The sequence below is a fragment of the uncultured Mucilaginibacter sp. genome (assembly GCF_913773635.1).
Taxonomy (GTDB): Bacteria; Bacteroidota; Bacteroidia; order Sphingobacteriales; family Sphingobacteriaceae; genus Mucilaginibacter.
In genome coordinates, this window is record NZ_CAJYGQ010000006.1 from 461,371 (window position 1) to 576,713 (window position 115,343).

101 protein-coding genes, 3 tRNA genes and 2 riboswitches (2 of these 106 only partly in view) are annotated in these 115,343 nt (G+C 40.3%); of the genes, 45 read left to right on the forward strand and 59 right to left on the reverse strand.

Going from position 1 to position 115,343, the window contains the following annotated elements; all coding sequences use genetic code 11:
* From traM to QZ407_RS07405, 15 genes are all read right to left on the reverse strand, one after another.
* Positions 1-160 carry the 5' portion of a conjugative transposon protein TraM gene (traM, locus tag QZ407_RS07335; protein ID WP_295769250.1) on the reverse strand. The gene continues 863 nt to the left of window position 1, outside the view, so only the first 160 of its 1,023 coding nucleotides appear in the window; the start codon lies at positions 158-160; its stop codon lies beyond the left edge, outside the window.
* 226 nt (positions 161-386) lie between these two features.
* The gene (gene traK / locus QZ407_RS07340) at positions 387-1,004 is read right to left on the reverse strand and encodes a conjugative transposon protein TraK (protein ID WP_295769254.1); all 618 of its coding nucleotides are present in this window, start codon (positions 1,002-1,004) and stop codon (positions 387-389) included.
* Positions 1,005-1,009: 5 nt separating this feature from the next.
* Positions 1,010-2,188: a conjugative transposon protein TraJ gene (traJ, locus tag QZ407_RS07345; RefSeq protein ID WP_295769256.1), complete on the reverse strand. Its 1,179-nt coding sequence runs from the start codon at positions 2,186-2,188 to the stop codon at positions 1,010-1,012.
* A 12-nt stretch (positions 2,189-2,200) separates the two neighbouring features.
* Positions 2,201-2,845: a TerB family tellurite resistance protein gene (locus tag QZ407_RS07350; RefSeq protein WP_295769258.1), complete on the reverse strand. Its 645-nt coding sequence runs from the start codon at positions 2,843-2,845 to the stop codon at positions 2,201-2,203.
* Positions 2,829-3,515 (reverse strand): hypothetical protein, encoded by a 687-nt coding sequence (locus tag QZ407_RS07355; protein ID WP_295769261.1) that lies wholly within the window; start codon positions 3,513-3,515, stop codon positions 2,829-2,831. Before QZ407_RS07355 ends, QZ407_RS07350 begins: the two co-directional genes overlap by 17 nt.
* The gene (locus QZ407_RS07360; RefSeq protein ID WP_295769263.1) at positions 3,502-4,161 is read right to left on the reverse strand and encodes a conjugal transfer protein TraI; all 660 of its coding nucleotides are present in this window, start codon (positions 4,159-4,161) and stop codon (positions 3,502-3,504) included. The genes QZ407_RS07355 and QZ407_RS07360 overlap by 14 nt, the downstream gene beginning before the upstream one ends.
* Positions 4,158-4,463 carry a hypothetical protein gene (locus tag QZ407_RS07365; RefSeq protein ID WP_295769265.1) on the reverse strand — a complete coding sequence of 102 codons (306 nt, stop codon included), beginning with the start codon at positions 4,461-4,463 and terminating at the stop codon, positions 4,158-4,160. The genes QZ407_RS07360 and QZ407_RS07365 overlap by 4 nt, the downstream gene beginning before the upstream one ends.
* Positions 4,460-6,919 carry a TraG family conjugative transposon ATPase gene (locus QZ407_RS07370; RefSeq protein WP_295769267.1) on the reverse strand — a complete coding sequence of 820 codons (2,460 nt, stop codon included), beginning with the start codon at positions 6,917-6,919 and terminating at the stop codon, positions 4,460-4,462. The genes QZ407_RS07365 and QZ407_RS07370 overlap by 4 nt, the downstream gene beginning before the upstream one ends.
* A complete protein-coding gene (locus tag QZ407_RS07375) occupies positions 6,906-7,211 on the reverse strand; it encodes a DUF4133 domain-containing protein (protein ID WP_295769269.1) in 306 nt (101 codons plus the stop codon). The genes QZ407_RS07370 and QZ407_RS07375 overlap by 14 nt, the downstream gene beginning before the upstream one ends.
* Before the next feature lie 10 nt (positions 7,212-7,221).
* Positions 7,222-7,710, reverse strand: a complete 489-nt coding sequence (locus tag QZ407_RS07380; RefSeq protein ID WP_295769271.1) for a hypothetical protein — start codon at positions 7,708-7,710, stop codon at positions 7,222-7,224.
* Positions 7,707-7,976, reverse strand: coding sequence for a DUF4134 domain-containing protein (locus QZ407_RS07385; protein ID WP_295769523.1), 270 nt, complete (start codon positions 7,974-7,976; stop codon positions 7,707-7,709). The genes QZ407_RS07380 and QZ407_RS07385 overlap by 4 nt, the downstream gene beginning before the upstream one ends.
* 102 nt (positions 7,977-8,078) lie before the next feature.
* Complete coding sequence (locus QZ407_RS07390; RefSeq protein WP_295769274.1) at positions 8,079-8,612, reverse strand: hypothetical protein; 534 nt, start codon at positions 8,610-8,612, stop codon at positions 8,079-8,081.
* A 155-nt stretch (positions 8,613-8,767) separates the two neighbouring features.
* A complete protein-coding gene (locus tag QZ407_RS07395) occupies positions 8,768-9,634 on the reverse strand; it encodes an RteC domain-containing protein (protein WP_295769276.1) in 867 nt (288 codons plus the stop codon).
* Positions 9,635-9,639: 5 nt separating this feature from the next.
* Positions 9,640-10,806 carry a hypothetical protein gene (locus QZ407_RS07400; RefSeq protein ID WP_295769277.1) on the reverse strand — a complete coding sequence of 389 codons (1,167 nt, stop codon included), beginning with the start codon at positions 10,804-10,806 and terminating at the stop codon, positions 9,640-9,642.
* A 26-nt stretch (positions 10,807-10,832) separates the two neighbouring features.
* The gene (locus QZ407_RS07405) at positions 10,833-11,024 is read right to left on the reverse strand and encodes a hypothetical protein (protein ID WP_295769279.1); all 192 of its coding nucleotides are present in this window, start codon (positions 11,022-11,024) and stop codon (positions 10,833-10,835) included.
* Between the two features lie 97 nt (positions 11,025-11,121).
* On the opposite strand from QZ407_RS07405, the gene QZ407_RS07410 reads away from it, so the two are divergent.
* Together QZ407_RS07410 and QZ407_RS07415 are read left to right on the forward strand one after the other, a co-directional pair.
* Positions 11,122-12,210: a sensor histidine kinase gene (locus QZ407_RS07410; RefSeq protein ID WP_295769281.1), complete on the forward strand. Its 1,089-nt coding sequence runs from the start codon at positions 11,122-11,124 to the stop codon at positions 12,208-12,210.
* 2 nt (positions 12,211-12,212) lie between these two features.
* Positions 12,213-12,944, forward strand: a complete 732-nt coding sequence (locus tag QZ407_RS07415; RefSeq protein ID WP_295769283.1) for a LytTR family DNA-binding domain-containing protein — start codon at positions 12,213-12,215, stop codon at positions 12,942-12,944.
* On the opposite strand, the gene QZ407_RS07420 is transcribed toward QZ407_RS07415, so the two are convergent.
* Positions 12,941-15,991, reverse strand: a complete 3,051-nt coding sequence (locus QZ407_RS07420; RefSeq protein ID WP_295769285.1) for a lantibiotic dehydratase — start codon at positions 15,989-15,991, stop codon at positions 12,941-12,943. The two genes, QZ407_RS07415 and QZ407_RS07420, sit on opposite strands and share 4 nt — an antisense overlap.
* 101 nt (positions 15,992-16,092) lie before the next feature.
* On the reverse strand, positions 16,093-16,461 hold the full coding sequence (locus QZ407_RS07425) for a hypothetical protein (protein ID WP_295769287.1): 369 nt from the start codon (positions 16,459-16,461) through the stop codon (positions 16,093-16,095).
* A gap of 443 nt (positions 16,462-16,904) precedes the next feature.
* Here QZ407_RS07425 and QZ407_RS07430 point away from each other — a divergent pair, with 443 nt between their 5' ends.
* From QZ407_RS07430 to QZ407_RS07450, 5 genes are all read left to right on the forward strand, one after another.
* On the forward strand, positions 16,905-17,477 hold the full coding sequence (locus QZ407_RS07430; RefSeq protein WP_295769289.1) for an RNA polymerase sigma-70 factor: 573 nt from the start codon (positions 16,905-16,907) through the stop codon (positions 17,475-17,477).
* Between the two features lie 73 nt (positions 17,478-17,550).
* Positions 17,551-18,663, forward strand: a complete 1,113-nt coding sequence (locus tag QZ407_RS07435) for a FecR family protein (RefSeq protein ID WP_295769291.1) — start codon at positions 17,551-17,553, stop codon at positions 18,661-18,663.
* Positions 18,664-18,779: 116 nt separating this feature from the next.
* Positions 18,780-22,322, forward strand: coding sequence for a SusC/RagA family TonB-linked outer membrane protein (locus tag QZ407_RS07440; protein WP_295769293.1), 3,543 nt, complete (start codon positions 18,780-18,782; stop codon positions 22,320-22,322).
* Between the two features lie 13 nt (positions 22,323-22,335).
* Positions 22,336-23,718, forward strand: a complete 1,383-nt coding sequence (locus QZ407_RS07445) for a RagB/SusD family nutrient uptake outer membrane protein (protein ID WP_295769296.1) — start codon at positions 22,336-22,338, stop codon at positions 23,716-23,718.
* A 27-nt stretch (positions 23,719-23,745) separates the two neighbouring features.
* Entirely contained in the window at positions 23,746-25,143 is a 1,398-nt protein-coding gene (locus tag QZ407_RS07450) for a redoxin family protein (protein ID WP_295769297.1), read from the forward strand.
* Between the two features lie 32 nt (positions 25,144-25,175).
* Here the strand turns inward: QZ407_RS07450 and QZ407_RS07455 are convergent, their stop codons facing one another.
* The 7 genes from QZ407_RS07455 to QZ407_RS07485 form a co-directional block, all read right to left on the reverse strand.
* The gene (locus QZ407_RS07455) at positions 25,176-25,538 is read right to left on the reverse strand and encodes a hypothetical protein (RefSeq protein ID WP_295769300.1); all 363 of its coding nucleotides are present in this window, start codon (positions 25,536-25,538) and stop codon (positions 25,176-25,178) included.
* Positions 25,535-26,011: a MauE/DoxX family redox-associated membrane protein gene (locus QZ407_RS07460; RefSeq protein WP_295769303.1), complete on the reverse strand. Its 477-nt coding sequence runs from the start codon at positions 26,009-26,011 to the stop codon at positions 25,535-25,537. The genes QZ407_RS07455 and QZ407_RS07460 overlap by 4 nt, the downstream gene beginning before the upstream one ends.
* A gap of 352 nt (positions 26,012-26,363) precedes the next feature.
* A complete protein-coding gene (gene mobC / locus QZ407_RS07465) occupies positions 26,364-28,298 on the reverse strand; it encodes a conjugal transfer protein MobC (protein ID WP_295769307.1) in 1,935 nt (644 codons plus the stop codon).
* Positions 28,299-28,308: 10 nt separating this feature from the next.
* The gene (locus QZ407_RS07470; RefSeq protein WP_295769308.1) at positions 28,309-29,559 is read right to left on the reverse strand and encodes a relaxase/mobilization nuclease domain-containing protein; all 1,251 of its coding nucleotides are present in this window, start codon (positions 29,557-29,559) and stop codon (positions 28,309-28,311) included.
* Positions 29,514-29,936 carry a plasmid mobilization relaxosome protein MobC gene (mobC, locus tag QZ407_RS07475; RefSeq protein WP_295769309.1) on the reverse strand — a complete coding sequence of 141 codons (423 nt, stop codon included), beginning with the start codon at positions 29,934-29,936 and terminating at the stop codon, positions 29,514-29,516. The genes QZ407_RS07470 and mobC (QZ407_RS07475) overlap by 46 nt, the downstream gene beginning before the upstream one ends.
* Positions 29,937-30,109: 173 nt before the next feature.
* The gene (locus QZ407_RS07480; protein WP_295769310.1) at positions 30,110-30,430 is read right to left on the reverse strand and encodes a hypothetical protein; all 321 of its coding nucleotides are present in this window, start codon (positions 30,428-30,430) and stop codon (positions 30,110-30,112) included.
* On the reverse strand, positions 30,427-30,756 hold the full coding sequence (locus QZ407_RS07485; RefSeq protein ID WP_295769311.1) for a helix-turn-helix domain-containing protein: 330 nt from the start codon (positions 30,754-30,756) through the stop codon (positions 30,427-30,429). Before QZ407_RS07485 ends, QZ407_RS07480 begins: the two co-directional genes overlap by 4 nt.
* 137 nt (positions 30,757-30,893) lie before the next feature.
* On the opposite strand from QZ407_RS07485, the gene QZ407_RS07490 reads away from it, so the two are divergent.
* Genes QZ407_RS07490 through QZ407_RS07515 form a run of 6 tightly spaced genes read left to right on the forward strand, consistent with a single transcriptional unit; the run spans position 30,894 to position 37,083 of the window.
* A complete protein-coding gene (locus QZ407_RS07490) occupies positions 30,894-31,151 on the forward strand; it encodes a hypothetical protein (protein ID WP_295769312.1) in 258 nt (85 codons plus the stop codon).
* Between the two features lie 27 nt (positions 31,152-31,178).
* Complete coding sequence (locus QZ407_RS07495; RefSeq protein WP_295769313.1) at positions 31,179-31,991, forward strand: SEFIR domain-containing protein; 813 nt, start codon at positions 31,179-31,181, stop codon at positions 31,989-31,991.
* Between the two features lie 2 nt (positions 31,992-31,993).
* A complete protein-coding gene (locus tag QZ407_RS07500; RefSeq protein WP_295769314.1) occupies positions 31,994-33,130 on the forward strand; it encodes a GTPase-associated system all-helical protein GASH in 1,137 nt (378 codons plus the stop codon).
* Position 33,131: 1 nt separating this feature from the next.
* Positions 33,132-34,136 carry a hypothetical protein gene (locus tag QZ407_RS07505; protein WP_295769316.1) on the forward strand — a complete coding sequence of 335 codons (1,005 nt, stop codon included), beginning with the start codon at positions 33,132-33,134 and terminating at the stop codon, positions 34,134-34,136.
* A complete protein-coding gene (locus QZ407_RS07510; protein ID WP_295769318.1) occupies positions 34,133-35,008 on the forward strand; it encodes a hypothetical protein in 876 nt (291 codons plus the stop codon). The genes QZ407_RS07505 and QZ407_RS07510 overlap by 4 nt, the downstream gene beginning before the upstream one ends.
* Positions 34,990-37,083: a hypothetical protein gene (locus QZ407_RS07515; protein WP_295769321.1), complete on the forward strand. Its 2,094-nt coding sequence runs from the start codon at positions 34,990-34,992 to the stop codon at positions 37,081-37,083. The genes QZ407_RS07510 and QZ407_RS07515 overlap by 19 nt, the downstream gene beginning before the upstream one ends.
* 256 nt (positions 37,084-37,339) lie before the next feature.
* Here the strand turns inward: QZ407_RS07515 and QZ407_RS07520 are convergent, their stop codons facing one another.
* Positions 37,340-38,560, reverse strand: coding sequence for a site-specific integrase (locus tag QZ407_RS07520; RefSeq protein ID WP_295769323.1), 1,221 nt, complete (start codon positions 38,558-38,560; stop codon positions 37,340-37,342).
* A gap of 295 nt (positions 38,561-38,855) precedes the next feature.
* Positions 38,856-38,929 (reverse strand) — tRNA-Ile (locus QZ407_RS07525).
* Between the two features lie 73 nt (positions 38,930-39,002).
* Here QZ407_RS07525 and QZ407_RS07530 point away from each other — a divergent pair.
* Positions 39,003-39,635, forward strand: a complete 633-nt coding sequence (locus tag QZ407_RS07530; RefSeq protein ID WP_295769325.1) for an HAD family phosphatase — start codon at positions 39,003-39,005, stop codon at positions 39,633-39,635.
* A 45-nt stretch (positions 39,636-39,680) separates the two neighbouring features.
* Positions 39,681-40,511 (forward strand): SDR family oxidoreductase, encoded by an 831-nt coding sequence (locus QZ407_RS07535; protein WP_295769326.1) that lies wholly within the window; start codon positions 39,681-39,683, stop codon positions 40,509-40,511.
* Here QZ407_RS07535 and QZ407_RS07540 read toward each other — a convergent pair.
* The 4 genes from QZ407_RS07540 to QZ407_RS07555 all read right to left on the reverse strand — a co-directional run bounded on the left by QZ407_RS07540 (position 40,495) and on the right by QZ407_RS07555 (position 43,587).
* The gene (locus QZ407_RS07540) at positions 40,495-41,658 is read right to left on the reverse strand and encodes a GAF domain-containing protein (protein ID WP_295769328.1); all 1,164 of its coding nucleotides are present in this window, start codon (positions 41,656-41,658) and stop codon (positions 40,495-40,497) included. The genes QZ407_RS07535 and QZ407_RS07540 overlap by 17 nt on opposite strands.
* Before the next feature lie 122 nt (positions 41,659-41,780).
* Positions 41,781-42,398, reverse strand: a complete 618-nt coding sequence (gene msrA, locus QZ407_RS07545; protein WP_295769329.1) for a peptide-methionine (S)-S-oxide reductase MsrA — start codon at positions 42,396-42,398, stop codon at positions 41,781-41,783.
* A gap of 67 nt (positions 42,399-42,465) precedes the next feature.
* Positions 42,466-42,717 (reverse strand): hypothetical protein, encoded by a 252-nt coding sequence (locus tag QZ407_RS07550; protein ID WP_295769330.1) that lies wholly within the window; start codon positions 42,715-42,717, stop codon positions 42,466-42,468.
* Between the two features lie 48 nt (positions 42,718-42,765).
* Positions 42,766-43,587 carry an MOSC N-terminal beta barrel domain-containing protein gene (locus QZ407_RS07555; RefSeq protein ID WP_295769331.1) on the reverse strand — a complete coding sequence of 274 codons (822 nt, stop codon included), beginning with the start codon at positions 43,585-43,587 and terminating at the stop codon, positions 42,766-42,768.
* Positions 43,588-43,710: 123 nt separating this feature from the next.
* Between QZ407_RS07555 and QZ407_RS07560 the strand changes: the two genes are divergently transcribed.
* Positions 43,711-43,787: transfer RNA gene (locus QZ407_RS07560), tRNA-Arg, on the forward strand.
* Between the two features lie 416 nt (positions 43,788-44,203).
* On the opposite strand, the gene QZ407_RS07565 is transcribed toward QZ407_RS07560, so the two are convergent.
* The 6 genes from QZ407_RS07565 to QZ407_RS07590 all read right to left on the reverse strand — a co-directional run bounded on the left by QZ407_RS07565 (position 44,204) and on the right by QZ407_RS07590 (position 53,650).
* Positions 44,204-46,585, reverse strand: a complete 2,382-nt coding sequence (locus QZ407_RS07565) for an ABC transporter permease (RefSeq protein WP_295769332.1) — start codon at positions 46,583-46,585, stop codon at positions 44,204-44,206.
* A 359-nt stretch (positions 46,586-46,944) separates the two neighbouring features.
* On the reverse strand, positions 46,945-49,674 hold the full coding sequence (locus QZ407_RS07570; RefSeq protein ID WP_295769333.1) for a hypothetical protein: 2,730 nt from the start codon (positions 49,672-49,674) through the stop codon (positions 46,945-46,947).
* Positions 49,613-50,395 carry a GLPGLI family protein gene (locus QZ407_RS07575; protein WP_295769334.1) on the reverse strand — a complete coding sequence of 261 codons (783 nt, stop codon included), beginning with the start codon at positions 50,393-50,395 and terminating at the stop codon, positions 49,613-49,615. The genes QZ407_RS07570 and QZ407_RS07575 overlap by 62 nt, the downstream gene beginning before the upstream one ends.
* Positions 50,396-50,455: 60 nt before the next feature.
* Entirely contained in the window at positions 50,456-50,815 is a 360-nt protein-coding gene (locus QZ407_RS07580; RefSeq protein WP_295769335.1) for a hypothetical protein, read from the reverse strand.
* 175 nt (positions 50,816-50,990) lie between these two features.
* Positions 50,991-52,910 (reverse strand): histidine kinase, encoded by a 1,920-nt coding sequence (locus tag QZ407_RS07585; RefSeq protein ID WP_295769336.1) that lies wholly within the window; start codon positions 52,908-52,910, stop codon positions 50,991-50,993.
* On the reverse strand, positions 52,907-53,650 hold the full coding sequence (locus tag QZ407_RS07590; RefSeq protein WP_295769338.1) for a LytTR family DNA-binding domain-containing protein: 744 nt from the start codon (positions 53,648-53,650) through the stop codon (positions 52,907-52,909). The genes QZ407_RS07585 and QZ407_RS07590 overlap by 4 nt, the downstream gene beginning before the upstream one ends.
* Positions 53,651-53,793: 143 nt before the next feature.
* On the opposite strand from QZ407_RS07590, the gene QZ407_RS07595 reads away from it, so the two are divergent.
* Entirely contained in the window at positions 53,794-54,423 is a 630-nt protein-coding gene (locus tag QZ407_RS07595; RefSeq protein WP_295769339.1) for a TetR/AcrR family transcriptional regulator, read from the forward strand.
* Between the two features lie 189 nt (positions 54,424-54,612).
* On the opposite strand, the gene QZ407_RS07600 is transcribed toward QZ407_RS07595, so the two are convergent.
* Positions 54,613-54,843 carry a hypothetical protein gene (locus tag QZ407_RS07600; protein WP_295769340.1) on the reverse strand — a complete coding sequence of 77 codons (231 nt, stop codon included), beginning with the start codon at positions 54,841-54,843 and terminating at the stop codon, positions 54,613-54,615.
* A gap of 429 nt (positions 54,844-55,272) precedes the next feature.
* Here QZ407_RS07600 and QZ407_RS07605 point away from each other — a divergent pair, with 429 nt between their 5' ends.
* From QZ407_RS07605 to QZ407_RS07650, 10 genes are all read left to right on the forward strand, one after another.
* Positions 55,273-56,070, forward strand: a complete 798-nt coding sequence (locus tag QZ407_RS07605; protein WP_295769341.1) for a hypothetical protein — start codon at positions 55,273-55,275, stop codon at positions 56,068-56,070.
* Positions 56,071-56,174: 104 nt separating this feature from the next.
* Positions 56,175-56,978, forward strand: a complete 804-nt coding sequence (locus QZ407_RS07610) for a hypothetical protein (protein ID WP_295769343.1) — start codon at positions 56,175-56,177, stop codon at positions 56,976-56,978.
* A 59-nt stretch (positions 56,979-57,037) separates the two neighbouring features.
* Positions 57,038-57,724 carry a hypothetical protein gene (locus tag QZ407_RS07615; RefSeq protein WP_295769345.1) on the forward strand — a complete coding sequence of 229 codons (687 nt, stop codon included), beginning with the start codon at positions 57,038-57,040 and terminating at the stop codon, positions 57,722-57,724.
* A 772-nt stretch (positions 57,725-58,496) separates the two neighbouring features.
* Entirely contained in the window at positions 58,497-59,051 is a 555-nt protein-coding gene (locus tag QZ407_RS07620) for a sigma-70 family RNA polymerase sigma factor (RefSeq protein ID WP_295769347.1), read from the forward strand.
* 76 nt (positions 59,052-59,127) lie between these two features.
* On the forward strand, positions 59,128-60,294 hold the full coding sequence (locus QZ407_RS07625; protein ID WP_295769348.1) for a FecR family protein: 1,167 nt from the start codon (positions 59,128-59,130) through the stop codon (positions 60,292-60,294).
* Between the two features lie 71 nt (positions 60,295-60,365).
* Complete coding sequence (locus QZ407_RS07630) at positions 60,366-63,779, forward strand: SusC/RagA family TonB-linked outer membrane protein (RefSeq protein ID WP_295769349.1); 3,414 nt, start codon at positions 60,366-60,368, stop codon at positions 63,777-63,779.
* Positions 63,780-63,790: 11 nt separating this feature from the next.
* Entirely contained in the window at positions 63,791-65,182 is a 1,392-nt protein-coding gene (locus tag QZ407_RS07635) for a RagB/SusD family nutrient uptake outer membrane protein (protein ID WP_295769351.1), read from the forward strand.
* A 46-nt stretch (positions 65,183-65,228) separates the two neighbouring features.
* On the forward strand, positions 65,229-66,329 hold the full coding sequence (locus QZ407_RS07640; RefSeq protein ID WP_295769352.1) for a cyanophycinase: 1,101 nt from the start codon (positions 65,229-65,231) through the stop codon (positions 66,327-66,329).
* A 7-nt stretch (positions 66,330-66,336) separates the two neighbouring features.
* On the forward strand, positions 66,337-67,362 hold the full coding sequence (locus QZ407_RS07645; protein WP_295769353.1) for an isoaspartyl peptidase/L-asparaginase: 1,026 nt from the start codon (positions 66,337-66,339) through the stop codon (positions 67,360-67,362).
* On the forward strand, positions 67,362-68,219 hold the full coding sequence (locus QZ407_RS07650) for a cyanophycinase (RefSeq protein WP_295769355.1): 858 nt from the start codon (positions 67,362-67,364) through the stop codon (positions 68,217-68,219). The genes QZ407_RS07645 and QZ407_RS07650 overlap by 1 nt, the downstream gene beginning before the upstream one ends.
* Before the next feature lie 254 nt (positions 68,220-68,473).
* On the opposite strand, the gene QZ407_RS07655 is transcribed toward QZ407_RS07650, so the two are convergent.
* Positions 68,474-69,502 carry a methionine synthase gene (locus QZ407_RS07655; protein ID WP_295769357.1) on the reverse strand — a complete coding sequence of 343 codons (1,029 nt, stop codon included), beginning with the start codon at positions 69,500-69,502 and terminating at the stop codon, positions 68,474-68,476.
* A 25-nt stretch (positions 69,503-69,527) separates the two neighbouring features.
* A complete protein-coding gene (locus QZ407_RS07660; RefSeq protein ID WP_295769359.1) occupies positions 69,528-70,517 on the reverse strand; it encodes a DUF1852 domain-containing protein in 990 nt (329 codons plus the stop codon).
* Positions 70,518-70,687: 170 nt separating this feature from the next.
* A riboswitch (cobalamin riboswitch) is annotated at positions 70,688-70,872 on the reverse strand.
* A gap of 162 nt (positions 70,873-71,034) precedes the next feature.
* Here QZ407_RS07660 and QZ407_RS07665 point away from each other — a divergent pair.
* Positions 71,035-71,499: an Lrp/AsnC family transcriptional regulator gene (locus QZ407_RS07665; protein WP_295769361.1), complete on the forward strand. Its 465-nt coding sequence runs from the start codon at positions 71,035-71,037 to the stop codon at positions 71,497-71,499.
* Positions 71,500-72,094: 595 nt separating this feature from the next.
* Here QZ407_RS07665 and QZ407_RS07670 read toward each other — a convergent pair.
* The 3 genes from QZ407_RS07670 to QZ407_RS07680 are packed head-to-tail and all read right to left on the reverse strand — an operon-like array spanning position 72,095 to position 75,346.
* The gene (locus tag QZ407_RS07670; RefSeq protein ID WP_295769363.1) at positions 72,095-72,571 is read right to left on the reverse strand and encodes an ankyrin repeat domain-containing protein; all 477 of its coding nucleotides are present in this window, start codon (positions 72,569-72,571) and stop codon (positions 72,095-72,097) included.
* Between the two features lie 14 nt (positions 72,572-72,585).
* Positions 72,586-74,796, reverse strand: a complete 2,211-nt coding sequence (locus QZ407_RS07675) for a catalase (protein WP_295769365.1) — start codon at positions 74,794-74,796, stop codon at positions 72,586-72,588.
* A gap of 1 nt (position 74,797) precedes the next feature.
* Positions 74,798-75,346 (reverse strand): ferritin-like domain-containing protein, encoded by a 549-nt coding sequence (locus QZ407_RS07680; RefSeq protein WP_295769368.1) that lies wholly within the window; start codon positions 75,344-75,346, stop codon positions 74,798-74,800.
* A 476-nt stretch (positions 75,347-75,822) separates the two neighbouring features.
* On the opposite strand from QZ407_RS07680, the gene QZ407_RS07685 reads away from it, so the two are divergent.
* Positions 75,823-76,296 carry an NUDIX domain-containing protein gene (locus QZ407_RS07685; RefSeq protein WP_295769370.1) on the forward strand — a complete coding sequence of 158 codons (474 nt, stop codon included), beginning with the start codon at positions 75,823-75,825 and terminating at the stop codon, positions 76,294-76,296.
* A 102-nt stretch (positions 76,297-76,398) separates the two neighbouring features.
* Positions 76,399-78,909: a PAS domain S-box protein gene (locus QZ407_RS07690; RefSeq protein ID WP_295769372.1), complete on the forward strand. Its 2,511-nt coding sequence runs from the start codon at positions 76,399-76,401 to the stop codon at positions 78,907-78,909.
* A gap of 85 nt (positions 78,910-78,994) precedes the next feature.
* On the opposite strand, the gene QZ407_RS07695 is transcribed toward QZ407_RS07690, so the two are convergent.
* A complete protein-coding gene (locus QZ407_RS07695) occupies positions 78,995-80,053 on the reverse strand; it encodes a glycosyl hydrolase 53 family protein (protein ID WP_295769374.1) in 1,059 nt (352 codons plus the stop codon).
* Positions 80,054-80,184: 131 nt separating this feature from the next.
* Here QZ407_RS07695 and QZ407_RS07700 point away from each other — a divergent pair, with 131 nt between their 5' ends.
* Positions 80,185-80,622 carry a DoxX family protein gene (locus QZ407_RS07700; protein ID WP_295769375.1) on the forward strand — a complete coding sequence of 146 codons (438 nt, stop codon included), beginning with the start codon at positions 80,185-80,187 and terminating at the stop codon, positions 80,620-80,622.
* A gap of 57 nt (positions 80,623-80,679) precedes the next feature.
* On the opposite strand, the gene rlmB is transcribed toward QZ407_RS07700, so the two are convergent.
* Positions 80,680-81,450 (reverse strand): 23S rRNA (guanosine(2251)-2'-O)-methyltransferase RlmB, encoded by a 771-nt coding sequence (gene rlmB / locus QZ407_RS07705; RefSeq protein ID WP_295769377.1) that lies wholly within the window; start codon positions 81,448-81,450, stop codon positions 80,680-80,682.
* A gap of 233 nt (positions 81,451-81,683) precedes the next feature.
* Here rlmB and dnaB point away from each other — a divergent pair, with 233 nt between their 5' ends.
* Positions 81,684-83,243, forward strand: coding sequence for a replicative DNA helicase (gene dnaB, locus QZ407_RS07710; protein WP_295769379.1), 1,560 nt, complete (start codon positions 81,684-81,686; stop codon positions 83,241-83,243).
* A gap of 5 nt (positions 83,244-83,248) precedes the next feature.
* Here dnaB and chrA read toward each other — a convergent pair whose 3' ends face one another.
* Together chrA and QZ407_RS07720 are read right to left on the reverse strand one after the other, a co-directional pair.
* Positions 83,249-84,448, reverse strand: a complete 1,200-nt coding sequence (gene chrA / locus QZ407_RS07715) for a chromate efflux transporter (RefSeq protein WP_295769380.1) — start codon at positions 84,446-84,448, stop codon at positions 83,249-83,251.
* A 107-nt stretch (positions 84,449-84,555) separates the two neighbouring features.
* Positions 84,556-84,900, reverse strand: a complete 345-nt coding sequence (locus QZ407_RS07720; RefSeq protein WP_295769381.1) for a tetratricopeptide repeat protein — start codon at positions 84,898-84,900, stop codon at positions 84,556-84,558.
* Between the two features lie 252 nt (positions 84,901-85,152).
* Between QZ407_RS07720 and QZ407_RS07725 the strand changes: the two genes are divergently transcribed.
* Both QZ407_RS07725 and QZ407_RS07730 read left to right on the forward strand, forming a co-directional pair.
* On the forward strand, positions 85,153-85,755 hold the full coding sequence (locus tag QZ407_RS07725; RefSeq protein WP_295769382.1) for a bifunctional nuclease family protein: 603 nt from the start codon (positions 85,153-85,155) through the stop codon (positions 85,753-85,755).
* A 182-nt stretch (positions 85,756-85,937) separates the two neighbouring features.
* Positions 85,938-87,197 carry a nucleoside permease gene (locus QZ407_RS07730; protein WP_295769383.1) on the forward strand — a complete coding sequence of 420 codons (1,260 nt, stop codon included), beginning with the start codon at positions 85,938-85,940 and terminating at the stop codon, positions 87,195-87,197.
* A gap of 74 nt (positions 87,198-87,271) precedes the next feature.
* On the opposite strand, the gene QZ407_RS07735 is transcribed toward QZ407_RS07730, so the two are convergent.
* The 3 genes from QZ407_RS07735 to QZ407_RS07745 all read right to left on the reverse strand — a co-directional run bounded on the left by QZ407_RS07735 (position 87,272) and on the right by QZ407_RS07745 (position 90,073).
* Entirely contained in the window at positions 87,272-87,883 is a 612-nt protein-coding gene (locus QZ407_RS07735; protein WP_295769384.1) for a porin family protein, read from the reverse strand.
* An 82-nt stretch (positions 87,884-87,965) separates the two neighbouring features.
* Entirely contained in the window at positions 87,966-89,396 is a 1,431-nt protein-coding gene (locus tag QZ407_RS07740; protein WP_295769385.1) for a TolC family protein, read from the reverse strand.
* Entirely contained in the window at positions 89,396-90,073 is a 678-nt protein-coding gene (locus tag QZ407_RS07745) for an ABC transporter ATP-binding protein (protein ID WP_295769386.1), read from the reverse strand. Before QZ407_RS07745 ends, QZ407_RS07740 begins: the two co-directional genes overlap by 1 nt.
* Positions 90,074-90,309: 236 nt before the next feature.
* On the opposite strand from QZ407_RS07745, the gene QZ407_RS07750 reads away from it, so the two are divergent.
* The 3 genes from QZ407_RS07750 (at position 90,310) to QZ407_RS07760 (ending at position 95,074) form a co-directional block, all read left to right on the forward strand.
* Positions 90,310-91,497: an aminotransferase class III-fold pyridoxal phosphate-dependent enzyme gene (locus QZ407_RS07750; RefSeq protein WP_295769387.1), complete on the forward strand. Its 1,188-nt coding sequence runs from the start codon at positions 90,310-90,312 to the stop codon at positions 91,495-91,497.
* Positions 91,498-91,787: 290 nt separating this feature from the next.
* Positions 91,788-94,064, forward strand: coding sequence for a glycosyltransferase family 4 protein (locus tag QZ407_RS07755; protein ID WP_295769389.1), 2,277 nt, complete (start codon positions 91,788-91,790; stop codon positions 94,062-94,064).
* Entirely contained in the window at positions 94,064-95,074 is a 1,011-nt protein-coding gene (locus tag QZ407_RS07760) for a glycosyltransferase family 4 protein (RefSeq protein WP_295769392.1), read from the forward strand. The genes QZ407_RS07755 and QZ407_RS07760 overlap by 1 nt, the downstream gene beginning before the upstream one ends.
* Positions 95,075-95,161: 87 nt before the next feature.
* Here the strand turns inward: QZ407_RS07760 and QZ407_RS07765 are convergent, their stop codons facing one another.
* The 6 genes from QZ407_RS07765 to QZ407_RS07790 form a co-directional block, all read right to left on the reverse strand.
* On the reverse strand, positions 95,162-96,628 hold the full coding sequence (locus QZ407_RS07765; RefSeq protein ID WP_295769394.1) for a glycoside hydrolase family 130 protein: 1,467 nt from the start codon (positions 96,626-96,628) through the stop codon (positions 95,162-95,164).
* A 189-nt stretch (positions 96,629-96,817) separates the two neighbouring features.
* Complete coding sequence (locus QZ407_RS07770) at positions 96,818-97,738, reverse strand: DUF58 domain-containing protein (protein WP_295769396.1); 921 nt, start codon at positions 97,736-97,738, stop codon at positions 96,818-96,820.
* Positions 97,739-97,809: 71 nt separating this feature from the next.
* Entirely contained in the window at positions 97,810-98,130 is a 321-nt protein-coding gene (gene trxA, locus QZ407_RS07775; RefSeq protein ID WP_157541890.1) for a thioredoxin, read from the reverse strand.
* A 176-nt stretch (positions 98,131-98,306) separates the two neighbouring features.
* On the reverse strand, positions 98,307-98,879 hold the full coding sequence (locus tag QZ407_RS07780) for a sugar O-acetyltransferase (protein WP_295769402.1): 573 nt from the start codon (positions 98,877-98,879) through the stop codon (positions 98,307-98,309).
* 41 nt (positions 98,880-98,920) lie between these two features.
* On the reverse strand, positions 98,921-99,220 hold the full coding sequence (gatC, locus tag QZ407_RS07785; RefSeq protein ID WP_295769404.1) for an Asp-tRNA(Asn)/Glu-tRNA(Gln) amidotransferase subunit GatC: 300 nt from the start codon (positions 99,218-99,220) through the stop codon (positions 98,921-98,923).
* Positions 99,207-99,947 carry a lysophospholipid acyltransferase family protein gene (locus QZ407_RS07790; protein WP_295769406.1) on the reverse strand — a complete coding sequence of 247 codons (741 nt, stop codon included), beginning with the start codon at positions 99,945-99,947 and terminating at the stop codon, positions 99,207-99,209. Before QZ407_RS07790 ends, gatC begins: the two co-directional genes overlap by 14 nt.
* Positions 99,948-99,987: 40 nt before the next feature.
* Between QZ407_RS07790 and trpS the strand changes: the two genes are divergently transcribed.
* The 3 genes from trpS to kdsB all read left to right on the forward strand — a co-directional run bounded on the left by trpS (position 99,988) and on the right by kdsB (position 102,511).
* A complete protein-coding gene (trpS, locus tag QZ407_RS07795) occupies positions 99,988-100,983 on the forward strand; it encodes a tryptophan--tRNA ligase (RefSeq protein WP_295769408.1) in 996 nt (331 codons plus the stop codon).
* A 111-nt stretch (positions 100,984-101,094) separates the two neighbouring features.
* Positions 101,095-101,709: a deoxynucleoside kinase gene (locus QZ407_RS07800; RefSeq protein WP_295769410.1), complete on the forward strand. Its 615-nt coding sequence runs from the start codon at positions 101,095-101,097 to the stop codon at positions 101,707-101,709.
* A gap of 70 nt (positions 101,710-101,779) precedes the next feature.
* Positions 101,780-102,511: a 3-deoxy-manno-octulosonate cytidylyltransferase gene (gene kdsB, locus QZ407_RS07805; protein WP_295769412.1), complete on the forward strand. Its 732-nt coding sequence runs from the start codon at positions 101,780-101,782 to the stop codon at positions 102,509-102,511.
* 11 nt (positions 102,512-102,522) lie between these two features.
* Here kdsB and QZ407_RS07810 read toward each other — a convergent pair whose 3' ends face one another.
* Positions 102,523-103,248 carry an RluA family pseudouridine synthase gene (locus QZ407_RS07810; protein WP_157541900.1) on the reverse strand — a complete coding sequence of 242 codons (726 nt, stop codon included), beginning with the start codon at positions 103,246-103,248 and terminating at the stop codon, positions 102,523-102,525.
* Between the two features lie 113 nt (positions 103,249-103,361).
* Positions 103,362-103,561, forward strand: a riboswitch (cobalamin riboswitch).
* A 99-nt stretch (positions 103,562-103,660) separates the two neighbouring features.
* On the opposite strand from QZ407_RS07810, the gene QZ407_RS07815 reads away from it, so the two are divergent.
* The 4 genes from QZ407_RS07815 to QZ407_RS07830 are packed head-to-tail and all read left to right on the forward strand — an operon-like array spanning position 103,661 to position 108,890.
* The gene (locus QZ407_RS07815) at positions 103,661-105,694 is read left to right on the forward strand and encodes a TonB-dependent receptor (protein WP_295769415.1); all 2,034 of its coding nucleotides are present in this window, start codon (positions 103,661-103,663) and stop codon (positions 105,692-105,694) included.
* A 1-nt stretch (position 105,695) separates the two neighbouring features.
* Positions 105,696-106,820 (forward strand): DUF5074 domain-containing protein, encoded by a 1,125-nt coding sequence (locus QZ407_RS07820; protein WP_295769417.1) that lies wholly within the window; start codon positions 105,696-105,698, stop codon positions 106,818-106,820.
* 24 nt (positions 106,821-106,844) lie between these two features.
* Positions 106,845-107,972 (forward strand): DUF5074 domain-containing protein, encoded by a 1,128-nt coding sequence (locus QZ407_RS07825; RefSeq protein WP_295769419.1) that lies wholly within the window; start codon positions 106,845-106,847, stop codon positions 107,970-107,972.
* 12 nt (positions 107,973-107,984) lie between these two features.
* Positions 107,985-108,890, forward strand: coding sequence for a cell surface protein (locus QZ407_RS07830; protein ID WP_295769421.1), 906 nt, complete (start codon positions 107,985-107,987; stop codon positions 108,888-108,890).
* Positions 108,891-109,043: 153 nt separating this feature from the next.
* On the opposite strand, the gene QZ407_RS07835 is transcribed toward QZ407_RS07830, so the two are convergent.
* From QZ407_RS07835 to QZ407_RS07845, 3 genes are all read right to left on the reverse strand, one after another.
* Positions 109,044-113,726 (reverse strand): DUF3320 domain-containing protein, encoded by a 4,683-nt coding sequence (locus QZ407_RS07835; RefSeq protein WP_295769423.1) that lies wholly within the window; start codon positions 113,724-113,726, stop codon positions 109,044-109,046.
* Between the two features lie 466 nt (positions 113,727-114,192).
* A tRNA-Leu gene (locus QZ407_RS07840) sits at positions 114,193-114,276 on the reverse strand.
* Between the two features lie 17 nt (positions 114,277-114,293).
* Positions 114,294-114,821: an iron-sulfur cluster co-chaperone HscB C-terminal domain-containing protein gene (locus QZ407_RS07845; RefSeq protein WP_295769426.1), complete on the reverse strand. Its 528-nt coding sequence runs from the start codon at positions 114,819-114,821 to the stop codon at positions 114,294-114,296.
* Positions 114,822-114,993: 172 nt separating this feature from the next.
* Between QZ407_RS07845 and QZ407_RS07850 the strand changes: the two genes are divergently transcribed.
* Positions 114,994-115,343: the 5' portion of a DoxX family protein gene (locus tag QZ407_RS07850; protein ID WP_295769428.1), read on the forward strand. 88 nt of this gene lie beyond the right edge of the window; only the first 350 of its 438 coding nucleotides appear in the window; the start codon lies at positions 114,994-114,996; its stop codon lies off the right edge, out of view.

A 115,343-nucleotide genomic window follows, 5' to 3' on the forward strand; every position in this document is an offset into this window, starting at 1 on the left:
TGTTCTTGAATTGGGCGACCGGCAATTCCGTATCGATCCCTTTATTTTGGACAACTGTTTTATCATTACCTTTTCCACCGCCTAATGCCCAAAAAGCCATGGTTAGGAACGGTATCACCAACAAGGGTAATACCAGCAGGAATTTTTTTTGCTTTTCCATTGTATTTATTTTTTAAGGGTTGTAGAATCTTTCCGCAGTTCCCCCGAAGGCCTACCAATGTTGGTGATCGCCTTATCGACGTACCCCTGCGTATTTAAACCGTAGTACCTGATGCCCATCCAAAGCAGCAGCAGGAACGTTGCGCAGAACAGGACCAGTATGTTCAACTTTCTGTGCTTTCCCATCCGGTTAAACCAACCGTTGAGTTTATTGACCTGTAAGCGTATCATGGTAAATTTATCGTTGTGTCCCGGTTGGCCAGGGTTTGCCATTTTTCGATAAGGAAACCGTGCGGATTATTATCTGACCTACCCACATTGCGCAAAAAGCCCTGGGTAACGAGCAACTTGTGGATGGTCGAAGTTGCGCGGATCAGCTTTTCTTTTGCATAACATTTAAAGTATATGGGATATGTGCTCATATCCAACGATACGCTATCAATTTGTATCTGCTGGCTGATGTTACCCGAGATCAGGTTATTATAATAACTCTTTTCTTTCAGCCCGTTATACTGGTTGCTGGCACTTTCGTCGGCGAGGTAAAGCGCTTTGCGGATATTTTCGTCGATGACCTTCTCGTCCGGGTCAAGGGTGAAAAAGTAGTGGTGGAACATCCGCACATGGTCACGAGCCTCGACGGGTATATTATCCTTACGGTCGGCAGAAACCGCTTCCAATACTTTGCCGTTGGCCAGCACATAAACGCGGCTGTCTGCCTTTTGGTAAGCGTTAAAGCCCAGCCATAAGGCGGCGACCGATACCAAAGCACTGACGATAATGACCAATGCAACGATGCGCTTATTCTGCTGAAAGGCCGTTTCTATATTTCTGAGATGTGTGAACATGGCAATTATTTTTTAAGGTTTCCATTCAGTTTTTCAGCCTGGTGGTCATTATTGGCTTTGCCCACTGTGCCATAGCCTTCAGCGAAATGTGCAGGCGCGCTGATGATGTTACCAGCACCTTGGGTTGCCCTTTCGCTCAACATCTGGCTGAAGTTGGCCGTAGTAAGCCGGGTCACTTTGTTCAACAGGCCATTACCGCCGCCGGGGTGAATGATATAACCGGTTACGGCTGGTACGGTGAAATAGCCGATGATGCCGATCAGCAAAAAGATCAGGTATGCTGTATCGGTCGAGCTAAAAAAAGTATCACCTGCATTTTGTACCTGCTGAATGTCCAGTTTGAGCATATTCTCCTGCACTTTTCCGATGATGCTGCCGAATATATTGGCGACCGGCAACCATAGAAACACATTCAGGTAACGTGCCAGCCATGAGGTGAGGGTATGCTGAAAACCGTCAAAAACGGATAAGCCGAACACAAATGGCCCGAGAATGGCAAGCACTACCAGGTAAAAAGTACGTATGGTATTGATACAAAGTGCCGCCGCTTCGAAGACGACCTGTAGTATCTCACTCATCCACTGCTTCACACTATTGCGGAATTTAAAACTGGCCTTATCCATCGCGAACCTGACATCGTTCCCCAGACCCGACAGCATACCCTCGTTATCACCGGTAGGGTCATCGGGATGCGTGTACTTATACCATTTATCGCGGTCTCCTTCGCCGTCATCCCCCACATACATCTGCCACGTGTCCGTTTTTTCAATGGCGGCCTGCTTCTGTTCCAATAACCGGGCGATGGCTGTATCTGAATTTTTCACCATACTTGCAGTAGCGGTAACTGTGGGTTTCATCACCCCATTGATCAGGCCAATTACCGCCGGAAATAACAGAATGGCCAGGCCAAGTCCGAAAGGCCTTAGCAAGGGATAAACATCGATGGCTTCGGCGTTGGCAATGTGACGCCAGACACGGGCGGCGATATACCATAGGGCACCAAAGCCCGCGATACCGCGTGCAACCCCAATGAGCTGACTGCACAGCGGTAACATTTCATTATAAACATTTTCAAGCACACTCTGAAGGCCGTGCATGTCATCGGCAAGGCCACCGGCACGGCTGAGCAAGGGAATGCTCATGCACGTTATGGTGAGAAAAATGATGATGAATTTCTTTTTCATGATGGTTAGCTTTTAATTTATACCATAGAGTTGTTTGAGCTTTTGGGTATCGTTCAGGTCCCGGCTTCTGTTCAAACTCAGCATGACCGCCTTGCGATTGAACCAGCGTAGAAATTGTAGCTGTTCTGTGCTGCTATTAAAAATGCGGTCAATGGCCCGCAGGCGGTCGTCATCCGACATGCGAAACTTATTTGGGGTCGTGATGCTGCCGAGGTCATCTACATTATTATTGCTTTGTTTGACGACCTGTTCCATTACCACGTCGATATAATTCAATTCCTGTTGGCCGAAGCTGCCGCTTTGGCGGAACAGGTTGCGATACCTTCGGTATTCGCTAAGCAGGTCCTGCTGTTGCCGGATGATCTGATTGATCCTCGGGTTATTCCTTACAGCGGGACTAACGGCCATCAAACCTGTGAGGTAAATGTTATGCAGATCAAAATTGCCCTTAGATAAGTTCGAGATCGTGCCATAACCCTGCTGATATATCTGGTAGCCGGTTTTCATGTCTTTCAGTATCGCTTTGAACTGGGTAAGCTTTTCAATATTCAGCAGCAATTGCTGCATTTCCTGGCTTTGCGCATTCACTTTCCCGGTGAATAGGGCCAAACTCATCACTATTGTGACCAGCGCTTTCCATTTAATGTTCGCTTCCATAGATCGCTTTTAAGGTGTTCACTTCTTTGCTGCTTTGTTTTCGGTGCAGCACATACAGCCTGACCTGCCCGTTAAAATTTGCGGCAAAACGGTAATTGTCCTGCATGTTTGCATAAAGGCGGCCTATTTGCCGGAATCGTTGCTCATCACTCATCCCGACCTTGCCATCTTCCAATATGATTTCGAGGTCATTCAATTGCCCTTCGCAATCCACCAGCAATGCCGCACATACCTTTTTTACATGTGACCTTTCTTCCTGCGTTAGTCCCGGCATCTTTTGTAAGCCATCGGTATGCTTGAGAATATCCTGTTGCCACCGTAGTATCGCAGCTACCTGCGGGTCATTACTTACCAGGGTATTAACTTTTTGCAGCCGTTGATAATAATCACCATGCAGGTCAAATTCCTTACCGAGATACCCGCCGATAGAACCCAGTCCACCTTTGGCGATGTCATAGCCTTTCATCGCATACCCCTTATACATCCACAATGCTGTGATCTGCTGCAACAGGTATTTGCGCTGGGTGCTTTTCTGCCTGAACCACTCTGCAAAAGTTTGTGCCTGCACGGGTTGTTGCATCATCACTAAGCATACCACCGCTAAAACCAGCAGGGTCATATACCGGCGGCATGATTTTCCTACCGTTCTCATCATTTCAATGTATGCCATAATATTGTTTGATGGTATTGATCTCGTTGAGGTCCTTACTTCGATGCAGGCTCAGGATCGTATTCTGGTTGTTATATTGTTTCAGGTCACTGTAGTTCTCATCAAGCCGGTCGCCCGCTTTACAGATCATTTCAAGCCTTTGCTGATCGGTCATCTGTGTTTTACCGGGGTTGATCGCCAGCATTACCTCGTCAAGGTTTTTCGCACTGGCATCCAGTATGCCCAGATAGACCTTTTGCATTTCCGCCAGTTCTTCGGGGCGGAAGTGTTTATCACCATTAAAAAGTTTCCAGGCTCGTTGATATTCACTTACCAAAGCGATCTGTTTTAGGGACAAGTCCTTCACCCGCTGATAATAAGCAATGGCAGCCTTCACTTTTTTAAGTTCCTGGTAATACTCGTCATACAATTTCTTTTGCTTTTCTGACCAGTTAGAGATCTCGTCCAGCCGAAATTTCGACAGGGTGTTTTCCAAAGTTTTTTGAGCGTTCTGCAACCAAATCGTTTTGTTTTGCATGCGTTGCACTTGCAGATCGATAGCTTTGATCACTTTTTTAACGACCGTCGTGATGACCTGATATTGGGCATGGGCATGTGTGCCGAAAGCTAACAAGCCTGCGATCAACCATATTTTCAGTGTTTTCATAACTGTTTGCGGTAAATAGTTTGACCAATAATGAGTTTCCCGCCCTTAAATTTAATGACCGGGGTATTTTCGTTGCCCAGCGGCCAGGTCCGGGTTTTCCAGGCTTTGGAGAGCAATTTGCCGTTCCTTAGCTTTTGATAGCCCGTGCGTCTGGTAACGAAGTTGCCCTCCACAATAAGCGTATCATCTGCAACGGCGTACTCACCTTCGATATGCGATGTGTAGATACCATCGTTATCCCCCTGATGGTGGCAGGCGGCGATCACTATCGCAGCCAAAATGCCTACAACGATCTTTTTCATGCGGCTTTCTCCTTTCCTTCATTTTCTTCCTGTACGATGACGGCGATGGCCTTTTTGATGTCGCCGTATATTTTTGTATATTTTTTAACCTTAGCCTTTTCAGACGCTTGGGTAGTATATGTCCAATATTCTTCCCGGCTAACCTCGGTCCGGTAAACACGGGACAATTGCCCGTTCAGACTGATGAAAACTTCCTTATAGTGGTAGCGTTCATCATTAGCCCGGTTCATGCTCATGATCAGCGCGGTTTCTTTATCGGTAATACCCAATAGAGCCTGTATTTTTGGAAAATCGTTCTGGTACTTGCGCTGGTCGAGCAGTATCTTACAATCGCTATTGTTGATGATGGCCTGCTTGACCACGGGTGAGCTGATAATGTCCTCGATCTCTTGTGTGACCACGATAGCTTCCCCAAAGTATTTCCGTACGGTTTTGAACAGGTATTTGATATACTCAGCCATTCCCTCTCTGGCTATGGCTTTCCATGCTTCTTCGATGAGGATCATTTTCCGTACCTCCCTCGGCAACTTGCGCATTTTGGAAACGAAGGTTTCCATGATAATCAGCGTAACGACCGGAAAAAGTATGGGATGGTCTTTAATATTATCCAGTTCAAAGACGATAAAGCGGCGGTTTAGCAGGTCAAGGTTCTCCCTGGCATTGAGCAAGTAATCGAACTCTCCGCCTTTGTAGTAGGGCCGCAGTACGAATAGCAGGTTATCGATGTCGAAATGCCTGTCCTTAACCTTACTGGCCTTCATGGTTTCGTAGAACGGCCCTTTCAGGAACTCATAAAAACTGTCAAAACATGCAAAGCCGTCTAATTGCTCATAGTAATGAAATAAGGCATCAGATATGGCAATATATTCTGAGCGCTGAACGTCCTCATCTTCCCGTTTCCACAAGGCAAGCAACATGGCTTTGATACTCTCTCTTTTTTCAGTGTCCAGCGAGTCACCATCGCCGATGTAGAAGGGATTGAAACTGATCGGTTTGTCCTCGGAGTATGTGAAATAGTAGCCGTCGAGGAAATCACATAGCCCTTCGTAACTATGCCCGACATCAACCACTACAATATGTGCGCCCTGCTCTGCATAGCTTCGCAGCATGTGGTTGGTAAAGAATGACTTACCGCTACCGCTGGGGCCGATCAGAAACTTGTTGAGATTGGTGGTTATCCCTTTTTTCATCGGCTCATCGCTGATGTCCACATTTAAAGGTTTTCCGCTTAAGCGGTCGCCGAGGCGAATGCCGCAAGGTGACACGCTGCTGCGGTAATTCGTCTCCATATTTAAAAAACAGCAGGCTTGTTCGGCGAAAGTATCGAAGGTATCGTTCAAGGGCAGATCCCCTGCATTGCCCGGCAGGCCTGCCCACCATATCTGCGGTGCGCCGTCAGTTTCCTGTTTCGGCTGTGCATCGAGCTGGGCCAAAGCAGAGCTAACTTTATTTTTCACCTCGTTCAATGCTTCAGGTCTGTCTGCCCAGGCCAGAATATTAAAATGCGCTTTAACGGGGAGGCGTTGCTGGCCGATGGCCTCGTTCAGGAAATCCTGCGTTGCATCGTGCCCGATGGCATTTTCCCGTGAGTAAGCTGAAAGTGAACGCAGCCTTAGCTTCTTGGCTTCGAGCGCCTTGATGGTTTTGGCCGGGTCGCCTATGACCAGGTATTGATTGTAAATATGGTTACAGTCAAGTAATGCGCCAACGGGACTGGCAAAGCCAGTACTAAATTTGGTCTTGTCGGTACTGTAGGCATCGTAGGTTACCCGTGGCCCGCAAAGTGCAGGCAGGTCATTAGCATCTGCCAAGGTATACAACTGGCAATGGTCATCGCCGATCCTGATCCCATCTTTGAGATGCAGGTCGCGTAAGACCGGCTGCTCGCCTTTACCCAGCAGGAAACAATATTGTTCCAGAATGCCTGCCTCGCTTTTGGTACCCGCCAATTCATCGTCGTTCAGCCGCCGTAGTTTTAGCAAGCCACTATCTTCCAAAACTCTTTTGAATTGGCCCGCGTGATCGGTAAAGTCGCGCATCAGTTCCGAAGAGATCACCTCTTTGGGTGTAATATGCCTGCGCATCAAGGTGCTAAACGCACTGCTGGCCGGTTTAAAATTCTCAGGTCTTTTGGTCAGCATGAGCAGGCAGCGGTGAGCCAAAAACGGTCTTTCATTAAAAAAGCGTTCACTCGACCTGCTTAAAAAAGTATTATCCTTAAAAGTGGCCTTATAATTGGCACTGGTGAACCAGTCCTGTTTATGCAGAACACTGTTTTTGGGAAGTAGCCTGATGGCTTTAAGCCAGGCCTGATGAAGGGCAAGGTATTCTTCGTTGGACAGCGTAAACAATTCCGGCAGGGTCAATTCATAAGCGACCGTTAAATCACCATGCACCGAAACCATAGATTCGTTCTCGACCTTGCAGATCGGAAATATTTGCTCAGCGTTTTTCATAAAATAGTCTCCTCGTATTGAATTTGATATATACCGGCAGATTTCTTTTAGCAGCTTTCTTCATCAGGCCATGTTCCCCATAGCGATGGCTCATGGCAAAGACCTGATAAAAAAGGCCACCGCCAAGGCCGATGATGATCAGCAGGCACAACCAAACGGGTGTGCCTGCGATATAAAGGATCGCGAACAGGACGAGCAAAGCGACCAGCCCGCCACCTAAGTAACCAATGTATTGTGCCTTGAGCCCCTTGAACTCAATAGGCCTGTTGATACCTTTATTGATGGCGTACATAAATCGTGATCTAAAATTGAAACCTTTCCACGCTGGCAATCGTGTCATGGGACACACCACCGTGGCTGAATACACCGATCTTTTCCAGTTCAAAACCCCGGCTTTGCCCCATAACGATGGTATGATAACCGAAAGTGATGACCTTCCCCGCAGGTTTGAGATGCTTTACCAATGCATCTTTAAGCGACCGCAACGGGTCATGCACAACTTTTAAAGCCAATTCTATCTCATTACGGTAGGCTGAAAGCGGATCGAGCAGGATGGTATCGAATGGGCTACCAGACCAATTATCAAGAAAGGTTACAGGCTCTAAATGAAAATCAGCATCAGCTCGCAGATCAATATCGTTTCTGATCTCATCTACGTTCAGGCGGGTGACCCCGGCAAAAAGGTTCAATACGCTGCCTTCGCAATGGTCCTCGACCCATTTGCGTATCGGCTTCACCGAAAGCGTGTAACGGTGCAACGGGCAGCAGATATGATCAATGATCGTTTTCATATACCAAAGAATGATTTAAGAATAGTAGATACGACGACCAGGAAAATACAGGCACCGAACCAACTGGAGGCTACTTTTCCGGTGTCCTGTTCTCCGTCGCTCCATTTTTTATAAACTTTTACCGCGCCAACCAGGCCGACAATAGCGCCAATGGCATACATCAGATTCGTGCCGCCATCAAAATAACTTTTGACCTGGTTGGTCGCTTCCGAAATGCCGGCATTGCCATCTTGTGCGTAAAGTGGGAATGCCAATCCTATTGCCATAAAGAACAGGACGATCTTTTTGACCGCTACATAATTGAATGATCTGGCTTTTGATGCTAACGTTTTCATACAAATAACTTTAATGGTTAAAAATTCGGTGAATTAATTGGGGATCGACCGGAGGTCCTGAATACCCAGCTTGAACGGCAGCTTCCCTTTGCTCAATTCGATGATCTGCTTTTTAAGCGCTGTCCAGTTGGCCGACACATTGGCGGCGGCATAAGGTTCTAACTGAATTTTGAGAAGCGACAAGAAACCGGGCTTGTCGTCCATAGCATGGAAAGCGGTGATGAGATCGGTAACCTCTCCAAGTAAATGTTGCCGTTGTTCTACCGAACGCTCTTCTTCCTCCTGTGCAACATCTGTTTCAGGTGATGACGGTTCGCCATCCGGTTCGATCAGAAATTGGAGTTCGTCGCCCTCTGAAAAGGAAACGCCGGGTTCCGGTTGCGCCTTGCCCATAACCTCAAAGGATGATGTCTCAGGTTCGGGTAATGCGGGTTGGCCTGACTTTTTGTTCTTAAGAAAAACCGCTATATCGTTTTGGTAATACCGTAAAAGAACAAAAGCGTAATAACTGGCGGAAATCAGTAAAAGGACAGCAAAGTATTGCTGCCAGGAAATGGATGACAACATAAGTCTTTGATTTAAAGAGCACCGCACCATGCGGCGATCCGTAAAGCAAAGGTTGGGTTAGCTAAAAATCCTTTTTCACACCTTATACATGAGGTAGGTGTTTTTTTTTCGAATAAAGCATCGAAATACCTATAAAATTTGGAAATGACGGTTTACTAAAACCGTAACTTTTGCTGCGATGAGAAATCCTCGTCCAATTTTTCATCAATTCTCCTGAGCAAAGCCAATTTTAGCTTATCCAAAAATGAAGTAAGTTCTTTTTTGCGACGGGTAATGTCCGTGTATTTGTGGTAGTAGGCACCAAGGTCAACATGAAACGCAGTCTGGAAAAAACCGACCGCCGTTTTGATCTCTGCATTGCCATTATTAAATACCCCCAGCGCTACCAAAGCATATATCAATTCAACCAGATCGGTTTTGTTGAATGTCCAGGTAAGAGGAAATTCAATTCCTGTCTCCTGGGGTGGTTCGTCATGTAAGATGATCCGCTGTAGTTCAAGATTCAAATAGTCCTGGTATTTCTCGTTGGCGATGATCTTGGAAAGTTTGTAGTCGTGGCTGGTAGAGTACATTTCGTCTTCTTCAAAATCTTCGAGTTCTGCCTGTACATCGAAGCCCCCTCGTGTAAAATAGATCTCATCCATTTGTGATGACCCAGACCGGTAGTATTGGTAAAATGCCTGGTTGTGGTCGAAAAAGCGTTTGAGATCAGCCAGTTCATATGTGATATAATCCTTGACGATCTCATCTCCACCAAGCGGCTTTTGCATGATGAAGTTATAGACGTTAATGAAAAAAATATACTTGCTATAAAACTGTGGCTTAATTTCTTTAAAAAAGTTCATTTCCTCTTGTTTGTCCTCGAAAGCATAGCTGGATATATAGTTCTTCAGCTTTGCCATTGCTTTCTTACACAATAATATCGACGCACGATACTGTTCTTCGATCGTATGCACATTCAACGGTACTTCATTTAATTCCCTGTCCAAGGCACCAAACAAACGTTCAGCAAATATTTTCATAACTGTCAGGTTGGAAAAAACATTTTATTAATTCTTGTAACCATTTTAAGGAGGAGGTCTTTGACCACTGCGGCTGTGAACTGATCGCTACTGTAATACAGTTTGTTCATATTTCCTGCGGATATATTCTCTTGTTTTTTACTGGTATAATTCGCTGAAAAAAATCTGATGATCGCTGCAATGTTCTTGATCGCAAAAACCCCTTCATCATACAATAGCCTGATCAGTAATGCCATCTGTGCTACTGTTAACTTTAGTTCCAATTTTTCGATCTGAACGCTGTCCGATAGATCATAAGAGTAAGATTCCTGTTTTATGAATTCAGCTAACCAGTTCTCCAATTGAATATTAAGCGGTGCAAGCTTCGGATCATAGCTGATCTTATTATTCACCTGTAATGATTTTAAAGAAAGCAACTGCTTATTCAAGAAAAACGACTGGTCCTCAGAACGCACCAATTGTTTTTTTGTGATCATATCTTCCTGGTACCAATGACAAAATCCGCTTTGATTAAAGTTCAAATAAAACAAGACCTCGATAACGGCATGTGTCAGGTCCCGGCCACCCCCGAACGTTATAGCAGCTTCGACCATTTCTATGAACGATAAAGTAAATTCAGCAGCTCTATAGTTTAATGTAGGATTGCTGTCCGAACTGATGAAAGGGGATAAATAATCGCGGATACAAGCCTTTAAACCTAAGTCGATCTCCACATTTTGTAATTCAGCACTTAATTTCTCCGCGTCATCGGCCAGGCGCTTTCTCACATCTGCTATGACCGCATCCGGTATTTTACCATTCTCATCAATGTAGAGGTTAAAATATTGGATCTGAAAATCTTTCAAGTTGAGGAGACAATTCAAAAGCGTACCCGCATGCTGAATAGTTGCATCTGGTTCATTGCTAACGGCACTTCCATAATGTTGAACCGCATAGAAAAGCTTATCAGCCAACTCGACAATGATCTGCTGTTGAAATGCCACATAACGTTTGATCACGTTTTCTTTAGGTTGGTTCAGCAACAGGTCGGTCCAGACCTTTTTAATGCGTTGGCATTCGGTTGAGATCCGTTTTTCCAAATCATTTTTTTTTGCAGACGCGCTATCTCCTTCAAGTATTGCAAGCATGTTTGCCGTCCACTCTGCCAGCAGCTTCAATTCATCCTTTAACATTGTTTAATTTTTAATTAAATTGCCAATTACAGCTTGTGCTGTCCCTGTTCGCCCGGTTTCCCAAAATGGGACTGATGACTGACCGTTGTCAGGATCGTAATGGTCGTGTTGGTAGGATCTCCTACTGTTGTTTCAAAGCCGTTGGTATCAGATAAAGGGTTGAAACGGTACAGTCTGCTGGTTTTTTTCCTAAAGAGTTTTGCGTTTGGATTTTTCATTATGATAACTTTTCTCTCAAAATCCGAGTACAAAAGATCATATGAAACTTTGTTACACGCACGACACGTTGCAGTAGAAACATAACATTCGATGACAATGGGATTACATTTTGACCTTATCTTTTTTGCAAAAAAAGACCTTAAAATTTTCCTCCGGGACCTATCCGGGTGGGGTATTTTCATTGCTTATGAGTTAACCTTTATCTTATTTACCAGTGGTCACATCAGCAGGCCATTCGATGTTGTGTGTTATTATGCACTGAATATTATCCTGTTCTATTTTAATGCATTGGTGCTGTTCCCTTTTGGCATTCGATCCAAAGCCCCGTCTATTATTGTCATTCCGATCCTGGTCATCATCGAGATGGTAATTTACCTGATCATTAAATACTGTCTTGATTATTTAATGTCTATCCCTGCCGATGGGTTCCCTGAAGAACTTTCCTACATCAAACTGATGCTGGTACCTAATATTTACAGGGGCATCTATTTTATTGGTTTCAGTGCGCTGTACTGGTCGATTCTAAGAACAAGCGCATTCCGAAACAGGGCATTTGATAGTGAGACGAAACGACTCTCGATCGAGAAGGAAAATGCCGAACTGGAAAGGAATTTGGCAGAGGCCATGAATGCTTACCTGCAACAGCAGATCAACCCTCATTTGCTGTTCAACACACTGACTTTTATCCACAATACGTATTACAAACATTCAAAAGCTGCTTCACAGTGTGTCATGCTATTAGTTGACATCATGCGTTTCACGCTGGACGACGTTGACATCAATGGCCGGACGCAGCTGAGTAAAGAACTGGCACAAATCGAAAATTTCATTGAGATCAACCAGCTTCGGTTTGACCACGAACTTCAAATCGATTTCCAATTAAGAGGTGATACAGAAACACCAGTAATTATTCCGCTGGTGTTGCTCACACTCACAGAAAACATATTCAAGCATGGTTATTTAAGGAAAAAGGATGGTCATGCTAAACTCCATATATCAGTCAATGAAAGAAATGAGTTAACATTTTCAAGCTGGAACCTCAAGAAGCACCAGCCTGAAAATAAACGTATCAAATCTTTAGGTATTAAGAATGTAATTAAGCGGTTAGAACACAGCTATAAGCATCAATATGATTTGAGGATGGTAGATGGGAATGAAAGTTTTGCGGTAGAATTAAAGATGTAACTATGAGTTTAAGATGTTATGTAGTAGATGATGAACTCCACTCGGTTGAGATGCTGATCGAGTATATTGAGCAAACGGATGGTCTGGAACTATACGGTTTTTCCACCAACCCATTAATTGCGCTAAATGAAGTCGCAGGAGCCGATCCTCCAGACATTACCTTTTTAGATATTGAAATGCCGGAGTTGTCAGGGATGGAATTTGCTTCGTTAGTAAACCTGTACACAAGGATCGTTATCACCACCGCGTTCCAAGAGTTCGCTTTCGAAGCCTTTGAAAAGGAAGCTTTTGATTTTCTGTTGAAACCAATCAGTTATCTGCGGTTCAGGAAATGTATCCAAAGAATACAAAGAAATATCGCGACAACAACACCTGTGGTAGAAAAAAAGCGGGATTACTTTTTTGTGAAGACAGAAACGCGAGGTAAAATGATCAAAGTGCCTATCAATGACATTCTTTATGTAGAGGGCGCTCAAAATTATATCAAGATATACGTAGGCAAAGAGGTCATTATGCCGTATCTGACTATCAATGAAATCGAACAGTATCTGCCATTGGACCATTTTGCCAGAATACATCAATCATTCATTATTAATACAGAAAGAATAAAAGCTGTAGAACCGTCGAGGATCACTATGGAGGATGGGACACCTATTAATTTGGGACGTTATTACAAAGAACCGTTCCTGGAGAAGATGAACGCCTTATTACTCAAATCAAGACGTAGGTTTTAAAGGCCGATCTTTCTTTTTGCCCGCTTTGACTGTAAGTATTTGTAAAGCACATAGTAAACAACAAGCTCATGGTTACGCTGCCGGTCAACAAATATGCGGTTAATATGCATATGGATGAGATCCGCCAAAAACTGCGTTCTGCGTTTGGCTGTGAATTTGGCTGACCTTTGACTTATCTTTTTGAGGTTAGTTGAAAACAGGTCAATCGATGATCTTAAACCCAACTTATCGTAAAAAGTAACATCAGCTAAAAGACGGTCAATTTCTGCTCTTATTTCACGGAATTTTATGTCTAAATCTACCTTCAAGGTTTTGTCTGAAGAAAATTCGGCATAAAAAACATTGACCATGCGTTCTAAAAAGGTAATCTGCTCATCAATATTTATGATAAACGTTTCCAACACCTGCATGACGGAAATAAATGCGAGACTATGGTAGGCGTAAGTAAACGATCTCAAACGACTTTTTTGAATAAAATTCAAGACCAGCTTACTGCTTCCGTAGAAGAAATTCTCGACTAACTCCATTACATCTGCACCATAGCGCTCTACCTCCCGCCTGTATATATCGGCTTGATATTCTCGTATCAAGTGAAATTTAACGGTGTCATTGAGGCGCTTTTTTAAACCGGATAGGACTGGACCGATCTCCGTTTCTTTGACCTGTAATCTCAAACGAATGTGGTAAGCCGAATCCCTGTAGCGTATAAAGAACCAGGAATGAAGCAGGTCATTTTCAATTTGCGATAAAAAAGGAAGCAATTTTTTGATAAGCAGGTCATTGGCAATGGCTGGGTTACAGTAGATCTTCAAATAAATCCATTTGCTACCTATAATAAAGTCTGATGGAAACTGCTGTTCCGGTACAGGTTCATCCGCGCGTATCCCTGGGTAAACTTCCTGCGTTTTATATAAAGAAGCAACAAACTGGTTGACCATTACCTGGTTACCGGTGTGGTCCATTACGATCGGAGCAGGTTTGATGAATTCCTGTAAAACCGCGCCCGATCCACGTTTGAATGAATCGATCAAAAGTTTTATTTCTTCTTCAATACTCAGATCAAACACCAATTGCTGGTCAAAATTGCTTAAAGAAACGAACTGTGGCAAATTTAATCTTGCTTTTACGAAGTTGAAATTTTTGACAGCATCAACTTCTTTCATGTTTTTTAAATGGTTTACTTCAACGGCCGAGAGATGCCAAGTTGCCAAACAAAGAATAACCTTGTTATAACTGACCCGTGGATATGAGGGCATTTCAGGAAAATAATTTTCCAAATTTAATGTGTAAGAGCCCTGTACTCCCTGGTACTGAAGGTCGCAAAGTAATCTGAACACGGCTAAATGATTCCGGTTGTAATTGTATGCGGAGGATAGTCGCGGAACGATCACTTTGTTCAAACGTTTGGATTCTAACACCAATTGATCGCCGACGACAGATAGCAAAAGGTCAGATAGTGCAAGTTGCTTTTCTTTAGGCAAAGTGGAACGGACATTAATGGGAATTTCGTAATCATAACTATGTGGCCTCCGGTTTATGTTATCGGCATGCTGGTCAGACAGCTGGCCTATATCCGCAAAGATCACGTTCGGGTTCGCCTGCTGTTCCTGCGCCGATAAAAACCTGGTTAGCATGAGAATATCCTCACTCCAGGCGGCAAAACGGCCGAGCAGGGCAGTTGCGGTTACGCCACCAACCGATTCCAAATACGTACCCTCTTCCAACACCCTAAAAAGAACGGAAATTGTTGGAGGGGATTGGAGCGCAGAATCTTTGTTTAAAGAGATCAGATCTTCATTCGTCAATTCGATATGGTTCATCCCGTTCTTAATAGCTGCCCATTTTGAAAGCAATAAGCGGTGGGTAGTTGACCATGCAATCCTACGGTCGTTCGTTTTGGGAGCCTTAAAATTGACATCCCGAAGTAAATCTGCTTGGCTGTCAACCTGAATAATGGAGCCATACCCAATGCCAATATCTGGATCAACCGCCTGCAGTAAAGGTATTTTTTGTTTATCATATTTCAGTTTGAAAGCATTGATAAATTCCTGCAACATCGCCGGCTGTTGAGAAGTAACTAATAAAGAAAGAGCTAACAGGCCATCGCGAATATCCTGCTGGTAATGACTGTTGAGATCGCCGGACACTACACTTTCCAACCCAGCGTAAAAGAACTGCTTAGGATGCAGGTCCTTTTTAACATCCAATAATAGTTTCAGGCGTTCGCTGACAGAAAGGAGTGTATCCAATTCATGCAACTGAACCCTTTTCAAATCACTTATCATGTCCCGCAGCTCCTGACCGAAAGCGGTACTGCCAAGCTTCTCACTCAGCATTCGGTCTAAATAATCTTGCCCAATAATATTAAGTGCTGTGTCGGTGGTGAGAATACCAGCTGTTTCCAAAAAAGCCAGATAATCTCCTGCGGTAGGCGCATCGCAGCCAGTAAGCGATCTTATATAATCAATAATCTCGCTACCATGTTTACCACCATCACTCAAATAATCCTGAATCCCAGTGGTAAGCTTATTTCGCCCGAATGATTCCAGGTCAAAAAACATATGAGTCTTATCGGCTGAATAACTTGTCTTTATAAACCTATAATCTTTACCCCAGGAATAAAGTGCCGAATTAAGCACGTAGAATTTACTTATACACTCTAATTTGCCAATTTTTTCGTTTAGTGCTTGGATAATCTCTTGGTCTATATTTAAATGAAGTTTGAAGTTCGGTGTAATAAAAAGTTTATGTTTTTCACCTTCAGCCCATTTTGTCACAGTGAAAGAACTAAAACTTCCAAATGGTGTTGGCCGATAACAATATCTGTTTAAATAGCGTTCAATTGAGTTCTTTTCTTTGCGCGTGAGGTCAGGCCACGAAAATTTTTGTCGTTGTAGAATTTCAAATAAGCTTGAATTTGCGAGAAACAGGGATGTTTTAAAATACTGGCTTGCCATCAAATCTTCTCGTTTGGATGACAAATGTTCTTCGAAAGAATGAAAGGGGACCCTTAAGATTAGTGAATTATAAATCTCATATTCTGTCATAAATACGTTAGGTAAAATAAAACCTTAACACGCACTAAGTCATGACATTTCATTCTTAAGATAAGACGCTGTAGTATTCAGAGAAGAGGAAATTGCAGAAATTATTTGTTGTTAAGCTTTTCAGTAATAACTTTATTGTGCTCTTCAAGAAGCGTATAGTATCTATCCCGCCACTTGTCTCTTTCTCTCTCTAATTGTTCATAGGTCAACTTATCGTTTGATGTCGACGAAATGCCTTGGCTTTCGAGATAATCTGCCATTTCAGGGATTTCAAATGAAAAATCATGATTAAGAGCCTTGCCATATTTGTATAAAATTTCTAACGACAGATCAGGTTTTGATTTGTGAACATAGAATGTTGACTGATCATAACCAGCCTCTTTAACCATTTTTACTATAGATAAAGAACTTCTCTTGGCTACTGCGTGTAAGATTGCGCCTCTATGAATGGGATATTTCTGATTTTTCAATTACCTCTTAATGCTTAGTTATCCCTAAGCTAAATCAATTCTATGCTGAATATTTTGCCGAATTTTATTGAAAATACTCTTATAAATACCTATTATTGTCTATATATGTCTAATTAATATTCTAATTATTCTATTGTGGACAAAAATTGATGATAAAATAGATTGAATTCATAAATTGCGGTTCAAATAAAACGTGAACTGCTCACGAGCCTCGTCCTAAAATCTGGAAAATTTCACACGAGTGTAAGTAGAGCATCCTGACCCTATACAAGTGATAGGGCTGGTGCTCGCTTATGTGAATGTGTGAAGCCATTCGCAAGAATGGTTGGCCCTTCCAGAGCCTTAGGACATTTTGCAAAGCGAGTTACCGGCCCTATTTCTTCTTTAAATTATAACTCACTTTGCAAGGCTCATAAATTTCTTTAATAAAGAAAATGTGAGTGATGCCCGAGTACAAATACTTATCTGATCAAGAGCTTCTCTTTCTTATAAAGGATGAAGATCATTCCGCGTACAAAGAATTGTATGACCGTTATTACTTTCTATTGTTTTCACATGCCTATAAAAAGGTAAACTGTGCTGATGAAGCAAAGGACATTATCCAAGATGTTTTTACTAAACTTTGGGTAAACCGAAATGCCCTGCCAGCCAACAATCTTGCAGGGTATCTTTACACAGCTGTAAGGAATAAAGTATTTGATATTTATGCACATGAAAAAGTTAAATCAAAACATGTAAAAGCTTTCCAGAATTACGTAATCCAACATTCTGATGCTGCGGATCATTTGATCCGCGAAAAACAATTACGTAGCGTGATCGATCAGGAGATTGAGCAACTACCTCCTAAAATGAGGCATGTATTTGAATTAAGCAAAAAGCATCACCTTTCTCATTCAGAGATTGCCGAACAACTTGATACTACTGAAAACAATGTGTCAAAGCACGTTAATAACGCAATCCGCATTCTGAAATTCAAGCTTGGTTTAATAGCCATTTGTTTGCTTATCATAAAGTGAACATTAAAAAATCTTAAATTTCTTTTCCTTTATCCAATACATAGTCGTCGTGGGTTAAAATGAGCAGTTCATTATGACCAAAGACGATATTTTAGCACTATTTAAACGTTACCAAAAAGGCGAGTGCACCCCAGAGGAAAAGGCAATTTTGGAAAGCTGGTATCTGCAATATCATAGTGATAATCGAAAGTTGAATCCTGAGCAAATTGAAGAGTTTGGGAAACAGATATTGCAGCAATTGCCTGTATCCAACATCTCTAAGAAATATAATTTAGCCTTGCGGTTGATGACTGCGGCCACTTTGGCCGTATTTTTAGTTGGTCTTTCTTTTTACTTGTTGAAGCCAAAACGCGTGAAGATTAGCCATTCTGCGCATGTTATCCGACCGGGCTCTGATAAAGCGGTGCTTACCGTTGCTGACGGAACTATCATTAATTTGAATGAGGCAAAAAATGGAGTAATCTCTAATCAAAGTGGTGTTGATATTCTCAAAACTAAAAGTGGAGAGTTGATATATAAAATTGGCACTGAGGTAACAGCTGAATCTATAGGTCAGTTCAACACAATCAGTACGCCAAAAGGTGGAAAATGGCAGGTCGAATTATCAGACCACACACATGTTTGGCTCAATGCCGCTTCTTCGATCACTTATCCTGTATCCTTTGCACACCAAAAAAACCGAAGTGTAGCGATTACGGGCGAAGCCTACTTTGAAGTTGCGAAAGACCAAAAGCACCCTTTTATTGTAAAAGCCGGAGCGCAGACCATAAAGGTCTTAGGTACACACTTCAATATTAACGCCTATAGTAATGAACCTACTTTACAAACGACGTTATTAGAGGGAAGTGTACAACTTGCGACAAATAAACGGATATTATTTCTTAAGCCAGGGGAACAAGCCTCCCTGTCTCCTAAGGACATAACCATTAATACGGTAGATACGGAACCCATCACTGCCTGGAAGAAGGGGGACTTCATTTTTAAAAATATCGATTTCAAAGCCAGCATGCGTCAAATCGAAAGATGGTATGATGTAGATGTAGTTTATCAATCAGAGCCTAAAGATTTTACTCCGGGCGGTTGGGTTTCCCGGTCAAAAGACATCAATAGTGTTTTAAAGATAATGGAATTAACAGAACATGTTCACTTTAAAGTAGACGGAAGGAGGATCGTGGTCACGCAATAGAAAACCTTCCCGCATTCCAAAAGGAAGGCCAGGTGTGCTGGAAACACAACTGGCCCGATAGGTGGAAATATGCTAACTAATTTCTCAAGTCATCAACATTTTTCACAACTAAACAAATGTATAAATTTTATACGCATAAAATTGGCGTACTCTTTTGGCGCGCACTCGCATATTTTTCAAATCTTAATATTAAATTATTCTCAATCGCCGCACTATTCTTGATTAGTGCAGCTGCAAAAGGGCAGCAGATCACTCTAAAAGTCAATAGTGCTTCTTTGGAAAGTGTATTCAAAGAGATACGTAATCAGAGTGGGTATGATATATTTTTTGATCGCAATCTAATTCAGAATATGAAGGCTGGCGATCTGAACCTCAACAAGGTTTCGTTAGAGCAAGCTGTAATAGTAGTCCTCAAGAACCTACCACTTGATTATACGATAGCATCTAAAACGATAATAATTAAAGCAAAAACCAGCTTACCAGTTAAAACGGGACCTGAGCCAATTATACCAGTTAAAGTGAATGGTAAAGTAACAGACACAACCGGACGGCCGCTTCATGGCGCAACAATCAAAGTTGTCGATAATGATAATTATACAGTTACAGACAAAGACGGAAAATTCTCGATAGATGCTATTCAAGGTACTCAGGTAATTGTCTCCTATATCGGGTATGAAAGCACATCATTCACCGTTGCTGAAAGGTCTGTTTTTCAAAACATAATGCTTCATTTAGCTCCGCCGCGACTCTCCGAGATCAATGTGGTCAGTACAGGTTACCAATCTATCCCAAGAGAAAGAGCAACCGGCTCGTTTGCCCAACCTGTAAAAAAAGAATTTGATATTAGAGTGGCACCCGATGTGCTTTCAAAACTCTCCGGTATAACACCTGGCCTCGTATTTAATGCTAATACGGCAACCGCACGTTCTGGGCAGGTTGATATGAATATAAGGGGGCGCAGTACGATCTTTGCGAATGATCAACCACTGATAATAGTCGATAATTTTCCTTTTAGCGGAAATATCAATAACATTAATCCTAATGACGTCGAAAATATCACGATCCTAAAAGACGCAGCATCGGCGAGTATATGGGGTGTTCGGGCGGGGAATGGTGTAATCGTAATCACTACAAAAAAAGGCAAATTCAACCAACCGTTGAGAATCAATTTCAATGCTAACCTTACAATTGCCGGTAAACCCGACCTTAATTACAATCCAAATCAATTAGACGTACCGTCATATATCGGATTAGAACAGTTTCTTTTTAGCAAAGGGTATTATGACGGTAATTTGGCCAACACCACTACATATCCTGTTATCTCGCCGGTCGTTGAACTTTTAGCGTTACAACGCTCAGGTTCCTTAAGTAGTAGTGACCTCAATTCACAACTCGATGCATTAAAAGGACTTTCAATTAACGAACAGCTTACCAGATATATTTATCAACCTGCAAAGAATCAGCAATACGCTTTAAATTTTTCAGGTGGAAACACCAAAATGCTGTACTACTTGTCTGCCGGTTATGATAAGGGTGTGGCTAATTTGAAAGAGAATTCCAATCAAAGAATAACCATCAATTCGCAAAACACCTTTTACCTAAGTAAAAAAGTGGAGGTGAATGCAGGTGTAAATATCATTCAGTCGACAAATGAAATAGATAACACATTAAGTCAGTTCAACACAAGATTGTTTCCATACAGCCAACTGGCCACCCAAAATGGTGACCCTTTATCTATCGTTTACAATCTCCGTCAGAATTATGTTCAGTCAGCAACGACGAGAGGATTTTTGAACTGGGCATACACTCCCCTAAACGAATTAGGAAACACTGATAATACACTGAAAACTTTAGATGCAAGATTAACTGGTAGCTTGAGGTATAACATTTTAAATGGCTTGAGTGCAGAAGTTAAATACCAGTATCAGCGGGTAATCAATCAGAACAGGAATTATCAAAGCCAGCAATCATTTTACGCGAGAAATCTGATCAATACATTTTCCATCCTCACTGCCGGTCGGGTTTCTGGTTATAACCTCCCTTTAGGTGGAATACTAAATCTTGCGAGTGCAAACATTAGTTCAAATAATTTGCGCGGACAGGTCAATTATCATTTGGATCGGAAAAAACATAGTTTGACCGCAATCGCAGGGTACGAATTAGCTGAAGTGAAGGCTGAAAACAACAGTTCAATTCTGTATGGCTATAATGATGATCTTGCGACTTTTACCAATATAAATCCGTTGGTATCCTATCCTACAAACCCATCGGGGTCATCAACCATCAACGGCGGATTAGGAATCGGAGGTACTTTAAGCAGAATAAGATCTACTTTCGCTAATGCGGCCTACACTTATGATGGACTTTATACCATATCAGGTAGTGCGAGAATCGACGGAACAAACTATTTTGGTGTCGCAACCAATCAGAAGAATGTACCGCTTTGGTCGGCAGGTGTCAAATGGAACATCGGGCAGGAAAATTTTTATAGATCAAATTGGCTGCCAAACCTTTCACTGAGAGGCTCATATGGTTTTAACGGAAACGTCGATCAATCCGTAACCGGTGTTACAACTTTCCTTTATCGAAGTAATGCGGCGTATACAAACCTGAACTATGCACAAATTTCCAATACTGGCAACCCCGATCTACGTTGGGAGAAAACCGGAATTTTTAACATTGGTCTGGACTTTAGTTTCAAAAACAACAGGGTTTCAGGAAGTTTAGAATATTTCATTAAAAAGGAAACCGATCTTTTAGGATTCAAGGCTTTTCCGGCAAATGCAGGCATTTCATCATTGAAAGGGAACTATGCGGATATGAAAGGTGAAGGCTTTGATGTAATCATCACTGCTAACAATCTTAAAGGCAAATTTAATTGGACCTCTACGGTAATCATCAGCAAAGCGACCGATAAAGTAACCCGATATGATGTAATCCCAACGACAGCATCGATTGTGGGAGCATCACCTACGGCTATTCCCAATATAGGCAAACCAGTATTTGGAGTGTATGGATACAGATGGGGCGGCTTAGATCCTATTACTGGCAATCCAAAAGGATATATCAACGGTGTGCTAAGTGAAGATTATGCAACGATCAATATCAGAACACCACTTTCAGAACTTGTCTATGCAGGTCCCGCAAGACCTGTGTATTTTGGTGGCTTCAACAATTTTTGGAGCTTTAAGGGCTTTACCCTGGGCGTACAAGTAAACTACAAATTTGGATATTATTTCATGGCGCCGTCTCTCAGCTATAGCGCCATTGGTTCGAACGGTTCGGCATTTTTAAATGTAAGCCGTGATTTTAACAGACGATGGCAAAGTGCGGGTGATGAACAATTTACAAATGTCCCATCGCTGGTCTATCCATTTGTTCCTGCCCGCGATCAATTTTATCAAAACGCGGATATCAATATTCAAAAAGCAGATCACATTCGGCTGCAAGATGTTAGCCTAAGCTATGAATTTACTAAACTGCATAAACCTAAATTACCCTTTAACACCCTACAGGTATTTGTCTTTGCCAATAATTTAGGGGTACTGTGGAGAGCCAATAAGCAGGGTCTCGATCCTGATGCTGTTCCAGGCAATGCAGACATTACAACAATCCCAACTTCAAGGGCGATCTCATTCGGTATAAAAGGAAGTCTTTAATCAAATTAAATTTATGAAACAACGATTATACATGGTATGCGCAATTCTGGTGTTGTTCATCGGATTGAATTCTTGTAAACAGGAATGGTTGGAAGCCAAACCTAATAAAGCTTTGGTTGTGCCTACAACAATTACAGACTATCAAGCGCTCCTGGATAATACAGGTGGTACAGGCGGTCTTAATATAAATCAACCCAGTATGGCAATGGTCGGTGATGGCGACTACTTTGTCAGTGATGCGACCTTCAATGCTTTAAGAACTTCTGCGGAAAAAGGCGCTTACACATGGGCACCAACCGACAGCTTCTATGGCGGCTCAGTATCCGGTGAATGGCGGAATACCTATGCGCAGGTTTTACAAGCTAATATTGTTTTGGATGGGATCTCAAAACTCGCTATAGACCCTCAAAATCAAACCAACTTCAACAATGTCCGAGGATCGGCATTGTTTTTTCGGGCATTCTATTTCTTCAACTTATCGCAGCAATTTTGTAAGGTCTATGACGATGTAAATTCTGAAAATGACCTTGGTTTGCCATTAAGGGTCTCTTCAAATGTCAATATTCAGGTAAACAGGGCGTCAGTCAGAGAGACGTACGATCAAATTATAAATGACGTGTCTCAAGCGATCCCATTGCTGCCAGTGAATCCATTGTACCCGACAAGGCCATCTAAACCAGCTGCGTATGGCCTGTTGGCAAGAATTTATTTATCGCAGGGAAAATACAAAACGGCAATGCTTTACGCAGATTCTTGTTTGCAGTTACAAAGTTCGTTGATGGATTATAATCAATTAAATTTAACCTTGGCAAGTCCTATACTTCGTTTTAATGCGGAAGTTATTTTTCACAGCCAACTAACAGGATTTTTATCGGCTAATCCACCAAATCTAATTGTTGACCCAACGCTTTTTGCCTCTTATTCGGCGAACGATCTTAGGAAAAACGTATTCTATCTCAACTCATCTGGCGTAAATACCTTAAGAACAAGTTACGCGGGCAATAGCTTCTTATTATTCGGCGGAATTGCTACTGACGAAATTTATTTGATCAGGGCAGAATGTTATGCCAGAGAAGGAAATATCAGTTCGGCAATGAATGATTTAAATTTTCTGCTACGAAATCGGTGGAGAACCGGTACATATGTCAATCAAACGGCGGCAAGTGGTGACGTTGCATTGGCGATCATCTTAAATGAACGGCGAAAGGAACTAAGCTTCAGAAATTTAAGGTGGACAGATCTGCGGAGGCTAAATAAAGAAGTCCGATTTCAGATCACCTTAACAAGAACTGTCAACGGTCAGACATACACATTGCCACCCAACGCCTCCAGATACGTCCTGCCAATTGATGACCAAGAGATCTTACTTGGTGGTCTACAGCAAAATCCAAGATAGAATTAATTATCATTTAAGTAAATAAGAATGAAACCATTTTCACCTCATCATAAAATAATAAAATCTTTTAGCCTTTTCATCGCATTATGCTTATTAGGTGTTAATGTTAAATCCCAGCCAAAAGAACTCGTGGCTAACGATAGTTTACCTGATATAAAAATTCACAGTATCGTTAACTATAAAAACTCAACCGCCAAAATATCTGACTTCAAGGGTAAGTTGTTGATCTTCGATTTTTGGGGTACCTTTTGTGCGCCTTGTGTCGCAATGTTTCCAAAGGCAGATTCCCTTGAAAAAATATTTGAGGGTAAACTCAAATTCCTTCCGATAACTACAGAACCTAAAAACAAAGTAGTTGCATTTCTTAATAAAATGGAAAAGATCAGGCATGTTAGGCCAATATCGGTTGTTGAAGATACTGTTTTCACAAAGATGTTCCAAGTATCGACCTTACCACACTATGTTTGGGTCAACGAATTGGGTAAAGTAATTGGAACAACAGGCCCGGAGGAAATTAATGAAATAAATATCAATGCGCTCTTATCTGGGAAGCCAGCATCTTTTGAAAAAAGAATCACATCACCACGCAAGAAAATTGGATGGGAGAAATCATTGTACGTGTTGAATCATAATTTTTTGCCGGGTGACGAAAATACGAAACAAGAGCCGATCAACAGGAATGACCTTATTTCTTATTCTATTGCAGGAAAATATATTCCCAATGTTGAAGGCAGGTTTTATTTCGACACAGCACATTTCGGAGCGATGAACGCATCAGTGAATATGTTGTATCGAATCTTTTATTCACTATCTTTTTACGACAGGCCCTTGCAGGGTGCGTTCGATTCAAAGAGAAACCACTTGTTCGAAGTACGCGATCAAAAACTGCTTAATCAGATAACAATACCAAGTGAAATTAAGGCTGGCACACAGGCGATGACAGAATGGATAAAAAAAAACAGTGTTAGCTATGAAATTGTATATCCCCCCGGTCTTAACTGGAAGCAAAAAATGGCTTTGGTTAAGCAAGATCTTGACCGTTATTTCGCAAAACCTATGGGTTTTAAAGCGTATGTAGAAAAAAGGGAGGATAACGAGGTCGCGAAACTATTGAAAATCAATGATCGCTTTGAGTTGAAAACTGATGGTGAAGAACCGCTTGAACGACATGATAGGTTTTCATATATGCAAAAGAATATGCCTTTAAGCCATTTTATAAGTATGTTGAACGGCTATTTTCTTCAGGATAAAAATGTTTATGCCTTAGATCAATCAGGATTCGAAAAAAATGTTGATCTGGAACTAACGTGCGATATGACAAATTTTGAATCAATCAATACCGCTCTTCAAAAGTACGGTTTAAGGTTCGTCAAAGAACGAGCACCAATCGATGTATTAGTTTTCAAAGAAACTTCAAAATTGTAAAAAAAAGGCAGGAGAAACTCCTGCCTTTAAAATTATTGACCGTTATAGTCGCCAAATGCTGCTGTGCCTTGTAATGACGGACTGCCTAAGCTGGCAGGCTCGTCATTATTTGAAGGAGCGGAGTCTGTTTGCCAGGTAACTGAGCAAATATTGTCAGGGTTGTCCAAACACTGCGCAGCCGTGGTGTTGTCACGGAAGATATAATGGCTCGGATCGCTGTCAACTGAAGAACCGGCGTTGGCTACTTTGCGGAAGTAATCTGCTGTCACGACCAGCTTTCCGTTGGGTAATTTGGAAACCTTATAAGCACTTTTTGGTGCGTTAGTAAATGAACTGAAGCCGATTGCCATAGCGCCTACCAACAGGCCTAAAGCGATTTGTTTAAAATTTTTCATTTTGTTAATATTTGATTTTCGTTTTTAGATGACATAAGCCAAAGTGCAAATCCTGCTAAACCCATGAAAAACAGGTTAAACCAAAGATGCTGTGTCCAGCTTAATTTTTCGATCACACCACCACAATGGCAAGGCAATTTCTTTTCAAAGATCATCGCGCTTATAATATAGCCAGTGAAGGAGAACATTAACGTTAAAAAGGTGATAAATCCCCAGCTGACGGTTCTTGGAAAAAGAAGCAAAACAAAGGTAAAAATCTCGGATGCAGGCACGAACCAAGAGAGATATACCGCAAAGCCATTGATGATATGCACCTTTGACAGACCTTTTAGAAAGCGGTCGTGATCAACTATTTTGGCATGAGCGGTATAAAGAAAAAGAAACATACAAATGAGTTTGATACCCATGATCAAGTGATCATGGTTCAGCTCTTTAAATCTAATACCGGTCTTATTGAGGGTAATGTTTTCCATAAACTGCATTGTGATGTTTAAACTTAGTAGCGTCTGCTACTGGCAGGTACGTATCCCGCAGTTTTAATAAAATACTCTTTGTCACTAACACCCTTCCTGTTTTGTATTATTTCGAGCGAAATAAGTGGTTAAAAAATCAGTTTGTTGTCACATCAAAATAACGACAACTATGAATTTCAAAACAGTAGTGATATGGTAGCCACTTTGCAGGCGGATTTTTAATAAATTTTTATAACTACAAGACCATATCCACTTAATTAACTATTGATTTAATATATTAATGTAGAAAAACCGTTTACATTTTATTCATTGGAACGCTACCCTAAACCCTCATATTTTAACTAATTATATATCAACAATTTTGAGTAATAGCCATCAATATGTTTTTGATGTCCATTTTTATTTGCTGGTAGTTCATATGAACCTCTTCCAAAGACACTTTTCGCACATCTGGAATATTTTCATAAGCCTCTTCTTCTTTCTTCAAGGCTGCGTGATCATTTTGTATTTCATTATGAAAAGTTTTTAGCTCAATCTTATTGGTTGGGTCATCTGCTACCATTCCAACAAACTCACCGGAAGACAAGCCTGCGATCTTTGATGATGGAATTGCATAATCTAATTGAACAGACTTACTTACCGAAGTGTCTGAACTATTGACCGATACACTTTCCTTTTGTTGGTTAATTTTTCCAAATCGTTCTGATAGCTGTTTGGCCGTATCGCCAGTAACCTGGCCAAAAATGATGTTACCTACAATATTCATGATCACCTCGGCCTGATCACGTCCATAATCTTTTTTTAGTTGACTGTAATCTTGCACAGCAAGCGTAACGGCAACTTTATTCGACCTCGCGGTAGCGATCAAATTATCTATACCATTAAAGTAAATGGTCGGGAACTCATCGAAGATCATGCTGCATTTCTGCTGGTTCTTTCGATTCACCAATTTGTTGATCCTGTTCACATAAAGGGATAATACAGCGCCATTTACCTGCGACTTTTGTGGATTATTAGCCAGGCATACAATTTTAGGTTCTTTTGGATTATTGATGTCTAAAGAAAAATCATTGCCGCTTAGCACGTAATATAATTGTGGTGATGATAACCTCGCCAGGCTAATTTTTGCGCTGGCTACCTGTCCTTCCAATTGTTCGAAAGCCTCATTGCGCCAGGCGGAAATAAAAGGATTGATCAGTACCTCTATTTCCGGTTCCTGTAGAAGCACCTGAAAAAGTTCCTTGTAATCTGCTTGCGCCAATTCAATAACATGTGGTAATGTACAGTACCTACCGTTCTCATATTTTTTTAAAAACCACATGATGGCCGTAACAAAGTTGATTGGTGATTCCACAAAGAAATCCCCTTGTTTTTTTATCCATTCCCGGTTAAGGCCAAGCATGATCGTCCTGCTGGAGTCTATGGCATCGGTAATATCGACCATTGTGTGCGGCTCCAATGGATTTGAACGGTGCATGATCTGTTCCAAGTTGATCACATATAAGGTCGGTTTAACTGGGTAGAGATGCCCATATTTGCGCAGAGCATTAAATACGATCTTAGACAGGTCATCGTATTTAAAATCATAGACCAGCATGGTAAAAGCTTTTTTGATATGCTGGGTAATAATATGTCGAATTACAAAATACGATTTACCAGAACCGGGGCTACCGCCAACTAAAGTCCCCCTGAAAGGATTGATAATATTTACCCAACTATTATAAGTTTTACTGCGGAACTGATACTGGGCCGGTAGATTAACTGAAAACTCATTTTCTAACAGGCGCTGCTCTTGAGGGAACGACTCATTGTATTTATTGAATATATCTTTATCTAAAGCCAACTTCAGTTTCCTAAAAGCCTTACTAACACCTTTCATCAAAATCAAGTAACCTAAACAGGTAAACCCTACATATAATAAACTGACTGTTATGATTTTATATGGCAACTTTAGAAATATCCAACTGAAAAAATAGATCACGAGACCGACCATGGTATACCCTACGATCTCTCTGGTCGTTATTTTTTCATCCTTTTTTCCTTTTGTACCGATCAACGAAACTAAAAGCAGGAAGAGCGCAAAAGATTTTGCCAACAAGATGCTTTTAAAAACCTGCATAGTAGATAGTGGTCGAAGCACCTGATCTATGATTGGCTTTGTCAGGGCCATTTGTTGAAATGCAGCATAACACCTTAAATAGAAATGCAGAATTAAAACAGCTATACTTAGTAGCCTTGTAAAATCCATGATCTTACGTAAGGCTTGTTCATTTTCGCCTGTTTGCATAAAATATGATTTATAGATTTTGACCAGGCCGCTTTTTGCGGCGTTTCTTTTGATTTAATTTTTGAAATGCAGATTGATCCTGATATTCTTCGTGAAACAGGCTTTCAAAAAAAGTATTATGATTCTCAACTGCCCTTTCCGATGAGACATGCTGAACCTTATCAAATGGCTTACTCTTAATGTAATTGTTCGTATTAGTTGAAACGACCGATTTCTCATTACCTAATTTTGCGGATAGCATGCCAGCACTATAAGCTTTGCCAAGGTCACTACCGTTAAACACTGTTTTTGCCCTGTGATCGATAAATGTAATGCCGTATAAGCGACCTTCATCATTACGCCTCAAGACAACATCGATCATTTGCCTTTTGAGCTTATTTTGAAAATCATTCATAGTTAGCGATCTGCTAAGGGCACCGTCAATTGTTTTTGTTAAATCTGGTTTACTTATTTTCCTTATGGCTGCATTAAGTTTAAACCGATCATTAAGATTATTCATTGTAGGCTTTCCATAAATACTACTTGCCTTGATAGGTACCCCTGTTTTTTGTCCATTAGCGTCAATGACCCAATAAATCAATCCGTTTTTGGCAAACATTCGGGAATCTTTGGAGCCACGGTCCGCAGTGATATTAAATTGATTAAGTAAGGCATTGAACTCGGGAACACTGGTAAATTTATATGCGCGAATAATTTCGTTTACCACATTGGTGATCGCTCGTTTAGTATCAGTTTTACCATAAGCAACCTGATCCAGTGATATAGGGCTTATCACTTGACTCGATTGCTTCTGGTCTTCGGCTTTAATGAGGTTAAAAGTTTGCTCTACATTTTTGCGCGATTCTTCAGAAGCTTTATTTGCCAATAAGTGAAAGCTAATTCTTTCCCCATCAGGTTTAATATTTGTCGTAACTATATGAAGGTGGGGATGCCCGGCATCATTATGCTGGTAAACTAAATAAGGCTGCCCGCCAAAGCCCAAGCCTTCCATGTAATCATCTGCGATCTGCTGAAGTAGAATTTTGTCTAAAACTTCGCCAACTGCAAAATTTAATGATACATGCAACGTGTTGACCTGCGTCCGTTCGTTACGATCTGTTAGGTCTGTTAAGCGATTAAGTTTATCACTAAAAGATAAACTTTTCGGTTCTTTCAGATACCCTTGTGCCATGATCAATTCGGCTTTACCCAAACGCACCTTATGCTCATTGTAATTTATTGCGCCGATGATACTTCTTCCGGTTTTAATTTTTGCGACCATAGTTCTGAAAAGTTTTGCATCCGGTCTTTGATATGATTAATGGCGTGGTCAACTTTGGAACCGATTATTGAAAGTAAACTCATCCATAACCGATTATCTGCCGTGCCGTGGGCAGCATTAATTTGACGTACAGCTTGATTCAAATTATTCCCGATAGCACTGAGTTCCCGCCTTAATAAAGCAAGCTCTTCCAACATTTCGTCCATCGATTTATTTCTATAATTTACCGTAACTGGTTTCTCTAATAAAACAGACCTGATGTACTCGCTCATTTTGCGGAACCGGGTCTTTTTAAACCTGCGATCTATCATTAAATACTCTTCAGGTTTAAATCGAGTAGTGACCTTTCTGTCACGATTTTCCTCTTCATGTTCCATAGATCAAATCATTTTTAAAATCCGACTTCGGAGGATTTTTAGAATCCCCGCACCGACTTTGGAGGGAAAGGGCAAGATCCGTTTGTCCGACAAACGTTTATCTTGCTGATTGCTGAAAAATGCAATCTCGTCCTCACAAAGTCCTCGATTCGGATTTGTTTAACCTCATTCATTTAATACGAATCACTATAAAATAGCGACTGCCTTAACCTGCGTTTTTCTTCCTGTCGATAATTAAATATCCACTCAGTTGCGCAAACTTTCCAATTGTAGATAATGCCACCGGTAGGCGTTTTCCAACTCCGAAGCTGATGCTCATTAAAGAACTTTTCAGCCAATTCGGCTTCCCCTTTTTGGTCAAAATAGATTAGTAAAACAACCTGATCTGGCGGCATAGTTGTACCCAAACCATCATGAACCTGCATAGGATTTTGACCGCATTTTCTGACTTCTTTTGACTGCCTGGGAATGGTACGTTTAGCTTTCCGTTTCATGCCAAATTCATCTGGTCATTCAACTTGCCTGAAGCCATCAGTTTTTCAATTTCATCGGAATTGTAATAGGTTATACCTCCCAGTTTTTTGAAGGGAATCAAACCCTTATCCCTGAGATATTGTAGTTTGCTTTCAGAAAGCCGAAGCATTTTTTTGATCTCGAATGCTTTTAGCCAGTGATGACCAGGCATGCCCGATTGTTCTTTGAGCAACTTTTTTATATCAATAATGAGTTGCTGTTTAAAATCGATCAGGTCCTGGACTGTGATTAATTGATCGCGGTTAACTTTAGGAAAGTCATTTTGATTTTCATTATGATTTGCCATAGCTTAAAATTTAGCATAGCAAATTTGGGAAAGAGAAAAATCAAAAAAACACACCTCATGTAGGAGGTAGGTATTTTATTTAATATGATCCGAGCAATACAATTAGTATTTTAGCATAATATCTTTTAAAACACAACATGGGTTGTAGATTTATTTTTAATACAAACGCTGATCCTCTTGCTTTATATAACTGGGCAATAACCGAAGCTTCTACATATAATGTTAATTATTCTGGAACTCAAAGTGACGGAAGTTTTTCCTTTAACTTTATGGGGGGCACTTTTAATGGCAAATATTCCGTCATCGGGAAAAAAATAGAAATATACATTTCAAAAAAACCCATCATTGTGCCATGTGGATTAATAGAGGCATTTCTAAAAAAACATATAACTTAGTAGTAAAAACTTAATCCTTATTATTTGATGACGAAATTTATACCTAAGGTATTTACCAGCTATGCCCATGATACCCCAGAACATGAATTGGCAGTTCTAAATTTTTGCAACGATTTATTAGAAAATTGGATTGACTGTACTTGCGACCAATATGTAGAAGATGGCAACCCTGAACGGGGATGGCCAAATTGGATGGAAGAAAACATACGTGAATCAAATTTCGTACTTGTTGTCGCTTCTAAAAAGTATTTAGAGCGTTATGAAAATAAGGAGAAAGATGGGTCAGGTTTGGGAGCCAAATGGGAAGCAACTTTAACTTCGACTGAAATCTATCAAAATGATTTTAAAAACATGAAGTTTATACCCGTTCTGTTGAAGGCAGATGATAAACAATATATACCAACTTTTTTACAACAGTTTACACATTATGACCTCTCAGACATTGGTCAGGTTGAGGCACTTCATAAACGTTTAAAGAGGGAAAATGTATCAATCAAGCCTGCATTGGGTGTAAAGAAGAAAATTACTGACATAAATAGTCTAACCGCAATTATTGGAAGAGATCATGAAGAATCAGTACTACCAAAATTACCTGAATTTACAGACGATATGAAACCTGGTATGAAGATTTTACAAGCATATTTTGTCCTGCCATTAACAACGCGATTTAAAATTGCAAGTGACTTAAACCTGGTCGAACAAGGCGAAACATTTGAAAATAACAATGCAGAAGAACTTACTGGTAAATTTTTAGTTCGCGCTAAAGAGCGGAACTTATTATCTGATTTATGGAGTAAATTATTTAACGAAAAAATTGAACCAAACCCATTTAAAAACTAAAAATGAATTACTCGGCCAAAGATTTATTTCCTGACCATTACACCGAAGGGATTAAAAGAGACGCTTCACCTGAAGAATTAAAAATGCGTAGAGCAACCATAGATAGGTTGCTCCCGGAAACTGATATTTTAAAATGGGTTTTGTACATTAAAATTTATTGGGGAATAGTTAAAGAAGAAAACAGTGAATACTTGTCGGTTGTTGAAGAATTCAAAACGGATGATGAAAATTTTTTAGTAAAAAATAACAACTTACTTAGGTTGCTATTAGGCCTTCTCATTATCGAAAAAATAGAACAAAATTCTACTTTTATCAGTGACTTTTTAGGATTAAGTGTAATTACACATGCTTTAAGTCCACAAGAAATTTTCCCTCAATTGTACAATTACTCTGCTAATTTTTGGATTGAAGAATGTGAAAGAAAGAGATCGGTTATTTTTCCTAAAACTCCGGTAAAAATAAAGGCAAGTTTGGCGAAAGTTGTATTGCCGGCAGTTGAGGGTACACCTTATCCTGATTCCGATAGTTTCCAAACATTTAAAACTTCACTAAATTCAAGTATAACCAGTTTAGTAAAAGATGCCAATGCCGTAATTAACGGCTATAATTCTTTAATTGACTATACAAGTAAGTTACAAACTGCCTATAGCGCAGTAGCGGAAGAAACCAATGTTTTGTGGTGGTTATTTGGCGGATATAGCGACCTACTAAAAAAGCCATTTCAGTTACTTTCACCTGAAGGTTTAAGTATTGTTGTTGCTATAGAATTAGCAAGACATACTAAAATAATCCCAGGAATCGGTAAAGTTGATAACATTATAAATAGACCACTTTCAATTTTATCTCCTGAGCAAGCTGTTGAACGACCACTTGGTGATCTGATTGGTGGTATCACTAATTATACCGAAGAGCTAAAACAAGAATTGCCTAAAATTGACGTAAGACTAACCAGTTTCTGCCCTTTTTTATTTGGTCTACAAACTGCAATTGAGTATGCCGATGTTGAATGGAAAGCTATATTTATAAAGACGACAGGTATCAATTTAGAAAGAACACTCTCGTTGCAACAGTTTTCAGGACAACTATACAAGGAATTATCCCTTTTGCGCATTTTCAAAACTTTTAACGTTTCCGAATAGTATGGCAGAAGAATATGTTAAAATTTGCACCCAGCCGGGTTGTTCCTTTGTGAAAAATAACATTTGCATGGAAGGGCATCTTAGTGATTGCGATAATTTGACCGATGTTTTAAAATCCAGTATAGAAAATTCCCTCGAATTTGAAGATATTACAACTGTTCAAGAAACAATTTCCCTTGATCCCAACGTTGAATATACAGAAGAACAAATAAGTGTAATTACCTACAAGAATCCAGCAAACTTAGTGCTACTAATGGGGGACCCTGAATGTGGAAAGTCAACCTTGTATGCATCCCTTTTCGATAGATTTCAAAAAGGCGGTTGTGGAAATTACTACTTTGCAGGAACCAAAACATCAGTTGGCTTTGAAAAACGTTGCCACCATGCAAGAATAATTTCGCAGAATAAACAATCCAATACTGAAAGGACTAACACTAAAGATTTCGTTTACTTGCATTTAGCGGTTAGACATAAATCATTAACTACCCCCATCAACCATCTGCTTTTTGCAGATGCTAACGGTGAACGATTCCAAGCTGCGCGTAATTCGGATGAGGAAATGCTGGGTTTGAAGGTTATTAAGACTTCAACTCATGTTTGCTACATCGCGGATGGAGACACCCTGCTAAACAAGGGCACACGCCATTCAGTAAAAAATGATGCAATCAACCTAATTAGTAGAGCTGTTCAAAATAAGATGCTTGATCAAAATAAGGGTATTACTTTAATAATTGCTAAATGGGACAAAGTTTTCGCAGCTGGTGCTCAAGACTCAATAGAATCGTTTTTTATAACCGCAATTAAAGAAAAATTCCCTGGGCTTATAAAAAATGTAATTCTGATCGCTTCTCGGTCTCAAAATGATACAATAACAGCAGGTACCGGATTAGATAAATTTTTAGACCTTATTTTAAGTCGAAATCCGAATCATGAATTTGTTGATCCCCAGTTCGCCTTGAAAGAGGACAGCCGCTCGTTTCAGAAATTTAAATATGAGATAAGATGATTTCGGATGTAGAAAAATTAATTACAATTATTGGTTTACCTGAAACCGGAAAGACCTCATTTATCGCAGCTTTTCATCATTTTGTTTCGGCAGATAATCCTAATAAAACTTTTAATGAATATAAATTATCGAGTGATGCTACATATTTGAATAATATAAGTTCAAAATGGCTTCAGTGTGAGCAATTAGAAAGGACTTCAACCCAGGCAGGATTATCAGCTAAAGATATTACTATACATTTGTATAATAAAAGTCAAAATCAGTATTTTGACTTAAAAATCCCTGATATAGCAGGAGAATCATTCGCCTCTCAGTTTACAGAAAGGCTATGGGATACTCAATATTTCGATAGTATTAAAGATACAGGGGCTTTAGTTTTATTTATTAGTCCTACAAAATTAAAAGCACATGCATTAATAGACGATATTAAAGCAGTGGTAGATATATTTAGCGATCCTAATGAAGTTCAAGAAATAGTTCCCTACAAAATAGAAGACACGCCCACTCAGGTTATCTTAACGGATATATTAGATGCCCACATTGATAAATCGCCGTCAACTCCTTTAAGTTTAGTCATTGTAATCTCGGCTTGGGATAAAGTCTCAGATGAAGGAGTTACTCCAGCAAAATGGCTTCAGGTTAATCTTCCACTTCTAAACCAGTTTTTAATCACTAATTTCGAATCAATTAACTATAAAATTTTTGGTATTAGTGCTCAGGGTGGCGACCTTGAAATCCCGGAAAAAAAGGAAGAATTACAAGATATAGATAATCCCGCTGAACGAATAATTGTTCAGGATGGTGACCAGGTAAGCAATGATATTTGTGCGCCCATAGAATGGATAATTAATCAATGGCAGAAGGCAATATAATAATTCAACAATCACTTCATGGTTACAGAGGTGGTCATTCATTGCTCGCAAGTTCTGTCGAGTTAACTTCATCTGAAAAAAAAGAGCTCCTGTTGTTGAGTGATCTTTCAGGTTCTGGGAATGAAACTGGTTTTACAGAATACTATACTGGTTACCCCCTAAGTAATAGCAAATACTATGCATTTGCAAAAACATGGTATGCAAGCGAAATGCCGAGACCAGGTTGTGTTTGGACACACACAATATTAATTGACATTTCAATTCTTTGGACTTTAAAAAACATTCAACGACTTACTTTATTTTTTAAACGTCCAAATTTAAATGAGTTCAGGGAATACACACTTCCTTTATCATGTCAAATTGAAGATTTTAAAAGACAATCAAAATATTTTAATGATGAATTCTTTTGGCTTACTGATGAATTATATAGTAATGCGGAAAAACTTATTCTATTAGATCGATCATCTGAAAGTCTATTTGAGGCTATCCTTGACTTATGGTCATTTCAATGGCCTCGATTGAAAAGAAGCTTTAAATTTTGCACTGGATCAATGTCCCCGCGGCATTTAGGAAATGAATTTTTCGATTTACAGGTTGTTCCCACCACGCGAGAAAAGTATATATTAAAAGCCGAAAAGGATAAATATTACATCAGCTCCGTTGGAAAAAAAGATTTTTTCTCACACTGGATTAGAGAATATAGTAATCAAAATCTTGAATCAGTAGAAGAGTTCATGACACGGTACGGCTCGGATGTTGAAGGTTTTCCCAAAAGATTTCTTCCACTTTTCCAAGCTTTCGAACTTGCAAATAATATTAATTATTCTTTTGAGGATTTAGTCAGTTTTTTTGCTTTAAATTTTACAAACAATGAAGCAAAATCATTAAAAGCTTATTTGATCGCAAAACTTTTACGCGAAAGAAAGTTCAGTCAATACACTTTACTAAACGGGATTATCTCAAACAATATATTTTCATCTATACAATGGAAAATTGATGAATTGATTTTAAATGCCTGGCAAAATAAACAAGTTAAGGATGATGAATTAAACAATCTTCTTTCTATCTTATATAGTCAGGAAAAGGTTTCAGAATTACAATATCTATTAAAAAGAATCCCGATTAGGATTTGGATGTATAATTTAAACATATACAGGAACTTGTTATCGGATTTATTGGAAAATTTGGAAATTGACCAGATTAAAGATGTATGGAATGCTGACATTTTAGTTCAAGATTTATGGTGGAATTCTATTTCAAGGAATAAGCATATTAATTTTCGTCCAATCATAAATCAAATGTTGGCGGCGGGAAATGGAAATTATGCGGAAGCATCATTGCAAAAATATGGCTCTGAGGTATTCAATGAATTATATTTTCACTTATATAATACTTCAAAACCCGTCAATGCACAGTGGCAATATTTAATAAAATTAGACCCAGAAAACGCTTTTATAAATCTAAGTAAGCAGAAAAAATTCAATTCGGAATTATTTGCGATTGTACCAAGTACATTATCACCTTCAGCGACATTTTGGAAGAATATTAGTACTAAATATATAGTTGACTATTTAAGCAAAGTAGATGAATTACCTGAAAGTTTAATCTATTCTGAAAATTACACATTTTTCCTTTCGGTAGCATTCACGCGTTCTGCTCAAGATCCAGAGGAATTAACAACTGTTACATTTGAACGATTGCATCAAGCACTCGAAAATAATATTTGCGAACAATTTACTTGGCAGCGGTTTAAAATGATAATGGGAAATGACCTTTACGAATTAGTGGAACATGATTTCTTTAGTAAATTATTTAAAGAGCGTAATGACATCCCTGATTGGGACCGCTGCGAATTTTTAAGACGATCACTGGTTAGTAGGTTTATAAAATTTAATTGGGACCCCAAACTTTTGTTGCGGGTTGTGAAAAAAGACTATATTTTTAAAAGTATAGTTAAATTCGGAATAGAATCAAAGCCATTTAAGAAAATGCTAAAAAATCTTAGAAACTATCTTGAGCTTTCGAATCAAACAGATATTATTCAGTATAAAATATTAAAGAAACATGTGAGCTAAAAATACCTATATATAAATTTTGCAAGTATTTCCTATTACTTTAAATAGAGCAGTTTCAAATGCGGATAAATTGCTTATGAATTTGTTCAATACAATTCGTAAATAGATTTAAATACTTTTTTAATTATTGATTTTAACAATTCAATAATTATTCAATTTTGCTTAATCATAATGACATCAAAACGATTGTTTTGATGTCATTATATTATTGGGGTTATGCTGGAATTTTACATCTGTAACTTATTATATATCCTATTTAATTAAGGCGTTTTTTTAGTGCCTCCATGTCTTCTTTTAATTTTCTCTCCACCACTTTAGCATAAATTTGGGTAGTGGTTATTTTGGTATGACCTAAAATTTTACTCACTGTTTCAATAGGTACTCCATTGGATAGAGTAACCGTAGTCGCGAAAGTATGCCTGGCAATATGAAATGTTACTTTTTTTGTAATTTCGCATAAGTCGGCGAGCTCCTTTAAATAGCTATTTACTTTCTGGTTAGAAACTATCGGGAAAACGCGACCATCAGAAATTGACCTTATATTATCTTTATACTTGTCTAATATTCTTAAAGCCGGTGGTAACAATGGAACATTTACAGGAATCAACGTTTTTTCCCTGCAGGTCCTTATCCAACGTTCCCCATCACTACCAGCAATGATATGGGCCGGTGTTAAGTTTATCATATCGACATAAGATAATCCTGTGTAACAACAAAAAACAAACATGTCCCTTACCATATCTAACCGGGCTATCGATAACTTTTTGTTCTCCATATCGGATAACTCCTTCTCCGATAATTGTTCTCTGTTAACTTTTTGAATCTTCAGCTTATAAGTAGCGAACGGATCGGTAGTTATCCATTGAAGATTTATAGCCAGGTTGACCATTTTTTTAAACCGAATAATATGTTTCATTACCCCGTTGTTGTTCAAGGGCTGCTGGTGATCCTTTGGCTTATGGTTACGAAGGAACACTTCAAAGTCCTTCACAAACTTAAAATCTAATTGGTGCAGATAAATATCTGAAGCATTAAACTGTGCTTCGAGAAACTTCGTTAAATACCGCTGGGTGACAAAATAATGTTTGAGGGTACTCCACTTCAGGTCTTCGGTAGAAGTCTCGTTATGGTAGGTTATAAGGCGGCTCAGGGAATATGTTTCAGCTTCCTCACCAAGGTATAAGTCTTTAACGGCTTTTGCAGATAACATTTTCCTTTTAATTTGAAGTTCCTTATAGCTATTGCCAATGGCCAGCCTTACTTCCTCGAGGTAATTATTAATGGACTTGACTTCCTCCTTGTTGCCTTTGGCAGCGCCCTTGCAGCCATCCCAATTTTTAGGGTCAACATTTTGTTTAAGCGCAATGTAAGCCCGCTGGCGGTTTACAGTAACGCAGGCGTAAATAGGTGCTTTTCCGTCTTTCGCTTTGTCAGGACGGGTGGTAAAATGAATACCGAACGACTGTGATGTTTGCATAAAATTTAATTTTTGAGTTTTAAATGTTTCATACTTCATCCCGTTTTAGGTAACACAACAGGTAACACAAGCACTCCAAAAAAACAGCTCTAAAAAACAACTTTTTACGCTGTAATAAACTGTATTTCAATTCATTGAAGCAGTTTGTGTTACCTAAGTTAAAAACAAAAAACAGGTAGTCGGATAGGTAACGAGAACCTTGGCTTTACAAAGGGTTATTGAGGGGATAATTAATGAAAAAACCCCTTAAATCGCTGATTTAAGGGGTTTTCGGGGGTAGAACTGGTCTACTTTGTGCGCCCACCTGGGCTCGAACCAGGGACCAAAAGATTATGAGTCTTCTACTCTAACCGACTGAGCTATAGGCGCAGCTTTTTTTGTGTTCCCGTTTTGTTTGCGGGTGTGCAAATTTAGATATTTGTGGCAAATACCCAAACTTTAAATGAAAAATATAAAAAACATCATTTTCGACTATGGCAACGTCATATTTAGTATTGATTTTGAAAGGGTTCAGAAGTCGCTTAAAGATTTAGGAATCAAAGATGTAGAAGTATTTTTTGGCCATTTACAACAAGATCCGGTTTTTGATGCTTTTGATCGCGGTCAGATTACTTCCGCGCAATTCAGAGATAAAATTCGGGAGAAAGCCGGTAAAAATGACTTGACGGATGAGCAGATTGATGCCGCCTGGAACAGTATTTTGATAGGCATTGCTGATGGAAACCACGATCTGCTTCTTAAGTTAAAAGACAAATACCGTACTTTTTTACTTAGTAATATAAATGATATTCACTATCACTTTATCATGAAATATTTAAACAATAACTTTGGATTCGATGGTAATGATCATCTTTTTGAAAAAGTTTACTATTCGCACTTTACCGGCAAGCGGAAACCCGAACAAGCTATTTTTGAGCAAGTATTATTTGAAAATGGCTTAAATGCATCAGAAACCTTATTTATAGATGATAGTCCGCAACATTTGAAGGGCGCAGAAAAGTTAGGCATACAAACTTATTTGATGAAATACCCAGACACTATACAGGAATTTGCAAAGCGTGAAGGTTTGTCGTAATAGCTCACAATCTGCGTAAATTTGCGGTCTAACTTTAAATATTTAATGACAAGTATCAGCATCTTAGGTTGCGGATGGTATGGCCTTCCGTTAGCAAAAGCCTTTTGTGAACAAGGTTATGTTGTAAATGGTTCAACCACAACCTCGTCCAAAATTGAAGTGCTAAATAGCGAAGGTATCAATCCATTTGTTGTCGATTTAAATGGCAGTGACGTACCTGCTGAAAGTGATTTTTTTAATTGCGATTTACTTGTCATCAGCATACCTCCCAAGCTTAGAGAAGGTCAACACCAGCATTACTTGAGTAAGATTAAATCATTAGTCAATGCCATTCAAACTAAATCAATAAAGAATATTATTTTCATCAGTTCCACCGGTATTTATCCTGAAATAAACGGAGAATTGAGCGAGCTCAGCAATATTGAGCCTGATACATTTTCCGGGAAAACGTTATTATCTGCCGAAAATATACTACGTGATGCGTTTGCGGAAAAATTAACGGTCATTCGTTTTGCCGGTCTTGTTGGGCCCGGCAGAAATCCGGGACGTTTCTTTGCAGGTAAAGAAAACATAGCTAATGGACAGGCGCCAGTAAACTTAATTCACCTTGATGATTGTGTTGAGATTACTATGGCGATTGCAAGTAACAGTTTGTACGGTTATATTATTAATGCCTGCGCGCCTCATCACCCTTCAAAAAAAGAGTTTTATACAGAGGCTACAGCTAACATAAATCTTCCCCTGCCCCATTTTAAAGATGAGCTAGCGCAATGGAAAATTATAAAATGTGTTAAACTTAAGGAGTTGCTTAACTATCAATTCAAAGTGAATGACTGGGCCAATTATCTGAAATCTGAGGTTAGCAAGATCCTTTGATCTCGGGGATAATTTCCCTGGTTTCTTTAATAGTAGACTCAGACTCGTGCACAATAGTTTTTATCTTGTGGTCAAGCTCGTTCACCGTAGTTTCAATCATTTTATAAAAGGCGTTTTCAGTATAACCCTCATCAAGCTTTATAACTTCCAGTAAGCCTAATAGCGATGCCACCGGCCGGCGCAATTCATGTGATTGAATGGTGGCTATTCGCTGCAATGCCGCGTTTTGTTCTTCAATTTGCATGGCGTGCAGTTTTTGAGTGGTGATGTCAGCAGCGTTTATGGCGACGCCGGTAACAATGCCCTCATTGTTAAAAACTGGCCTAAAGCTAATAGACAGCCAGCAGGAAGCTGGTGAGTCGTGGTTTATTTGCCATTCAACCTCAACAACCTTTCCATCAAGTGCTTCTTTGATTTGATTTGCTGTTTCAGTGGTAAGCAATTGATTAGTGATATTCAGCAAATGAGCGCCTACCCTTAAATCCTTTTCGTACTTGTTTTTTATGTAATTATACGCTGCTTTGTTAAAAGCCAGCACCTCCATTTTACGCCCAATAAGTATATGGATATCCTTTGTACTGTCAAATATAGCTTTAAGCTTAAGTTCTGAATCTTCAAATGCTTTATTTTGCCTTTGACTTATCAAATTTTGTTCTAAAAGGCTTTGCATACTCCAATTAAGCTCAATTAGGTTCAGAACCTGTTTACTTAAAATTTTGAGAGTCTTGATTTGCAAGGCCGTCAGATGTGAGGGTTTAACATCAAGCACACAAAGCGTACCCACAGCATACCCATCAAATGTAACTAATGGAGCACCTGCATAGAATCTGATATGAGGCTCGTTTTGTACAACAGGCAGGTTGGCAAAACGGTCATCTTTAGTAGCATCGGGTACAACCAATACATCAGTTTGGTTGATTGTTTCTTTACAAAAGGAGAGCTCTCGTTCGTTGCATGTTAAATCTCCTACACCCAATGAGGCCTTAAACCATTGCATTTTATCGTCAATGAGCGTAACCAGTGCAACCGGCACTTCACAAATACCTGCAATCAACTCAACCAATTCATTTAAATCGGTTTTAATGCCAGCATCAAGATCATCGAAACGATTAACTGCCCTTAAACGTTCTAACTCGTTACTCATCATTTCTTCTCAAATACTATGGTTTACAGCCGATAAATTTATACTTTATATTTAAATATTAAAGCTTTATCAAACATTACTGTATAAAAAACAAACGGCTGTAATTCACAATATAATGAGGCAGATTATTGTTTGAGCTTTTGCTTAAATACTTTTTCCAGTTTATCAACCTTTGGCAAAATTACCATACGGCAATAAGGTTGACTACCATTTAGCTTAAAGTAATTTTGATGGTAATTTTCTGCAACGAAAAAGTTTTTAAACGGCTCAATAGCAGTCACCACAGGATCTGGAAAAGCCTTCTGTTTATTTAGTTCTGCTTTATAAGTATCAGCAAGAGCCTTTTGCTGAGCATTATGATAAAATATTACCGAACGGTATTGTGTCCCTACGTCAGCACCCTGTTTGTTAAGAGTTGTAGGGTCGTGCATCTTCCAGAAAATCTCGAGGAGTTCTTTGTAAGATATAACACTCGGCTGGAAGGTTACCTGCACAACTTCGGCATGGCCTGTTGTGCCCGAACATACAGCTTCGTAGGTTGGATTTTTTACACTACCGCCTGCATAACCCGATTCAACTTTTGTAACACCTTTCAGGCGCTGAAAAATTGCCTCAGAACACCAAAAGCATCCCATGCCAAAAGTTGCTTTTTCAGTAGCTGTTTTTGAGCCTTGAGCTATTGATACGCCTTGGATGACTATAGCTAAGATTAATGCAAGTAATACAGTTTTTATTTTACGCATAACCTTAAATACGTAACTCTGTATTATTTTAGTTTCAAAATTATCTAGTATGACTTAAAACTGATAATTAGCTGTTGTAGGCCCTCTCGCCTATCTCATGGCCAAGGTGCTGTATTTGGTCGGCATCTAACAACAGGCCAGCATGGGCATGCGGTTCATAAATCCAAATATTGTGCTCGTTTTTAAAAATACAGCCACACAGCTCATCGCAATAGTATAAATCAAATACATTAGCTTCCTCAGCTTTTTCACGACGTTGAACTTTTACAGCAAGAGCATGGTCCTTTTTAGGTATTTCTATTTCAAAAACATTTTGCATAACTCTATAACCCTTAAAACTGTACTTGGTTTATGACAACTAGCAACTTTATTCAAAATTAGGTCCCTCGCCTAATTTGTGTTCGAAAAGCTCATCACCTACTTTGATAACTCCTGTTCCATTATGAATCAGATTTTGGCCAAACATTACTTTCTTATTTACTTTTCTATAGCTTGCCAAAGTTTTCAATGGTTCAGGGCCTGTAATAGCAGTGCTGGAGTCAACATTAATCATTACGCAGCGTGCGCATGGTTTAACTCCGTAAAAATTAATATGTTCAACCGAAAAGTGTCGTAATATATCTTCAAAATATGCCTCGGTATCGGTAATCACAATATTTGGTCTGAAGCGGTTAATATCAATTTTTTTATTAAGCCTTCCATTCAAATCTATTAACGATGCCTCGCTGACCAATAGCATTGGGAAGCCGTCTGCAAAGGAAGTTATATGCCTTGGGCTGGCATAACGTTCATCAACCTGCCGCGTTTGACTATCGGCCATGTAAACTAACCTACATTTTATTTCTAAATGTTCGGTAAACCACGCGTCCGCTTCCTCGCATACATACGTGCCTGAGCATAGGTCATCCCAAACTTGCAGGTTAACTTCTTCGGTAGTTTGCGGTGAATATGGAATTATAAGGCAGTCTCCGCTTGGTTTATGCGTAACGTGTAAGCCGTCGGCCTTAAGCGAGACATCAAACAAACACATTTGCGGGTACTTTCGCTGGGAAAGGAATTGCAGCTGGTCATCAATAAGCATCCATCTGCGGTCAAACTCAAGTCCACGACTGGTTAGATTTGATTGTTGCAATGCAATACCACCCAAAGATTTTATTGGGTAAATATATAACTGACTAATACGAGCCATTGATTGATTTTTACATCCAAATATAAATGATTTATAAGCCGTATTGCGCGGGAGCAAAATTACCAAAATAACATTTTGCCAATTTGAATACAATTATGCATATTTGCACCTCCAAAAATAAGCGGTCCCGTAGCTCAGCTGGATAGAGCAACTGCCTTCTAAGCAGTAGGTCTTTGGTTCGAATCCAAACGGGATCACCACTTGTGGTATTGTAACCACCTAAACCCCTTAAATAGATTATTTAAGGGGTTTTCTCATTAATTATCCCCTCTGAAACCTTAGTAAAGCCAAATTTCTGAAGACATATCTAAACACCTGCAGTTAAATACTACCTTAGCGTTTGAAAAAGTCATTTAATATTTTGACTATCAACTTATTAATAATTAAATATGGTCTGTATTGAGGTGCATCTGAATCCATGATGCAATTTTAATTCTTGAAGCCCAAAGAAAATGAAGACCTTGTCTACGTTGAGTGTTTACTAGCGCTAAAATGGAAAAAAAAGCAGGTTGTGTGCCTTGCAAGTACTGGTCACCTTGAACAAGGAAAATCCATAGTCGCATTTAAACGATAACTGGCGATCGTTACCAAACGTTACCTACATCCAAGCAATTATTTAATCTTTTAGGAGGATTGTAGGCTTAAACCGCATAGCTCTATTTATTTGCAAACCTACAGTAAAAAATGTTACAACAATTGACGTTAATAATGCAATCAAGAATGGATAAATGTTCATATGAACGCGGTAGGCAAATGTCTCCAACCATCGGTGCGAGACTAAATAGGCCAATGGCCAGGCAACAAAATTTGCGGATAAAACAACGTAAAAAAATGGTCTAGATAGTGTGGTCATCAATTGCTTTGTATTTGCTCCAAGAACTTTTCTGATAGTGGTTTCCTTCATCCTCAAGCGTATAGCCTGTGCTGCTAAAGAAAAAAAGCCGAGTGCTGCTATAAGCACCGCCAATACAGAGAAGAAAACGAGAACAGCTTGTAACTGCTCCTGTTTTACAAATAGCTGTTCATATAGTTCATCCAAAAAATGATAATTGAAGTCATCGCCGTCTAGTTTATTGATATTAGGCCAGTTCTTGTTTAATGTATTAATCACTGCAGGCAGCCTATTATTCTCAACACTGATCATAATCTGTGTTTTTGCGATCCCGCAGTGATCGTTCATTAAGTAGATAGTAGGTTGAGTAACCTCTTCAAACCCATAAGCCTTGAAGTTTTTTAAAATACCAACTATTTTATATTTCCCACCACAACCCTCAATGATACCATTAACTTCCTTTACATTCATTACTTGAGCTGCGGCCTCATTGATCAATGCATTGGTGGAGTCTCCGGTGGCATAAGCGTTAAAATTTTCACCGGCGGCTAACTTAATATTAAAAGTTTCAAGATATTCATAATCCACAGTGATAGTATTTAAAGCATATGGCCTGCCTTGGAGTAGATAGTCGTGGGTAGCCGGCATTATTATGCCACCGGGAATATTTGATGCTACGGTTACCGCTTTAACACCCGGTATCTCTTTGATACGATCGCGAACAGGTCCAAATTTTTTGGGATCGTTGAACAGGGATAAATTGTCAATGTATAATACCTGTTTTGGTGTGAAGCCAGGGTTTACAGATTTCATATAAGTTACCTGCTGGTTTACAACCACAAGAGTGATTACAAATGTGATAGCAATGGTGAATTGAAGCAGGGTGAACATTATTGGTAAGTACGAAAGTTTTCCTTGTTTTGTAAGTTGGCTTCCCCGTAAAACTTCTATTGGCTTAAACCCGGCCATAATGGTCGCTGGATAAGCGCCTGCTATTATGGTAAGAATTAACAAAGTAACAATTAGCTGAATGATGAGATGAGCGTTGATTCCAGTAAACAGCAAATTAGTTTGAAGGATTTCATTAAAATATGGAAGAATTACACATACTATTACAAACGATAGTGCAAGGGCTAGAAGACATTGAATGAATATTTCCGATATGAATTGTAATGCTATTTGTGCAGCAACGACGCCGTTTACTTTCTTAATGCCCACTTCTTTCGAACGTGCATCTGCTTGAGAAATATAAAAATTAGTGAAATTGACAGCTGTAATAATTAAAATGACGATTGCCAAAATGCCTAGACTGATAACGATTTGGTTACCCACGTGAGAGCCGTAGTGAGGTTTTAAATGTAGGTTTTTTAGCGGGTCCAAATAAATTGCAGGATGCTCTGAACGCCTTATCGCTTCTTTGGCTACCTTACTGGTATCTGCTAGTGCCTCCCTCTTGTAGATCTTATCAATTTTTGAAGATAATAAGGCGATGTCAGTTAAGGGTTTAACCAGTATATACGTTTGATAAATTTGTGTTGCATATGTCTGATCCTTTCCAGAAGTAATATCCGCTGAAAAGGCGATACAGTCAAACTTTAAATTCGTATTACCTGGAAAATCTTCTGCAATTCCCGCTATGGGCATAGCAATTCCAGATCTCGACATCATGTTGACACTTTTATTTTGTAATAAACTATCGCCGGGGAAAAGTACTTCCGCAGTTTTTTTAGAAAGCAACATGGCGGGAGTTGAGCTGTTGGCGTTCAAGACAAATCCTTTTGGTTTAACACCGAGAATCTTCGAAATTGAATAATCTGCTCCAATCCATTTTTTTATTAAAAACCTCCCTGATTTGGTGTAAAACGGAATTTGAAATAAGGCTGTATTGATTCTGCCAGTTTCATCAACCTCAGGACATTGATTTTTTATAGCTGCTGCTAACTTTCCTGGAGTAAAAGGCGACGGCCCATTTGGCAATTCTCGCTCCACAAGATAAATACGGTCGAAATTTTTATTCCATATATCGTAGCTAACTTCATTATCGATAAATAGACTGACCAGGATGAAAGCCGCCAGTCCTATTGCCAATCCTGCAATGTTAAGGAGGTAAAAAACTTTATTTTTTAGAAAGTATCGAAATGCAATCTTTATACTCAAAATCGTCATACTATTAATCAAACAACCTAAAACCAAGTCATTATGTAATTATCTTATAATCAATTGATTAATTAGTATATGAGTGTTCATTTCCGTACACTTACGTTCGTTTTTATACCTTTCTTACATCCAAAGATCAGGCTTTTATTTCCTCGTCATAGATGTTTTTTCTGATCAAAACTATATTGATAAATTCACTCCTTCAGGCGGGCGACAAATCGATTTTAAGCCACCTCCCAAACTGTTAACCAAGGTTTCTACAAAACTGGTAGAAAGCTATAATTTTCTTTCGATGCCGTTCCACTCGCGGAAGGGCTTTTGATTTGTAAGATGGCATCTCGTCGCTTAGGCACGAGCTAAAAATTTCATTAAAAACTGTAATCTAAGCCCAATGCAATATATCGTGGCAATAGTTTGTATTCAGTCGTTGCACTATAGGTATCGGTAATAACTGCATTGTTAAATTGCCTATAATTAAATAGATTTTTGCCTGTCATACTTAATCTGAGCTTGGTTTTAGGTACATCGTATGAAAGTGACAGATCGGAAAAAAAATAGGTTTTCGACGTGCCGGGGAAAAGGTTTCCAAAACGATAGGCTTCATTTTTTACGTTAGCCTGTAAGCCCTCAGAAATATTCAAGAACAGATTTAAAAATCCATAAGTGTTAGTCAATTTACTTTCACTTTCACTAGTGAAAGTCCTTAACTGAAGTTGGTAACCTGCGTGTATATTTATTGAGGATCTCCATACACTTCTGAACGATAGACTATAATCAGTAGAAACTGAACGAATGTCGCGATCGCCTACGCCAACTACGTTAGCCCGGTAATTAGCCAGATCGGCCCCCAGATCGAATTTGAGGTTCCCGTTGAGCGGCTTTAGATAGTAATTTACCTGAGCTTTAATAAAGGTCGTTTTTTTATCCTTCAATAATATCCGTTCAGCAAGCGTAAAGTTTGGATTGATCACGGTTTGATTGCTGATGTAATCGAACAAAATTTTATGACCAAAAGAAAAACTCATCAAAAACCTATCCAATATATTTCCATGGGTATATGTCAATACAGCTTCTGAATTGCTCAATGTGGCTATATCATCCAATCCTTTTTCAAAGTTTCTGATACTGGTGCTATAATAATTCGGAACAATGTCAGCTAATTCTGTATTTGCTTGTTGAAAGCTAATCCTGGCTTCCATTTTTTCTCTTCGGGCCGGTTGCCATTTGGCCGCAACCCTTGGCGTAATTAACCAATTGTTCCGGTGCTTGGTGACCCCAAATCTTTCCAATGCGGTGTGTGTTAAACCAGCATCTAGCTCCGGCGTCCATTCCCAATTTCTACCTTTCATCGTGTACTTCGCAACAAGGTTAGCGTTGTTTGTATTTAGCCTGACATCATTCACAAATTCAGCGGAATGAGCGGTGCTGTCCTGGCGTGGCAACAATTTGAAATCTGTTGACAGATCTTGACTTTTATACTCATTAACTAAGGCAAGTTCTAGAAAATCACCCCGTTTGAACGTTCGTACGTAGTGTGATGTTGAACCAATGTATTGAAGGTTATTTTGCACGCTTTGGGATGCACCTGTAAGGCCGCTTACCTGAAATAGGTCTTGGTAGTTATATTGATCAATGTTATAATGCAATGGCGATCGCTGATGGATCCAACGAACTGCGCTTACAAGAGCTTCTTGATCAGAAAGCTTAATTGTATAATTCAAATTATGATTAGTAACAAAGCCCCGGCTCGAAATAGATTCTTCGGTATTAATTTCGTTAAAAAACAATTTACCGGCATCGTTTCTAACCAATGAACCCAAACTTCCCGAATAGCTCAGGGTGGAGCGGTTGGTTAATTCATATTGTAAATCTAGTTTTGAATAGTAATTATCGATGTGCTTATTTAATTCGTAACGCTCAACGTTCGTAAATTGGATGTCTTTAACATCATATTTAAGAATCGTATTTTGATAGAAAGTTTTTTTAGTAGCATTTACAAATCCTACGCCTTTAACTTTCAAACGCTTATAGGGATTCAGGATGGTGTTAAAAGATAACAACCGGTCTCGGTTAAAATTTGTCCTTTTGTAATCAAACCCGGGTAAATCGGGTGTGTAATCCATAATTTTAGGTGTGACTATTCCCTGACCTATCTGCCCCGGTTCATCAACCTGACTGGAATATATCAAATGATTGATACTGCTTACTGCATCAACTCCATTATTGTTAGTACTGCCTAACAGAAGATATTTATTCTTTTTTCCAAAATTTAGTAGATTAAAGCTTCCATTATAGAACACAGGTTTTGTCGGGCTGGCTGCGGCGGATAAAGAGCCTAACCATTTATTTTTACTACCCTCTTTTAATTGCAGATTCAGGGCGACTTTATCCGAATGTTCTATTCCTTTTAAGTGCTTGTTGTTGGAATAACGTTGAAGTATCTGAACCTTTTCGAGTGGCTCAACAGACATGTTTTGCGTAAGGAGCCGATAACCCTTTTCGAAAAAGTCGTCGCCCTCTATCATAACTTTTTCAACTTCCTTATCTCCTACTTTAATGCTGCCATCCGTACCAACCGTTAAACCGGGGATTTTTTTCAGCAGATCTTCTACCTTACGTTCGTCCCCTTGCATGAACGATTTGACATCTAACTCAACGGTATCTTTGCCCATTTTATAAGGTCGCTTTCCATGGATTACCACTTCCTGCAATTGTTTTACACCGCCAGGTTTAAGTTCTATTTTCACATCGACTTCAGAGGACAAAAGCTCGACCTCTTGATGTTTAGTTTCATAGCTAAGTGCCATGCAAGACAATATAATTTTACCCGTAAGTACAGTACTTATCTTAAATCGTCCCTCGCTATCTGTAAATGTATAATTTAATAAGGCTGACGAACTATCACGACGCAGATCTACCCGCACATCGCTAAGTGGACGTAAACCTGCTGTTACCTTCCCCTTGATCAGTACCTGTGCCTGAGCAATAAAAATAAATGAACACCAGCAAAACAGCACTAAAGCAATAGACCTTGAGCTATTTTTTGTGTTCCCACTCATAAATTTGTTCCACCGTGCCTCGCGTTCTTTTTCGCTCAATTGTTACGCCCTCAACTGCTGGCATTTTACTTTGTAACATGCGCATTTGCTCTTCTACCAACGCATCATTTTTGGTGATATATTGTTGTAAGGACATTTTGGGCAATGCGTAGATATACTTTTCGTTCAACGGGATTTTTCCATCATATGGAAAGGAAACTTCTTTGAGCAGCCAATAATTTGGATTCGCGCTTTCATTATACAACATTACAATCAATCCCGGAAGTCCGCCAAACTTGTAAGGGCCTATGGGCACCGGTATACTGTTAGTGTAAAAAACAATAAGCTTGGTACCGCGGTAATTAGCCGTAGCCTTGTTGCAGATGTATTTGCCTATGGTATCCGTGTCTGCATAATCGGTGTTCCATTGCAGTACCGGCAACACATCACTTACCAAATAATTAGTTTTTCCGATCGACCGGGTCTCTACCAGTTCATTGATACCTTTTTTTTGGATGACAACATTTCTGTAATTGACATCCGTATTGACCACAAGTGATAAACTGGAGGTACTCTCATCATCAGCACCTTTTTTGCCTTTGGTGTCGGCACTTATTGGCAATGAATCCCGGATGCTGGTTTTTATGCCATTCCCCCAATAAACGTGTTCCCTAAATGTTGCCACAGACGAGGGAATATATTCGTAAACGGCATGTAAACTCTGCGCTTGCAACTGCCATGAGCCAAACAGCAGTAAAAAAAATAATAAGTACTGTTTCATGGTAAAACAAAAAGCCCCAAGGGACCTTTGGTTCCCTTGGGGCGGTTCATAAAAAATAAATTAGTGACGCGGGTTGCTGTAGTAGTTCTGATAATTTTGGATAGTAGCTGCAAAGTAATCTGCGCAAGTACTATAGAACATGTCATTGGCACCATAACAGTTATAGTGGCAAACCTGGGTGTCTATCAGTTGGCCGCTTGTATTATAGATATGCACTGTTAGCACACAGTGTGTTTTCAAGTTGCTTTCCTTAATCTCCTCTGCTTTGCCTACTATCTTAAAATTTGATTTACCCGCAACGGCTTCGTACACTTTTTTTGTCTCTACCGTTTTGCCGGCTGCCTTGTTCTCATCAACACTGGCAAAGGCCGCAGATGACATAACTGCCACCGTTACCAAACTCATTAATAATTTTTTCATAGCGTTTATATTTTTTGTTAAACCATCGTATGCGACTTTCGCATACATATGCTTAATCATAAAAATAAAGCCGTGTTTAATTGGATTGCCAATCGAATTATGATTCGCAAATGCATATTTACAATCCGCGAAATATATCCTATTAGAAGGTCTTGAATAGGCGAATAGTATGAAGCTAGTTGTACACTCCTGGGATGTTGAGCGTAACTATTGTGCCGTTTTCTGAACAACGGATCTCTTCTATGCTTGCATTTTTGCCTAACAATTTTATTCGCTCACGGCTAATGATCCCTGATAAAGACAGGTGCGGCGTGGTTGATAGCTGCCTGCGGTTATTTCCGGTATCAGAAACGATAACCTTTAAAATATTGCTATCAACATGAAAACTGATGCATACTTTCCCGGTTCCGGAAGCCATTTCAATGCCATGTACAATAGCGTTCTCTACAAACGGTTGTATCAACATTGGCGGCAGTTCGATAGCACCCAGGTCCTGATCGTTTGGCAATTCTATGGCATAGGTGAACGCCCCTTCAAAACGCATTTGCTGTAAACTGAGATAATTATCCAAGGCATCGATCTCCTCAGATAATGGAATTTTATCCTCCCGGCTAAATTCCAGCGTACTACGGAGTAAACGACTAAAGCAATTTAAGTACTTTATCGCTTTATCTTTTTCACTTAAGCGAATAAAACTTTGGACGGCCGATAATGTGTTAAAGATAAAATGCGGCTCCATTTGCGTTTGCAGCAATCGGTGCTGTAACAATATCTTCTCCTTGTCCTGAGTACTTTTGCGCTGTCGAAAACTATAATAAACGAAAGAAAGCGTAACCCCGAGAAGCACAACACCCAGTACAGATACAACCAACCAAAGCCGGTTTTGCTGCAATTGCAGCTGTTTAATTTTTATACCTTCATTTAAAGAATGAATAGATCGGTCTTTAACCTGTAAAAGGTAAAGCGCATTCATTTCGGCGATCGCTTGTGATTGTTCTGTCTGGTAAAGAGCATCCTTTAATTCGGCAACATGCTTCAGCACCTTTATGGCGCTGTCTTTTCTGCCTTGAATGCTATATAATTCAGCCACACTATTCTCATACAATATTTCTTCATCATCAAAGATCAGTTTGGCATGCCGGTGCTTTAACTTTCGTGCTTTTTCAAGGAAGTGTGCCGCCTGTACAGGCTGTTTAAGTTGGGTATAAATAGTTGCCTCATCACAGTAGTCAACAAGCAGGTTATCGACGTTTACTGAAGAAAGATGCTTCCGGTACAGCAATTCGTCAGCTTGCGTTTTTATTTGCAAATAATGTAAAACAGAGTCCAGCTGTTTCATGCGTTCAAAGAATTTTACCTTTGATTCATAGAGAAAACTGATATCATATTTATCTGGATGCGAAGCCTGAAGTATTTCCAGCTTCCGTATATAGGGCGTCATACTTGATGCAGGCTTATGCTGAAGACTTAAAATATGAATCGTTTGTACCAGTGCACGTTGCCTGTTAATATGGTCCTTAGGCAAAGAGTCGATCAAAATCAATGCAGCCCGGTTCATATTTTCAGCAAGTTTATACTGAAAGAAAGTCCTGTTGCTTTGAGCTGCCGAAAGCAGTATAGCAGTTTTTGCCTCAGAAGACAGAGCTGCAGTGGTATCTGCCATTACGATCGCGGCAGCTTTGTTATAGTAGTAACTGGCTTCTCTCTGCTTAGCGGCCATGCTTCGAATATTGCCTAATCCATTATATATCAGTGCCTTGTATTTTTCGTTACCGACTGTAGGCTCAACGGTCTCAAAAGCTCGTTCTATAAAAACTTTAGCGGAATCATGCCCACGCATACCATACAGCCGGGCCAAATTGTAATTAACAATGCCTAAAAGTGCTGAATCCTTTTTCAAAAGCGGAAGTTCCAAAAATTTCCTCCATGCTGTTATTAAAGAATCTCCGTTTGCTTGCGTAAAAACAACATCTTCCAAGTTTTTTACTTTGTTTAACAATTGATGCTCCATGCCGGGTGTTGATGTCATTTTATGACATGCTAGGGTGCAGGAGATAATTGATCCGAACCAGAGGATACGCATTATAGCTTTCATGAGCCGGGAATCAGTTTAGTCAGTACATCATTTTTTCGTCGTAATGAGATTGGTATTTTTTCCTCATTTTTAAGTACAACGAACCCAGAACGGTCTACGCTTGAAATAAAGCGCCTGTTTACGAGATATGACTGATGCGTACGAAGAAAAAATGGTGCTGGAAGCAATTCTTCGTAAAATTTAAGCGGCTTAGAAACTACTTCTTTGTTTCCACCGCTGATAAAAAAAGAAGTATAGGGACCATCTCCTTTACAGTAAATAATATCCTTGACCTCGACTATTCGTAAATTGTGAATGGTACTTAACACGATGCTTTCAGGCAGTTTACCTGCGTAGAGTGTGTTTTGGGCCAGTGATAACTGTTGCATCCAGTGCGGATCATTTGTGCTGCGCCGACGAAACCGTTCAATCGCTTCCGCTAATTCGGATTGGTCTATGGGTTTCAGTAGGTAATCTAATGCTCCGTATTTTATGGCTTTTATGGCAAAGTGGTTGTAGGCTGTAAGAAAAATGATGTTTGGGGGAATTTCAGATAACAATTTTAAAACGTCAAAAGCGGTGCCATCCCTAAGCTGGATATCCATTAATATTACATCGGGCCGTTGCACGTCAATTAGCTTTGCAGCTGCCTGTACATTATCACTCCAACCGACCATTTCTATATCTGGCTCTGATTCGATCAAATAAATTATTTCTTTACGAATTTCTGCTTCGTCTTCGATCAGTACCAATTTTATCATATGTTTTTACAGATACAAGCTAATAACCAGATTTGCTTAATAGGCAAATATATAATAAAGTCACCAATTGGTGACCTATTTTAGCCAGTTTGAAGTCACGGAAAGTTACCTTTGCATAACGTGATTACATGACATTAATATATATGCAACAGGAAGTAGAAAAAGACGTTAGGCGAAACAAGGAACAAACTAAACAACGTTTTTTAGATGCCGTGGAGGATATTTTATTGACGAAGGGTTTTGCTGCGCTTAAAGTCAATCATATAGCTAAAACCGCTGGTTTAGATAAAAAACTTATTTACAAGTATTTTGGCGGAACGGAACAATTGCTGGACGACTACATCCGTACCAAGGATTTTTGGAGTAACGTGAAAGGTAACAAAATATCCGATGATATAACTGACGGCGGACATAAATTCGTTGAGAAGTTGTTGCTATCGCAATATGATTACGTAGCGAAGGATAAAGCGTTTCAAAAATTATTACTGTGGCGTTTAACTGAACAAAGGGCTTCCTTTAAAAAGCTTACTGATGCACAAGAAGCGAACGGCGAGTTGCTGCTTCAAAGTATCTCTGATCCATATTTTGGACCCAGGGCCGGTCAATTTCGCGCAGTCATGGCGGTAATCATAGCCGGTACTTATTACTTGGATCTATATGCAGCTGTCAACGGAAGTACTTTTTGCGGGATCGACTTGGAAACGGAGCGAGGTAGAGACCAAATCAAGCGAGCGCTTTCCTTTTTACTAAGATCCACATATAACGATAAGTAAAGCATTAACCACTGTGTGATCCCTTATTGCAATTTCTGCAACTTCTTAGCGATTACCGCAAAAATCGCAGATGAATTGCGGCATTAACCACGCGGCAATTGTCTTCTTTGTCAAGGTCAGGATCTAAGCTTGGCCAACAATTAAAAAGTAATGCAATTGGTATCTCTCAATTAAAAGTATGTCGAAATTCTATCGGTGATAAGTTGTTTTTCGTGTTGAGAAGTTAATTAAATCATTGTACGTGCTCAAAGCCCAGTCATAGGCAATTATAATGATGTACATGTTAGTATTGGATAGCTTATCTTCCGCAATGTCTACCCGTTTATATTGAACGTGCTGTTGCGTACCTTGTACGGTCAGAAATTTAAGCGGTACGCGTAAATATTCTGGCGAGATAGTAAGGCTTACAGCTATGTTCATTACACTGGTTGTCCTTTTTTTAGAAGCGTGCCATTGTTGAAATATTCAGAAAGCAGATCCTCTAGTTTAATCAATAGTCATAATTTTTGATTCACCAATAATGAATTGTTTTTCGAAAGATCTTTCTGAATACGTCAGTTAGCGATCGCGTTGGGTGTTGCTTCTTTCCTTATCTGCCAATTTAAGCGTTTCATACACCGAATAACTAACGAATTCATGCTACTTGATCGATTTGGCTAGCGGCGTATCCCATATAAAGTCGGGATGCACCAGAATCATCCAGTCGACCTACGTCTTAAAACGCCTTTTTTCACTACCTTACACTTTACAAATAATGGAAAGGTGAGAAAATGTGGTGTCAAACAATTTGCTTCGTTAGACATTTATCATCAACGAACGCTGATATTTAACGCAGCTAATGTATAATTAATGAGCCGTTTGAGATATCTAACTGCATCTGCTTTTACTCTATCGATGATAGTGAGTACAGGGTGTACGCCTCATCCAGAAAAAATCACCCAAGCATTTTTAAATGACCTGCTCACTCAGAACTATGCAGGTGCACGGCGTTTTGCAGATACTGGTTTAAAGGAACAAATTGCGATTGTAGAACAGGATAAGTATGCGCTTTATAACGGTCAGGAATGGCATTATTATAACCTCAACTTTAAAGCCTTTGATGACAAGGCGATAATTAGTTATAGCGTAAGACTGAATGACGGCACAAAGATCGACCAAACTGCAGATTTAAGCAATTTAGAACATAAATGGCTGATCAGATCAATAAGAAACGTCAAGATTCACTATGCACCAGGCGCACTGAAGAAACGGAGTTATGCAAGTTCTGGTGATCAAATGCTGATAGCTCCATTAGATATTGAATACATCTCGAAACAAAGACTTAACGCTCATATTGGAGAATTTATAGTCGTGTCAGGAAATCTTTGCGAATACAAAGAACAGGGCAATACCCTGGTTATGTCCATGGGTGCTGACAGTTCTCAACCTTTATTATCTGTCAAAATAGAAGGAACGGCCAAAGCACGTGCGATACAGGACCGTGCCAATTTTCTCAAAATCGATCATATGGTAGAATCGCCTATGGGCGCTTCCTTTACGGCTATAGGTTTGCTTCATTTAACTAATGGCTGCTTTTCAATGAAAATTACTAATCCTGAAAATATCATTACCGGGCAGTATTTACGTATTGAAAATAATAAGCAATGACACGGACTTTTATCTGCTTTCGTGGAATTACCTTAATACTGACCTTGTTCATGCAATGCCAGATCATGCTTGGGCAATCCAATGTTGCGTTTTCCGGCAGTTTGTTGACACAGATTAACAAAACCACATCAGGCCGAGATACTGCCATACTATTGATCTGCCAGAGCAACGCCCGGGACAAATTATCAGTTTATACGATTGCCCAAGAGGTAGTAACAAGCGGTACCGTCTACCAGTTGACCGGAGATGGAAACAATTTCACTTTGCATATCCGGTCGATAGAACAACAGCAAGTTGATAGTTTGAATTTAACGTTTAATGATGCAATATTCAAGTTAACCGTTAATCTTACAGACCGTTACTTCCTTTTTCCGGACACCTACAAGCGTCTCAAAGCTATGGTCGGAAAGCATCAGTTGACAGCCCTTCTCAACGTGTTGAGTGATAATATTGGAAACTATCCTATATCAGATGTTCTTACCTTTATACGAATAAGGCCACAGGTGAGTAGACATATCCGCCGAGCTTTTATCACAACAAAACGCAATCAGTCTGATTTGACCGACGATTGGGTTTGTAACTATGTTTATGACCGCAACGGTTATTTAAAGCAACTCAAGGTTAGTTCAGGTAACGTTATACGTTACGCAAAATCTGTAAAATCGGTGTTGCAAAATGCTGTTGCTATGAGTACATATTTGAACATTGAAGACCGGCAAATCACCGAACAAAAGATTACTTATTTTCCGAGCAGGCCACCCTCAGTCAAATGGCAAGAGAATGTTTATGAGCCTGGTAAAGACAGGACAACGAAAGCGTTAATTAGTGTTTCATCAAAATACCTTGGCAGTTTGCAGGGTGTAGAGCTACCTGTTGATGAAGTATTACGTATACTGAAAAGTAAATAATGCGACAAACTTATTAATTGATAGTGTGTTCCGGTTGATAACTTCAAAGGTAAATAGTCATGGCCAGTATTAAATCCCTTTTTCCGTTAATCATACTTTGCCTAAGTATATTTGCTTGTTCATTCAGCCCAAAAGAAAGCAAGCCTGTAAATTCATTTAACAAGGCGCCAGTCACTAACAATGATGAGACTTTTGATCTTGCGAAGCTTACGCTTAAAGAGCCTGATGTACCGGGTATGGTGGCTGAAAGAAAAGTAAAAACTGAATATTTAACTGCTACTGACCAGACCATCATTGGATTTGAAAGGCTGAAGATTAGCAGCGCTGAGATATTGCGATATGCAGGGAATGACCTAAGTGGAATCAACCACACGGTAAAGAACAATGTTTTGTTGCATTATAACGAAAAGACAAAGGGACTTGCGTTTTACGAGGTCAGGCTATACACCGAGGAACAATCTGCGGCTTTGCTTGCAGCGTTAAAAAAGATTGGAAAACCTGAATTTGAAAAACTTGGAGTCAGTAAAGGCGCTATCGAGATCGACGAAGATGGAAATGAGATCAAAAAGGCCAGTGAAGAAAAGCAAACCTTCCGCGTTTGGGAAAACAGCAAAAACGGGTTGACCTATTATTTAGTAGAACGGGGAAAGGGTGAAAGTTATACGCTGGAACTGACTGTTTTGAACCGGTCAGAAAACTATGCTAAGCAGTGGATTTCATTCCGGTCATTGGACTGGTACAAATAACGACTTTATAACAATGATCTTAGAATATGATAAAATGGACCAACCCCTATTTTAGCCTAACAGTTTTGATGGCGGTGATCCACCCTGCTCTTTAACATTGCTTGCAACTTTGTCTTGCCATGCGTCAACTTCACCGTTTTTGAGCAATAGCTGCAAGCATAATCGCTAGATTTTTGATATCCTCGCTATTCTTGCTACACAAGCTAGGTCCTACAGGCGGGCCGTGGGCAATTTCTTCTTCACCGTAATAATAAAAGCTGACCGTCCAGTTGCTTTCAAGAATTCAAATTTGGAACTGACCAACGCGTTCTACGTTCTATTGCTGCATCTTCTTAAAATGCGTAGCACCCGTTGATGCCGGTTTGCTTCTTCCGGACAATGATTACCTACTGACAAATTCCACCAGTGATGAATTGTTGGTTAAGTTTGCGTTATAAGACATCTATTCCCTTATAGAAGTCTACCACAAATGGGTTGAACATATGAAAGTCGCAGGTAAACAACACTCTTATCTAGCTGTTATGATAAAATAAACCTAAGATATACTCTGAAAGTGAATATTTGTATCATTTAAAGTATATCATTAAGCGCAAACAGTATTAAATAAGAAAACAACAACAAAAAGGCTAAAGAAAGACTACATAAAGTTTTCAGCTACTCATCGTTTACTGAGTATTATGTATTTTTTTTATAATGTTTAAACAAAACCACGTATTTTTAGAAATTAAACGCATGCCATTTGCTAATTAATTTCAATAATGAGAATGATTTAATGCTTTTTGCTTTATTAAAGCAAGGTAATAGCGACGCGTTTGAAAGTATTTATAACAAATACTGGAATCAACTTTTTAAAACTGCCTACAAACGTCTTCATGACAGAAATAAATGCCAGGATGTTGTTCAAAATGTATTCACTGATCTTTGGAATAGAAGAACCGAGTTAAATATTCTGAATTTACAGGCTTATTTGCATACAGCCGTACGCTTCCAAGTGTTGAAATCTGTTTCTAAGCAATCTCGTCACGCTCCGTTTGTTGATATTTTCGAAACTGAAATAATTTCGAATTTAAATGCAGATGGGGCTTTGCTGGATAAAGAAGCAAAAAAATTGGTGGAGCAGTTTATAAACGCCCTGCCTTTTAAGCGTCGTAACATTTTCATTAGGCATTATATAGACGATCTTTCCACCACTCAAATAGCCAGTGAATTGAATATATCTCAAAAAACTGTGCAGAATCAACTCACTACAGCATATCATGCATTAAGGCTCAGGCTCACTCATTTATTTAGCCTGGCTGCACTGCTAACATCCATACACCACCGCTAACCCTACCGCACAAAAATATTTTTTTCTTTTTGGGAGATATTACTGCTTGCAGTACATAGTATTAAACGCTATTGCTATGCCCGGTTCCAATTTCCGTAATGATATTCAAAAAATGATTGAAAAGTATGTAGAAGGAACAGCTACTGCTGAGGAAATCGCATTTGTTGAATCGTACTATGAATATCAGAAAAACAATGAAGCACCTGAACTGTCTGCACAAGAGCAGGAATCACTTCGTAAAGAAACCTTCAACAACATACACCATCAGATAAATTTTGTACCACAACCCGTAGCTCGAAACTTCAGCATTATAAAAGCCGCATCTATTGCAGCTATATTGCTAATAGCCTTTACTACCGCATACTTTTTCTCTAAGAAATCGTCCTCAAACAAAACGCCTGAAGCTTATATAGTTAAAAAACCTCTTGATATAGCTCCCGGTAGCAATAGAGCAACACTTACACTTGCTGACGGTTCTACTATAACACTCAACGATAAGGCAGCCGGAAATTTGAAGCAGTTACCCGGGCTTTTGATCTCCAAAACACATAAAGGAGAATTGGTTTATACATTATCGGGCCGTCCCAATAATCATAATAGCATCCTCAACAATACAGTCAGAACGCCGCGCGGCGGCCAGTATCAGATATACTTGCCCGATGGCACACACGTTTGGTTAAATGCAGCATCAGCCCTAACCTATCCTCAATCATTTTCCGGTAAAACGCGCCGGGTACAGTTAAAGGGTGAGGGTTATTTTGAAGTAACTAAAAATAGAGCAATGCCTTTTCATGTTTTAACCGAAAGCCAGGACGTGGAGGTAACAGGTACGCACTTTAACATTAACGGTTATATGGATAACGGCTTCATTAATACCACGCTGCTTGAAGGCGGTATCATTGTACATAACCAGGGCAACTCAAAAAAGATCGTTCCCGGCGAGCAGGCTATTGTTTCAACCAATCCGTTTACCATTAAAGTAACCACGGTAGACACCGATGAAGCTGTGGCCTGGAAAAATGGATTATTTGAATTCAATAATGCAAGCTTAAAACTTATTCTTAATCAGTTGGAGCGCTGGTACGATATAAGGGTCGATTACAACAACATTCCCGAAAAACGCTATAACGGCATGATACCACGTAGCGCAAACCTCTCTAAAGTACTGAACATGCTCGAAGTTACCGGCAATATTAAATTTAAGATCGAAAAGAACCGCCAGCTTAAAGTATTGCCGCAATAAGCGCTAAATCAAACATTGAAAAGATAAATCTACACACTAATTATTCAACGCTATAAACCCCAACGGAATGTATGAAATTTTACTATGACCCACTTAAGCTCAAGCGCACAAAATTCACCACTATTGTTTTAAGCGCTTATCCTCTTAAAGTTTTCAGAATTATGAAAATTACAGCGCTACTCATGACCCTTTTTTGCCTGCAGATAAGTGCAAGAGCGTTTTCTCAACGCGTTAGTTTGAACGAACGCAATATGCCGCTGGAAAAGGTGCTGAAGGAAATTAAACACCAAACCGGCATATATTTTTTATACGATGTCGATTTGCTTAAGCAGCGGTCAAAGCCCGTAACAATTAATGTAGTAAATACCGCTGTTGAAGACGTAATGGTTATTGTTTTAAAATCACAGCCTTTCAGTTGGGAGATTGCTGAGAACACTATCCTGATCAAACCGGTCTTTGTTAAACCCACCGCATCGCCTTTACCACAACAAAATATAGATGTACACGGTAAAGTTATTGATGAGAACGGGCGGCCGCTAACAGGGGTTACTGTAAACGTTAAAAGTTCTTCTTTAGGTACTGTTACCAATGAAAAGGGTGACTTTATTTTGGCAAATGTTAGTGATAATGCCACTCTAATTATATCCTATATGGGTTATGTAGCCAAAGAGGTAAAAGCCACAGCACAAATAGGTGTTGTTAGTCTCGTGCCTTCCATTGGTACTTTAAACGATGTGGTAGTCACTGGTTACACCAGCTATTCCCGTAATCAATCATCTAACGCGGCAACGCTGGTAAGTTCTGAAAAGATAAACCAGGTTCCCGGTTTAACGCTCGATCAGATATTGCAGGGACGGGTACCGGGCATGAGCGTTATTTCGTCATCCGGTCAGCCAGGACAGGCCGCCGCTGTCATTATAAGAGGTATTGGCAGTGTAAATGGCTCTTCAACTCCACTTTATGTGTTGGATGGTATCCCTATTGAAGGAACCTATTTTCAAACCATAAACCCGGAGGATATTGAATCGGCTACGGTGCTGAAAGATGCATCGGCCAAGGCTTTATACGGTTCAAGAGGTTCTAATGGCGTTATTGTGCTCACTACTAAAAAAGGTAAAATAGGCAAAGTTGCTGTGCAGTACAATTCACAATATGGTATCTCTAAACTAAGCCGCCCAAACTTCATAATGATGAACACAGCCGAAAGACTGCAATTTGAAGAAGAGATTGGTGCTACTTATAACCGTACTCTTGGTCCAGGCTGGACATACTCGCCCAAGAATCCGGCTTATGCCACAGGTACCCCTGCCTTCAGAGCACGTGCCAACGCAATACTTGATAGCTTAAGAGGGATAAATACCGACTGGAGAGATCAGTTTTTCCGCACCGGCAAGTTTCAGGAACAACAGGTGAGCATTAGCGGCGGTAACGACGGACTCAGGTTTTACAACTCATTAAATTATTATAAGCAGGAAGGTGTAGCCAAACGCACCGGATTAGACCGTTATGCATTAAGAAGTAATCTTGATTTTAAATCGGGCAAGTTTTCAGGAAGTACTAATATATCCATCGGTTATTCCAATTCCAGCTTTACCGAGGGTGAAGGCGGTACAGGTGTGGGTACCTCAATGGCGTCGGTTTATTACGCCTTACCTTACGAGAACCCCTATGCGCCCGATGGCACACTCATTCATCAGGGTAATAAAAACCAGTACAATATTCTTGATCTGCGCGAAGGCAGCCAAGGCTTGGAACGCCTGTTTAACTCGTCTAACAAAACCGATCAATTAAAAAGCATTATCGGGATGTCGTTCGCATATCAGATTTTGCCGGAACTGAAAATCACTACCCGGGCAGGTATCGACTACCGCAATTCTACCGATCAGCTATACATTAACCCCGATTCTTACTACGGATCGCGCAGTGTAGCAAATACCCTGGGTGGCAAAGGCCGCTTTGAAGAAGCAACGCGCCGTAGCTTCAACATTATTTCAACATCAGGTTTAACTTATTCCAAAGTTTTCAATAACGTTCATGATCTTGAAGTATCAGGCTTTTACGAATACATTTATAACAATTATAATAGCTTCGGTTTTACAGGTTTTGGCTTAGACGGGCGCTTGCCCGAAACCCCTGCTGCCATTACTAATGGCAGTGCTACATTTTTGCCTAACGTTAGCGGCAGTAAAGAAACCTACGCCTTGGCATCTATAATGGGTATTGCGCGTTATACTTATAACAGTAAATATACATTAACCGGTAGCTATCGTTATGATGGTTCAACCAGGCTTGCTCCGGTTAACAAATGGCACGGGTTTTACTCATTTGGAGCTAACTGGAATGTAAAGAAGGAGGATTTTTTAACAGATATTGATTTTGTTTCAAACCTTCGTTTCAGAGGTAGTTATGGTACAACAGCGAGCCCATTAAGCGGTGCTTTTAACTACCTGGCTACTTACTCGGTAAGTACATCGTATGCTTCACTGCCAGCAACCCGACCGGTGAGCTACGGTAACCCTAATTATGATTGGGAGTATGTTAACGAATTAAACATTGGTTTTGATCTTGGATTATTCAGAAATGAACGTTTCAGATTAACTTTTGACTATTACAATAAGAAAACAAGTAATATGTTCTTCAACCAGCCGCTGTCTGCTGTAGCGGGGAGCGATGACGGATATTTACCATTAAGTTCTGGAAAAATGTTCAACCGCGGTGTTGAGTTTGATATAAGCGGTGACATCGTAAAAAACAGTGTCTGGACATGGACACTTGGCGCTAACGCCGGTTACAACCAAAATAAAATCACGTTTCTTACTCCCCTAGCAAACTTATTACCCGACGGTGATACCCGCGTGTTTAAAGAAGGTATGCCATATGGTACCTATTATGCACCCGATTGGGCTGGTGTAGATCCGCAAACAGGTAATGCACAATACTATAATCTGGATGGTTCTATAACCACTACCTATAACGCGGCTGCTCAAAATGCCACTAATTCGGGTAGTTTGTTCCCTAAGTTTACAGGCGGATTCAGTACCAGTTTAAGATGGAAAAATTTTAATGCAAGTGCATTATTTTCATTTGTTTCGGGAGTTAAGCGCTGGAATAATGAGGACTTCTATAATGAAAACCAGCGTTATGCCAGCAGCAATCAATCTATACGCATGCTTAATGACATATGGAAGAAGCCCGGAGATATTGCTACCCTGCAGCGTTTTGATGTTCCCCGCAATTTTACTTCAAAGGATATTCAGGACGCCTCATTCCTTCGATTTAGAAACCTAAATATTGGTTACAATATTCCACAGGCGGCCTTACAGAAAATTAAAGTTTTCAAATCGGTAAGAATATTTGTTCAGGGACAAAATCTGCTGACCTGGACTAAATGGAGAGGTTTAGATCCCGAAAACAACAGTGTATACGGTAGGTTTCAGTATCCCAACACCCGTACTTTTACTGCTGGCCTAAATGTTAATTTATAATAAAGACAATAATGAGCAAATTATATAAAACATATACAATAGTATTATCACTGTTAATTTTAACGGCGTCGTGCGGAAAGTTAGATCTTAAGCCGACAGATACTATTGACCCATCCAGAGCATTTCGGAATGTAAATGATGTTAATATGGGAGTATTGGGCGTTTATGCATTAATCGATTATACACAAATCAGTCTGAATGCAACGGTAACCGATGAAGCCGCTTATCCAACTGAGAATACAGTGGGCAACAGTGATGCGTACCGCTGGCTGTATAACCCTAGCAGTGGATCAGTAACCGGGTTGTATTATACTTACTATCGTGCAATTGACCGTGCTAATCGTACTATTGCAGGCTTAGATGCCCTAACATTTACCGGTTCTGATGTTGCTACCGCAAGCCGTTATAGAGGAGAACTACTTGCATTAAGAGCTTACCTTCATTTCGAATTGTTGAGAGCATATGCATCGGCCTATCAAGCAGGCGCATTAGGAATACCTTACAGTAAAGTATCGGGTGTAGTCTACCCTGCACGCGATAACTTTGAAACCGTAATTAATAATGCTAAAGCCGATTTGGCTGAAGCCAAGGCGCTGCTACCAGCTACTTCTAATGATAAAACCCGGATAAGCAATCGCACCATCGTGGCGGCTATACAGGCTCGTGTGGCACTTTATGAAAAAAATTGGGCCGATGCTGTTACCTACTCATCTGAGGTTATTGCTGCCGCACCATTAGCCACCAAAGCACAGTTTCCGGGCATATGGACAGATGCTAACGACAACGAGGTAATTTGGAAACTAAAAAGAGTAGGAACCACCGATTCGCGCGTCGGCGATTTCTTTTTCCGTCAAACCGGAGGGATCGTTCTTTATGCACCAGCAATTAAGCTCATCAACGCTTTTGATCAGGTGAATGATATTCGCTATCCGGCATATATTAAATTTGATGCTACCCGTACAGGCACCAAATCGCAGTACTTGGTTAATAAATACATCGGTGGTACTTCATCCGCACCCGGCTTAACCGATATTAAGTTGTTCCGCACCGGCGAAATGTATTTGATCAGGGCTGAGGCCAAGGCAGAAAGCAACGGCGATGCAGCTGCTGATATAAATGCTTTGCGTGCAGTCCGCATAAATAACTACTCTAATTCGACCTTCGCTGATAAAACAGCTCTCATTGACGCTATTTATGCTGAGCGTTACAAGGAACTGGCTTTCGAGGGCCATCGCTTTTATGATTTAAAACGCAGGAATTTGCCCGTTCAGCGCCTGGCTACAGATGCTGCAAATGCATCGGGTGCGGTTACCATGCTGCCTACACAAGCGCAATATTCCTTCCCTATACCGGCACAGGAAGTATTGATCAATAAAAATACGGTTCAAAATCCAAAATATTAAACAGTACAGCCCGGAGGATTCAAGGATCAGGGTTTAATTATAATTCATGAAGCACCTAATTTTAATATTATCCTTTGGGTTATGGTTCTCTGCAGGCGCCTGCAGTAAATCGGTCAAGCCCGAACCTGCCAATTCCTCGGATGAAGCAACCAGCAGCAGCCCGGGGGGGATTGCCAAACGCAGGCCGGCATCAATTGGTATTGTTGGCGACAGTGCCAATGTAAACAAATCCGTTTCGGGCGGTTTGGTATTGATGGGTGGAGGCAGAGATGTTGATGCAGCGTTTAAATGGATGATTGACCGTAGTGGTGGTGGTGATGTTGTTATTATTCGCACTACCGGTACCGACGCTTACAACCCTTATGTAAACCGGTTGGGAACGGTTAATTCGGTAGAAACACTTAAAATAGACAGCAGAGATTTGGCTAATAATGATACCGTAGCTAACATTATCCGCAATGCTGAAATGCTGTTCATCGCCGGTGGCGATCAATCAACTTATATAAACTACTGGAGAGGAACCAAAACCGAAAAGGCCATTAATTACTTACTTAACGAGAGGAAAGCTCCGGTAGGTGGCACCAGTGCAGGATGCGCAATTTTGGGAGAACTGTATTACAGTGGCGAAAATGGCAGCGTAACATCGTCCGAAGCCTTACAAAATCCATATATCAATACGGTTACTTTGTATAAAAACGATTTTCTGAAGGCCCCTTATCTGCAACAAATAATTACCGATCAGCACTATTTAACACGCGAACGCGAAGGCAGGTCGCTGGTATTTGCCGGTCGCATTTTAAAAGATTGGAACATTGCTGCAAAAGTGATTGCCGTAGACGAGCGAACCGCCGTTTGTATAGACAAAGATGGAAGTGCCAAAGTATACGGCGATTATTCAGAAAGCCGGCCATATAGCTATGCCTATTTCATACTAACGGACCAGGCAAAACCACCTGAAGAATTTGAAGCTAATAAACCGGTAATTTGGAATAAGGGCGGTAAAGCGGTTGCAGTTTATGAAATTGCGGCATCAGTAAACGGCGGAGGCAATTTTAATATAGCTAATTTTAACAAAGCAGAAGCCAACGGAGGCAAATGGTATTGGTGGTGGTTAAATAATGGCCTTTTGAATAAAACGCAACAATAAATTTAAAATGAAAAAATTACAACGTTTAGCCTTGGGGCTCCTCCTGGCATTAAGTGCAAATGTTAATGCACAACAGAAAAAATACGTCTTGATTATTCATGGCGGTGCTGGCACTATTCTCAAGAAAAACATGACGCCCGAAAAAGAGGCAGCTTACACGGCGGCTTTAACATTGGCTTTGCAAACCGGTTATAAAAAGTTGAAGGAGGGCAAAAGCAGCTTAGATGCCGTTGAGGCCACTATACATATTATGGAAGATTCGCCACTCTTTAACGCAGGCAAGGGCGCTGTTTTTACCCACGACGGCCGTAATGAATTGGATGCAGCTATTATGAACGGCAAGACGCTTGAAGCGGGCGCCATAGCCGGGGTTACCACTATCCGCAATCCAATTAGTGGCGCCCGTGCAGTTATGGAAAAATCTGAACACGTAATGATGGTAGGCGATGGCGCCGATAAGTTTGCTAAAGAAGTAGGCTTGACTATTGTTGACCCTAAATACTACTGGACCAAAGAACGCTGGGACGGCCTGCAGCAAGCCATCAAACAAGATTCGACCAAAGCAGTGTTGGATCATGGCAGCAAAAAATCAATGCTGCTGGGCACAAAGAATCATGATTATAAGTTTGGCACAGTTGGCTGCGTTGCGCTCGACAATGCAGGTAACCTGGCTGCAGGTACCTCTACCGGCGGCATGACCAATAAAAAATACGGCCGTGTTGGTGATGCTCCTATTATTGGGGCAGGTACCTACTGTAACAATCAAACTGCGGGCATCTCTTGCACAGGCTGGGGCGAGTTTTATATACGTAATGTGGTAGCCAAAACCATATCCGACCTTATGGAATATAAGGGCTTAGGCGTTGCGGAGGCCTCCAAGATTGTGCTGGACAAGGTTGGCAAAATGGGTGGAGATGGTGGTCTAATTGCATTGGATAACAAGGGAAACATTGCAATGCCCTTCAACACCGAAGGTATGTACAGAGGCGCTATTACTGCCGATGGCAAAGTTGAAGTTCAGATTTACAAATAATGAGGCAGATATTCACACCAATATTTTTCCTGCTGTTGCTGACAACCACAGGAAAGTATTTAGTTGCTCAAACAAAAGCCTTCCCTAAAGGCTCGTTGTTTATCATAGGTGGCGGAAATCGGTCTGATGCATTGATTAAGCAATTAGTATTAACTGCAAAACTTGGCGCGAAAGATTATATTGTGATACTGCCGATGGCCAGCGAAATTCCGGATACGGGCTTTAAGTATATCAGTAAGCAGCTTAGGATACATACTAACCAGCCCATCCGTAATTTTGATTTTAACAAACATGATACTAAGGATGCAAAATGGGTAGATTCAGTTGCCGGTGCAAAGCTAATTTACATTTTAGGGGGCGACCAAAACCGTTTCATGAAAGCCGTATTAAATACGCCGGTTTATACCGCCATACACAAAGCTTACAGCACTGGTTCAACCATTGCCGGAACTAGTGCCGGTGCTGCAGTAATGAGTAAACACATGATTACAGGTGTGCAGCTAAAGGACAGTAAGTACAAGGAAACTTTTGACAAGCTATGGGACAACAACATTGAATTTAGCCAGGGCTTGGGCTTGCTCGAACATACTATTATTGATCAGCATTTCTTAAAACGGAACCGGTACAATCGCGTCATTTCTGCCTTGGCTGCCAAGCCGGGCTATATGGGCGTTGGTGTAGATGAAAGCACGGCAATAATTGTAAAAGGTAACAAAGCTACCGTTGCCGGCGACAGTCAGGTACTCCGTTTCATAAGTCCCGAAAATGCCCGCGCTACAGAAAGCGGGCTCTTAAAATTTAAACAGATAAATTTGGGTGTTTATACAGCCGGCGACGTGTTTGATATTATCCCTTAATGAGAGATTAAACCTAATAGTTAATCTGAAGGCCTGGTAGTCTCTAAAAAATGTGACCACGTGAATTATCCATTCAGTTATTGATGTTTTTTGCACATTTAGTACGATTTTTAACAAATAACAAAAGCCTTTAATCATTGAATCTTACTGCGTACGCAGTAAGATTCAATTAAAAAATTGGTTAATTCGCTCGCGTTAACCTTATGAATGGAAAGCTGCAAAGTTAAATGCCATGTTCAAGTGGCACATTGAGACTATATGGCAAATCCGTTGCGTATAATTTCTGCACCTTTGCTTAAAGCACTCAATTTAGCTCTTGCAATGTTTCGTGATAAAGGAGCCATACCGCAGTTAGTTGAAGGATAAAGATTTTCGACATTTACGAACTCCAGCGTTTTCCTTAGCGTATTAGCTACTTCTTCGGGTGTTTCAATCCTGTTAGAAGCCACATCAATTGCACCAACCATTACTTTCTTTCCTCGGACTAGTTCAATCAAATTTAATGGTACGTTTGAATTGTGGCATTCTAACGAGACGATATCAATATCAGATTTTTGAATTTTTGGAAAAATCTCTTCGTATTGACGCCACTCTGATCCCAATGTTTTTTTCCAGTCATTGTTAGCTTTTATGCCATAACCATAGCAAACATGTACGGCAGTCTTGCAGTGTAATCCTTCAATGGCTCTTTCTAACGCTGCCATCCCCCAATCATTTACTTCGTCAAAAAACACATTAAATGCAGGTTCATCGAACTGAATGATATCTATCCCGGCAGCTTGCAGTTCCCTCGCCTCCTCATTGAGTACTTTAGCAAACTCCCAGGCCAATTTTTCTCTGCTTTTATAATGGTCATCGTATAACGTGTCAACCATTGTCATCGGCCCAGGCAATGCCCATTTAATGGGTTTAGTTGTTTGTTGACGTAAAAATTTAGCGTCATTGACAAAAACTGCCTTTCGACGAGCAAGCTCATCCACTACAACGGGAACACTCGCGTCATAACGGTTACGGATTTTTACGATTTTACGATTTTCAAAATCTACGCCACTTAAATGCTCAATAAACGTAGTCACAAAATGCTGGCGTGTTTGCTCACCATCACATATAATATCCACCCCGGCCAACAGCTGTTCTTGCAAAGCGATGCGCAGAGCATCTTGTTTACCTTCCGTTAACTGATCGCCTTCTAATTTCCAGGGCGACCAAAGTTTTTCAGGTGGTGCAAGCCAAACAGGTTTAGGTAAACTTCCCACAATTGAAGTGGGCAATAATATATTCATGATAAAATGATTGGGGTTTATATAATTAAAGCGCAAAATTGGCTGACCACTTTTCTAGTAAACTTTTGTAAGGCTTGATGAAATGTTCTTCTGCAAACTTACCTTGTTCAATGGCTAACTGGCTGCGTTCTTCACGGTTGTAAATGATCTTTGTTAAAGAATGGTCTTTATTTTTTAAACTTGGCTTATAGCATAACCCTGCAACAGAATTGGCATTATAAATTTCAGGCCTGTAAACCTTTTGGAATGTTTCCATGGTACTAATTGTACTAATCAGTTCAAGGTTGGTGTAATCAGCCAGCAAGTCACCAAAGAAATAAAACGCTAAAGGGGCTGCACTATGTGGTGGCATAAAATAGCGAACCTGCAGGCCCATTTTATTGAAGTATTGCTCTGTTAACGAAGATTGGGAGGTTTTGTATTCAAAACCTAAAATCGGATGATAATTCCCTGAACTATGATAGGTTTTACTCTCTGCTACGCTCAGACAGATAACTGGTAGTTTAAAAAAACGCTTTTTGTAGCTTTCTGAACTTACGAAATGTTTAAATATTTTGCCGTGCAATTCACCAAAGTCATCAGGAATGCTAAATTGTTCTTTGCCTTTGTTATGCTCTAAAAGCAACACGCTGAAATCATAATCGCGTATATAAGAAGAAAAGTTATTACCGACTATTCCATCAACGCGTTTTCCTGTTTGATGATCGGTGATATATGTTTGTAATATCTCGATTGATGGGAATGTTTCACCACTACCATCAATATCTATATGTACAGAAATAATTTCCAGTTCAACCGAATAGCGATCATTACCAGGATTATCCCAATGTGCCAAAGTATTGAATCGATTATTGATCATCTGAATGGTGTTACGCAAGTTTTCCTGACGACTTGTTCCCCTTGCCAGGTTAGCAAAGTTGGTCGTTGTGCGCGTACTGGTGGACGGTATATAGTCCTCATTAAAATAAACACTGCTCAATTTGAACATAAAATCATTCTTAATTGTATCCCGCATAATTTCTATGGACGTCTTTTTTTATATCATAAAATCTCAAAATAGGACGAGAAACCTAAGGTTAAGAGGCGGGTTAATAGGGAGATGTATGGACGAGCAGAAATAATCAACCGTTATAAGCTGACATCTTGAAGCTATACAATCTGACCAATGGCCTCTTTACGCGGAAGCATCGTCAACACAGTAAAGGCAGGTATCCTGACTTGTAACGGCTTTGTTTAGGCCTTCCCGCTTGCGCAGTGACCATTTTTAATAAAAGCTTTTTGTGTTACTTACAGTTGCGCGACAGCTCGTGATTTGCAAACGATTCCCTTTTAACTCACCGCTAAGTAAAACCTCTACTGATTGCTTAAATAAGCAAAGAACCACGAGTAAAAACTCTGTGTAAAGGTAAATAAACAGTCATAAGGACTGCAATAGGTATATATTTTAAGCAAAATCAGCTTAAATATGGAATTTACACAAATTTTTGTGCGGTTTCTATTTACCTTTGAGTACTAAAACAGTGATTTATGCTATGGAACAACTCGACGATATTGATTTGAAACTATTGAAAATATTAGCCAATGACTCAAGTTTTACCATTAAGGAACTTGCAACAAAGGTGAATTTGTCACCATCACCGGTTGTGCAGCGTGTTAAACGTTTGGAAACCGGAGGCTATATCAAGAAATATATCGCATTGCTGGATCCGGAAAAGTTTAATCAGGGCCTCATTGTATTCTGTAACATAAAGTTAAAACAACATGATCGGAAGATTGGACATAACTTTGTGAAGGATATTCAGCAGATTGAAGAGGTAGTGGAATGCTATAACATTTCCGGTGATTACGATTTCTTTTTGAAAGTATTTGCCCGCGATATGAGACATTATCAGAACTTTGTGTTTAACAAATTAGGATCGGTAGAAAGTATTGGCAGCACCCACAGTACTTTTGTGATGGCCGAAATAAAAAACACTCACAATATCAACCTTTATTAATTCAATAATTGGATACACTCCCCCTGTTTTTAAATCACGCTCAAGTGAGACCAATGAGTTTACAACCAATGGAATGTTTGATGTAAAAAGTGTAATAACTTTAATTTTAGGCTAGTTATTATCCTATGGGGCAATTTCAGGTCCTGACTGACTTAAAAATTGAATGTTTAATGTCTATTCATTGTACATACATTCAATTGTAAAACATATTAAGTTACCAAATAACAAAAGTATAATAACGATAATTGATAATTCAATGAATGAGTTTAGCAAGTAATTACCTGAAAGTAAACTTCTACTAAATGAGATAATCATTCTGTATGTCCGTATCAGGTACAGTACTAACTCATTGCTTTAAGAAAACGCCTGGCAATATCTCACTCTTACGTTGCAAATGATTGCATAAGCAAATTGGTTTTACTGCAAATGAGCCGATTTCAAACGTTAATTAGGCTATTCAATTTTAATCATAAAAATGGATGCCCTCTGTTGAGAGCATCATCAAAATTTAACAGCTAACTTATAACAACACTATTGATGCAACTGTGGCATAGACTATGTCTATGCCATCCTTACTGTTGAATTTTAGAATTGATTAATAATTTTCGAGTATTGCAATGCCATCTTCATTCCCTTGCTGTGCGGCTAAATCAAACACAGACATGCCACGGTTATCCAGCAGCGTTTTATCTGCGCCATAATCCAATAACAATTTAATAAGTGTATTACGGCCAAACATTGCAGCAAACATTAACGCACTACCTCCGTTTGCGTGCTGCCGGTTTAGGTCAGCTCCATTTTCAATAAGTAATTTGGCTATCTCCGGGTAGCCTTTAAAGCAGGCACCCATCAGCGCGGTATTACCGCCCAAGTCGGCTGCATTCGGGTCCGCTCCTGCTTCCAACAGGTATCTTGCCGCTTCCAAACGGTTACTATAACAAGCGATGATAAGCGGTGTGTAACCTTTTTCATCGGTTGCGTTTAGATCTGTATCAGCGGTTATTAAACTTTTTAAAGCATCAACGCTGCCCGCGCGGGCGGCGTTGATAATGGGTTGAATTAATTCACTCATTAATGCAGAATATGTTAAGCAGGAATCAATCTTGGTTTTTCACGCTCCCAAAAACGATGTTGTGCAATCATTTTAATTAAAAGCCTTGTAAAATTTTTATCTACTCTTCCTACGAGTATCCCTTCACTTAATACAGCCTCTTCAGAAAAATCAGGCGGAAGCTTCTTGCTGAAATAGGTGGCATTAATCACTTGCATGGCTTCCTCCGCCGCTGCTATAGGTTTACAGTGCTTAAACGCCTCATTTAAAAAGTGTACGGCGTTGGCTTCAGCTTCCAAGGTAGCTACAGCGTTAGTACCACCAGCCACATATACAGCATCAAACAGTACGGAAGCAGCGGTTAAAAAGCTTTGATCCACTTCTATTTTTGAGTCATCCTCAGCTGTTATAAAACCTTGGCGCGGTGCAATTACCTCAACAGTGGCTCCTTCCGCAATAAGCGCGTCTTTTACTGCTTTAACGGAGTTTGCATCTGCGCCATCAGCAGCAAGCAAAGCAATTTTGCGGCTTTTAATAGAATCTTTAACCGTACCAGCCATACTTAGTGCTTCCGATTTGGCCAGAGCGCCGTCTACTTGTACCGATTGGTAATCTGCCGGATTGCCGTCAGCCGGAATACTTTGGTTGGTTGGCAATATCTCAGGCAAGTGTAATCCTAAGCCGTAAGCCACTTGGGTGGCCAGGCCCTTGTCAATCTGTACAAGGATGCCCAGCATCCGCTCGCGGATGGCGATGGTTTTGACTTTTCCTAATTCAAAAGTAAGCGCGTCTACAATGTGATTTTTTTCCGGGTCAGACTGACTGTTGAAGAACAATCTGGCCTGACTAAAATGGTCAAAGAAACTTTTATTGCGCAGGCGTTCCTTGCGGGCCTCGATGCGTTCGCGGTAGCTTACAAACCCTCCTGCGGCTTCTTTAACTTGCTGAGGATCGTTGCCGCTGATTGAATTCGGATTATAACTGGTTTTACCACGGTTTATAGTTTGTCGCATAAACCCGTCGCGCTGGTTATTATGTACCGGTACTATCGGCCGGTTAATCGGTATCTCTTGGAAGTTTGGTCCGCCTAAACGGGTCAACTGCGTATCGGTATAAGAGAACAGACGACCTTGTAATAACGGATCGTTGGTAAAATCAATACCCGGAACTACGTGGCCAATGTGATAAGCAATCTGCTCGGTCTCTGCAAAGAAGTTATCCGGATTACGGTTCAGAGTCAGTTTACCTACACGCTGCACCGGTACTAATTCTTCGGGCACCAATTTGGTTGAATCCAGCAAGTCAAAGTCATATTTGAATTCATCCTCCTCCGGAATAATTTGTAAGCCTAACTCATACTCAGGGAAATTACCACTTTCAATAGCATCCCATAGATCTCTGCGATGAAAGTCCGGGTCTTTTCCTGAAATATTTTGTGCTTCGTCCCAAGCTACAGAATGTACACCCAACAAGGGCTTCCAATGAAATTTAACAAAACTGGCCTTGCCCTCGGCATTAATCAGGCGGAATGTATGCACACCAAAACCCTCCATCATGCGATAGCTGCGCGGGATGGCACGGTCACTCATCGCCCACATGATCATGTGTGCCGATTCCGGCATCAGCGAGATAAAATCCCAAAAGGTGTCATGTGCAGAAGCCGCTTGTGGAATTTCATTATCAGGTTCCGGTTTAACAGCGTGTATTAGGTCTGGAAATTTGATTGCATCCTGAATAAAAAAGACGGGCATGTTATTACCAACCAAGTCAAAATTACCCTCGGTAGTATAAAACTTTGCAGCAAAACCCCGCACATCGCGCGCAAGGTCTGTTGAACCTCTTGAGCCTGCTACTGTTGAAAAACGAACAAACACCGGCGTTTCTACCTCTGTATCGTTCAGGAAAGCGGCTTTTGTATATTCAGCCAAAGGCTTATATAACTTAAATACGCCATGCGCTCCCGAACCGCGCGCATGTACTACTCTTTCCGGTATACGTTCATGATCAAAATGAGTCATTTTTTCGCGGAAGAGAAAATCTTCCAGTAAAGACGGGCCGCGGTCTCCTGCTTTTAGCGAATTTTGATCGTCGTTTATCGGTAACCCGGTATTTGTATTCATTTGCTCACCAGCAGCATCTGCCGTATGCGGAGCAAGACTTTGTGTTTTTGTATTTTCAGGTTGTGGTGCCAGTTGTTTGTCAATAGCAGCCTCAGTACCCATTTTAGGTGATGGTTTCTTTGCCATGTTATTCTTGAGTTGCTGCGCTGTAGTTAATATCGCTTTCGGCTACTTGGGTTAATTTTTTGTCTGCGGCTTTCTCTTCCGCTAATGTTTCGGCTAAAATACCTGCAACGTCTTCCAGACCAAGCGTGATGGCGAGTTGATGTAATCCGCCGTAAGTAGCGATTTCATAGTGCTCCACTTTTTGGGAGGCCAGAATAATTCCAACGTCTCGTGTTGCCGTACCGGCTTCGGTGCTTTCAATAATGCCTTCGCCTTCTTTAGCCAGGCCTTCCATCGCATCGCATTTTTGTGCCTGCACTTTTTCGCCCAGCAATTCAAACACCTGTTCAAGGCGTGATACATGCGTTCTGGTTTCTTCCAGGTGATCTGTTATTCCTTGAGCAAGCGCTTTTGATGTTGCTGCTGCAATCATCTTAGGCAAAATTTTAACCAGATGGTTCTCGGCCCAGTAAATGTCTTTGATTCCGTCTGTAAATAACTCCAGCAATGCCGGCTGTTCTTTAGGCGATGTTTTGGTACTGAATTTTGGTTCCCCTGATTCTTTTTTCATAATGCACAACTGGTTAATGACAGTTTATTCGAAGCTGATGGTCCGATTTATCAACACATTGGATGCCCTCGACACCAAGTAGCTTAATCTAAACCTAAAGGAAATGCAATTGTTTATTTTATTATCAACTGAAGCAGGTTCAATTGATCTTTGCATTCTTTGGAACATAGATTAATTTAACGGCTGTTATGAATATCAATTTGTATTTTTAACACTTGAAGGGTACTTATATTCAGCGTATAAAATATGTGAAACTCGTTTACTTATAACAATTTGTCAACAAGCACATTATAAGGATAGGTCGAATATAAACGGGTTTACTTTTGTAACATTTCTTTTAGAAGGATTTTTAATGATGTTATTTGAGTAAGTTCTGCGATGATAACTTCTTTATCGCATCACCCCTTTCGTTTTAAAACTTTAAACAGGTTTGAGCTGTTTGTAGTGCATTAACCATATCCAAGTCAACTTTATAAATGCCAAAACAAAGCTCAGGATTGTTATTGTACCGAAAGCGTGATAGCGAGCTTCAGTTTTTTTTGGTTCATCCTGGCGGCCCTTACTTTAAGGGTAAAGATGCGGGCGTTTGGAGTATACCAAAAGGTGAATATGATAGCAGCGAAGATGCGCTGAGTGCAGCTAAACGTGAATTTGAGGAAGAAACCGGCTTGCCAGTGAATGGTGATAACTTTATAGCGCTTACACCAATTAAGCAAAAAGGCGGCAAAGTTGTTAGTTGCTGGGCTGTTGAAGCAGATGTAAACCAAGACAAAATTGTAAGCAATACCTTCGATATGGAGTACCCTTACAAATCAGGTAAGTATATAACTATACCCGAAATTGACAGGGCTGGATGGTTCAGTTACGAGAATGCTTGTTTAAAAATTAACGAGCGTCAAAAAAGTTTCCTGGATGATTTGCTGGCCGCTTTAAATAAGCACGATTTTTAAATAAGTTTACAACTACAGTTTGTGCGCAGGCGTTGTGAAATACTCCTTTCCCTTTTTAAAAAAGTATCATATTTTTGTTAGCTATACACCGTTGCATTATTAATGACTGATAATATAAAGCCCACGCTAGATGATTCTGCAGTTTTGCAGGTATTAGCGCAAAGTAAAAAGGCTACCGCTATTTATAATTCCGAGGATCTCCATATACGTTTTGTTAATGATTCAATGCTCCGCATTTGGGGTAAGGACAGGAGTATAATTGGAAAAACTTTTGAAGAAGCTATACCGGAAATAAAAGGACAGCCATTTACTGCTTTATTGCAAAATGTTTGGCGTACAGGCGAAACATACGTAGCGGAATGTATGCCTGCCGATTTACTGATTGATGGAGAACTTAAGCGCTCTCTATTTGATTTTGAATATAAGGCCATCAAGAAAGATGATGGAAGCACTTTATGCATACTCCATACAGCTACCGATGTTACGCAGCAACAAAAGTACTGGCAGGAAATAAGGGAGCGTATTGAGAATGAACAGCAGTTAGTTGAAGAGCTTACCGCAAATAACGAAGAATTACGCTCACTAAACGAGGAATTAGCTGCTATAAGCGAAGAGAATCGTAATTCGCTTGAGCAACTGGCTATGGCAAAGCAGGCCGGTGGTGTGGGAATATTTGATTTAGATGTAACTCATGACGTACTCATTTGGGATGAGCGCTGTAAAGAATTGTTCGGTGTATCCCCCAAACAAAAGGTTACTTACTCTTCAGACTTTGTAAACGGATTACATCCTGATGATCATGAGCATACGGTTAATGCTGTAAACGAAGCCTATGACAAACAAAAAACCGGCGGCAAGTATAACGTAAAATATCGCACAGTGGGTGCCGAAGATGGACTTATACGCTGGGTGCATGCCATTGGCCAGGTTCATTTTGATGCTGCTGATAAGCCGCAACGGTTCATTGGAACAGTAACTGACATAACCGAAGAAGTAAACTCAAGAGTACAGCTGGAACAAAGTGAAAGCCGTTTGCAAGATGCCAATGAAGAGTTATATGCAATTAACGAAGAGCAGGCATCAATAAACGAAGAACTACGAGCTACCAATGAGGAGCTGGCCGATACACAATCGCAGCTTTTAGAATCAAACAATAATCTTAACGAAAGCAGGGCCCGTTTACGCGACGTGTTAGAGCAGGCCCCTGTAGGTATGTGTGTTTTGCGGGGCCCTGATCATGTCATTGAAATTGCAAATGAAGCTATCCTCAATATATGGGGACGAAAGCTTGAAGAAGTAATTGATCGTCCGCATAGGCAAGCACGCCCCGAACTGGAAGGGCAGCCGGTGTTTGGCTGGCTGGATAACGTTTACAGAACCGGTGAACGCCAGGTAAACCGTGAGTTTCGAGTAATGCTTAGGGACGGCGACGGAACACGGGAAGCTATAGTAAATTCAGTATACGAGGCTTTGAAAGATTCATCAGGCATAATTGATGGGGTATTGATTATACTTGAAGATATTACTGAGGCCGTTAAAGAGCGCCGCGAAGCACAGCATATGCAGGAAATGTTTAGCTTGGCTATTGATGCAGGTGATCTCGGAGCTTTCTATTATAATCCCCAATCCAATCTTTTTTCAGGTAATGAAATATTAAAGAAGTGGTTTGGCTTAGGGCCAGATGAACATATTTGCCTGGAGCTAGCTACAAATGTAATTGCCGATGAAGACCGCAGGTTTGTTAACGATGCAATAGCTAACGCGCTGAATCCGGCTTCTGATGGAAATTATGATATAGAGTATACTATTATCAATCCGAATACAAATATACCACGCATAGTTAAAGCTAAAGGTAAAGCTCGCTTTAATGCAGACGGCAAGCCCGAAAGTCTTAACGGAATGTTGTTGGATATTACTGAACGCAAGCAGGATGAACAGCGTAAAAATGATTTTATAGGCATGGTTAGTCATGAGTTAAAAACTCCGCTCACCTCGGTCAACGCTTACATCCAGATGCTGCAAGGCCGTTCGGTTAAAAATCAGGACGTTTTTACTGCCGGCGCATTAGATAAGGTTGCCAACCAAATCAAAAAGATGACTGTCATCATCAATGGATTTTTGAATGTGTCAAGATTCGAGTCGGGCAAGATTCATATTGACAAGCAGTTTTTTGATATGGCCGAGCTGGTTAAAGAGGTTGAAGATGAATCGTTAACTACAATCAGTAGCCACAAAGTTTTGTTCGCACCTGTAGAGTATACTCCTGTAATTGCCGATCGTGATAAAATTGGTCAGGTTATTAATAATTTAATAAGTAATGCGGTAAAATATTCACCGCAAGGCAGTACAATACAAATTGCCTGCGTAACCAAAGATAATTTTGCCGAGGTGTGCGTTACAGATGCCGGTATGGGTGTAAAACCCGAAGATCAGCAAAGGTTGTTTGACCGGTATTATCGCGTAAAGGGAGACCATATGACTGCAATTTCCGGCTTTGGAATTGGTTTATACCTTTGTTCAGAAATCGTGTCTCGTCACAACGGCAACATATGGGTTGAAAGTGAATTTGGAAAAGGATCTACATTTTGTTTTAAAATACCTATAGTAAGTTAACAGGTCCGCTTGTTGAGGCATACCTTCTTTTTAAAATGGTTGTTAAAAATTGGCTTGCTCGGTTTAAATAGACCTGTTACAAATTCTATTTGAGGAATGCATCAAGTGCTTTGGTTGGCTTACCATCGTCTCCCCATGCACTTAACGCATAGTGGCTCCATGATGCTGCGCCTTGCGGTTCCCAGTACAGAACGCCAAGCCCTTTGCCGTTAGGTACCTGCTTTACCTTTTGTTGTACGGCTATGAGCATGCCATAGGTATTATGGGGCTTATTGGCCTCTCCTCCTACCTCAACAATCATTACCTCTTTGTTATACCGTTGTGCCATGTCATTCAAATTTTTGCCTAAATCATCTATGGATAGTGTATAATCAGGTTTACCTTTTAACCAGTAAGGGTAATAAGACATACCAATCACATCAAATTTGGCACCATGCAACGTCGCTTTGTCAAACCAGTTCCTAAAGCGAGCATTGTCATTTCCTCGGTCTAGATGCAGGATGACTTTACTTTTTGAGCACACCTTTTTTATTGCGTCGTATCCTTTGTTAATTAATTGGGCTAATTGTGGCCAGTTGTTTGTGATTCCTTCCGGATAGATCATACCACCCGGCGTTTCATTGCCAACCTGCACCCACTCAGGATAAACTCCCGCATTTACCAAAGCTTGCATTACATCTTCAGTATAGCTGTAAACATCATCAAGCAAGGTATTAAAGTCATGCCCTTCCCAGGCCTTGGGTTTAACCTGCTTACCCGGATCAGCCCAGGTATCACTATAATGAAAATCAATCATTATGCGCATTCCCCATTTCTTTGCTCTTACGGCCATGGCAACCGTTTCCTCTTTACTACAGTGGCCACTTGCTTTATCGTTGCTTGGATTAACCCACGTTCGTAGCCTAATGGTATTAATTTCTTTATCCTTTAAAATTTTAAAGCAGTCTTCTTCTTTACCTGCTGTGTTGTAAAACTTAAATCCGGTGGCTTCCATTTGCGGCAACCAGCTAATGTCAGCGCCTTTAGCAAATTTTGTTTTGTAATTAGTTATCTGAGCCTGTGAAAATGAAGTAAGGCAAATTGCTATTAGAAAGCACAAAAGTACCCTGCGTTTAAAAAAATTATTGGTTGATAGTGTATTCATTGAAATTTTATCTACTTAAAATGAAAGTTGTTATAACTATCGTAATTGTTTAACAAACAGCTTATTAAGCCTGTCTGAAGTAACAAATTAAGCTGTAATTGCGTTATATTAGTATACCAATTATAAACATTATGAAATTTATTTCCCGCATTCAACTTTGGGGTGATCAGAATCATCCAAAGTGGTTAGATCTGTTTCGTATAATTTTAGGTATTGTGCTGGTTTGGAAAGGCATATCTTTTATGCTTAATCTTCACGCCTTTACATCCTTAATGACCGAATCGGGACTGCCAATGGCACTATCGTTAAGTATTGTTGCGCATCTTATTATTCTGTTACACGTTTTTGGGGGCTTTTTCATAGCCCTCGGCTCTAACACCCGCATGTTTTGTTTGTTAAACCTGCCAATTCTGGTTGTTGCGGTAGTTTTTGTAAACCTTAGTCAGCATATTTTTAGGCCTTATGCCGAGTTCTGGCTGTCAGTATCTGTACTGATTGGTTTGGTTGTGTTCTTGGTTGAAGGGAACGGTAAATTATCAGTAGAAAACAGAGCGGAAAAGATGGCGTGATCTTTATATTTCATAGATGAAAAAGCCCCTGTTATTTTAATACCAGGGGCTTTTTTTTTATTGTCCAGCCGTTCTTTGTCTTACTGCCTCGTACAATATAATTCCTGCAGATACAGAAACGTTGAGCGATTCAATTTCGCCAAACATTGGAATTTTGGCCAGATGGTCTGAAATCCTGATTATATCATTTCTTATACCATCTTCTTCCGAGCCCATTATTACAGCTGTAGGCACAGTGTAATCGGGCTTGTAAAGGTAATCGTTGGTTTTTTCGGTACAACATACCAGTTGTAAACCCGACTCCTGTAAAAAACGTACAGTTTGCACAAAATTTTCGTGGCGGCAAACAGGTATTTTGTAAAGTGCGCCTGCTGATGTTTTAACACCATCGGCATTAATTTGCGCCGAACCCTTAGCTGGTATTAATATGGCATGCACACCGGCACATTCCGCTGTACGCGCTATAGCTCCCATGTTGCGCACATCGGTTATGCTATCCAGCACCAATATAAGCGGCACCTCACCTTTTTCATAAATTTCAGGTATAATGTTTTCAATCCGTTGATAGGTAATTGGCGAAATTACAGCTACCGCACCCTGATGATTTTTAGTGGTCATGCGGTTCAGTTTCTCTACCGGAACAAATTGAGCCGTAAGCTGATATTCAGCTACAGTTTCCTTAAGCTCCTGATAAAGCTGACCGGTTAATCCGCGCTGTATGTAAAGCGCTTCAATATCCTTTCCCGATACAATGGCCTCAATAATAGCCCTTATGCCAAAAATAAATTGCGCGTTGTTACTGCGCCGGGGTGGATAATTGTCTGCCATGTTTTTATAAAAATAAGATGCCAAAAGTACACATTATTACGGGCAAAATGCGTTCTATGTAAATAAGAGCAGATGGTTTACATAATCAATACAAAATTGGTGTGAATAATTTGAACACTAAGCCGTTAAAAACTTTTCAACAGCGCTAGTGAGTAATTAAAGCAAATTAGTGTTAAGCCACCACCTCTATTTTGTATATTTTTGCTCCCCCACTATTTCTGGAGAAACCCATAATGATATTTGAAAATAACAACCGTACAGGCAATGATCGTCGCAGTAAAACTTATGCTGCAAGTAACATGCTCGCTGGTAAGCTGCCCCCTCAGGCCCGTGATTTAGAGGAGGCTGTACTTGGCGCGCTGATGTTAGAAAAAGATGCATTGTCTTCGGTTATTGACGTGTTGAAGCCGGAGGTGTTCTATGTTGAATCGCATCAAAAAATCTTCAACGCCATTCGTATACTTTTCGAAAAAACATCACCTGTTGATATTTTGACTGTTACCGCACAACTGCGCATGCAGGGTGAGCTTGAAATGGTAGGTGGTGCATTTTACATTACTGAACTTACCAACCGTGTAGCTTCGGCGGCTAACATTGAATACCACGCCCGTATAATTATTCAAAAATATATTCAACGCGAGCTAATACGTATATCAACAGATACCATTAACCTTGCGTATGAAGATACTACGGACATTCTTGAACTATTAGACCGTGCGGAAAAAAACCTTTTCGATATAGCTCAAAACAACCTAAGGCGCGACTCGCGTAAAATGGATGATTTGATGCAGGAGACCTTAAAGGAAATTGAGGAGCTCAAAAATAAGACTGACGGGCTTACAGGTATAGGTACGGGCTTCACTGACCTAGACCGCATGACATCGGGCTGGCAAAAATCAGATTTGGTTATTATTGCTGCCCGCCCGGCAATGGGTAAAACGGCGTTTGTATTAAGCTGTGCACGTAATGCCGCCGTTGATTTTAATAAACCTGTAGTAGTGTTTTCTTTGGAGATGTCGTCGGTTCAGTTGGTTAACCGTTTGATATCGGGCGAGGCGGAAATTGAGCAGGAAAAAATCAGAAAAGGTAAAATGGAGGAGTGGGAATGGCAACAGATTCACTCTAAAATTGGCCGCTTAGAGGCAGCCCCTCTTATTATTGATGACACACCGGGCTTAAATATATTTGAGTTCCGCGCAAAATGCCGTCGTTTAAAATCACAACATGATATTCAATTAATCATCATCGACTATTTGCAGTTGATGACGGGTAAGGTTGACGGTAAAGGCGGAGGTAACCGTGAGCAGGAAATTGGTAGTATATCTCGTGCCCTTAAAATGGTAGCCAAAGAACTACAAGTGCCGGTAATTGCGCTTTCGCAGTTGAGCCGGGCAGTTGAGAGCCGTCCAGGTGGATCAAAGCGTCCAATGTTGTCTGACTTACGTGAGTCGGGCTCTATTGAGCAGGATGCCGATATGGTGCTATTCCTTTATCGTCCGGAATACTACGGTTTGGAGTTTGACGAAGACAACAACCCAACTAAAGGGGTTGGTGAAGTTATTATAGCCAAGCACCGTAATGGTGAAACCGGTACTGTAAGGCTTAAGTTTGTGGGCAAGTATGTTAAGTTTGCCGATTTGGAAACCAGCATGGACAATTATCTTCCACCGGGTGGCGGCGGCGGAAATGCATTCTCTGGCTTATCCCCATCACAGGGTTTTGACAGTAATCCGGGCAACATTATAATCAGGCCTTCCCGTATGGATGACATGGATGATGAAGCTCCTTTTTAAATAAATTAAATTAACAATCCTAATACAACGCCTGCCAAAATAACGACAGGCGTTTTTATTTTAGTAAAGTACAGGAGACAGAAAGTGCAAATCATAATAAGGTAAGACATCCAATCGGTACCGAAAGGTGCTACCAACAGGATTAGTGCGGTAGCCATAAAGCCTACTGCTACGGCATTTATACCACTGAGCGAGTTTTTAATGCGTGTAATCTTTTTCAAATCTTCCCAAAACGGAACTATAAAAAGTATTAAAATTAAGCCTGGCAAGTTGATGCCGATAACGGCTACTATACTACCAATAACCTCACCAGCAATTCCATAGCCCTTGTTACCTAAAGTAATTGCTCCAACAAATGAAGTAAATGAAAAGGTTGGTCCCGGTAAGGCCTGTTGAAGTGCGTACCCCGACAAGAATTCAGCATTGCTTAAGTAATGCTTTAATTCAACAAATTCGGTATACATCAACGGTACCAATACTTGCCCACCGCCGAAAATCAGAATACCGTTACGATAAAAGTTTTCAAACAAACGTACTGGCAAACTAAACGGTGAAGTTCTGTTGATCAACGCACCCAGTGCGCCAAAGAATAATAGTATGCCAATAAAGTAACCTACCTTTTTGGGGTTTACATTTGAAAACAACTTAACCCTTATGGCGTCTTCCACAGGTTGTGTTTCGAATGCTGATGATATGATGCCGCCAAGCAAAATCAGTAGCGGAAACGCATAAGGGTTTTGCAGTATAAGTGTCGCTATTAATGAGCCCGTTGCCAGGTAAGCGCTTACCCTGCTATTGACTATCTTTTGCGCAAATGTTACAGCAGCATAAGCAACAATACCAACGGCGGCAGGCCGTATGAAATGTAAAATGTCATTTATTTTTCCTGTAGAGGCAAAGGTTTTGTAACCTATTGCAGCCAGGCACATAATAGCTGCTGAAGGCAAAACCCAAATTAAAAAAGTTAACAAGGCCAGCCGCAACCCTCCTACCTTCCAGGCAACGCCAACGAGCGTTTGGGTTGACGATGGTCCGGGCAAAATTTGCGATAAAGCACTCAACTCCATCAGCTCTGCTTCCGTAACATACTTTCTCTTTTCTACAAAATCACGCAGCAATATAGCTACATGCGCCTGCGGCCCGCCAAATGTACTGAAGGTGTAAACCAAAGTATCGCGAAGAAAAAGCAGCTGGCGGTTTTTCAATGGACGGGAGTGTTGTTAATGGAATAATTGTTTAAGTAACGGATGATTACCAGTAGAATAAGCTTTATTGATTGTTAAAAATGATCTCCGTTTGCCAACTCAGGTTGCTAATAGTCATCATCATCGTCGTCATATAAACCTGAAGCCTGGTTATACGCAGATTGTAGTTCCGACAGCGCATGATTATCTCGTTTTTGACGGGTTATTTGCATGCCTTGCTGATAGGTTCTCAATGCATCTTCCTTGCGGTTCAACTGTTCATATAGCTTACCCAAATGGTAATAGGTGCCGCTATAGTTGGGATGATTATTAACCAGTCCTTCAAAATACTTAAGGGCATTATCAGTGTCTTTGAGTTTTAAATATTCAGTTGCTAAAGCATATTGAACAAACTCGTCATTAGGCTCGCTTTGTAAAAATTCGAGCAGTTTTTGTAAGCGGTTAGCCTGCATTTTAAACTGTGTGTTTTTTGTGTACTTTTGCCAATAAGGCCGCAAAATTATGCTGCCTGCTGTGCAAATGTAATGTTTGGCGGCTATAGCATCAACCTTGTAACAGTTATCACGTTTGTGCGGGCATATAAAATTGCCTTTTCTGCAACAAACCCGGGCTTAACAGGTTTAAGGGATTATAGTAGCAAACAGTTAGTACGGCATAAAATATGCTATACAGCCGTTAAAGGTTAAGTTGTGATGGGTAATAACATGAAAAAAATAAAGCTCGATATTGTTGGTTTATCTTACAGCCAAACACAATCGGGTGCATATGCTTTAGTTTTAGGCGAAGTTAGCGGCCGTCGCCGGTTGCCCATAATAATAGGCAGCTTTGAGGCGCAGGCAATTGCCATTGAAATTGAAAAAATGACGCCCAGCCGCCCGCTCACCCATGATTTATTCAAAAGTTTTGCGCAGGCTTACAGCATCAACATCCAGGAAGTAATTATTTACAACCTGGTTGACGGGATTTTTTATGCCAAACTTATTTGCTCTGACGGCAAAAAAACAACCGAAATTGACGCGCGTACCTCAGATGCTATTGCAATGGCTGTTAGATTTTCATGCCCCATTTATACACATGAGTTTATATTATCCACCGCGGGTATTGTAATTGAAGGTAACGATTTTGTTTATTTGGAAAATCTGAGCGAACCCGGTGAAGAAAAGCAAGCAGCTGCAGGTAGTGTAAACAATTATACATCACTAAGTACTGATGAATTAAAAAACCTGCTTAAAGATGCACTTAATGAAGAAGCATACGAAAAGGCGGCAAAAATCAGAGATGAACTTAATAAGCGCAAAGCATCTTAAATTATACTGCATAAGGTTTATTTATTGCTCTTGTGGCAATAACTTCCTCGTGGATTGATAAGTTGCCATGTGCGATAATATTGCAGTTTTCTTACGCGAAAATCTTTTTCATATCGCAATATTTATCTACTTTTCCCCTTTAATTAAAACTATTATTACCCGATTAAACTCTTCGTGCTTTTATGAATATTAAGTCACGCTTAATACTGATGAATTTTATGCAGTTTTTTATATGGGGAGCGTGGCTGCTCACCATTGGTGCATATTGGTTTCAAAACAAACAGTGGTCGGGTGCACAGTTTGGTGCAATATTTTCAACCATGGGCATATCGGCTATAATTATGCCTGCCCTCACAGGTATAATTTCAGATCGTTTTATTAACGCCGAAAAGCTTTACGGGATCATGCATATAGGCGGCGCACTAACATTGCTTTGCCTGCCATTAGTTGGCGACCCATCTACATTCTTTTGGGTTATGTTGCTCAACATGATCTTTTACATGCCAACGTTGTCATTATCCATCACTGTGGCTTATTCTGCACTTAAGGGCAGCAATCTTGATGTGGTTAAAGACTACCCACCCATTCGCATTTGGGGCACTATTGGCTTCATAGCCGCGTTATGGACGGTGAGCCTGACACACAATGAAACATCGGCAAATCAGTTTTACATCGCTTCGGGAGTTGCCCTGGCCCTAGGCTTGTACTCATTCAGCTTGCCTAAATGTCCGCCGCAATTAAGACTAAGTGAGAAGCGCTCATTTACCGAAAGGTTAGGACTCAATGCCTTTGCCTTGTTCAGGACTCCACGCTTTGCCATATTTTTTGCTTTTTCAATGTTGCTGGGTGCAGCACTTCAATTAACCAATGCTTATGGTGATACTTTTTTACATGACTTTGAAAAGGTAGATGCTTATAAAGATGCTATTGCTGTGCGTTACCCAGCTATCATCATGTCAATTTCTCAAATATCTGAGACGTTGTTCATATTAGCTATTCCCTTCTTCCTTCGAAAGTTTGGCATCAAATACGTAATGCTGTTTAGTATGCTTGCATGGGTATTGCGTTTTGGGCTATTTGCTTTTGGTAATCCTGCAGACGGTTTATGGATGATTGTGTTATCGTGCATTGTATACGGTATGGCTTTCGACTTTTTCAATATCTCTGGATCATTATTTGTTGAAACGCAAACTACACCAGCTATACGTGGTAGCGCGCAGGGCTTGTTTATGATGATGGTAAACGGCTTTGGCGCCCTGTTTGGTAGCTTTGCCAGTGGTTACCTCATTGATCACTATTTTACACTTGCCGATAAAACTAAAGACTGGCAAGGCATCTGGTTAACTTTTGCAGCTTACGCGCTCATCATTGCTATTATATTTCCTTTTGTGTTCAGGTACAAGCATAACGCGGCTTTAGAGCATGCTATAAAACACGCTTAATGACAGTGTTATATAAAAACAAAGGCATCGCTAACTAATAGTGATGCCTTTGTTTTTTAGTGATTTGGTATGCCTTACATAGCAAATAAGCGATAGCCAACAGTGAAATTGAACATATTCAATCTTACATCCGCATTACCTTCGCCGTTTTTTACTTTGTTTAAGCCCAACTCATAACGTAAATCAAGTGATAAGCGTGAAACGTCAAGTCCGGCACCAAACTGCCAAGCGTAATTTTGGTCCTTAACACGCAGGCGGCTAGCATTACTGAAAGCATCACCTACGCTTTGGTCATGACTTACTGCAAATGATACCAACGGTCCTGTGTTAAAACGCGTACCAACTCCCATTAAGCCAAAACGCTTACCAATTAATAAAGGAAGGTCAATGCTTCTGAATTTCGCAGTGTTTTCGGCACGGGCACCAGAATCGTAAAATTTTACGTTCTTTGATGTGTAATATAACTCCGGCTGGAAATGAAGCCCGCCAATACCTATACGGCCCCATATACCTGCGAGATATCCTGCCCTGTTATCGGCACTTAGAGTTTTCTCGGTAGAAAATGCAGATAAGTTTACACCGCCTTTAATGCCTATATTAACGTTAGGCATCAGTGGAACAGTTTGAGCTTTTGCTGATGCAACAATGCCCAATGCTCCAATGATCATATAAAAAAGTTTCTTCATAGTAGTGTAGTGTATGATTATAGCGTTAACAATGTTTGTTAACTTTTGTGCTATAAAAATTTATCTACACCTTTCAACTTGCTTAAAAGCTAAGATTGCCGCGGTAATAAGCCAGTATTTTTGTCCGTATATAATAATCGTAACGGGCATTGATAAGGTTGTTGTTAGCCCTGTCTAAATTATTTTTTGATACAATGTAATCTACTGAAGTTAACGCTCCCTCATTAAACCTAATTGTAGCCGTACGAAATGATTCTTTGAATGCATCAACCTGCTCATTTAAAATCTGCAGTCTGTCGTACGCCGATGTCATGTTTAAATAGGCCTGTTCAACATTTTGCTTCAGCTGGATACGGGTATTTTCTTCAACGTAACGTGCTTCTGATAAATCAATTTTTGCTAAAGCTACCCTGTTACGACTTTGAAAAGCATTTAGAATTGGAATTTGCAATCCGATGCCAACCTGTGTTGTGTAGTTGTTTTTGAATTGATTGTAATAGCCAAGGCGCTCATTAGTATAGTTTTGGTTAAAAGCATATACCGGTTGGTTGCCAGTTGGCGTTTTTATGAAGCTACCCGTGTTTATCTCCGTCGAATCAACAAGTACCGAACGACGTGCAGCACTTGAATACCGGGTAGCTACGCCACCAAATAACGAAAGCGTTGGATACATTAATCCTTTTGTAGCCTTTACCTTTTTTTCGGCGCTCTGCCTGCGTAACGCAGTGGCCTTTACCGTAGGCAAATTTGAGAGTGCTGAGCTGTAAACGTCGTCTGCTGTTTCACTGAATTTGCTTAATGGCAGCTGCGTAGCATCAATTCGTTGCAATTTTATGTTTTTGGAGAATGGCACGTTCATCAACATGAGTAAGTTCAGCTTTGAGGCTTCAAACGCATTATTAGCGTTTATTACCGATAACTGATCGGTAGACTGCTGGCCGCGTACATCAAAATAGTCAGAAGGCTTTACTGCACCATTATCTTTCATAACCTGCAACCTTTGCACTTGTTGCTTCGATACCTCCAACTGATTGTTTGCGAGCGTTAGTAAATCGCTGTTATTTATGGCCTGCAAATAAGTTGTAATTACATTGAGGGTAATGTCGTTTTTTGCCTGTTCAAAATCCATTTTACCTGCCTGGTAGGCAAGTGATGTTTGGCGTATGCTATTTTGAATAGTCATGCCGTTAAAAAGAATTAAGTTGGCGTTGGCGCTATAATCGGCCGATGTAATTTGCTGGTTCAAATAAGTGTTGGTGAAGGGATCGAGGCTCCGGCCCGTACTTAAACCGTGGTTAACACTGCCGTTAAAGGTTGGCAATAAATAAGCGCGCTGCTGCTGCCAGTAAACACGGCCACGTTCCATTTCCAGCTCACTGCGTTTAACAGTAAGGTTATTTTGAATAGCAATTTCAATACATTGCTGAAGGTTTAGCGTGCTGTCGGGCGTTTGGCTGTAAACACAGGAAATCCCTACGAATAAGAATAAAAACAAAAAACGCATTTTACTCATCACAGGTTCAAAGTTGAGTCAATTTTACCATCAAGAAGATTGATAATGCGTGAACCATAACCGGCATTTTTTTCAGAGTGGGTTACCTGTATAATAGTTACGCCTTCTTCTTTATTCAATTTTTTAAACAGATCCATAATCTCTTCCCCTTGCTTTGAGTTGAGGTTTCCGGTAGGTTCATCAGCAAGAAGCAATTTTGGTTTGGCTATGAGCGCACGTGCAATACCTACCAGTTGTTGCTGTCCACCTGATAACTGTGCCGGGAAAAGGTCTTTCTTCCCAACTATATTAAATTTATCTAAAGCATCCGCCACCAATGCCTTGCGCTCGGCGCTTTTTACATCCTGATATAAAAGCGGAGTTTCAATGTTTTCGTAAACAGTTAGCTCATCAATTAAGTGATAGGCTTGAAATACAAAGCCAATATTTTGTTTATAGAGCATTGAGCGTTGTTTCTCTTTAAGCTGATGAACCGGCTCATTTAAAAAGTATTGATAACCTTCAGAGGGCTGGTCGAGCATACCTATAATATTAAGTAGTGTTGACTTTCCTGACCCGGAGGGGCCCATGATGGATACAAATTCGCCCTGGTCAATATCAAGGTCTACCTTGTTTAGTACATAGGTTTTATTGCCGCCCGTATTGTAGTATTTAGATACTTGTTTAAGTGATAACATGGATGTAAAATTATAACAGTGCCAGTAAATTTCGCCCGCTAACTAATTCTTAAAGGAGATTTTTGTACCACTATCATAATGTGCTTATAATCAACGGTTTTTATTGATTCACCTAATGGCCATTGTTCGTTTGTGCAACAACAGTTGTTCGGTTGTGATACAGTGAATACAGGCTTTACGCTATTCAGTATTGGCACGATGTCAGCTTACCAGATTGTAATTTGTATTTTTGTAACATGTTAACGCTACGCCAGCTCTTTCTTAATAATAATGCTCAAACTACCGATTTTCCTTTATGCCTGGAGTTTGAGCGTGCCGAGGGTATATACATGTACAACCATGAAGGTAAGGCGTGGATTGATTTAATCTCTGGTATAGGCGTTAGCAACATAGGACACAGAAATCCGCAGGTAATTAACGCCATAAAAGATCAGCTTGATAAATATATGCACCTGATGGTTTATGGTGAGTACGTGCAAACCCCACAGGTGCGTTTTGCCGAAAAGCTTGCTTCTTTACTGCCGGAAGCATTGCAGTCTGTATACTTTACTAATTCGGGTGCGGAAGCAATTGAAGGGGCTATGAAGCTGGCCAAACGCTTCACCGGCCGTAGTGAAATTATTGCCTGCCATAACGCTTATCATGGCAGCTCGCAAGGTGCTTTGAGCATTATGGGGAATGAAGAGTTTAAGCAAGCATACAGGCCGCTGTTACCCGGAGTAAGATTTATAGAATTTAATAACGGTGATGACCTTTGTAACGTAACTGAGAATACCGCTTGTGTGATTATTGAAACCATACAGGGGGAAGCTGGCATAAGGGTTCCTGATGCTGAGTATATTTGCAAGTTACGTAACAGGTGCTACGAAACAGGTACACTGCTGGTATTGGATGAAAATCAAACGGCTTTTGGCAGAACGGGTAAACTTTTTGCTTTCGAGCATTTTAATATTATTCCTGATATACTGGTTTTGGGTAAAGCGCTTGGCGGTGGAATGCCACTGGGGGCATTCGTTTCATCAACAGACATTATGGGTGCATTGAAAAATAATCCCATACTTGGGCACATTACCACCTTTGGAGGTCATCCTGTATGCTGTGCATCGGGGTTGGCCTCGTTGAATGTTTTACTTGAAGAAAACCTGATTGATACAGTTGCAGAAAAGGAAACCTTGTTTAAGCAGTTGCTCACTCATCCGGTAATTAAACAAATTAGAGGTAAAGGGCTAATGCTGGCTGCTGAACTGGACAGTTTTGATTTGAATAAAAAGATAATAGATAAGTGTATTGAAGATGGTGTTGTAACCGATTGGTTTCTGCATTGCAGCAATTCAATGCGTATTGCGCCCCCCCTAACCATTAACCATAAACAAATTAAAGATGCGTGCAGCATTATCATCAATGCTGTGAATCATTATGTTTAGGTTTTAATCCTACCTCAATTTTTATTTCTCCTTTGCTTTTTGCCCCACCGTTTTGATATACCTTCTACTACCACGGCCACTGAGCTAAAAAGCAACTTAGTGTATCATAAACACCATTTTTGAAGCTAATTGGTATAGTTTATGCACATATATTCATGTATTCGCTAATTACGAGGGCTTGCGCTGTATTTACAGCATTTTGGACGTTGGGATGCCCTCTTTTTAAGTCAGAAGTGTATGAATTCTGTCTTTTAACTTGAATAATTCAAAAATCTATCTATAAAAATAAAATGAAAATTGCCTACATCTCCACCTATCCGCCACGTGAGTGCGGTATAGCTACGTTCAACCAAAACCTAATGCGTGCTATCAGTGCTAATTTTCCTGAACGAAAATCATTATCACAAGGAGGCTTTGTAGTTGCTGTAAATGATTCGGAAAATTTACAGGAGTATGAGTACCCGGAAGAAGTAAAATACGTTATCCGTCAAAACCACCAAAAAGATTACATACGTGCCGCCAATTTTATAAATACCAGTTCGGCAGACGTATGTATAATGGAACATGAATTTGGCATTTACGGTGGCGAAAGCGGTATCTATATTTTGCCGTTATTAAACCGTTTGGAAAAACCGCTGATTTCGATATTACATACCGTATTACGCGAACCAAGCTACGTACAGCGTATCATAGTAAGAGAGATTGCAGAACAATCAGCCAAAATAGTAGTAATGAGTCAGCGCGCAGTTGAATTTTTGACTACCATTTATGAGATACCTGCTGAGAAAATTCAGATTATCGAACACGGTGTTCCTGATTTGGAAGCACCTGAAAACAATCCGGTACAAAATATCAGCGCATTCAAAAATAAAAAGGTACTACTTACCTTTGGTTTAATAAGCCGTAACAAAGGACTGGAAGTTGTTATTAAGGCTTTACCTAAAATTGTAGCCAAACACCCCGATGCGATGTATGTGGTGCTAGGCAACACTCACCCGGGTGTGGTTAAACACTCAGGTGAAGAATATCGTGATTATTTAAAAAGCCTGGCTGCGCAGCTTAAAGTTTCAAATCACTTAACTTTTATCAATAAGTTTGTTGCCGAAGAAGAGCTGATTAATTACTTAACAGCAGCTACAGTTTACGTTACGCCTTATCATAACGAAGCTCAGATCACAAGCGGTACCTTATCTTACGCAGTGGGTTCAGGTGCAGCGGTAGTATCCACCCCATACTGGCACGCAACTGAATTACTAGCCGATAACCGCGGACGCTTATTTGATTTTAAAGACGCCGAGTCATTGTCTGAAACTGTAAACAGCCTTCTCGATAATGAGCAAGCACTTAATGAAGTTAAGCAAAATGCATACGAATATGGTTTACATCTGCGTTGGCCGGTAATTGGTGCAGAGTACATTCGCATTGCACAGGAATCAGTTAGCCGTCATGACTTCCGCGATAAAATTTTACGCAACAGCATTGTTGATCCGGAGATAATGCCTGCATTTAACCTGGCTCACATTTTACGCCTTACCGATGATACCGGTATAGTACAGCATGCTAAATATGGCATACCTAACTTAAAAGAAGGGTATTGCCTTGATGATAATTCACGGGCGCTTATTATGGCCTTAATGGCTTATCAGCGTAACAAAAGCCCTGAAGCGCTTAACTTGCTGCCAATATACCTCAGCTACATACATTACATGCAAACTGATGACGGTAACTTTCGCAACTTCTTGAGTTTCGATCGCCGTTATTTGGATGAGGTAGGTTCTGAAGATTCTTTTGGTCGTACCATTTGGGCATTAGGTCATTTGATTGGCTGCGCAGCGCACAATTCTTACCGTGAGTTTGCTATGGAGTTGTTCCACAGATCATATCCTCACTTCCAAAAGCTTGAGCACATACGTGGTATGGCTAATACCATCATTGGTATATCTCTTTACCTGAAAGCTATCCCTACTGACGAAGGCATGGTGAATGAGCTCATTCGCTTAACAACACCTTTAGTTGAAGCTTATAAAAAAACGTCATCACCTGAATGGCATTGGTTTGAAGACGTTATGACCTATGACAACGCTATACTTCCGCTTGCTTTATTACATTCTTGCGAAATAACCAGCAACGAAGAAGTTAGAGCAATTGCAATGGAATCAATGGCATTTCTTGACAAATTAACCTTGTCTAACGGCTATTTAAGCCCGATAGGTAATGACGGATGGTATTATCGTGGAGGTACCTTCCCAACTTTTGACCAACAGGCAATTGAAACCATGGCTATGGTATTAATGTACTTCCAGGCGTATGAAACATTACGTGAACCGGAATACATCGAAAAAATGTTCTTAAGCTATAAGTGGTTCTTGGGCGAGAATACATTACGTGCTCCGTTATATGACCACGAAACCAAAGGTTGCTGTGATGGTTTGATGCCTACCGGTATAAATCGTAATCAGGGTGCCGAAAGTACACTGGCTTATATGATATCACATTTAACAGTGCTTAAAGCATTTGAGCTTGAATATGAGTACAACAAATTTGGGCAAAAAATAGAAGTTTGCTAATGAGGGTTGCCGTTCTATCTCCCGTTGCCTGGCGTACACCACCAAGGCATTACGGACCATGGGAACAGGTAGCTTCAAATATTGCCGAAGGTATGGTTAAAAAGGGTGCACAAGTCACCCTTTTTGCCACCGGCGATTCTATAACTGCTGGTGAGCTGCAATCTGTATGCGAAACCGGCTACGAAGAAGACCGCTCGCAGGATGCCAAGGTGCTTGAGTGCCTTCACATCAGCAATCTCATGGAGCAAGCCGATAGGTTTGATATCATTCATAACAATTTCGATTTTTTACCGCTTACCTACTCGGGTTTAATAAAAACGCCTGTTATAACAACTATACACGGCTTTTCATCACAACGGATAATTCCGGTGTACAAAAAGTATAATGCAACTTCGCATTATGTTTCTATAAGTAATGCCGACCGTAGCGCTGATTTAAATTACCTGGCAACAGTATACAATGGTTTAGATGTAACCGATTTTAGTTACATACAAACTGCGGAAGATTACCTATTGTATTTTGGCCGTATTCATCATGATAAGGGTACAGCCGAAGCCATTGATATTGCGCGCAAAAGTGGTAAAAAACTACTGATTGCAGGGATTATTCAGGATGCAAATTATTACCGCGAACGTGTTGAACCGTTTATCGATAATGAGCAGATTGTTTATGTTGGACACGCAGGCCCTGAGGAGCGTCAGAAATTATTAGGTAAAGCTTCTGCCCTGCTTCACCCAATTAATTTTAATGAGCCGTTTGGCATGAGCGTAGCAGAATCAATGCTTTGTGGTGCACCTGTTATTGCATTTAACAAAGGCTCGATGCCTGAGTTAATTAATCACGAGGAAACCGGCTACCTGGTTAACACGGTTGACGAGGCTGTTGAATGTGTTGCTCAACTACCTGAAATTAACAGGCAGGAATGCCGTGATTGGGCAGTATCAAAATTTTCAAGCGAGAAAATGGTAGATGACTACTATGAACTCTATCGCAAAATACTGGAGCAGTAATCATTTATGTCCGAACAAAAAAAGCTTACCAATTTGGTAAGCTTTTTTTGTTCGGACATAGTCCAAAGTATTCTGTTATTTGCTGGCTTAAACGCCATCTGATTTTAACCTGTTGAGCAAAGTTTTTAAATCAACTTCGGCAAATGATGATGAATAATCTGACAAACCGTAAGGTAATATAAGCTTATTGTTATGTACTATTGAGCCACAAGAGTAAATCACGTTAGGTACGTAACCTTCGCGCTCTTCGCTGTTAGGTAGCAACAATGGCTCTTTTAAACGCCCTATTTCAACTGATGGATCGTCCAGTTTAAGTAGGCTGGCACCTAATACATATTTACGCATAGGGCCAACGCCATGGCTAATAATCAACCATCCCTCTTCAGTTTCAATTGGTGATCCACAATTACCAATTTGTACAAACTCCCATGCAAACTTAGGCTTTTGCAGCAGTTGCGGATTTTCCCATATGTTGATTTTATCAGAGTACATGATGTAGTTGTTACAGCCATCAATACGTGATAACATGGCATACTTACCATTAATTTTACGTGGAAATAACGCCAGGTTTTTATTCTGAGATCCGGCTCCGTATAAAGGCATAATACGAAAATTCAGGAAGTCATTGGTTTGAAGTAGTTTTGGCATTATCAACGAGCCATCATAAGCGGTATATGTGGCGTAATATGATGAGCTTCCGTCTTCATTGTAGAATTTTACAAAGCGGGCATCTTCAATACCTTTACGTTCGTACTCTGAAATTGGGAAAATAACACGATCAGATATATCAGTATCTAAGGAAAATACAATCTCGTAATAGGAATCGGCAAGCCATAAAACCTTGTCATACTCAAGCCTCCTCATGTCATCACCCTGAAGCTTTTGCGAATCGAGGATTAACCGGCGAAGGTTTGAATACTCAAAATGATGATCAAGCTTGCTTTCCAGCTCTTTAAGTACGTCAATATTTATTTGGGTAGTAATGGCCTTCTCAAAAAACAGCTTTTTATTATAAACTGCATTACGTACAATCTCAGCTTCGTCAATGTAGTTTCCCGCTGGCAATACAGTAATGTTGTTATGCTTGTCAAAAAGCGCGCGTCTGAAGGTAATTGATGATATGTGACCTTCTCCTACTGCCCTAAAACTCATTATTACACGGCGCTCTCCTTCTTCCAAATCGCTTTGGTCCGGATCATCTATAATGGAAGGATTAAAGAACGCTGCGGATTCAATTGAATATTCGTGGGTGAAATAAGAGCCGATAAGTAATTTACGATATACGCTCAGACTGTCAAAATCAATTCCCAGCTCAATAAACAAGTTTTTCAATTTGGCGCAGTGGCGGTTTAAAACTCTCGTAATATTACGATGCCGGCTTGAGTACTCTTGTAGCAAGGGCGATATAAGTCCGAAAATTTGATCTTCCGGAACATCCATAACCCGTTGTATTACTTCTTTTGAACGTTCGTTACCGTTAAAAAAGAATCGGGCAATAACACGCTTAGAATCGGGGTTTACTTTTACAGCCTTACGCTCGATAGAAAGTCTCATATAGGGTTTGTATATATTTATAACAGTGGTGGCAAAATTACAATTGCTTTAACCGAAAATGCAATTATAATTCAGCTTTAATAGTTGTCATAATCTACACAAATTATAGTGCTTAAGGTTTTATGTTTTTTATTTTAAACCATAAATGGGGTATTGTTGCCTTGCTTTTGATAAATAATTAACGGTTAATTAAATAACTTTATTCCGTTTGATGAGATAGGCCTTAAGTATGGCGTTATATCCCTCATGTATATTGGCGTCAATAATGTCAACTTTATACTGCGCACACTTTAGTTGAAGCTGATGCCTGTAGCTGCTGAGTGCTGCCTGGTAACTTTCTCGTACACGGCCGGGATGCACCTTCACCTCTTCCCCACTTTCCATGTCAACAAAGTGGTGTGGGCGGTTAGCAAAGTTGAAGTCAATCTCGTTTACATTATCGGCTACATTAAATATAATTACCTCATGCTTGTTATATTTTAGATGCTGTAACGCCGAGAACAAAGCATGTGACTTTTCTTCATTAATGCTGTTTTCAAGCATATCGCTAAAAATGATCACCATTGAACGTTGGTGCACTTCTTCGGCCAGGTGATGAATTACATTAGATAAATTGGTTTGCGCGTTTGTTTTAGGATGATCGTATGCTTTTTGCAATTCGGCAAATAGATAAAACAGGTGTGTAGATGTAGATTTGACAGAACTTAACCAATCAATTTTTTCAGAAAATAAGCTTAAACCAAAGGCATCACGCTGTTTTTTAAATAGGTACATAAGCGATGCTATAGCGTATATAGAAAATTGAAGTTTACTTGGCTCCTTTTGCGGATAGTTCATTGAGGATGATGTATCCAGAAGCAGGTAGCACCGTAAGTTTGTTTCTTCTTCAAATTGCTTAACGAAAAGCTTATCAGTTTTGGCAAACAACTTCCAATCAATGTTCTTAACCGATTCGCCATTATTGTATAGCCTGTGCTCGGCAAACTCAACCGAAAAGCCGTGAAAGGGACTTTGGTGTAATCCGGTTACAAAGCCCTCCACTACCTGCTTTGCAAGTAGTTCGAGATTTGCTAACTGACGTATTTCCTGATTGGAGTTAAGATTGGCCATTGCAACTAATTTAAACAAAAAAAGCGTCTCCTTTTAAAGAAACGCTTTTAATAATATTATAGGGAAACTGCTTATGCTAGTTGTTTGCCTAATTTTTCGGTTAATACCGACTTAGGCACAGCACCAATTTGCTTATCTACAATTTCGCCGTTTTTAAAAAATAATAATGCCGGAATATTGCGGATACCGAATTTCATAGAAATACCAGGATTGTTATCAACGTTTACTTTGCCTACAACAGCCTGACCGTCATACTCTTTGGCAATTTCCTCTACAACCGGACCTACCATACGACACGGACCACACCATTCTGCCCAAAAGTCAACTAATACCGGTTTATCTGATTTTAATACTAACTCATCAAAGTTAGCATCGGTAATTTCTAAAGCCATGTTTTTAAATGTTTATGTTTTAACAAATATATAATAATCAAATTGCTTGCCACAAATGGGGGCTGACAAACTGACAAATAAATTACGGGAAAGTTTTACAGCTTATTGTTCACGCTCACTACCAGCGTAAAAGATTTTCAAAATCTCCGTCTTCTCATTAATTGATGTCAATTTAACTAAACCAACTTTTCTTCTTTACCCAGCTTCCTGATTACACGGGCGGGATTTCCAACTGCTAAAGAATCATCAGGTATATCTCGCGTAACTACCGCTCCTGCTCCAATCACACAACGGTTACCTATGGTTACCCCCGGACAAATAATTGCGCCACCTCCTATCCAGCAGTCGTTGCCAATAGTAATGGGTTCCGCATTTTCCTTACTGCGCCTTTCAACGGCATCAAGCGGATGTGTGGCTGTATATACTTGCACGCCAGGTGCAAAAAACACATTATTGCCTATGGTAACAGGCATAACATCAAGCACAACGCAATTAACATTGAAGTATACATTTTCGCCACAAATCATATTATAGCCATAATCACAATGAAACGGCGGCTCAATGTATATGCTTGCTGGTGCGTTAGGCAATAATTCAGCAAGGACAGCCTTTGTGCCATCACCTACTACATATTCGGTAATATTAAGTTTGTGAAGCAAACGCTTGCAATCAGTACGTTCTTTAATCAATTCAGCATCATTAGCAAGGTAGTACTCGCCGCTAAGCATTTTTTGTTTTTCAGTTTTCATAGGTAAGCAGCTCGGTTTCTAGTATAGCAAAAATTGATTAATCAGACCTTCTTTTGCTCAATCACTTTAGCCACCATAAAGTGCTTACCATCCTGCTCGGGAGCATTTAATAGGGCTTCCTCATGGGTAGTTTCTTGCTTTACTACATCTTCCCGCAATACGTTTACCTCTTCTGTCATGTAAATAAGCGGCTCAATGTTTTGCGTGTCAACCTCATTCAGCTTATCCATAAAGCCAAGTATCTTATTCATATCGCCTACCAGTTCATTGGTTTCCTGTTCGGTTACTTCAAGGCGTGCAAGGTGTGCAACTTTGGCAACGGTATCTTTATCTATTAACATAGCTCTCAAATTTGGTGTTTATTATATTGTAAACCTCATCACGCAAAGCATCTGCATCAGCTACGGTAAGGTTACTGGTTTCTATAGGGCGGTGTACATGAACTTTGCATATTCCCGGGCTGCTTCCGCGCTCAAGGCCGGTGTCCCACAGAATTTGCCAGGCATTAAGGGTTGTAACCGGAATAATTGGCACCTTGTGTTCAATAGCAAGCCTGAAAGGGCCGTTTTTAAATTCATGTAGCCTGGGCGGAAAATCATCGGGTATTTTACCCTCCGGAAATATAACAAGGCTCATGCCCTGCTGTAAGCGTTCGGCAGCAGTTTTAAAGGCTCTGAAAGATGACATTTTACTTTCGCGGTTAACCGGTATGTCAACGGTTTGGAATGATAGCCGGGTCACAAAATTATTCAGCAGCTCCTCCTTACCTATAAAGCAAAAGTTGTTTTTTACCAAAAGGCTTGCAGCGGTAATATCAAGGTTTGAGGTATGATTAGGACATATAATATAGGTGCGACTCCAGTCAATTTTCTCCTCGTAGCTAAAGCTGTAAAATATACCCGCAATTGATGAACTAAGCACTCCCCATACTTTTCGCATGCGGTTCATTGCTGGGTAACGTGCCGCGTTTCGTGAAAAAAAGTATAGCAGTGGCCATAAGATGATGAAGAAAGCAGCAACACTGTAGCGGTAAAAATAAGCGTGTACTTTTTTCAATAGTATTTTCATCGATGCCAAAAATATAAAAATTCCTTACTTTCGCGCCATTATGGAAACTGTTGTAAGTGGTATTCGTTCAACCGGCAAACTGCATTTGGGTAACTATTATGGTGCAATCCAAAACTTTATAAAAATGCAGCATGAGTATAATTGCTACTTTTTTATTGCCGATTTGCACTCGCTAACCACGCATCCAACCCCTTCTGATTTGCATGGAAATGTTAAACAGGTATTGGTTGAATACTTAGCCGCCGGTATTGACCCCGAACAGGCCACCATCTATATTCAAAGTGATGTTCCGGAGGTTGCTGAGCTTTATCTTTATCTTAACATGAATGCATATCTTGGTGAGCTTGAACGCGCTACATCTTTCAAAGATAAGGTTCGTGCCAATCCAGATAACGTTAATGCAGGTTTGTTGACCTACCCTGTTTTAATGGCCGCCGATATAATAATACATAAGGCAACAAAGGTGCCCGTGGGTAAAGACCAGGAACAGCATTTAGAAATGGCTCGTACCTTTGGTAACCGTTTTAACCGTTTATACGATAATGAATACTTTCCTGAACCATATGCCTTTAGTTACGGCGACAAGCTGGTAAAAATTCCTGGGCTTGATGGTAAGGGCAAAATGGGTAAGTCTGAAGGTGAAGGCAATGCCATTTACCTGAGCGATTCGCCCGAGGTTATACGCAAAAAAGTAATGAAAGCTGTTACAGATGGAGGTCCGACCACCGAAAATCAGCAAAAGCCTGATGAAATACAAAATTTGTTTGATTTGATGAAAGTAGTATCAACCGATGATACCTACAATCACTTCAATAATTTGTACAACACCATGCAAATACGCTACGGCGACCTTAAAAAGCAACTGGCGGAAGATATGGTACTGGCAACAGCTCCCATACGCGAAAAGATAAGTGATATAGCTAACGATAGCGAATACCTGAGCCGCGTTGCACGTTTAGGAGCCGACAAGGCCCGCGAAAGTGCAAGGAAAACGGTTAGTGAAGTACGGGAAATTATAGGGTTCAGGAGCTTTTAATTTGGGTTCATAGTTGGTGGTACATGGTTCATAATGTATCTTAGCAACAAGAGCTTGATTGAACCTGCCTTTTTTACTATGAATTATCAACTAATAACTATCAACTAAAAGATGCATATTGCAATTGTTGGAAACATAGGCGCAGGTAAAACCACCCTAACCACTTTGCTGGCCAAAAATTATGGCTGGGAACCGCAGTTTGAAGCTGTAGACAATAATCCGTACCTGGAAGATTTTTATAAAGACATGAAGCGGTGGAGCTTCAACCTCCAGATTTATTTCCTGAATAGCCGGTTTCGTCAGATTAGTGAAATTCAAAACGGTGAGCGCAACGTAATACAGGACCGTACCATTTACGAAGATGCTTACATATTTGCAGAGAACCTGCATGATATGGATTTAATGGATACCCGTGATTTCGAAAACTATCAGTCGATATTTGAGAACATCACTTCATTCATAAAACCGCCCGATCTTTTAGTTTACTTAAAAGCTTCCATTCCCAAGTTAGTCAACAACATACACCGCCGTGGAAGGGAATACGAAATAGGCATCAGGCTTGACTATCTCTCTAAACTTAATGAAAAGTATGAAAAGTGGATAGCCAATTACAAATTAGGTAAACTCCTTATTGTTGACATGGACAACCTGGATTTCGCCAACAATTCGGAAGATTTAGGCACCATCATTAACTTAATAGAGCGCGATATACACGGACTATTTTAGCGGCTGTTGAACATCAAATTTTGTCTACAATTAGCAACATGCTCAAGCACATCATCCAGTAAACTATAACATGAAAATACTTGGCGTAATACCCGCACGTTATGCTTCTACCCGCTTTCCTGGTAAACCATTGGTTGATATTACCGGAAAGGTAATGATACAGCGTACGTATGAGCAATGCGTTAAGTGTTCAAGCTTGGATGAAGTAATTGTTGCTACAGATGATGAACGTATTTTAAATCATATACATGATTTTGGTGGCAAGGCCGTAATGACATCGGTACATCATCAAAGCGGTACCGATAGGTGTGCTGAAGTTGCAGCAAGCTATCCTGAATATGATGTTGTTATAAATATTCAGGGTGATGAACCTTACATTGACCCGGTGCAGATAAGTAAAGTTGCTGCTTGTTTTACCAACGCCGATACGCAAATTGCAACACTCATTAAAAAAATAACCAAAGCCGAAGATTTACATAATGTGAATTCGCCAAAAGTTATCATTAACAAGTTGGCTGAGGCAATATATTTTTCACGTTCGGCCATACCTCACGTACGTGGATCAGAGCCTGATGAATGGCTCACTCACTTCGATTACTTTAAACACATAGGCATTTACGGTTTCAGGTCTGATGTGTTGCAGCAGGTTACCAAATTGCCTGTTTCAACATTAGAAAAAGCCGAAAGCCTTGAACAATTGCGCTGGATTGAAAACGGCTACCGTATTAAAGTAGCCGAAACTGATTTGGAAACACAGGCAGTTGACACACCTGAAGATTTAGAAAAACTTCCAGGAAAATAATTCGTTACAGCCTAGCTGTCAAACTTATCAAGCAACTTTAGTAAGGTTTCGAAATCTTTTGGATAAGGAGCATGAATATTTACGTCCTGTACTCCATCGGGCTTAAACGTTACTTCATACGCATGTAAAGCAAAGCGTTTCATGATCGGAAGTTCTTCCTGGTCTTTACCTAAATGATACTTGCGCTTAAGCTGAGACAAGAAGACCGGCTTGCCTTTATACATCTCATCTCCGGCAATTGATGCCCGCTGAGTGGCTAAGTGTATACGAATTTGGTGCATGCGTCCTGTTACAGGTTTGCATTCAACAAGGGTATAATGCTTAAAGTATTTTAACGACTGAAACCATGTTTCGGCCCGCTTGCCATCCTGCCTGCTAATTGAAACAGATCCTTTGCCGGTATTTAGAATAGGCAAGTCAACAAAAAGTTCTTCAAAAACATGCGTACCCTCAATAACTGCATGATATACCTTTTTTACTTGCCGGCGTTCAAACTGCATTGATACCGTACGGTAAGCTTCCGGATTTTTTGCAAAAATCAGCGCGCCTGAAGTCTCCTTGTCCAAGCGGTGGCATATTTGGGCATCATCCCAATAGTTTTTGGCCAAACGCAGCATGCTTATTTCACTGCTTCCATCACCTCGTTCGTCAAGCGAGCTTATAAACGGTGGTTTATTAACCACAAAAACATTATCATCTTCGTAAATTATAAGATCGTTAAACTTCGGAATCTTCATAAGGTGCAAAAATACGGTTAAATTGACAAAGTTCAGCAACGCATTATATTCACATAATTAAGCACGCTAAAAGTCAACATAAACATTTTAGTGCGTTTTACGGCCTATTTGTTACCTTTGCCCTCGCTTTTGGTTCCCGAAGCATCGCTCTCCGGGATTAAAAGGGAATTTGGTGAAAATCCAAAACTGTCCCGCAGCTGTAAGTTCTGTTTAAACCAACGCCCAATCTTTAGTCACTGTAATGCTTACCGCATATGGGAAGACGGGCCAAGGGGAACAAGTCAGAATACCTGCCTTTAGCGTATAAAATTCATAGCTTTCGCGGATTGAAGCTGAATGAAGATACTTTTCGTGTTTTTCATTTTTGGTGTACAATTTTCGGTATGCTGTGGGGTACTAACTCACATCACACATGAAATCAGGTAGGCTTTACGTGCTTTTGCGCGCTGGGTTTGTTGTATGTTTTAAACCGGGTGTTGCATTTTTTGCGGCAATGTGCTGGCTATGCCCTGCACTTTACGGCCAGGATACTGCATCTGTTAAGCGCTTAGCCGAAGTGCAGGTTATTGAACGCACCAATACAATAAACATAACATCTCCTACCCCATCACAAGTGCTGAAAGGTGCTGCGTTACAGCGTTTGAATACCCTATCGGTAGCTGATGCTATAAGATATTTTTCGGGCGTACAGATGAAAGACTATGGCGGTGTTGGCGGACTAAAAACTGTAAACTTACGTAGTTTGGGCAGCAGCCAAACAGCCGTATTTTATGATGGGCTGCAAATCAATAATGCGCAAAACGGCCAGGTTGACTTGAGCAAGTTTAGCATGGACAACATTGGCAGCATTGAATTATATAATGCGCAAAAAAACACCATTTTTCAACCGGCTCGTGGCTTTTCAGCCGGAAGTTCGGTTTATCTGACCACAAAATCACCAACGTTTAAAGAAGGCTCGAAAGACCTGTACAAGGCAACATTCAAAACCGGCTCTTTTGGCCTTGCCAACTCTTCAATTTTATGGCAGCACCACGTTAGTAATGCAACCTTTAGCACCTTAAATGCTGAGTATACGCATGCTAACGGCAAGTATAAATTCAGGTATACAAATGGTGTGTATGATACCATTGCTGTAAGGAATAACGGAGATATTAATGCACTAAGATTTGAAGCCGGGTTAAAAACGGCAATTACTGATAGCAGCTCATGGGAGATTAAAGGATACCTATATGATTCGGAGCGCGGTTTGCCCGGAGCAATAATTGAAAACAGGTTTAATTACAATCAACGCGAGTGGGATCGTAACGTTTTCTTACAGTCGGGTTATGAATGGTGCGGCACGGTTTATAGCCTAATGCTCAAAGCAAAATATGCTAACGATTATCTGCGGTATCTTGACCCGGACATTATTACAACTGAGGGATTTTCAGATAGTCGCTATCATCAGCAGGAGTTTTACTTTTCGGTAGCCAGTTTATTAAAGTTGGAAAAATACTGGAACGTAAGCATCTCTGCCGACTATGCACGCAACGCAATGCAGTCCAACATTTTTAGGTTTGTTAACCCGTTACGTAATACGGCTTTGGTAGCAATAGCAACGCAGCTTAAATGGAGTAGGTTTGATTTACAAGCAAATTTACTAAGCAACATCATTAGTGAACGCACACAAACCACTACAGGCAAAAATATTTACAAATATACGCCAACTGTAGCGGCATCATGGCAACCCTTCAACAGTGAAGCATTCCGTTTGCGAGGTTTTTATAAAAGCATCTACCGCATTCCTACTTTTAACGAGTCGTATTATACTTTTGTTGGGAGCGCAAATTTACAGCCCGAATACAGTCGGCAGTTAGGTGTTGGATTTACGTTTCAACGAACGCGCAATAGTGGCATATTGCGTAACATCAGTATTCAAACAGACATTTACGGTAACAAGGTAGATAATAAAATCATAGCGGTACCAAGTCTCAACCTTCAACGGTGGACAATGCAGAACATAGGCCGGGTTAACATCAAAGGCATCGAAAGTAATTTGCAGTCAGGATGGTATGTAAATGATAAGGTACTTATCAACGGAGGCTTAAGCTACACCTATCAGCAAGCCTATGATGCATCCACAGACGCTAAACCAAAACAGCAAATACCTTACACGCCAGTGCACAGCGGATCGGCTTTGGCCGGCGTACTATATAAGAACTACAGCTTCAACTATAGCTTTATCTACACAGGCGAACGCTACAACCAGGCAGCAAATATTCCGGCAAATTATATTGAACCTTGGTATACGCATGATTTGTCTGCTAACTGGCGTCAACCTGTAAAAGGGCATGAAATTAATGTAGGTGCAGAAGTAAACAACGTATTCAATCAATATTATGACGTGATCACAAACTTCCCTATGCCGGGCAGATTTTACAGACTTAAAATGACTTTTATCTATTGAAATGAAAAAGCTTACACATAATTATTGCTATCTGCTTTTGGCAGCATTTGTTTTGCTGACAACATCGTGCCGCAAAGACCCCAAGCCCGATGGCGAAAAAACCGAAACAATATTTGATGGTAACATTGCGAGCACTATTAAGGGATTTTATTTGCTTAACGAGGGGAATCTTAATATGAATAAGGCATCGCTCGATTACGTTGACTATACCACCGGAGTCTATCAAACAAATGTTTACAGCAGCGCTAACCCTGAGGCTGGGCGAAGTTTGGGCGATGTAGGTAATGATATGGCAGTGTATGGCTCAAAGTTGTACATTGTTGTAAACAACTCTAATAAAGTTGAAGTGCTTAATGCAAAAACTCGCAAACGTATAAAGCAAATTGACATAGTAAATTGCCGCTACATTACCTTTAGAAACAATAAGGCTTACGTAAGTGCATACATCAGCGCCGTTGGTGATGCTAACGCAGGTAACGGTATAGTTGCCGAAATTGATACCACTACCCTATCAATTGAAAGGCGGGTAACGGTTGGTCGTCAGCCCGAGGGTGTTGCTATTGTAGGTAACAGATTATACGTAGCCAATTCTGGCGGATATAGTCCTAAAAATTACGAACGTACCATTTCGGTAGTGGACTTAGCGTCGTTTACCGAAATAAAACGAATTGACGTTGCTATTAACCTGAACCGTATTGTTGCTGATGCAAACGGTGATTTGTATGTCACTTCTCAGGGTGATTACCTCAACATCGAACCTAAACTTTTTGTGATCGACACTCGCACAGAACAGCTTAAAAAAACATTTGAGCTTGGCGTACGAACCTTTTGCTTAGATGATAAATACCTCTATACGGTTAACAGTAACGGGCAAAAATTTGAGTATAACATAATTGACGTTAATACTGAAACCTTATTAAATAGGTCGTTTATAACCGACGGTACGGGTGCAAAGCTTGCGCAGCCGTATGGAATTGCTGTAAACCCTGTTACAAAAGAAATTTTGCTTACCGATGCCGGCAGTTATGTAAACCCGGGCACACTTTATTGCTTTGATACCGCCGGACGTCGAAAATGGAGCGTTACAACGGGCGATATTCCGGCACACTTTGCTTTTATCTTTTAAATTATATACAATCAAACTCAAAGAATGAAAATTAAACTTTTACAACGCAACAGATCGATTTGTATGCTTTTAATCAGCGCTATTGCGGTGCTTTCATCATGTTCAAAAAATGAAACAGAACCCTTTCAAAAACTTGAAGTTGAGAGCATTGCCGGTATATATATGTTGAGTGAAGGCTCGTATGGTGCAGGTAACGGATCTATTGCCTATTATAACATGGCCACCAAAACAAGCGAGAAAGATTACTACCGGAAAGTTAACGGTACTGCTCTTGGCGAAACATCAAATGACCTGCAGCGTTACGGCAGCAAAATGTATTGTGTAGTAACAGGTATTGATGGCGCAACAAAATCATTTGTAGATGTAATGGATATTTACACCTGCAAAACCATTAAAAGAATATCATTTAACTCTGCTACCAACGGCTATATGCCAAGATATATTGCCTTTTACCAGGGGAAGGCCTATGTTTCACGCTATGATGGTAAGATTAGCCGTATTGATACAGCTACCCTGAACGTTGACGGTGAACTAGATTTAAAAGCTCCTTATCTTGAAGGTTTAGCGGTAGCTAATGGTAAATTGTACGTTGCCAATTCAGATTATTTTTTGAACGGCGTAAACAAGGTTTCTGTAGTTAACTTAAATTCATTCACCAAATTGAGCGATGTTACGGTTACACAAAACCCAACAAAGGTTATGGCTGCCGCCAACGGTAACGTTTATGTTGTTTGCCAGGGTAATTATACCACAGTAGCGGCGCAGGTAGATGTTATCAATAGCATTACTGACAGCAAATCTACCCTATCAACCCTTAAAGGTGTCGATTACAGCACAACACTGTCCATAAACCAAAATGCTGGCGTTATAGGTTTAACTAATACAACTACGTACACGCCTGACATTAAAATTTTCAATGCTGCTACGTCAACAGTTGGCAATGACTTTATCACTGATGGCACATCAGTTGGCTTATTGTACGGATTAACCGTTGACCCATTTAGCGGCGGCGTTGTAATTGGCGATGATGTAAGCTTTACAAGCAAAGTTTGGCGTGCTTACTATTACGATAAGGCAGGTGTCAAAAAGCTTGAGTTTGAAACGGTGGTTAATCCTAAATCGGCTGTGTTTGTTTACAATTACAAAAAATAAGGCTTGTTATAAATGTCAAAAATCAATTATAAAATAACTCTAAGCTTTATTTCCATACTGGCTAGTGGTGTAGTGCTGCTAAGTTCGTGCTCGAAAAAAGATGAACAAACTCCAACAGACCCTGAAGCTACACAACCAATAAGGCCTGTTACCGATCAAAGTAAAGCTTATGTAACGCAGCTATTTAGCTATAACCCTGCTCCGGGACAGTTTATAAATACTTCGGTAGGTAATACTGAGGCAGCTAAAAGTGTACTTAATGGAAAAAATGGCTTGGTAAGCTTAGGTGCATTTGGCGGAAGTATTGTATTTGGGTTTGACCACACGGTTTTAAACGTTGATGGCAAAGAGGATATTGTAATTTATGCTAATGCGGCAACCGGCTCTGCTGAGCCAGGTGTAGTTTGGGTAATGCAGGACACTAACAAAAACGGCCTACCTGATGATTCCTGGTTTGAGTTAGCAGGCGCTGCAACAAATGCAACAGGCTATGTACGTAACTACCAGGTAACCTATACCCGGCCCGACCCTGTTACCGGTGACGTTAAATGGAAGGGTAGTTTGAAAGACTCGGGTTTGGTGAAAACCAATACATTTCATAAGCAGCCATATTATCCTGAAAGTATAACAGCCGCAAGCTATACCTTAAAGGGCACTTTATTACCATCAACAAACATAGATGCAAATAACCCATCCTTTATAACCAGCGCTCCATTCAATTTCGGTTACGCCGACAGCACTCCGGGTGGCGATAAGGTTGATATTGGCAATGCAATTGATGACAAAGGAAATAAGGTTAAGCTTAATGGTATTGACTTTATTAAAGTGCAAACCGGCATACAATTTAATTTAGGCTGGTTAGGCGAACTATCAACCGAAGTTAGAGGCATAGCTGATATCAGCCTAGAAAAGCTATAGCTTAAAGTTTTTCAACATCCTCGCAGTATATTAATTATTGCGAGGATGTTATTAGATCTTATCGGTTTAAGGTACCTTTGTCGTTCAATTTTGGAACTTTTGATTTGCATGTTACTCAAAAGCTATTCTATACCAATCTATGACAAAAACCAATTAAACTAATTTTAGATAACCATTATCTCGTTTAATTACCGCATTATTCTCTGCAACCTGGATAGCCTCAAACAACAGTTGTTTCATGTCTTCTGTTAACCTGCTAAAACCAAACAGTTTGGCAACAAGGTTTGCAGCAGCTTCTTCAGTGATGGCTATGGCTTCAGATACAACTTGTTTAATTGCCAGATTAAGTTCTTCTGGTGCAATAAGCTGTAATCTTCGAGAAGAAGACGGAAGTTGACTTCGATTACGAATTACAGGTTCTTCCATTTCGTAATGCCAAAGAAAATCACCTTTTATTTTTATCGAACCATTTTGCTCACTAAGATTGCAGGCCTGTGTCAGCGTGTATTTTATCCGCGATCCAACTTTCGATATGCCTGCCGCTTCAACCATCCGCCGGGCCATTTCATCAAAATGAATAGGACCTTCAACCTTAACAATTTCACTTATCCAAGCAGCTAAATTACCGAACGAGTGTAAGTGCATTTCCTGAGAGCCGATGGCAGCTGGTAGTGTTGCTAACTGATAGTAAAAAGTCTTGGTACTTGTTTCTTCTACCAGTTCACGTTCCAAAACACGTTGTTCTTCTTCATAAACTTTTGTTTCCTGATCTGCGCTGTCGGTTATGGTTTTAGCTTGTTCAATAGCTTCAATCAAGCGTTTTAGTTCACGTTCAGGGTTTCGGTACCAATCTGTACTCCACACACGGTAAATGTTCCATCCAAACATTTCCAGCACCTGTGTGCGTAATCGGTCACGGTCTGTGGCTGATCTGGCTTTGGCGTAATTGTGCCCGTCGCATTCAATTCCAATAATATAACGTCCTGGGTTATGCTGGTCAACAACCGCGAGATCAAGATAAAAGCCGGCCGATCCTACCTTACTCCTAACAACATAACCTAAAGCTGTCAACTGGTTTGCAACTTCATCTTCAAAAGGCCTTATTTCTGTTACTACAGGCTCGCTGTTTTGTTCAAATTTTGCATGCTGCGCGAAATACAAGAAGCTTTTTAAAGCGCGGATACCAAACTTCGCATTTTCTGTGACGCGTATATCTGCCGATGTAATATTAGTGAATACCTCACAACGCATTTTTGCCCTTGTGATGAGTACATTTAACCTGCGTTCGCCGCCCTCACTGTTTAGTGGGCCAAAACTCATGGGTACGGTGCCGTTTTCAACTCGCCCGTAGCCAATACTTATATAAATTACATCGCGTTCATCGCCCTGAACATTTTCCAGATTTTTTATAAAAAAGGGCTCATGTGGATGACTTTTAAAGAATGTTTCTACTTCGGGATGCTGGCGGCGTTGCAATTCTAACGCCGCTTGTATGGCCTGCATTTGCGAAGTGCTGAACGCCACAACGCCCAAGCTTAGCTCAGGATATTGCTTAGCATGAGTAATAACCGCTTGAGCAACTTTTTCAGCCTCTATTGGGTTAGTACGTGTTTTACCACGATCGTACACGGCCTCTGTAAGGTGGTGGAAACGTAGTCCAAGACTTTGACGTGAACCAGGACTGGGGAAAATTACCAATTTGTTTTCGTAAAACTCATGGTTTGATAAGGTGATTAGTGATTCATGGCGGCTACGGTAATGCCATTTCAACATACTGCTCGGTGCACCTTGTCCATCGCACATGCCAAGAATGCTCTGCATATCAGCTGTTTGGTTGTCTTCGTCTTCCACTTCGGTATTCAGCTTATCAAAAAAGCTCGTTGGCGGCAGTTGTTTAGTATCGCCGACAACCACCAATTGCTTCCCGCGCATAATAGCCCCCAAAGCATCAACAGGACGCACCTGGCTCGCTTCGTCAAAAATAACAAGGTCAAACTGTATATTTCCCGGCGGCAGAAAATTGGCGATAGACATAGGACTCATCATCCACACCGGCTTAATGGCCTGCATGGCAGCACCAGCCTCTTCAACCAACTTACGTATGGCCATGTGGCGGGCACGTTTGTTAAATTCAGTTCTTAAAACATTTACCTGGCCGCCCGCATGTTGCTTTGGTATATTTTCCCAATGCTTTAAGGCTACGCGTGCGCGGTTATAAACTAAATTAAGCTGGTCGAGCCGTTTAAACTGTTCAATAACGCTTTCATGACTTACCCGTTCAAACTGTGTTAGCGCCGGATTTGACTTAAAAGCCTGCTCAATCAGGTATTCGTACCATGTCTTCAGTAAGGCAGTTTTTAACCATTGAGAGGCATATTCCCAACCGGTTGAAACATCAACCAAAAAATCAAACCCTGCCTGGCTGGCTGCCTGGGCAAGATTGTTCCAATCAATAACCAATTGAAGCTCCGAAAACCTTTCAGCACGTTTTGACCAGAATGCCGCCTGTGCAAGAAATGTCATTGCAGCTATTTCTGCTTGTTTTACACCCTTTAATTCGTTAAGCCTCAGCGTGGTAAAAACTGTTTGCCATTGAATTTCGATATTGTTCGCATGTTGCTTAAGCTCGTCCACAAACGCAGCAGCGGTAGAGGCAGCATTATTATGTTTTAAAAATTCAAATAGTTGACCACTAATCCGGTTGTCAGAAAATTGTTGGTGTAGGTCTGCAAGGTATTCAGCTGCACGACTTAGCGCGCTCCATTCCGATTTTTGTTTTAACCATCGCTTACCAAATATAGATGACGCTAATGGTTCTAATGCAGCCATCTCAGTCTCCATGCGCCGTGCCTCTGAGATAGTATCAACTATTTTTAATTTTTCAGAAAGTTCATCCGGCAGGCCGACTTTTAAAAAAGATGCCAGCCTTTGGTTTGCCCGGCGATAGCTTCCAATCAAAAACTTATACCATTTACTGCCATGCGCTACCAAGTTTTGACGAATGTCGAGAATATCCTGCGACCAGGCCTCCGGTATAAGCTTGTCTTTATATTCTTTGTAAAGCAGGTCAAGTGCTTGCCCTGCGTCAAGTAACTCACGGATATCCTCTTTCTTTAGAAGCCACACATCACTACTAATATCAAGGCCTGTAAGATCAGGAGCTTTGGATGCTACTTCTAATTGAGTAATTAAAAAGCTTAATGAGTTAGCATCATCGGCCGGTTCAAGGCCGGTAGAGGTATGTATTTTGTCTGATAATTCGCGCAAAGCCGCAACTGCCTTACCTGCCTGTCGTACTTGTTCTAAAACCGGGCCTTTCTCGTGCGGTAACAAAACGGTAATTTCGCTGCCCCAAAATAAAAGGTTTTGAGGAGTGCCAATATCTTTAAGCCTTGCCTGAAGACGGTCACATATTGCCGTTGCCTCGCGTACCTTATCAGCGTTCCAATGATCAATATTATGAATAGGTATTTTAGGCAAGTGTTGCGCACCAATCTCTTTATCAATTTGTAATAGATACCCTATGACCTGGTTAGCGCTCAAACCGCTACCGGCAACACCTGCATTCACTGCATTGCAATAATTGTTTAACTCATTGCGGGAAACAGCCAGTTGCTGAACTTCTAGTTCCAACTGGTTAATTGACGGCCTTCCAAGTTCCATAACCCGTTTAAGTTTTTCTAACAGGTCACGCTTATTGGCCTTATGACTATGTAGTTCCAAACAAGCCTCGCCAAGCTGTACGGAATCTAACCTACGCTTTACAACTTCCAACGCGGCCATTTTCTCCGCCACGAACAAAACCTTTTTTCCCTGACCAATAGCGTCAGCAATAATGTTGGTTATAGTTTGTGACTTGCCTGTGCCTGGAGGGCCTTGTATAACCAGATTATGTCCCTCATTCACTGCCAATATTGCTTGCATTTGTGAGCTATCGGCATCTACAACTTTAAATAAGGCGTTTGCGTTAGTTTCTTCGTCGAGGTCTTTGGCGTCTTCGTTTTCAGGCTGATAGTTCGAATGGAACCCGGTTTCAAATAATGCTTGAATATTGTTATTTAAGCCTGGCTGTTGAGCATCTGGCCATTTTGCAGTATCAAGATCATTATAAATCATGAATTTGCCGAAAGAAAAAAAACCAAGCTCAATTTCATCATGCTCAACCGTCCATAATTCTTGTTTGGCAATATGATCTTCTATTAATTTGAAATATGAGTAAACATTCATATCCTCCGAATCCGGCATATCCGGTATTGAAATGTTAAAGTCGGCCTTCATTTTGGCCTGCAATGATAGATTTGCGCCTATCTCGCTTCCTGTATATTTTAAGCGGAAACGCTCTTGCGCGCTCGAACGTTCAAGCTCTGCTGGTATAAGTAAGAGTGGTGCGTAGCGCGGCGTGTCTGTGTTACCCTGCTCATACCATCTGAGCATACCAAGCGCCAGGTAAAGTATGTTTACGCCCTGTTCCTCAATGCTGGTACGGGCAAAATAGTAGGTGTTTAGTAACCTCGTTTGTAACTTTTGCTCTGTTTCGCTGGTTTGTAATTTGGTGTCCTGATAAGATTCATCTGTTGGTTGAGGCAATTCAGCCACTTCAATATCATCGCCAACAACATCTTGAAGACCTTTACTAACTTTCTTTTCAGGTATACCCAAGAAAGTCATGGCCTTGTTTTGCTTCGCAATAATATCGAAAATGAATTCAGATTTCTCCTGTATTATTTTAAGCCCTTTCCCTTTAGGAGTCTTATAATTTAGCAGAGGGTTCCTTAAACCAAGATCCAATAATTCTTTACGTGAAGCTTCCAGCTTTGCTTTTATAGATTCGAGCATTTTTGTAACAAGGTTAGACAATTGTTGACGGCCGTATCAAATTTAGGCTATTAACACTTGTAAAACAAAAGAGTTGGTTGAGCTTTCTGTAATCTGAAGTATCGCCCTTAAAATCGTCATCTTAATTTCCCTCAACTATATCTTTTTACAAGATTTTCGTTGCGTCAAGTTTCAATTTTTTAAAGGTAAATTAACAGTTTTGCATCATTAAGTACCTGTGATAGTACATAGCTTTCAGTGATTAAATAGCCGTTTTAGAGCGTTCATAGATAGATGATCACTAACGGATGTAATATTATCAAAGCGGTCCATTAAAGCCGGGGTCAAGGTTAACTGGCTTGAGGAAGTTTGGGCTTAAAAAAAGCTTTATCAAATCGACACTTTTAGGATGACTATTGACACTTAAACAAAAAGGGTTGCTCTTTTGGAGCAACCCTTTCAAAAGTCGGATTTAAGTCCGATCACGTACCCAGAGCCGGGGTCGAACCGGCACGGCCTTGCGGCCACAGGTGTTTGAGACCAGCGCGTCTACCGATTCCGCCATCTGGGCCTGTCCGCAACTTCCTTTCAGAAGCGGGATGCAAATGTATTCAAACTATCCTTAATTCGCAACAAATATTTTTGTCTGTAGTAAATATCAGCAATTTGATTAAGCCGACTTTCTTTTGCCGTGTCATTAAGTGTTTCATAATCAGTAGTAAGCTTGCTCAGTTCCTCACTCAAATTATCTTCAACAGCGAGCGCCTCAGCACGCAATTTGGCCAGTTCTTCCGCATCATCAACCTCCATCAGCCTTTCATTAAGGTCCATCATCTCCATTAAAAAGTCGGCAGGCAATTGAGGTTTCGCTCCCTCGTTTACAAAACCATGCTGTTTTAATATATACTCTAAACGTTTAGCGGAATTGCTGAGCGTGTTGTATGCTTTATTGTTTATGGTTGAAATTTCCAGTATCTCCTGCTGTTTTGCTTCATCTTCGTTTGCAAAAAAGTCGGGGTGATATTGCTTGCTTAATGAGTAGAACTTATTTTTTATTGCGGCCTCATCCGGGTTAAAGGACTCGGGTATATTATAAAATTCAAAAAAATTAATCATGTACAAAGTATTGATGTAATAAGGTAAAGGTATATATTTAAATAAATGTTTAGCCCTTTTTACATATTGTTAAGTCTGTAAAGTTTATGCGGAAAATATAAAGCATCAGGCAAGATAAAACCATTTCGTAATGAGTGCGTTAACATGTTTTTAAGCCAATCATTCACACCCTATGAAACGTTTCTTTGCTCCATACAATCTGCCTGCCAGCCTGGATTTTGCCCTTTTATTGTTGCGATTTTCTTGCGGAATTGCGTTTATAATGCATGGCTGGGGAAAAATTCAAAGTCCAATGAGCTGGATGGGGCCCGATTCATTTATCCCTCCCGTATTTCAGGCATTAGCTGCGATATCTGAATTTGGAGGAGGCATAGCACTGGTATTAGGTTTAGCCACACGTTTGGCCGCTTTAGGTATAATGATTACGATGGCTGTAGCGGTTTACGTACATGCCGTTATGGGTGGCGATCCTTTTGTTAGTGCAACCGGAGGTAAATCATATGAATTAGCTGCAAACTACCT

Coding starts and splice junctions, on each gene's coding strand:
- QZ407_RS07360 (WP_295769263.1), bottom strand. CDS start 4,161: ATGAAAACACTGAAAATATGGTTGATCGCAGGCTTGTTAGCTTTCGGC.
- QZ407_RS07800 (WP_295769410.1), top strand. CDS start 101,095: ATGCATATTGCAATTGTTGGAAACATAGGCGCAGGTAAAACCACCCTA.
- QZ407_RS07600 (WP_295769340.1), bottom strand. CDS start 54,843: ATGAACATAGCTGTAAGCCTTACTATCTCGCCAGAATATTTACGCGTA.
- QZ407_RS07575 (WP_295769334.1), bottom strand. CDS start 50,395: ATGAAACAGTACTTATTATTTTTTTTACTGCTGTTTGGCTCATGGCAG.
- QZ407_RS07745 (WP_295769386.1), bottom strand. CDS start 90,073: ATGTTATCACTTAAACAAGTATCTAAATACTACAATACGGGCGGCAAT.
- QZ407_RS07765 (WP_295769394.1), bottom strand. CDS start 96,628: ATGAGACTTTCTATCGAGCGTAAGGCTGTAAAAGTAAACCCCGATTCT.
- traJ (WP_295769256.1), bottom strand. CDS start 2,188: ATGAAAAAGAAATTCATCATCATTTTTCTCACCATAACGTGCATGAGC.
- QZ407_RS07400 (WP_295769277.1), bottom strand. CDS start 10,806: ATGTTAAAGGATGAATTGAAGCTGCTGGCAGAGTGGACGGCAAACATG.
- QZ407_RS07760 (WP_295769392.1), top strand. CDS start 94,064: ATGAGGGTTGCCGTTCTATCTCCCGTTGCCTGGCGTACACCACCAAGG.
- QZ407_RS07460 (WP_295769303.1), bottom strand. CDS start 26,011: ATGGAAAACATTACCCTCAATAAGACCGGTATTAGATTTAAAGAGCTG.
- QZ407_RS07515 (WP_295769321.1), top strand. CDS start 34,990: ATGGCAGAAGGCAATATAATAATTCAACAATCACTTCATGGTTACAGA.
- QZ407_RS07535 (WP_295769326.1), top strand. CDS start 39,681: ATGACAAGTATCAGCATCTTAGGTTGCGGATGGTATGGCCTTCCGTTA.
- QZ407_RS07365 (WP_295769265.1), bottom strand. CDS start 4,463: ATGAAAAAGATCGTTGTAGGCATTTTGGCTGCGATAGTGATCGCCGCC.
- QZ407_RS07595 (WP_295769339.1), top strand. CDS start 53,794: ATGCAACAGGAAGTAGAAAAAGACGTTAGGCGAAACAAGGAACAAACT.
- QZ407_RS07680 (WP_295769368.1), bottom strand. CDS start 75,346: ATGAAAAAAGAATCAGGGGAACCAAAATTCAGTACCAAAACATCGCCT.
- QZ407_RS07470 (WP_295769308.1), bottom strand. CDS start 29,559: ATGGTCGCAAAAATTAAAACCGGAAGAAGTATCATCGGCGCAATAAAT.
- QZ407_RS07440 (WP_295769293.1), top strand. CDS start 18,780: ATGTATAAATTTTATACGCATAAAATTGGCGTACTCTTTTGGCGCGCA.
- QZ407_RS07410 (WP_295769281.1), top strand. CDS start 11,122: ATGGGATTACATTTTGACCTTATCTTTTTTGCAAAAAAAGACCTTAAA.
- QZ407_RS07810 (WP_157541900.1), bottom strand. CDS start 103,248: ATGAAGATTCCGAAGTTTAACGATCTTATAATTTACGAAGATGATAAT.
- QZ407_RS07510 (WP_295769318.1), top strand. CDS start 34,133: ATGATTTCGGATGTAGAAAAATTAATTACAATTATTGGTTTACCTGAA.
- QZ407_RS07415 (WP_295769283.1), top strand. CDS start 12,213: ATGAGTTTAAGATGTTATGTAGTAGATGATGAACTCCACTCGGTTGAG.
- QZ407_RS07540 (WP_295769328.1), bottom strand. CDS start 41,658: ATGATGAGTAACGAGTTAGAACGTTTAAGGGCAGTTAATCGTTTCGAT.
- dnaB (WP_295769379.1), top strand. CDS start 81,684: ATGATATTTGAAAATAACAACCGTACAGGCAATGATCGTCGCAGTAAA.
- QZ407_RS07590 (WP_295769338.1), bottom strand. CDS start 53,650: ATGATAAAATTGGTACTGATCGAAGACGAAGCAGAAATTCGTAAAGAA.
- QZ407_RS07700 (WP_295769375.1), top strand. CDS start 80,185: ATGAAATTTATTTCCCGCATTCAACTTTGGGGTGATCAGAATCATCCA.
- QZ407_RS07555 (WP_295769331.1), bottom strand. CDS start 43,587: ATGGCTCGTATTAGTCAGTTATATATTTACCCAATAAAATCTTTGGGT.
- QZ407_RS07740 (WP_295769385.1), bottom strand. CDS start 89,396: ATGAGTAAAATGCGTTTTTTGTTTTTATTCTTATTCGTAGGGATTTCC.
- QZ407_RS07350 (WP_295769258.1), bottom strand. CDS start 2,845: ATGGAAGCGAACATTAAATGGAAAGCGCTGGTCACAATAGTGATGAGT.
- QZ407_RS07455 (WP_295769300.1), bottom strand. CDS start 25,538: ATGAAAAATTTTAAACAAATCGCTTTAGGCCTGTTGGTAGGCGCTATG.
- QZ407_RS07695 (WP_295769374.1), bottom strand. CDS start 80,053: ATGAATACACTATCAACCAATAATTTTTTTAAACGCAGGGTACTTTTG.
- QZ407_RS07480 (WP_295769310.1), bottom strand. CDS start 30,430: ATGAAACGGAAAGCTAAACGTACCATTCCCAGGCAGTCAAAAGAAGTC.
- QZ407_RS07635 (WP_295769351.1), top strand. CDS start 63,791: ATGAGCAAATTATATAAAACATATACAATAGTATTATCACTGTTAATT.
- QZ407_RS07490 (WP_295769312.1), top strand. CDS start 30,894: ATGGGTTGTAGATTTATTTTTAATACAAACGCTGATCCTCTTGCTTTA.
- QZ407_RS07720 (WP_295769381.1), bottom strand. CDS start 84,900: ATGCAGGCTAACCGCTTACAAAAACTGCTCGAATTTTTACAAAGCGAG.
- QZ407_RS07645 (WP_295769353.1), top strand. CDS start 66,337: ATGAAAAAATTACAACGTTTAGCCTTGGGGCTCCTCCTGGCATTAAGT.
- QZ407_RS07395 (WP_295769276.1), bottom strand. CDS start 9,634: ATGAAAATATTTGCTGAACGTTTGTTTGGTGCCTTGGACAGGGAATTA.
- QZ407_RS07500 (WP_295769314.1), top strand. CDS start 31,994: ATGAATTACTCGGCCAAAGATTTATTTCCTGACCATTACACCGAAGGG.
- trpS (WP_295769408.1), top strand. CDS start 99,988: ATGGAAACTGTTGTAAGTGGTATTCGTTCAACCGGCAAACTGCATTTG.
- QZ407_RS07650 (WP_295769355.1), top strand. CDS start 67,362: ATGAGGCAGATATTCACACCAATATTTTTCCTGCTGTTGCTGACAACC.
- QZ407_RS07835 (WP_295769423.1), bottom strand. CDS start 113,726: ATGCTCGAATCTATAAAAGCAAAGCTGGAAGCTTCACGTAAAGAATTA.
- QZ407_RS07445 (WP_295769296.1), top strand. CDS start 22,336: ATGAAACAACGATTATACATGGTATGCGCAATTCTGGTGTTGTTCATC.
- QZ407_RS07565 (WP_295769332.1), bottom strand. CDS start 46,585: ATGACGATTTTGAGTATAAAGATTGCATTTCGATACTTTCTAAAAAAT.
- QZ407_RS07755 (WP_295769389.1), top strand. CDS start 91,788: ATGAAAATTGCCTACATCTCCACCTATCCGCCACGTGAGTGCGGTATA.
- QZ407_RS07420 (WP_295769285.1), bottom strand. CDS start 15,991: ATGACAGAATATGAGATTTATAATTCACTAATCTTAAGGGTCCCCTTT.
- QZ407_RS07655 (WP_295769357.1), bottom strand. CDS start 69,502: ATGAATATATTATTGCCCACTTCAATTGTGGGAAGTTTACCTAAACCT.
- QZ407_RS07430 (WP_295769289.1), top strand. CDS start 16,905: ATGCCCGAGTACAAATACTTATCTGATCAAGAGCTTCTCTTTCTTATA.
- kdsB (WP_295769412.1), top strand. CDS start 101,780: ATGAAAATACTTGGCGTAATACCCGCACGTTATGCTTCTACCCGCTTT.
- QZ407_RS07495 (WP_295769313.1), top strand. CDS start 31,179: ATGACGAAATTTATACCTAAGGTATTTACCAGCTATGCCCATGATACC.
- QZ407_RS07820 (WP_295769417.1), top strand. CDS start 105,696: ATGAAAAAGCTTACACATAATTATTGCTATCTGCTTTTGGCAGCATTT.
- QZ407_RS07830 (WP_295769421.1), top strand. CDS start 107,985: ATGTCAAAAATCAATTATAAAATAACTCTAAGCTTTATTTCCATACTG.
- QZ407_RS07780 (WP_295769402.1), bottom strand. CDS start 98,879: ATGAAAACTGAAAAACAAAAAATGCTTAGCGGCGAGTACTACCTTGCT.
- gatC (WP_295769404.1), bottom strand. CDS start 99,220: ATGTTAATAGATAAAGATACCGTTGCCAAAGTTGCACACCTTGCACGC.
- QZ407_RS07505 (WP_295769316.1), top strand. CDS start 33,132: ATGGCAGAAGAATATGTTAAAATTTGCACCCAGCCGGGTTGTTCCTTT.
- QZ407_RS07845 (WP_295769426.1), bottom strand. CDS start 114,821: ATGATTAATTTTTTTGAATTTTATAATATACCCGAGTCCTTTAACCCG.
- mobC (WP_295769307.1), bottom strand. CDS start 28,298: ATGCAAACAGGCGAAAATGAACAAGCCTTACGTAAGATCATGGATTTT.
- QZ407_RS07450 (WP_295769297.1), top strand. CDS start 23,746: ATGAAACCATTTTCACCTCATCATAAAATAATAAAATCTTTTAGCCTT.
- QZ407_RS07520 (WP_295769323.1), bottom strand. CDS start 38,560: ATGCAAACATCACAGTCGTTCGGTATTCATTTTACCACCCGTCCTGAC.
- QZ407_RS07770 (WP_295769396.1), bottom strand. CDS start 97,738: ATGGCCAATCTTAACTCCAATCAGGAAATACGTCAGTTAGCAAATCTC.
- traK (WP_295769254.1), bottom strand. CDS start 1,004: ATGTTCACACATCTCAGAAATATAGAAACGGCCTTTCAGCAGAATAAG.
- QZ407_RS07405 (WP_295769279.1), bottom strand. CDS start 11,024: ATGAAAAATCCAAACGCAAAACTCTTTAGGAAAAAAACCAGCAGACTG.
- QZ407_RS07690 (WP_295769372.1), top strand. CDS start 76,399: ATGACTGATAATATAAAGCCCACGCTAGATGATTCTGCAGTTTTGCAG.
- QZ407_RS07735 (WP_295769384.1), bottom strand. CDS start 87,883: ATGAAGAAACTTTTTTATATGATCATTGGAGCATTGGGCATTGTTGCA.
- QZ407_RS07615 (WP_295769345.1), top strand. CDS start 57,038: ATGGCCAGTATTAAATCCCTTTTTCCGTTAATCATACTTTGCCTAAGT.
- QZ407_RS07530 (WP_295769325.1), top strand. CDS start 39,003: ATGAAAAATATAAAAAACATCATTTTCGACTATGGCAACGTCATATTT.
- QZ407_RS07580 (WP_295769335.1), bottom strand. CDS start 50,815: ATGAAAAAATTATTAATGAGTTTGGTAACGGTGGCAGTTATGTCATCT.
- QZ407_RS07380 (WP_295769271.1), bottom strand. CDS start 7,710: ATGAAAACGATCATTGATCATATCTGCTGCCCGTTGCACCGTTACACG.
- QZ407_RS07375 (WP_295769269.1), bottom strand. CDS start 7,211: ATGTACGCCATCAATAAAGGTATCAACAGGCCTATTGAGTTCAAGGGG.
- QZ407_RS07660 (WP_295769359.1), bottom strand. CDS start 70,517: ATGCGGGATACAATTAAGAATGATTTTATGTTCAAATTGAGCAGTGTT.
- QZ407_RS07670 (WP_295769363.1), bottom strand. CDS start 72,571: ATGAGTGAATTAATTCAACCCATTATCAACGCCGCCCGCGCGGGCAGC.
- QZ407_RS07355 (WP_295769261.1), bottom strand. CDS start 3,515: ATGGCATACATTGAAATGATGAGAACGGTAGGAAAATCATGCCGCCGG.
- QZ407_RS07550 (WP_295769330.1), bottom strand. CDS start 42,717: ATGCAAAATGTTTTTGAAATAGAAATACCTAAAAAGGACCATGCTCTT.
- QZ407_RS07825 (WP_295769419.1), top strand. CDS start 106,845: ATGAAAATTAAACTTTTACAACGCAACAGATCGATTTGTATGCTTTTA.
- QZ407_RS07730 (WP_295769383.1), top strand. CDS start 85,938: ATGAATATTAAGTCACGCTTAATACTGATGAATTTTATGCAGTTTTTT.
- QZ407_RS07630 (WP_295769349.1), top strand. CDS start 60,366: ATGAAATTTTACTATGACCCACTTAAGCTCAAGCGCACAAAATTCACC.
- rlmB (WP_295769377.1), bottom strand. CDS start 81,450: ATGGCAGACAATTATCCACCCCGGCGCAGTAACAACGCGCAATTTATT.
- QZ407_RS07675 (WP_295769365.1), bottom strand. CDS start 74,796: ATGGCAAAGAAACCATCACCTAAAATGGGTACTGAGGCTGCTATTGAC.
- trxA (WP_157541890.1), bottom strand. CDS start 98,130: ATGGCTTTAGAAATTACCGATGCTAACTTTGATGAGTTAGTATTAAAA.
- QZ407_RS07815 (WP_295769415.1), top strand. CDS start 103,661: ATGAAATCAGGTAGGCTTTACGTGCTTTTGCGCGCTGGGTTTGTTGTA.
- QZ407_RS07640 (WP_295769352.1), top strand. CDS start 65,229: ATGAAGCACCTAATTTTAATATTATCCTTTGGGTTATGGTTCTCTGCA.
- QZ407_RS07390 (WP_295769274.1), bottom strand. CDS start 8,612: ATGTTGTCATCCATTTCCTGGCAGCAATACTTTGCTGTCCTTTTACTG.
- QZ407_RS07605 (WP_295769341.1), top strand. CDS start 55,273: ATGAGCCGTTTGAGATATCTAACTGCATCTGCTTTTACTCTATCGATG.
- QZ407_RS07685 (WP_295769370.1), top strand. CDS start 75,823: ATGCCAAAACAAAGCTCAGGATTGTTATTGTACCGAAAGCGTGATAGC.
- QZ407_RS07625 (WP_295769348.1), top strand. CDS start 59,128: ATGCCCGGTTCCAATTTCCGTAATGATATTCAAAAAATGATTGAAAAG.
- QZ407_RS07665 (WP_295769361.1), top strand. CDS start 71,035: ATGGAACAACTCGACGATATTGATTTGAAACTATTGAAAATATTAGCC.
- QZ407_RS07370 (WP_295769267.1), bottom strand. CDS start 6,919: ATGAAAAACGCTGAGCAAATATTTCCGATCTGCAAGGTCGAGAACGAA.
- QZ407_RS07750 (WP_295769387.1), top strand. CDS start 90,310: ATGTTAACGCTACGCCAGCTCTTTCTTAATAATAATGCTCAAACTACC.
- QZ407_RS07385 (WP_295769523.1), bottom strand. CDS start 7,976: ATGGCAATAGGATTGGCATTCCCACTTTACGCACAAGATGGCAATGCC.
- QZ407_RS07790 (WP_295769406.1), bottom strand. CDS start 99,947: ATGAAAATACTATTGAAAAAAGTACACGCTTATTTTTACCGCTACAGT.
- QZ407_RS07620 (WP_295769347.1), top strand. CDS start 58,497: ATGCTTTTTGCTTTATTAAAGCAAGGTAATAGCGACGCGTTTGAAAGT.
- QZ407_RS07585 (WP_295769336.1), bottom strand. CDS start 52,910: ATGAAAGCTATAATGCGTATCCTCTGGTTCGGATCAATTATCTCCTGC.
- QZ407_RS07485 (WP_295769311.1), bottom strand. CDS start 30,756: ATGGCAAATCATAATGAAAATCAAAATGACTTTCCTAAAGTTAACCGC.
- mobC (WP_295769309.1), bottom strand. CDS start 29,936: ATGGAACATGAAGAGGAAAATCGTGACAGAAAGGTCACTACTCGATTT.
- QZ407_RS07435 (WP_295769291.1), top strand. CDS start 17,551: ATGACCAAAGACGATATTTTAGCACTATTTAAACGTTACCAAAAAGGC.
- msrA (WP_295769329.1), bottom strand. CDS start 42,398: ATGCGTAAAATAAAAACTGTATTACTTGCATTAATCTTAGCTATAGTC.
- QZ407_RS07725 (WP_295769382.1), top strand. CDS start 85,153: ATGAAAAAAATAAAGCTCGATATTGTTGGTTTATCTTACAGCCAAACA.